The organism is Streptomyces sp. NBC_01257 (genome assembly GCF_035917255.1).
GTDB lineage: Bacteria > Actinomycetota > Actinomycetes > Streptomycetales > Streptomycetaceae > Streptomyces.
On the sequence record NZ_CP108472.1, the window covers coordinates 4,959,495 to 5,074,029 of the forward strand.

General features: G+C 71.6%; 101 protein-coding genes, 1 tRNA gene, 1 pseudogene and 1 riboswitch (1 of these 104 running past the window's edge). Of the genes and pseudogenes, 58 read left to right on the forward strand and 45 right to left on the reverse strand.

Going from position 1 to position 114,535, the window contains the following annotated elements; translation table 11 throughout:
• Positions 1-231, forward strand: the 3' portion of a protein-coding gene (locus OG408_RS21395) for a helix-turn-helix domain-containing protein (RefSeq protein WP_266780783.1). The gene continues 717 nt to the left of window position 1, outside the view; only the last 231 of its 948 coding nucleotides appear in the window; the start codon falls outside the window, past its left edge; its stop codon occupies positions 229-231.
• A gap of 174 nt (positions 232-405) precedes the next feature.
• Here OG408_RS21395 and OG408_RS21400 read toward each other — a convergent pair whose 3' ends face one another.
• Positions 406-1,104, reverse strand: a complete 699-nt coding sequence (locus OG408_RS21400; RefSeq protein ID WP_266780785.1) for a TetR/AcrR family transcriptional regulator — start codon at positions 1,102-1,104, stop codon at positions 406-408.
• A gap of 198 nt (positions 1,105-1,302) precedes the next feature.
• Here OG408_RS21400 and OG408_RS21405 point away from each other — a divergent pair, with 198 nt between their 5' ends.
• Positions 1,303-2,421, forward strand: coding sequence for a serine hydrolase domain-containing protein (locus tag OG408_RS21405; RefSeq protein WP_266780787.1), 1,119 nt, complete (start codon positions 1,303-1,305; stop codon positions 2,419-2,421).
• A gap of 16 nt (positions 2,422-2,437) precedes the next feature.
• On the opposite strand, the gene OG408_RS21410 is transcribed toward OG408_RS21405, so the two are convergent.
• The 4 genes from OG408_RS21410 to OG408_RS21425 all read right to left on the reverse strand — a co-directional run bounded on the left by OG408_RS21410 (position 2,438) and on the right by OG408_RS21425 (position 6,493).
• Positions 2,438-3,346 carry a phosphotransferase gene (locus OG408_RS21410; RefSeq protein WP_285569138.1) on the reverse strand — a complete coding sequence of 303 codons (909 nt, stop codon included), beginning with the start codon at positions 3,344-3,346 and terminating at the stop codon, positions 2,438-2,440.
• A gap of 196 nt (positions 3,347-3,542) precedes the next feature.
• Positions 3,543-4,823 carry an MFS transporter gene (locus OG408_RS21415; RefSeq protein WP_326671413.1) on the reverse strand — a complete coding sequence of 427 codons (1,281 nt, stop codon included), beginning with the start codon at positions 4,821-4,823 and terminating at the stop codon, positions 3,543-3,545.
• Positions 4,820-5,437, reverse strand: a complete 618-nt coding sequence (locus OG408_RS21420) for an ArsR/SmtB family transcription factor (protein WP_326671415.1) — start codon at positions 5,435-5,437, stop codon at positions 4,820-4,822. Before OG408_RS21420 ends, OG408_RS21415 begins: the two co-directional genes overlap by 4 nt.
• Before the next feature lie 147 nt (positions 5,438-5,584).
• On the reverse strand, positions 5,585-6,493 hold the full coding sequence (locus OG408_RS21425; protein ID WP_326671416.1) for an aminoglycoside phosphotransferase family protein: 909 nt from the start codon (positions 6,491-6,493) through the stop codon (positions 5,585-5,587).
• Between the two features lie 225 nt (positions 6,494-6,718).
• Here OG408_RS21425 and OG408_RS21430 point away from each other — a divergent pair, with 225 nt between their 5' ends.
• The 3 genes from OG408_RS21430 (at position 6,719) to OG408_RS21440 (ending at position 8,312) form a co-directional block, all read left to right on the forward strand.
• Positions 6,719-7,186, forward strand: a complete 468-nt coding sequence (locus tag OG408_RS21430) for a helix-turn-helix domain-containing protein (protein ID WP_266780797.1) — start codon at positions 6,719-6,721, stop codon at positions 7,184-7,186.
• A gap of 27 nt (positions 7,187-7,213) precedes the next feature.
• Positions 7,214-7,858 carry a hypothetical protein gene (locus OG408_RS21435; protein ID WP_266780799.1) on the forward strand — a complete coding sequence of 215 codons (645 nt, stop codon included), beginning with the start codon at positions 7,214-7,216 and terminating at the stop codon, positions 7,856-7,858.
• A 121-nt stretch (positions 7,859-7,979) separates the two neighbouring features.
• A complete protein-coding gene (locus tag OG408_RS21440; protein ID WP_266780801.1) occupies positions 7,980-8,312 on the forward strand; it encodes a DUF2516 family protein in 333 nt (110 codons plus the stop codon).
• Here the strand turns inward: OG408_RS21440 and OG408_RS21445 are convergent.
• The 3 genes from OG408_RS21445 to OG408_RS21455 form a co-directional block, all read right to left on the reverse strand.
• Positions 8,294-9,637, reverse strand: a complete 1,344-nt coding sequence (locus tag OG408_RS21445) for a PP2C family protein-serine/threonine phosphatase (RefSeq protein WP_266780803.1) — start codon at positions 9,635-9,637, stop codon at positions 8,294-8,296. The genes OG408_RS21440 and OG408_RS21445 overlap by 19 nt on opposite strands.
• A 315-nt stretch (positions 9,638-9,952) precedes the next feature.
• Positions 9,953-11,014 (reverse strand): C40 family peptidase, encoded by a 1,062-nt coding sequence (locus OG408_RS21450; protein ID WP_285569120.1) that lies wholly within the window; start codon positions 11,012-11,014, stop codon positions 9,953-9,955.
• 241 nt (positions 11,015-11,255) lie between these two features.
• Positions 11,256-12,032 carry a class I SAM-dependent methyltransferase gene (locus OG408_RS21455; RefSeq protein ID WP_326671419.1) on the reverse strand — a complete coding sequence of 259 codons (777 nt, stop codon included), beginning with the start codon at positions 12,030-12,032 and terminating at the stop codon, positions 11,256-11,258.
• Between the two features lie 236 nt (positions 12,033-12,268).
• Between OG408_RS21455 and mshA the strand changes: the two genes are divergently transcribed.
• The 4 genes from mshA to OG408_RS21475 all read left to right on the forward strand — a co-directional run bounded on the left by mshA (position 12,269) and on the right by OG408_RS21475 (position 17,336).
• On the forward strand, positions 12,269-13,633 hold the full coding sequence (mshA, locus tag OG408_RS21460) for a D-inositol-3-phosphate glycosyltransferase (protein WP_266780809.1): 1,365 nt from the start codon (positions 12,269-12,271) through the stop codon (positions 13,631-13,633).
• Positions 13,634-13,695: 62 nt separating this feature from the next.
• Positions 13,696-14,304: a YbjN domain-containing protein gene (locus tag OG408_RS21465; protein ID WP_326671421.1), complete on the forward strand. Its 609-nt coding sequence runs from the start codon at positions 13,696-13,698 to the stop codon at positions 14,302-14,304.
• Between the two features lie 145 nt (positions 14,305-14,449).
• Positions 14,450-16,174: a glycosyl hydrolase family 28-related protein gene (locus OG408_RS21470; protein WP_326674571.1), complete on the forward strand. Its 1,725-nt coding sequence runs from the start codon at positions 14,450-14,452 to the stop codon at positions 16,172-16,174.
• Positions 16,175-16,538: 364 nt separating this feature from the next.
• Positions 16,539-17,336, forward strand: a complete 798-nt coding sequence (locus OG408_RS21475) for a hypothetical protein (protein WP_326671423.1) — start codon at positions 16,539-16,541, stop codon at positions 17,334-17,336.
• Positions 17,337-17,343: 7 nt separating this feature from the next.
• Here the strand turns inward: OG408_RS21475 and OG408_RS21480 are convergent, their stop codons facing one another.
• Both OG408_RS21480 and OG408_RS21485 read right to left on the reverse strand, forming a co-directional pair.
• On the reverse strand, positions 17,344-17,586 hold the full coding sequence (locus tag OG408_RS21480; RefSeq protein WP_266780815.1) for a hypothetical protein: 243 nt from the start codon (positions 17,584-17,586) through the stop codon (positions 17,344-17,346).
• Positions 17,583-17,831 carry a hypothetical protein gene (locus OG408_RS21485; RefSeq protein ID WP_266780817.1) on the reverse strand — a complete coding sequence of 83 codons (249 nt, stop codon included), beginning with the start codon at positions 17,829-17,831 and terminating at the stop codon, positions 17,583-17,585. Before OG408_RS21485 ends, OG408_RS21480 begins: the two co-directional genes overlap by 4 nt.
• Positions 17,832-18,012: 181 nt before the next feature.
• Here OG408_RS21485 and OG408_RS21490 point away from each other — a divergent pair, with 181 nt between their 5' ends.
• Together OG408_RS21490 and OG408_RS21495 are read left to right on the forward strand one after the other, a co-directional pair.
• Entirely contained in the window at positions 18,013-18,183 is a 171-nt protein-coding gene (locus tag OG408_RS21490) for a hydrophobic protein (protein WP_266780819.1), read from the forward strand.
• Between the two features lie 298 nt (positions 18,184-18,481).
• Positions 18,482-18,835: a PRC-barrel domain-containing protein gene (locus tag OG408_RS21495; protein WP_266780821.1), complete on the forward strand. Its 354-nt coding sequence runs from the start codon at positions 18,482-18,484 to the stop codon at positions 18,833-18,835.
• A gap of 82 nt (positions 18,836-18,917) precedes the next feature.
• Here the strand turns inward: OG408_RS21495 and OG408_RS21500 are convergent, their stop codons facing one another.
• Positions 18,918-19,676, reverse strand: coding sequence for a phosphoglyceromutase (locus OG408_RS21500; protein WP_266780823.1), 759 nt, complete (start codon positions 19,674-19,676; stop codon positions 18,918-18,920).
• 193 nt (positions 19,677-19,869) lie between these two features.
• Between OG408_RS21500 and OG408_RS21505 the strand changes: the two genes are divergently transcribed.
• Positions 19,870-21,201, forward strand: coding sequence for an MDR family MFS transporter (locus OG408_RS21505; RefSeq protein ID WP_266780825.1), 1,332 nt, complete (start codon positions 19,870-19,872; stop codon positions 21,199-21,201).
• Positions 21,202-21,267: 66 nt separating this feature from the next.
• On the opposite strand, the gene OG408_RS21510 is transcribed toward OG408_RS21505, so the two are convergent.
• Both OG408_RS21510 and phoU read right to left on the reverse strand, forming a co-directional pair.
• Positions 21,268-21,417, reverse strand: coding sequence for a hypothetical protein (locus OG408_RS21510; RefSeq protein WP_266780827.1), 150 nt, complete (start codon positions 21,415-21,417; stop codon positions 21,268-21,270).
• Positions 21,418-21,618: 201 nt separating this feature from the next.
• Positions 21,619-22,296 carry a phosphate signaling complex protein PhoU gene (gene phoU, locus OG408_RS21515; RefSeq protein ID WP_266780829.1) on the reverse strand — a complete coding sequence of 226 codons (678 nt, stop codon included), beginning with the start codon at positions 22,294-22,296 and terminating at the stop codon, positions 21,619-21,621.
• Between the two features lie 198 nt (positions 22,297-22,494).
• Here phoU and OG408_RS21520 point away from each other — a divergent pair, with 198 nt between their 5' ends.
• Both OG408_RS21520 and OG408_RS21525 read left to right on the forward strand, forming a co-directional pair.
• On the forward strand, positions 22,495-23,769 hold the full coding sequence (locus OG408_RS21520) for a sensor histidine kinase (protein WP_266780831.1): 1,275 nt from the start codon (positions 22,495-22,497) through the stop codon (positions 23,767-23,769).
• A complete protein-coding gene (locus OG408_RS21525) occupies positions 23,766-24,446 on the forward strand; it encodes a response regulator transcription factor (RefSeq protein ID WP_136201434.1) in 681 nt (226 codons plus the stop codon). Before OG408_RS21520 ends, OG408_RS21525 begins: the two co-directional genes overlap by 4 nt.
• 95 nt (positions 24,447-24,541) lie before the next feature.
• Here the strand turns inward: OG408_RS21525 and OG408_RS21530 are convergent, their stop codons facing one another.
• Complete coding sequence (locus OG408_RS21530) at positions 24,542-25,219, reverse strand: DUF461 domain-containing protein (protein ID WP_285570769.1); 678 nt, start codon at positions 25,217-25,219, stop codon at positions 24,542-24,544.
• Positions 25,220-25,838: 619 nt separating this feature from the next.
• On the opposite strand from OG408_RS21530, the gene OG408_RS21535 reads away from it, so the two are divergent.
• The 10 genes and pseudogenes from OG408_RS21535 (at position 25,839) to OG408_RS21580 (ending at position 37,054) form a co-directional block, all read left to right on the forward strand.
• Positions 25,839-26,321 (forward strand): CarD family transcriptional regulator, encoded by a 483-nt coding sequence (locus OG408_RS21535; RefSeq protein ID WP_006380568.1) that lies wholly within the window; start codon positions 25,839-25,841, stop codon positions 26,319-26,321.
• A 432-nt stretch (positions 26,322-26,753) separates the two neighbouring features.
• Positions 26,754-27,500, forward strand: coding sequence for a 2-C-methyl-D-erythritol 4-phosphate cytidylyltransferase (gene ispD, locus OG408_RS21540; protein ID WP_266780837.1), 747 nt, complete (start codon positions 26,754-26,756; stop codon positions 27,498-27,500).
• Positions 27,490-28,002, forward strand: a complete 513-nt coding sequence (gene ispF / locus OG408_RS21545) for a 2-C-methyl-D-erythritol 2,4-cyclodiphosphate synthase (RefSeq protein ID WP_266780839.1) — start codon at positions 27,490-27,492, stop codon at positions 28,000-28,002. The genes ispD and ispF overlap by 11 nt, the downstream gene beginning before the upstream one ends.
• 125 nt (positions 28,003-28,127) lie before the next feature.
• Positions 28,128-28,754: a GNAT family N-acetyltransferase gene (locus OG408_RS21550; protein WP_326671431.1), complete on the forward strand. Its 627-nt coding sequence runs from the start codon at positions 28,128-28,130 to the stop codon at positions 28,752-28,754.
• A 27-nt stretch (positions 28,755-28,781) separates the two neighbouring features.
• Positions 28,782-30,308: an ABC transporter substrate-binding protein gene (locus OG408_RS21555; RefSeq protein WP_326671432.1), complete on the forward strand. Its 1,527-nt coding sequence runs from the start codon at positions 28,782-28,784 to the stop codon at positions 30,306-30,308.
• Positions 30,309-30,432: 124 nt separating this feature from the next.
• A complete protein-coding gene (locus OG408_RS21560) occupies positions 30,433-32,208 on the forward strand; it encodes an ABC transporter permease subunit (protein WP_326674572.1) in 1,776 nt (591 codons plus the stop codon).
• Positions 32,205-32,608 (forward strand): annotated as a pseudogene (locus OG408_RS21565) (PPOX class F420-dependent oxidoreductase). Before OG408_RS21560 ends, OG408_RS21565 begins: the two are co-directional and overlap by 4 nt.
• 113 nt (positions 32,609-32,721) lie before the next feature.
• Positions 32,722-34,125 (forward strand): cysteine--tRNA ligase, encoded by a 1,404-nt coding sequence (gene cysS / locus OG408_RS21570; RefSeq protein ID WP_326671434.1) that lies wholly within the window; start codon positions 32,722-32,724, stop codon positions 34,123-34,125.
• An 82-nt stretch (positions 34,126-34,207) separates the two neighbouring features.
• Entirely contained in the window at positions 34,208-35,164 is a 957-nt protein-coding gene (gene rlmB / locus OG408_RS21575; RefSeq protein WP_266780849.1) for a 23S rRNA (guanosine(2251)-2'-O)-methyltransferase RlmB, read from the forward strand.
• Positions 35,165-35,374: 210 nt separating this feature from the next.
• Positions 35,375-37,054 carry a DoxX family membrane protein gene (locus OG408_RS21580; RefSeq protein WP_285570781.1) on the forward strand — a complete coding sequence of 560 codons (1,680 nt, stop codon included), beginning with the start codon at positions 35,375-35,377 and terminating at the stop codon, positions 37,052-37,054.
• Positions 37,055-37,124: 70 nt separating this feature from the next.
• Here the strand turns inward: OG408_RS21580 and OG408_RS21585 are convergent, their stop codons facing one another.
• The 3 genes from OG408_RS21585 to OG408_RS21595 all read right to left on the reverse strand — a co-directional run bounded on the left by OG408_RS21585 (position 37,125) and on the right by OG408_RS21595 (position 39,628).
• Complete coding sequence (locus OG408_RS21585) at positions 37,125-37,835, reverse strand: nucleotidyltransferase family protein (RefSeq protein WP_266780851.1); 711 nt, start codon at positions 37,833-37,835, stop codon at positions 37,125-37,127.
• A 35-nt stretch (positions 37,836-37,870) separates the two neighbouring features.
• A complete protein-coding gene (locus tag OG408_RS21590; RefSeq protein ID WP_266780853.1) occupies positions 37,871-38,284 on the reverse strand; it encodes a hypothetical protein in 414 nt (137 codons plus the stop codon).
• A gap of 207 nt (positions 38,285-38,491) precedes the next feature.
• A complete protein-coding gene (locus OG408_RS21595) occupies positions 38,492-39,628 on the reverse strand; it encodes an ABC transporter ATP-binding protein (RefSeq protein ID WP_266780855.1) in 1,137 nt (378 codons plus the stop codon).
• A gap of 181 nt (positions 39,629-39,809) precedes the next feature.
• Here OG408_RS21595 and OG408_RS21600 point away from each other — a divergent pair.
• A tRNA-Thr gene (locus tag OG408_RS21600) sits at positions 39,810-39,883 on the forward strand.
• 121 nt (positions 39,884-40,004) lie between these two features.
• On the opposite strand, the gene OG408_RS21605 is transcribed toward OG408_RS21600, so the two are convergent.
• The 3 genes from OG408_RS21605 to OG408_RS21615 form a co-directional block, all read right to left on the reverse strand.
• Complete coding sequence (locus tag OG408_RS21605) at positions 40,005-41,096, reverse strand: winged helix DNA-binding domain-containing protein (RefSeq protein WP_326671438.1); 1,092 nt, start codon at positions 41,094-41,096, stop codon at positions 40,005-40,007.
• Between the two features lie 87 nt (positions 41,097-41,183).
• Entirely contained in the window at positions 41,184-42,584 is a 1,401-nt protein-coding gene (locus OG408_RS21610) for an NAD(P)/FAD-dependent oxidoreductase (protein ID WP_326671440.1), read from the reverse strand.
• A gap of 60 nt (positions 42,585-42,644) precedes the next feature.
• The gene (locus tag OG408_RS21615) at positions 42,645-43,319 is read right to left on the reverse strand and encodes a rhomboid-like protein (RefSeq protein ID WP_326671442.1); all 675 of its coding nucleotides are present in this window, start codon (positions 43,317-43,319) and stop codon (positions 42,645-42,647) included.
• Between the two features lie 24 nt (positions 43,320-43,343).
• Here OG408_RS21615 and OG408_RS21620 point away from each other — a divergent pair, with 24 nt between their 5' ends.
• From OG408_RS21620 to OG408_RS21630, 3 genes are all read left to right on the forward strand, one after another.
• The gene (locus OG408_RS21620) at positions 43,344-44,273 is read left to right on the forward strand and encodes an aminoglycoside phosphotransferase family protein (RefSeq protein ID WP_442806137.1); all 930 of its coding nucleotides are present in this window, start codon (positions 43,344-43,346) and stop codon (positions 44,271-44,273) included.
• A 31-nt stretch (positions 44,274-44,304) separates the two neighbouring features.
• Positions 44,305-44,778 carry a GNAT family N-acetyltransferase gene (locus tag OG408_RS21625; RefSeq protein WP_266780906.1) on the forward strand — a complete coding sequence of 158 codons (474 nt, stop codon included), beginning with the start codon at positions 44,305-44,307 and terminating at the stop codon, positions 44,776-44,778.
• Between the two features lie 69 nt (positions 44,779-44,847).
• Positions 44,848-45,558 (forward strand): pentapeptide repeat-containing protein, encoded by a 711-nt coding sequence (locus OG408_RS21630; protein ID WP_266780908.1) that lies wholly within the window; start codon positions 44,848-44,850, stop codon positions 45,556-45,558.
• 19 nt (positions 45,559-45,577) lie between these two features.
• Here the strand turns inward: OG408_RS21630 and OG408_RS21635 are convergent, their stop codons facing one another.
• From OG408_RS21635 to OG408_RS21645, 3 genes are all read right to left on the reverse strand, one after another.
• Entirely contained in the window at positions 45,578-46,075 is a 498-nt protein-coding gene (locus OG408_RS21635) for a hypothetical protein (RefSeq protein ID WP_266780910.1), read from the reverse strand.
• Positions 46,076-46,147: 72 nt separating this feature from the next.
• Positions 46,148-46,786 carry a response regulator gene (locus OG408_RS21640; RefSeq protein WP_266780912.1) on the reverse strand — a complete coding sequence of 213 codons (639 nt, stop codon included), beginning with the start codon at positions 46,784-46,786 and terminating at the stop codon, positions 46,148-46,150.
• Positions 46,783-48,042, reverse strand: a complete 1,260-nt coding sequence (locus tag OG408_RS21645; RefSeq protein ID WP_326671448.1) for a sensor histidine kinase — start codon at positions 48,040-48,042, stop codon at positions 46,783-46,785. The genes OG408_RS21640 and OG408_RS21645 overlap by 4 nt, the downstream gene beginning before the upstream one ends.
• Before the next feature lie 231 nt (positions 48,043-48,273).
• On the opposite strand from OG408_RS21645, the gene OG408_RS21650 reads away from it, so the two are divergent.
• The 4 genes from OG408_RS21650 (at position 48,274) to OG408_RS21665 (ending at position 52,115) form a co-directional block, all read left to right on the forward strand.
• Positions 48,274-48,831 carry a GlcG/HbpS family heme-binding protein gene (locus OG408_RS21650; RefSeq protein ID WP_266780916.1) on the forward strand — a complete coding sequence of 186 codons (558 nt, stop codon included), beginning with the start codon at positions 48,274-48,276 and terminating at the stop codon, positions 48,829-48,831.
• 25 nt (positions 48,832-48,856) lie between these two features.
• A complete protein-coding gene (locus OG408_RS21655) occupies positions 48,857-49,471 on the forward strand; it encodes an ankyrin repeat domain-containing protein (RefSeq protein WP_266780918.1) in 615 nt (204 codons plus the stop codon).
• Positions 49,468-50,601, forward strand: a complete 1,134-nt coding sequence (locus OG408_RS21660; RefSeq protein ID WP_326671451.1) for a YncE family protein — start codon at positions 49,468-49,470, stop codon at positions 50,599-50,601. Before OG408_RS21655 ends, OG408_RS21660 begins: the two co-directional genes overlap by 4 nt.
• A gap of 74 nt (positions 50,602-50,675) precedes the next feature.
• Positions 50,676-52,115, forward strand: coding sequence for a M1 family metallopeptidase (locus OG408_RS21665; protein ID WP_442806051.1), 1,440 nt, complete (start codon positions 50,676-50,678; stop codon positions 52,113-52,115).
• A gap of 27 nt (positions 52,116-52,142) precedes the next feature.
• Here OG408_RS21665 and OG408_RS21670 read toward each other — a convergent pair whose 3' ends face one another.
• Together OG408_RS21670 and OG408_RS21675 are read right to left on the reverse strand one after the other, a co-directional pair.
• Complete coding sequence (locus OG408_RS21670; RefSeq protein WP_266780924.1) at positions 52,143-53,726, reverse strand: M4 family metallopeptidase; 1,584 nt, start codon at positions 53,724-53,726, stop codon at positions 52,143-52,145.
• Positions 53,727-54,002: 276 nt separating this feature from the next.
• Positions 54,003-54,578 carry a TerD family protein gene (locus OG408_RS21675; protein ID WP_266780926.1) on the reverse strand — a complete coding sequence of 192 codons (576 nt, stop codon included), beginning with the start codon at positions 54,576-54,578 and terminating at the stop codon, positions 54,003-54,005.
• 202 nt (positions 54,579-54,780) lie between these two features.
• Here OG408_RS21675 and arfB point away from each other — a divergent pair, with 202 nt between their 5' ends.
• A complete protein-coding gene (gene arfB, locus OG408_RS21680; protein ID WP_266780928.1) occupies positions 54,781-55,215 on the forward strand; it encodes an alternative ribosome rescue aminoacyl-tRNA hydrolase ArfB in 435 nt (144 codons plus the stop codon).
• A 24-nt stretch (positions 55,216-55,239) separates the two neighbouring features.
• On the opposite strand, the gene OG408_RS21685 is transcribed toward arfB, so the two are convergent.
• Positions 55,240-55,746 carry a flavin reductase family protein gene (locus OG408_RS21685; RefSeq protein ID WP_323178007.1) on the reverse strand — a complete coding sequence of 169 codons (507 nt, stop codon included), beginning with the start codon at positions 55,744-55,746 and terminating at the stop codon, positions 55,240-55,242.
• A gap of 372 nt (positions 55,747-56,118) precedes the next feature.
• Here OG408_RS21685 and cdgB point away from each other — a divergent pair, with 372 nt between their 5' ends.
• Positions 56,119-57,768, forward strand: coding sequence for a diguanylate cyclase CdgB (gene cdgB / locus OG408_RS21690; protein WP_266780932.1), 1,650 nt, complete (start codon positions 56,119-56,121; stop codon positions 57,766-57,768).
• Positions 57,769-57,932: 164 nt separating this feature from the next.
• Complete coding sequence (locus OG408_RS21695) at positions 57,933-58,928, forward strand: carbohydrate-binding protein (protein WP_266780934.1); 996 nt, start codon at positions 57,933-57,935, stop codon at positions 58,926-58,928.
• A 70-nt stretch (positions 58,929-58,998) separates the two neighbouring features.
• Here the strand turns inward: OG408_RS21695 and OG408_RS21700 are convergent, their stop codons facing one another.
• The 5 genes from OG408_RS21700 to OG408_RS21720 form a co-directional block, all read right to left on the reverse strand.
• Positions 58,999-59,850: a class II fructose-bisphosphate aldolase gene (locus OG408_RS21700; RefSeq protein WP_266780936.1), complete on the reverse strand. Its 852-nt coding sequence runs from the start codon at positions 59,848-59,850 to the stop codon at positions 58,999-59,001.
• Between the two features lie 56 nt (positions 59,851-59,906).
• Positions 59,907-60,851: a 1-phosphofructokinase family hexose kinase gene (locus OG408_RS21705; protein WP_266780938.1), complete on the reverse strand. Its 945-nt coding sequence runs from the start codon at positions 60,849-60,851 to the stop codon at positions 59,907-59,909.
• 171 nt (positions 60,852-61,022) lie between these two features.
• Complete coding sequence (gene nagA, locus OG408_RS21710) at positions 61,023-62,180, reverse strand: N-acetylglucosamine-6-phosphate deacetylase (RefSeq protein ID WP_266780940.1); 1,158 nt, start codon at positions 62,178-62,180, stop codon at positions 61,023-61,025.
• Positions 62,180-63,112 (reverse strand): ROK family protein, encoded by a 933-nt coding sequence (locus tag OG408_RS21715; RefSeq protein WP_285570822.1) that lies wholly within the window; start codon positions 63,110-63,112, stop codon positions 62,180-62,182. The genes nagA and OG408_RS21715 overlap by 1 nt, the downstream gene beginning before the upstream one ends.
• A gap of 143 nt (positions 63,113-63,255) precedes the next feature.
• A complete protein-coding gene (locus tag OG408_RS21720; protein WP_266780944.1) occupies positions 63,256-64,167 on the reverse strand; it encodes an SIS domain-containing protein in 912 nt (303 codons plus the stop codon).
• A 293-nt stretch (positions 64,168-64,460) separates the two neighbouring features.
• Between OG408_RS21720 and OG408_RS21725 the strand changes: the two genes are divergently transcribed.
• From OG408_RS21725 to OG408_RS21735, 3 genes are all read left to right on the forward strand, one after another.
• Entirely contained in the window at positions 64,461-65,678 is a 1,218-nt protein-coding gene (locus OG408_RS21725; protein ID WP_266780946.1) for an extracellular solute-binding protein, read from the forward strand.
• Positions 65,679-65,710: 32 nt separating this feature from the next.
• Complete coding sequence (locus OG408_RS21730) at positions 65,711-65,980, forward strand: DUF3263 domain-containing protein (RefSeq protein ID WP_285570825.1); 270 nt, start codon at positions 65,711-65,713, stop codon at positions 65,978-65,980.
• Between the two features lie 146 nt (positions 65,981-66,126).
• A complete protein-coding gene (locus OG408_RS21735; protein WP_326671460.1) occupies positions 66,127-66,729 on the forward strand; it encodes a hypothetical protein in 603 nt (200 codons plus the stop codon).
• On the opposite strand, the gene OG408_RS21740 is transcribed toward OG408_RS21735, so the two are convergent.
• Positions 66,717-67,337: a sensor domain-containing protein gene (locus OG408_RS21740; protein WP_326671462.1), complete on the reverse strand. Its 621-nt coding sequence runs from the start codon at positions 67,335-67,337 to the stop codon at positions 66,717-66,719. The genes OG408_RS21735 and OG408_RS21740 overlap by 13 nt on opposite strands.
• Positions 67,338-67,457: 120 nt before the next feature.
• Here OG408_RS21740 and otsB point away from each other — a divergent pair, with 120 nt between their 5' ends.
• The 4 genes from otsB to OG408_RS21760 all read left to right on the forward strand — a co-directional run bounded on the left by otsB (position 67,458) and on the right by OG408_RS21760 (position 73,055).
• Complete coding sequence (otsB, locus tag OG408_RS21745; protein WP_326671464.1) at positions 67,458-68,330, forward strand: trehalose-phosphatase; 873 nt, start codon at positions 67,458-67,460, stop codon at positions 68,328-68,330.
• A 74-nt stretch (positions 68,331-68,404) separates the two neighbouring features.
• Complete coding sequence (locus OG408_RS21750) at positions 68,405-68,719, forward strand: trypco2 family protein (protein ID WP_326671465.1); 315 nt, start codon at positions 68,405-68,407, stop codon at positions 68,717-68,719.
• A gap of 45 nt (positions 68,720-68,764) precedes the next feature.
• Positions 68,765-72,502, forward strand: a complete 3,738-nt coding sequence (locus OG408_RS21755) for a trypsin-like peptidase domain-containing protein (protein ID WP_326671467.1) — start codon at positions 68,765-68,767, stop codon at positions 72,500-72,502.
• Between the two features lie 70 nt (positions 72,503-72,572).
• Positions 72,573-73,055: a DUF4913 domain-containing protein gene (locus OG408_RS21760; protein ID WP_326671469.1), complete on the forward strand. Its 483-nt coding sequence runs from the start codon at positions 72,573-72,575 to the stop codon at positions 73,053-73,055.
• 15 nt (positions 73,056-73,070) lie between these two features.
• Here OG408_RS21760 and OG408_RS21765 read toward each other — a convergent pair whose 3' ends face one another.
• Together OG408_RS21765 and OG408_RS21770 are read right to left on the reverse strand one after the other, a co-directional pair.
• The gene (locus OG408_RS21765; RefSeq protein ID WP_326671471.1) at positions 73,071-74,462 is read right to left on the reverse strand and encodes an alpha,alpha-trehalose-phosphate synthase (UDP-forming); all 1,392 of its coding nucleotides are present in this window, start codon (positions 74,460-74,462) and stop codon (positions 73,071-73,073) included.
• 54 nt (positions 74,463-74,516) lie between these two features.
• Positions 74,517-75,479, reverse strand: a complete 963-nt coding sequence (locus OG408_RS21770) for a glucosyl-3-phosphoglycerate synthase (RefSeq protein WP_266780979.1) — start codon at positions 75,477-75,479, stop codon at positions 74,517-74,519.
• A gap of 153 nt (positions 75,480-75,632) precedes the next feature.
• Positions 75,633-75,759: riboswitch (SAM riboswitch) on the forward strand.
• 17 nt (positions 75,760-75,776) lie between these two features.
• Between OG408_RS21770 and thrC the strand changes: the two genes are divergently transcribed.
• The 4 genes from thrC to groL all read left to right on the forward strand — a co-directional run bounded on the left by thrC (position 75,777) and on the right by groL (position 79,987).
• Positions 75,777-77,072, forward strand: coding sequence for a threonine synthase (gene thrC / locus OG408_RS21775; protein ID WP_266780981.1), 1,296 nt, complete (start codon positions 75,777-75,779; stop codon positions 77,070-77,072).
• A 39-nt stretch (positions 77,073-77,111) separates the two neighbouring features.
• Positions 77,112-77,390 (forward strand): MoaD/ThiS family protein, encoded by a 279-nt coding sequence (locus OG408_RS21780; RefSeq protein WP_148019364.1) that lies wholly within the window; start codon positions 77,112-77,114, stop codon positions 77,388-77,390.
• 417 nt (positions 77,391-77,807) lie between these two features.
• A complete protein-coding gene (locus OG408_RS21785; RefSeq protein ID WP_003967346.1) occupies positions 77,808-78,014 on the forward strand; it encodes a cold-shock protein in 207 nt (68 codons plus the stop codon).
• Between the two features lie 347 nt (positions 78,015-78,361).
• Positions 78,362-79,987 carry a chaperonin GroEL gene (groL, locus tag OG408_RS21790; RefSeq protein ID WP_123524516.1) on the forward strand — a complete coding sequence of 542 codons (1,626 nt, stop codon included), beginning with the start codon at positions 78,362-78,364 and terminating at the stop codon, positions 79,985-79,987.
• Positions 79,988-80,095: 108 nt separating this feature from the next.
• Here groL and OG408_RS21795 read toward each other — a convergent pair whose 3' ends face one another.
• Complete coding sequence (locus OG408_RS21795; protein WP_266780986.1) at positions 80,096-80,812, reverse strand: TetR/AcrR family transcriptional regulator; 717 nt, start codon at positions 80,810-80,812, stop codon at positions 80,096-80,098.
• A gap of 105 nt (positions 80,813-80,917) precedes the next feature.
• Between OG408_RS21795 and OG408_RS21800 the strand changes: the two genes are divergently transcribed.
• Both OG408_RS21800 and OG408_RS21805 read left to right on the forward strand, forming a co-directional pair.
• Entirely contained in the window at positions 80,918-82,609 is a 1,692-nt protein-coding gene (locus OG408_RS21800; protein WP_326671473.1) for a CocE/NonD family hydrolase, read from the forward strand.
• Between the two features lie 110 nt (positions 82,610-82,719).
• On the forward strand, positions 82,720-83,703 hold the full coding sequence (locus tag OG408_RS21805; protein WP_326671475.1) for a helix-turn-helix domain-containing protein: 984 nt from the start codon (positions 82,720-82,722) through the stop codon (positions 83,701-83,703).
• A 38-nt stretch (positions 83,704-83,741) separates the two neighbouring features.
• Here the strand turns inward: OG408_RS21805 and OG408_RS21810 are convergent, their stop codons facing one another.
• The 7 genes from OG408_RS21810 to OG408_RS21840 all read right to left on the reverse strand — a co-directional run bounded on the left by OG408_RS21810 (position 83,742) and on the right by OG408_RS21840 (position 95,959).
• Positions 83,742-87,452, reverse strand: a complete 3,711-nt coding sequence (locus OG408_RS21810) for a S8 family serine peptidase (protein WP_326671477.1) — start codon at positions 87,450-87,452, stop codon at positions 83,742-83,744.
• Between the two features lie 152 nt (positions 87,453-87,604).
• A complete protein-coding gene (locus OG408_RS21815; RefSeq protein WP_326671479.1) occupies positions 87,605-91,888 on the reverse strand; it encodes a S8 family serine peptidase in 4,284 nt (1,427 codons plus the stop codon).
• 156 nt (positions 91,889-92,044) lie between these two features.
• Entirely contained in the window at positions 92,045-92,860 is an 816-nt protein-coding gene (locus OG408_RS21820) for a hypothetical protein (RefSeq protein ID WP_326671481.1), read from the reverse strand.
• Positions 92,861-93,149: 289 nt separating this feature from the next.
• Complete coding sequence (locus OG408_RS21825; protein WP_326671483.1) at positions 93,150-94,211, reverse strand: CU044_5270 family protein; 1,062 nt, start codon at positions 94,209-94,211, stop codon at positions 93,150-93,152.
• Entirely contained in the window at positions 94,208-94,783 is a 576-nt protein-coding gene (locus tag OG408_RS21830) for an RNA polymerase sigma factor (RefSeq protein ID WP_285570953.1), read from the reverse strand. The genes OG408_RS21825 and OG408_RS21830 overlap by 4 nt, the downstream gene beginning before the upstream one ends.
• A gap of 77 nt (positions 94,784-94,860) precedes the next feature.
• The gene (locus OG408_RS21835; protein ID WP_326671485.1) at positions 94,861-95,136 is read right to left on the reverse strand and encodes a DUF397 domain-containing protein; all 276 of its coding nucleotides are present in this window, start codon (positions 95,134-95,136) and stop codon (positions 94,861-94,863) included.
• Complete coding sequence (locus OG408_RS21840; protein ID WP_285570948.1) at positions 95,117-95,959, reverse strand: helix-turn-helix domain-containing protein; 843 nt, start codon at positions 95,957-95,959, stop codon at positions 95,117-95,119. Before OG408_RS21840 ends, OG408_RS21835 begins: the two co-directional genes overlap by 20 nt.
• 113 nt (positions 95,960-96,072) lie before the next feature.
• Here OG408_RS21840 and OG408_RS21845 point away from each other — a divergent pair, with 113 nt between their 5' ends.
• Both OG408_RS21845 and OG408_RS21850 read left to right on the forward strand, forming a co-directional pair.
• Positions 96,073-96,315 carry a hypothetical protein gene (locus OG408_RS21845; RefSeq protein WP_326671488.1) on the forward strand — a complete coding sequence of 81 codons (243 nt, stop codon included), beginning with the start codon at positions 96,073-96,075 and terminating at the stop codon, positions 96,313-96,315.
• The gene (locus OG408_RS21850; protein WP_266781006.1) at positions 96,305-96,547 is read left to right on the forward strand and encodes a hypothetical protein; all 243 of its coding nucleotides are present in this window, start codon (positions 96,305-96,307) and stop codon (positions 96,545-96,547) included. Before OG408_RS21845 ends, OG408_RS21850 begins: the two co-directional genes overlap by 11 nt.
• An 18-nt stretch (positions 96,548-96,565) precedes the next feature.
• Here the strand turns inward: OG408_RS21850 and OG408_RS21855 are convergent, their stop codons facing one another.
• Positions 96,566-100,921: a tetratricopeptide repeat protein gene (locus tag OG408_RS21855; protein WP_326671490.1), complete on the reverse strand. Its 4,356-nt coding sequence runs from the start codon at positions 100,919-100,921 to the stop codon at positions 96,566-96,568.
• 1 nt (position 100,922) lies between these two features.
• Entirely contained in the window at positions 100,923-101,237 is a 315-nt protein-coding gene (locus OG408_RS21860) for a trypco2 family protein (RefSeq protein ID WP_266781024.1), read from the reverse strand.
• 380 nt (positions 101,238-101,617) lie between these two features.
• On the opposite strand from OG408_RS21860, the gene OG408_RS21865 reads away from it, so the two are divergent.
• From OG408_RS21865 to OG408_RS21900, 8 genes are all read left to right on the forward strand, one after another.
• Positions 101,618-103,603 (forward strand): glycosyl hydrolase family 28-related protein, encoded by a 1,986-nt coding sequence (locus tag OG408_RS21865; protein ID WP_442806052.1) that lies wholly within the window; start codon positions 101,618-101,620, stop codon positions 103,601-103,603.
• 157 nt (positions 103,604-103,760) lie between these two features.
• Positions 103,761-106,325 carry a S8 family serine peptidase gene (locus OG408_RS21870; protein ID WP_326671493.1) on the forward strand — a complete coding sequence of 855 codons (2,565 nt, stop codon included), beginning with the start codon at positions 103,761-103,763 and terminating at the stop codon, positions 106,323-106,325.
• Positions 106,325-109,264 (forward strand): FG-GAP-like repeat-containing protein, encoded by a 2,940-nt coding sequence (locus OG408_RS21875; RefSeq protein ID WP_326671495.1) that lies wholly within the window; start codon positions 106,325-106,327, stop codon positions 109,262-109,264. Before OG408_RS21870 ends, OG408_RS21875 begins: the two co-directional genes overlap by 1 nt.
• A 160-nt stretch (positions 109,265-109,424) precedes the next feature.
• Positions 109,425-109,817 (forward strand): VOC family protein, encoded by a 393-nt coding sequence (locus OG408_RS21880; RefSeq protein WP_266781031.1) that lies wholly within the window; start codon positions 109,425-109,427, stop codon positions 109,815-109,817.
• Between the two features lie 79 nt (positions 109,818-109,896).
• Entirely contained in the window at positions 109,897-110,349 is a 453-nt protein-coding gene (locus tag OG408_RS21885; protein WP_326671497.1) for a helix-turn-helix transcriptional regulator, read from the forward strand.
• A gap of 10 nt (positions 110,350-110,359) precedes the next feature.
• Positions 110,360-110,770: a VOC family protein gene (locus OG408_RS21890; protein ID WP_266781035.1), complete on the forward strand. Its 411-nt coding sequence runs from the start codon at positions 110,360-110,362 to the stop codon at positions 110,768-110,770.
• A gap of 23 nt (positions 110,771-110,793) precedes the next feature.
• A complete protein-coding gene (locus tag OG408_RS21895; RefSeq protein WP_326671499.1) occupies positions 110,794-113,175 on the forward strand; it encodes an excinuclease ABC subunit UvrA in 2,382 nt (793 codons plus the stop codon).
• A gap of 195 nt (positions 113,176-113,370) precedes the next feature.
• A complete protein-coding gene (locus tag OG408_RS21900; RefSeq protein WP_326671500.1) occupies positions 113,371-113,841 on the forward strand; it encodes an RICIN domain-containing protein in 471 nt (156 codons plus the stop codon).
• 81 nt (positions 113,842-113,922) lie between these two features.
• Here the strand turns inward: OG408_RS21900 and OG408_RS21905 are convergent, their stop codons facing one another.
• Positions 113,923-114,279: a hypothetical protein gene (locus OG408_RS21905; RefSeq protein WP_266781040.1), complete on the reverse strand. Its 357-nt coding sequence runs from the start codon at positions 114,277-114,279 to the stop codon at positions 113,923-113,925.
• Positions 114,280-114,535: the final 256 nt, after the last annotated feature.

Sequence of the window (114,535 nt, forward strand, 5' to 3'; positions counted from 1 at the left end):
CTCGGGCGGCAGTTCCGGTCCGTGATCGGACAGACGCCGATCCAGTGGCTCCTGATCCAGCGCGTGCGCCGCGCGCAGGAGCTGCTGGAGGCCACCGACGAGAGCATCGAGGCGGTCGCCGTCGCCACGGGCATGGGGACGGCGACGACGCTCCGGCGCCAGTTCAAGCGGATCGTGGGGGTCCCGCCGGACGCCTATCGGCGAGCGTTCCGCAGCACGCACGCGGTCTGACGGGGCCGGACGGGTGGCCGTCGCGGCCCCGGGGCCTGCCCTCCGGCCCCGCCCCACCGGGCCTCAGGCCCGTATCCGATGCTCCCGGGGCCAAGACTGGATTCAGCCCCGGGTTCAGTCCTGGGTTCAGCCTCGGATTCAGCCCTGGGGTTAGTCCCGGATTCAGCCCCGGGTTCAGCCCCGGCTTCCGTCCGCGGTTCCGACGGCCGCCCCGGCCTTCGCTTCGACCTCCGCTTCGATCCCGGCGAGCTGCGCGGCCAGGATCTCCTCGAACGCGGCGCGGCGGTCCGCGCCGAGCGGCCGGACGTCGCGGGCGAAGTGGGCCAGGGCCGGGAAGCGCTCGGGGTCGGCGCCCAGCACCGCCACGCGGAACAGCTCCATGCCCTGCTCGTGCTCCTCCGGCGTGACCGTGCTGCCCCCGGCCTCGGAAGCGATCAGCGCGGAGATGAGCACGGCGATCCGGTGGTAGCGCACCGGGATCTCCGCGTCGGGCAGGCCCGAGGCGCGCAGCGCCTGCAGCACCTCTTCCATGACCAGCCGGGAACCGGTGCCGCTCGACGCGTAACGCCCCCAGACGGCGGCGAGCTGCGGCTGTTGGCCGAAGGCCTCGCGCATGCACAGGGCCAGGGCCCTGATGCGCTGCTTCCAGTCGCCCTCGGCGCGGTGCTCCTCCATGGCGGCCAGGATGATCCGGTCGGCGACCGCGCGCAGCAGTTCGGTCTTGCTGCGGAAGTGCCGGTAGAGGCTGGAGGAATCGGTCCCGAGCACCGCGGCCAGCTTGCGCACGCTGAACGAGTCCGCGTCGCTCGTGCGCAGCAGCTCCGCCGCCGCATCCAGGATCTCTTCGGTCGACCAACGCCTTCGGCCTGCCATTTCGCTCCTCGCCACTGCCTCTCGACTGCCTTCAGCCTAGCTTATGCACTTGGTGTTGCACGCACTGCGTGCATAATGGGGACATGAGTGTGCCGGACGGCCGGGCAAGGACGGGCCGGCATGCCACTCGTGCCCTGTTGTCCCGGGCCGGGCGACCGATGCGGAGCTCGCCCCGGGGATTACGGAAGGACGCATGACGTGAAGAACCCACTGGACACCGCAGCGCTGAACGCGGCCGTCGACAACGTCCACCGCGCCGGGATGCCGGGACTGTTCGCCGAGGTGCGGGACGGCGACCAGGTCTGGCAGGGCGCCGCCGGGGTCGCCGATGTCTCCACCCGCCGCCCCGTCACCGCCGGGATGCGGCACCGCGTCGGCTCCATCACCAAGACCTTCACCGCCGCCGCGGTCCTGCAACAGGTCGAGGCCGGCCGGATCGGCCTGGACACGCCGGTCGGCCGGTACCTGCCGAAGCTCGTTCCGGGGGAGCGCGGTGACGCGATCACGGTCCGGATGCTGCTGAACCACACGAGCGGCCTCGCCGAGTACCTCCCGTACGCCTATCCGTCGCTCAAGGCGTTCCCCGTCCTCGCGGAGACCGGACCCGAGAGCCTGGACGACCACCGGTTCACGCGGTTCGACCCCGTCGAGCTGATCGCGATGGGCGTCACCGCCCCCGCCGTCGGCACCCCGGGCGGCAGTCCGGGGGTGTACTCCAACACCAACTACCTGCTCCTCGTCCAGCTCCTGGAACAGGTGACCGGCGGCACGGCCGAGCAGTGCATCACCCGGAACGTCATCGAGCGGGCCGGGCTCCGGGACACCGAACTCCCCGCCGGGACGCACGTCGACGGCCCGCACTCGCGTCTCTACGAGTCCTGGTTCGGCATGATCGACCCGCCGCGCGACTACAGCGTGTACGACATGTCCTGGGTGGGCCCTTCGGCATCGCTGATATCGACCGTCGCGGACCTCAACCGCTTCTACGGGCTGCTGCTGGCCGGGGAGATCGTCGGCCCGTCGTCGCTGGAGCAGATGCGACGTACGGTCCCGGTCGTCTCCCAGGAGGGCAGGATCATCGAGTACGGACTCGGGCTGCACCCGATGGAGGGCTCCGGGCAGGGCGACTTCTGGGGCCACGGCGGCACCGTCTGGGGCGGGGGCGCGCTGGCCATGGCCCGGGCCGACGGCGGGCGCCGGATGGCGGTCGCGGTGAACATGCAGCGGTGGAACAGGCTGGACTCCGCCGGCCGGCCGCAGCCCCACCCCATCGACGCCGCACTCGCGGAGCTGTACCGCGTCGCGCTGTACGGCTGACCGGCGTCGGGCGGCTTCAGGCGGTCGTGGCCTCCGCACGGCCGAGCAGGATCGCTGCGCGATCGAGGAGCTCGCTCACGTTCCGGATTCCCGGCTCAAGGCCTCGGCTGTGGACGAAGACGGTGAGATCGAGGGCGACTTGCGCGAAGCAGTACGCCAGCACGCCGGGGCCGGCCACGTGCTCACCGGCGGCGCAGAGCATCCGCACCGCGTCGGGCGTGATGCCGTGGGCGCTCAGCAGCGTCGCGTAGTCGAAGACCCTCGTTCCACTGCCCAGGGCTTCGATGTCGATGACACCGCTGACGCGATCGGCGTGCAGGAGGATGTTGCCGGGGCGGAAGTCGCCGTGGACCAGGTCTCCGGTGGGCAGAACCACCGGTCCGTGGAGGGCGAGGAGCCGTTCGCAGATACGGACGAGTTCCCGCCCGACCGGGCCGGTCCCGTCCGCCTGCCGCCACAGGTCGCCGCGACGGTCGGCGATGCGGCCGGTGACGAACCGCGACCAGCACCTCCCGGGGTCGGGATCGAGACCGGTGTGCGTCTCCAGCAGACCGATCAGCAACCTCGCCTCAGACGCGCCCACTTGTTGGGGGCTGCGTCCGACGACGTACTCCTGGACCTGGTATCCGAATCCGTCCGCGCTCGTGCCGACGGCGAGCCAGGCCGGCGTCGGATATCCGGCGGCGCGGATCCTCGCGACTCCCTCGGCGGCGCGCTCGATCCGGCGGGCCAGGTCGCGGGCGGGGTTCCATTTGAGTACCGCCTGTCGGCCGGTGTCATCGGTCAGGAGCCAGGCTCCTGACTGGAAACCGTCGTCGAACCGGTGGTCGAGCCGGAACCGGGTGTGATGCGTACGGTTGGCCTCGGTCAGGACGGCCTGCGCCGTACGGGCATCGGCTCGGCCGGGCGGGTTGTTCCGGGGCACGGGGATCTCCTGGCACGTCGAACGGGCCGCGGTCGGGCGCTGACGGCGGCGGGGCGCATGCGTCGGCCGTCGGTCGGGCCGGCGGCAACGGAGATCAAGCCACCTGATCCACGTTACGGAGCGCCGGGGCCGAGGAGCAAGGGCGTTTCGGCAGGCTCCATGCGCTCGGTCCACGTCACTGCGGCACCCCGGCCCGTCATGCCGGGGACGACGAGGGTGCGGGCGTGGATTCGGCTCCATCGCCACGGAGTTCGGCGCGGCGCAGCGCCGGGGCCGCGACACCGAACACCGCCGCGAGCAGGCAGATTCCACCGCACACGGTGAAGAACATGGCGGCGCCCCACACGTCCACGGTGACGCCGGCCACGGGGAAGAGGACCGGGGCGAGGCCCAGCGCGCAGAGCGTCGTGACCGAGGTGACCCGGCCCAGGTACCGGGGGTCGGTCTCCGTCTGGACCAGGGCGCCGGTCACCGTCGCGGTGACGCCGCTGGTCAGCCCGACCAGCGCGCCGAACGCGACGGCGAGCGGCAGGGATCGGGCGTGCCCCAGGGCGACGGTTCCCGCGGCCGTGACGAACAGGGCGCCGGACACGGTCATTCCGGCGCGCGGGACACGGGAGCCCACCGTCAGCAGCAGCGCGGCGGCCGCGGCGCCGACGCTGAACGCGCTCGCGATCCACCCCATCCCCGCGGCACCCCAACCGCGTTCGTCCGCCAGGAGCACCAGACCGGCGGCGACCGGACCGCTGAAACACATCTCGCTCAGCCCGATCACCGTGACCAGTGGCGCCAGCATCCGATGGCGTCGGACGTAGCGCAGCCCGTCACGCAACTCGCTCACGGCGGAAGCGCGGTCGTCCGTCGACGGAAGGGAAGGCAGGGGCGGCACCCTGACGGTGAGCAGCAGGGCGAGCGAGAGGGCGAACAGCGCACCGGCGGCGGCGAACGCGCCCGCCGCGCCGCCCACGGCGAGCACGACCCCCGCCAGGAGAGGGCCCGCGGCATTGCTGAGCCGGATCGAGAGGCCGCGCATCCCCTGGACGCGGGCGAGCTGTTCCGGGGCCGCGATGCGCGGCGGAAGGGCGCCCACGGCCGGCATGAACACCGCGTCGACCACGCCGAACACCAGGGCCACCGGGACGAGCAGCCAGAGGCCCGGCGAGATCAGCAGCACGGCCGCCGCGGCGGCGAGAATCACGACGCTGCGCGTCGCGTCGCTCGCGACGGCGACCCGGCGCGGCCCGAACCGGTCCGCCACCACACCCCCGCCGAGCATGAGCACCGCCCGTGGCAACGCCCCGGCGGCGATCACGAGCCCCACCTGCGACGGCCCCGCGACCCTGGCCGCGGACCAGGAGAGGGCGAGGAAGTAGACCACGTCACCGGTGACGGAGGCGGTGTAGGCGGCGAGCCAGCGCAGGACGTCGGCGTCCCGGTACGCGGGCGGTCCGGGCACCGGGACGCCCTGCGGGGTCATGCGTCACCCACGTCGAGATCCACGGTGCCGGGCACGGGAAACGCCTGCACCTGGAGTGACACCGGGACGGCCCCATGCGGCGCTCCGGCCTCGCCCTGCCGGTAGCGGGAGATCACCTCGAAGATCTCGGCGCGCATCCGCTCGACGTCCTGAGGGGCCAGCCGCATCGTGAAGTCGCTGTACACGCTGGCCTCGTACCACTCCGCCGGAAGCAGCGGCACCTCGTCGGCGGCCTTCCGCAGGCGTTCGACGGCGGCGAGGGCGACAGCATGGGCGTAGGCGCGCCCGGCCGCGCGCTCGTGCTCGGGTTCGTCGGCCGGGTCGTGGATCGACTGACGGTGCACGGACTCCCACCATCGTTCACGCCCCGTGCCGCGACCCGGCGTCTCCACGATGAGCCCGCCCGCCGCCAGCCGGCGCAGGTGATAGCTGGCCGAACCGGGGTTGATGCCGAGCTCGGCGGCGATCCGGGTCGCCGTGGACGGGCCGCGCTGCCGGAGCAGGGCCAGCACGTTCAGGCGCAACGGGTGGGCGAGCACGCGGAGTCTGGCGGTGTCGAGCCGGATGTCCTGGGTCCCGGCGGGCTGGTCGGGCGGTGCGGGCGAAGGGGTCATGGCCGCAGAGAATAGACCCACAACAGTTGTTTCGAAAGAGTTGTTGTGACACTGCCTGCGCTGTGCCTCGCCCCCGGCCCGGAGTCCTCTCTGAGATGCAGAGAGACGCAGAGACGCGGACACGCAGAGACTCAGTTGCTCAGTGACTCAGCGCGCGGTCGCGTCAGTGAGGATCGCCTGAAGCCGGGCTCGGCATTCGGCGACGAAGGCGGGGAACGTGTCCCAGTAGTAGGAGATCCCGCTGACGCCCACCGCGATCGCCCAGGCGCGGGCACGGGTCCAGGTCACGGTGTCGAGGTCCAGGGCGTTCCAGTAGGCCTGTCGGGCTTGCGGCGGCAGGTCCCAGAGCGTGGAGTGCTCGGCGTCGGGGAAGCCGACCGACAGCCCGCCGAAGTCGATCACCGCGTGGAGTCTGCCGTCCCGGACCAGGAGGTTGGTCGGCTTGAGATCGCCGTGGAGCCACACGTGAGGCCCGGAGGGCTCGGGCAGTGCGAGTGCGGCTCGCCACAACCGTTCCAGGGTGTCGACGTCGAGCTCCTGACCCACGGTGGTCCGGCAGTCGTCGAGGCACCCGCTGATCCACTGGTCGCACGGCGTCAGGCCGCCTCCGCGGTACCAGCTGAGGCCGTCCGTGCGAGTCGCGCCCATGAGGTCGATGCGGTGGAGCTCCCTCACGACCGCCGCCAGGTCGGCCCCGAAGCCGGCCCAGTCCCGGACGGTGCCGGGGCCCGCCTCGTCCCCGTCGATCCAGCGGTAGACCGACCAGACCAGCGGGAAGGCGTCGGTGGGCGTCCCGGCGTGGACGGGTTCAGGAACCGGACACGAAAGGTGGGGGGCCAGACGGGGAAGCCATTCCTGTTCCTTCCGCACGGACTGTGCGTTGCCGGCGGTTCGTGGAAGGCGTACGAGCAGGTCGTCGCCCAGCCGGTACATGGTGTTGTCCGTACCCGCGCCCGCGGGCGACAGCGGCAGGCCGGCCCATTCCGGGCGCTGCGCCCTCAGCAGCGATCGGACCAGCGTCTCGTCGACCGGGATCTCGTTCTCGTGAAGCGTCACACCGGAAGTCTCATCGCCGGCCGGAGCGGAAGGCCAGCGACTTTCGTCGTCTCGTAGCTCGTAGCTCGTGCGCGAGGAAGGGTGGCACGGGAGCAGGTGGCGGACGGCGTGCGAGGGGACAGCGGCGCCGGTCGTGCCCCGCATTGGTCACCCGTACGAGTGGTACGGAACACTTTTGCAAGCACCTGCTTGCAAAAGTTAGCAACGAGGGTCCAGTATCGGGTCATGGCATCACTCAACGTCGGCAATCTCGGCGAGTACCTGCGCGAGCAGCGCCGTACCGCGCAGCTGTCGCTGCGGCAGCTCGCCGAGGCGGCCGGCGTGTCCAATCCCTATCTCAGCCAGATCGAGCGCGGGCTGCGCAAGCCCAGCGCCGAGGTCCTGCAGCAGGTCGCCAAGGCGCTGCGGATCTCCGCCGAGACCCTGTACGTGCGGGCCGGGATCCTGGACGAGCGGGAGCGGGAGGAGCTGGAGACGCGGGCGGTGATCCTGGCCGATCCGTCGATCAACGAGCGGCAGAAGAGCGTGCTGCTGCAGATCTACGCCTCCTTCCGCAAGGAGAACGGGTTCGAGGACGAGCCCGTGGACGAGCCGGTGGACGAGGAGGGGCGTGCGTCCGGTGCGGATGCGCCCTTCAGTGTCGACGGCAGTGCTGCCGATACAGCTTCAAAGCCCTCAAAACCCTCACACTGAGTCTGATGATCCGGGAGGACCACAGTCATGGCCATCACCGATGACCTGCGCAAGACCCTCACCGACCCGACCCCCCTCTACTTCGCCGCCGGTACGGCCGATCTCGCCGTGCAGCAGGCCCGGAAGGTTCCGGCCCTGATCGAGCAGCTGCGGGCCGACGCGCCGGAGCGCATCGAGGCCGTGCGCAACACCGACCCCAAGGCCGTCCAGGAGAAGGTCGCCGGGCAGGCCAAGGAGGCGCAGGCCACCCTGCAGGCCAAGGTCACCGAGGTGATCGGGGCGTTCGACACCGACCTGAAGAAGCTGGGCGAGAGCGCCCAGGACCTGGCGCTGCGCAGCGTCGGCGTGGCCGCGGAGTACGCGGTCAGGGCCCGCGAGACGTACGAGAAGGTCGCCGAGCGCGGCGAGCAGACCGTGCGGACCTGGCGTGGCGAGACGGCCGAGGAGATCGTCGAGATCGCCGTCGTCGTCGAGCCGCGCAAGGAGTCGAAGCCGGAGACGGTGAAGGCGGAGCCCAAGGCCGCGCCGAAGCCCGCGCCCAAGCCGGCGCCGGCCAAGCCCGCGCCCGCCGCGAAGACGGTAAAGGCCGAGGCCAAGCCGTCGCCCGCCGCCAAGAAGGCGCCCGCCCGCAAGCCCGCGGCCAAGAAGACCACGCCGCCCACCGCCAAGTAGCGGCGGCGCGGTGCCCGGCAGGTGTGCCGGGAGGACGGGCGGGCACCTTTCGGGGTGTGCCGGTCGTTGTCCCGGTACCTTGGCCGCGAGGCGCTCATTCACTCACTAGGCGGTGCACATCATGTTGCTCGAAGGCTTCAACACGTTCCTCGGGCTGATCTACACGGCCATGCTCGTCCTCGCCGTGGTCGCGCTGGTCATGGCCGCGGTCGCCCGCGAGGACGCCTACCGTGCCGCGGACAAGCAGAAGAAGTCGTTCTGGCTGATCATCCTCGGCATCGCGGTGGTGGTGAACCTCTGGGTGCCGTTCCTCTTCGTGCAGATCGCCGGGCTGATCGCGTCCATCGTGTTCTTCGTGGACGTGCGGCCCGCGCTCAAGGCCGTCTCCGGCGGCGGGCGTCGCGGCGGTTCCAGCAGCGACGGTCCGTACGGGCCCTACAACGGCGGGCGTTGAGCACCCGCGGGTGACACCTGTCCGGGGCGGGGGCGCGGGATGCTCCGGCCCCGGTCGCACTGCTGCGCCCGGCGGCGGACGGCTTCCTGGTCGCGGTCGAGCAGCAGGACCGCGACGTCGTCGGTGAGTTCGCCGCCGTTCAGCTCCCGGACGTGGGTCACCGCCGCTTCCAGCAGGTCCTCGCCGGTCAGGCCCTCGGACAGCTGACGGTTGATCATCGCGACCATGCCGTCCTGGCCCAGGCGCTGGGTGCCGTTGCCGACACGGCCCTCGATCAGTCCGTCCGTGTACATCATCAGGCTCCAGGAGCCGCCGAGTTCCACCTGCCGGCGCGGCCAGCGGGCGCGCGGCAGCAGCCCGAGCGCCGGGCCGCCGTCCTCGTACGGCAGCAGATGCGCGGCCCGTCCCTGCCGGGCGATCAGCGGTGCGGGGTGGCCCGCCAGGCACAGGCCCGCACGGCGGCCGTCCGGCGCGATGTCGACGGTGCAGAGCGTCGCGAAGATCTCCTCGCTCTCCCGCTCGTGCTCCAGGACCTGCTGGAGGGTGGAGAGCAGTTCGTCGCCGCAGAGCCCGGCCAGGGTCAGGGCGCGCCAGGCGATGCGCAGTTCGACGCCGAGGGCCGCCTCGTCCGGGCCGTGCCCGCAGACGTCGCCGATCATCGCGTGGACCGTGCCGTCCGGTGTGCGGACCGTGTCGTAGAAGTCCCCGCCGAGCAGCGCGCGGCTGCGGCCGGGGCGGTAGCGGGCCGCGAAGTGCAGATCGGAGCCGTCCAGCAGGGGCGTGGGCAGCAGTCCGCGCTCCAGCCGGGCGTTCTCCTGGGCGCGCAGCCGGGACTCGGTGAGCTGGTGCTGGGCGACGTCGGCGCGTTTGCGCTCGACGGCGTAGCGGATGGCGCGGCTCAGCAGCCTGCCGTCGAGCTCGTCGCGGAAGAGGTAGTCCTGCGCGCCGACCCGTACCGCCTCGGCGGCCAGCTCGGCGTCGTCCTCCGCGGTGAGCGCGAGGACGGCGTGCCGGGGCGCGATGCGCAGCACGTGCTTGAGGGTGGCCAGACCGTCCGCCTCCGTGCCCCGCTCGCCGCGCGTCTCGGCGCCGGTCGGCAGGGCCAGGTCCAGCAGGATGCAGTCCACGTCGTCGGTGAGGAGGCGGCCCGCCTCGGTCAGGTTGCGGGCGGCGCGGATGCGGACCCGGGTGCCCGCGGCGGTGGAGAGCTCCGGGACGGTGAAGGTGCCCGCCGGGTCGTCCTCGATCACCAGGAGGGTGAGGTCGGTGCCGGAGCTGGCCTCCGCAGCGGGAGCGGCACGTTGCTGCGGTACGGGTACGGGCATCGGTTCGGGTTTCCTTCCCTCCCCCCGAGGGCGCGGCGGAACGACGATCGACGACCCGCCAGACGGGGACGATAGCGGTACCGGATACGGGAACGGAATGGCGCGCGGCACTCCGCCTCCGGCATATGCACCGCCATAAGCCGCGTCAGGTCACGGATCCGGCGCGATGTGCCGTCCGCGGCCGCCCGGGACGGCATGACAAAGGTCACGCCGGCCGTCCGGGCCGCAGTGGCACCGCTCACGCCGGTGGCCGCGGGGGAGGAGTCGCCGGCGCCCGGATGCGTCCGCTCGTCCGGACGGACGGGTCCGGGAGCCCTACTTGTCCGGGCGGACGACGCCGAGGATCTCCATCGAGCCCGCACCGGCGAGCGTGACGTTGCGGCCGGGGCGCGGGGCGTGCACGATCGCGCCGTCGCCGATGTACATCCCGACATGGCTGGCGTCGCCGTGGTAGATGATCAGGTCGCCGGGGCGCATGTCCTCGATCGCGATGTGCGGCAGCTGCGCCCACTGCTCCTGCGAGGTGCGCGGGATGGGCCGGCCCGCCGACGCCCACGCCTGGGAGGTCAGCCCGGAGCAGTCGTACGACTTGGGGCCCTCGGCCCCCCACACGTACGGCAGTCCGATCTTGGCGGTGGCGAAGGCCACCGCCTTCTTGCCGTTCGCACTCGCCTCGCGGTTGATCTCCTTCAGGGCGCCGGAGCTCAGCCAGGCGGTCTGCGACTTGTACTCCGCCTCCTGCTCCAGCTGGAGGAGCCGTGCGCGCTCCTTCTTCTCCAGCCGGGACTCCAGCTTCTTCGCCGCCGCGATCTGCTCGTTGATCTTCTTCTTGGCTTTGGCCTGCTTGACGCGATTGGCTTCGAGCTTGGTCCAGTTGGTGCTCGCGTCCTGGGTGTACGTCTCCAGGTCCTGCTGGGTCCTGTTCAGTTCGCCCAGCAGTCCCTTGGTGGCCTGCTGGCCCTGGCGGGCGCGGCTGACGCCGTCCAGGAAGAGCCGCGGGTCGCCGCTGAGCATCAGCTGGGCGCCCGCCGGGAGTCCGGCGTTGCGGTACTGCTCGCGGGCCTGGGCACCCGCCCTGCTCTTGAGGTCGGCGATCTTCGCCTGGCCCTCGACTATGGCCTGGGCCAGCTTGACGATCTCGCCCGACTGCTTCTTGGCCTTCTCCTCGGCGAGGTTGTACGCGTCCGTGGCCGATCCCGCCGCCCGGTACAGGCCGTCGATCTCCTGGCGCACCTCTTCGAGGCTCTTCTTCCCCGGCTCGGCGGGGGGAGCCGGCGAGGGAGGGGCGGGTGCGGCGAAAGCCTGGACCGGCGCGGCCAGTACGGCCATGGCGCACACCAGAGTCATCGCGGCAGCGGCGCAGTGACGTCGGTACACGAACTCCCCCTCCGAGCAGATCCCATGAATCTGATTTACCGTCAGTAACTTATGGTGCCGACGAGATCGTGCCATGCCCTACCGAAAAGCAACAGAGGCAGACACATCTCCGCCGGTCCGCGCCCCTCGTGTCACTCCACTGGCCCGGCTCCCGTGATCCGGCTTCCCTGTTCTGGGACGAACGATGCCGGGCCGGTGTTCCCGTTGGAGGGGGATTCCTCCCCGTTCTCCATGTGTTGGGCTACTGCTCGGGTCGCAGTGCCGCCCATTTCACCGTCACTTCGCCCTGGCGCCACCGCCGTACGCCGTCCGTCAGCGGCCAGTCGCCGGACAGCGCCCGCACCGCGGTGATCCAGCGCTGCCGGGCGCCCAGCGAGGCGTACGGCGCCGCGGCCGCCCAGGCGCGGTCGAAGTCGCGCAGGAACGCGTGGACGGGCTCGCCCGGCACATTGCGGTGGATCAGCGCCTTGGGCAGCCGCTCGGCGAGGTCGGACGGCCGGCCGAGGGAGCCGAGCCGGGTCGCGAACGTGACCGTACGGGGGCCCTCCGGGCCCAGCGCCACCCAGACGTGGCGGCGCCCGATCTCGTCGCAGGTGCCCTCCACCAGCAGTCCGCCCGGAGCGAGCCGTTCGCACAGCCGCTGCCAGACGGCGGCGACCTCGCCCTCGTCGTACTGGCGCAGCACGTTCGCCGCCCGGATCAGGGCGGGCCGCTGCGGCAGCGGGATCTCGAAGCCGCCGTGCCGGAAGGTGAGGCCCTCGCGCTCGTACGGACGCGCCGCCGCGACCCGCTCGGGGGAGATCTCGATACCGACCACCGAGGTGCGCGGTTCGGCGGTGCGCAGGCGCTCCAGCAGCTCCACGGCGGTCCAGGGGGCGGCGCCGTACCCGAGGTCGACCGCCACGGGGGCGTCGGCGCGGCGCAGGGCGGGGCCGTGCGTGGCGGCGATCCAGCGGTCCATGCGGCGCAGCCGGTTCGGGTTGGTGGTCCCGCGGGTCGCGGTGCCGATCGGGCGCATGACACAGAGCGTAACGATCCCGGCGGACGGCCCGCCCCGGGACCGCCGTGACGCGGTCGCGGGGGTGCGGCAGCCGTTGCGGCGACACGCCGGAGCCCTACCGTAATGATTTGGCAAAGCGGAAATGAAAGGAGGAGTTCCGCTGTTCCAGACCTTCGAAGGGACCCTGTGTCCCTTCGGTGCCATGCCTTGAACGAAGTCGGTACCAGTGCCCTGAGCGAGGAGGACCGGACGACGTGAGCCAGTACGTCTCTCGGCTCGGCAGCAGCCGCGTCGCACCGCGTCTCAGGTTCCCCGCCGGTCTCACCGGCACCTTCGCGGGGGGCCCCCGCAAGCCGCGCCGGATCGCGATGCTCTCCGTGCACACCTCCCCGCTGCACCAGCCGGGGACGGGCGACGCGGGCGGCATGAACGTGTACATCGTGGAGCTCGCCAAGCGCCTGGCCGCGATCAACATCGAGGTCGAGATCTTCACCCGCTCCACCACCGGCGCGCTGCCGCCGGCCGTCGAGCTGTCGCCCGGCGTCCTGGTCCGGCACGTCGACGCGGGCCCGTACGAGGGCCTGGCCAAGGAGGAGCTGCCCGCCCAGCTCTGCGCCTTCACGCACGGCGTGATGCAGGCATGGGCCGGCCAGCGCCCCGGCTACTACGACCTGGTGCACTCCCACTACTGGCTCTCCGGCCACGTCGGCTGGCTCGCCGCCCAGCGCTGGGGCGTCCCGCTCGTCCACGCCATGCACACCATGGCCAAGGTCAAGAACGCCTCGCTCGCCGAGGGCGACACCCCCGAACCCGCCGCCCGGGTCATCGGCGAGACGCAGATCGTCAGCGCGGCCGACCGGCTGATCGCGAACACCGCGGAGGAGGCGGACGAGCTCGTCCGCTTCTACGAGGCCGATCCGGGATCCGTCGCCGTCGTCCATCCCGGCGTCAACCTGGACCGTTTCCGCCCCGCCGACGGGCGCGCCGCGGCCCGGGACCGCCTGGGGCTGCCCCAGGACGCCCTGATCCCGCTCTTCGCGGGCCGCATCCAGCCGCTGAAGGCCCCGGACGTGCTGCTGCGCGCCGTCGCCGTCCTGCTGGACCGCGACCCCTCGCTGCGCTCCCGGATCGTCGTGCCGGTCGTCGGCGGCCCCAGCGGCAGCGGCCTCGCCAAGCCGGAGGGGCTGCAGAAGCTGGCCGCCCGGCTCGGGATCGCGGATGTCGTGCGCTTCCATCCACCGGTCGGGCAGGACCAGCTCGCCGACTGGTTCCGGGCCGCGTCCGTGCTGGTCATGCCCTCGTACAGCGAGTCCTTCGGCCTGGTCGCCATAGAGGCCCAGGCGGCCGGCACCCCGGTCGTCGCCGCGGCCGTCGGCGGGCTGCCGGTGGCGGTGCGCGACGAGGTCAGCGGCTTCCTGATCCCGGGGCACGACCCGCAGGCGTACGCCCGCGCGCTCGAACGCTTCGCCGTGGCGCCCGAGCTGGTCGGCCGGATGGGCCGCGCGGCGGCGGAGCACGCCCAGCGCTTCGGCTGGGACACGGCGGCGTCGGCGACGGCGGACGTGTACGGCGCGGCGATGCAGGAACACCGGCGGCGGACGCGGTCGCACCACGCCTGAGGGGTGCCCGCCCGCAGGCTTCCCGCCGGACGGCCGTCCGGTGCCTGACGTACGCTCGTTCCATGGCTGACGTACCCGGCGAAGCGGCAAAGACACAGGTCGAGCAGGCCGAGGCTGTCGAGCAGGGTGGGCAGGCCGAGACTGTCGAGCAGGGCGGGCAGGCCGAGGCGGGCGGGCAGGCCGCGCAGGTCTCGCGGATCATCGAGGCGACGTTCGAGGACGCCGGACTCGACTGGGAGAGCCCCGCGCCCGGCAGTTACGTCGTCCAGCTGCCCGGCACCCGCAAGCTCGCCACCACCTGCTCGCTCATCGTCGGCGCGCACGCGCTCTCCCTCAACGCCTTCGTCATCCGCCACCCCGACGAGAACGACGCGGCGGTCCACCGCTGGCTGCTGGAGCGCAACCTCCGCCTCTTCGCGGTGAGTTACGCGATCGACTCGCTCGGGGACGTCTACCTCGTCGGCAAGCTGCCCCTCTCCGTGGTCACGCCGGAGGAGCTGGACCGGCTGCTGGGTGCCGTCCTGGAGGCCGCCGACGGCGCCTTCAACTCCCTCCTGGAGCTCGGTTTCGCCAGTGCGATCCGCAAGGAGTACGCCTGGCGGGTGGCGAACGGCGAGTCCACGCGGAATCTGGACGCGTTCACGCATCTGACCCAGCGTCCCGGCAACTGACGCTCATTGCCCGGCGGTTCCCGCCCGGTTCCCCTGTCTGATTTCCCCGGTGCACGGCTCTTTCGCCGTGCCGGGGACTCGTGGCATGCTCACCGCCGACGAGGACATGAACGTCGTTCACATCCATGAAAGGCGGATCGGACTCATGGTGACCATGGGGAACAGGGCGGACATCAGCAGGCGTGGACTGCTCGGCGGCGCGGTGGCCGTCGCCGCGGCCGCGGCGACCGGCACGTTCGGCGGCGGGACGGCCCTCGCCGCGGACGGCGCCGCCACCGCCGCGACGGCCGGCGGCGGGCCCCGGTTCACCCCGCTCTGGGGGGAGTTCGCCGCGGAGCCCTTCACCCACCCGCAGATCCCGTTCATCGGCCGGGCCGGCTACCGCGGCGGCTCCGCCCTGCCCCGCCCCCGCGGCGGCCACGGCTTCACCGCCAACGTCCTGCACTACGGCGCGAGGCCGGACAACTCCGCCGACGCCGCCCCCGCGATCAACCGTGCCATCGCCGCTGCCGGAGAGCGCGGCGGTGGCACGGTCCTCATCCCCGAGGGCACGTACCGCATCGACGACGTCATCCGCATCGGTCACAGCGACGTCGTCGTGCGCGGCGCGGGCAGCGGCCGCACCACCCTGTACGCGACGAAGAACCTCACCGAGCTCATCGGCGTGTACGGCAGCCGCTACGGCGGCGACAAGTCCAGCTGGTCCTGGGCGGGCGGGCTCATCTGGCTCTGCCCCGAGGCCCGTTGGACCTCGCTCACCGACGCCATCAAGGCGAAGGCCTGGCCCTTCGAGGGGTGGACCGGCAACAAGCGCGACGAGTGGCGCACCCTGACCACCGTCGCCCCCGCCCGGCTCGGCGACCGCACGATCACCGTCGACGACGCCCGGAAGCTGAAGCGCGGCGCGCTCGTCCTGCTGCGCCTCGCCGACGACTCCGCGCACACCCTCCTGGAGCACATGGCGGGCGGCGGCGCGGGCCCGGAGGCGTACTACTGGGACGACAAGACGAAGCTGACCTCGTACGTCCCCTACGAGTGGCCGGTCCGCATCACCGCCGTGCACGGCCGCGAGGTCACCCTGGAGCGGCCCCTCCCGCTCGACGTCCGCCCCGAGTGGGACCCGCGCCTGACCACCCTGGCCACCCCGCTCACCGGTTCAGGCGTCGAAGGGCTCACGCTCGAAGCGGTCGAGACCCCGCAGTCGCAGCACCTGCTCGACAAGGGGTACAACGGCGTCGCGTTCCAGTGCGCGTACGACTGCTGGGCCGACGACATCACCGTCCGCCACGTCGACAACGGCTTCGGCCTCATCGGCGCCTCCGCCTGCACCCTGCGCCGCACGAGGGTCGCGGGGCGCGGCTCGCACCACCCGTACTACTGCCGCGAAGGCAGCCACGACAACCTGGTCGAGGACTTCACCATCGAGCAGCGCACCGTCCCCGCGCCCGACGGGACCCAGCTGCACGGCATCAACGTCGAGGGCCTGTCCAGCCACAACGTGTGGTCGCGCGGGGTGATGGAGATGGGCACGTTCGACTCGCACCGCGGGATGCCGTTCGCCAACGTCCGCACCGACATCACCGTGAACAACAACGGGCGGCACGGCGGTGACGCGAGCGCCGGACCGTTGTTCGGCGCCCGCTTCACGCACTGGAACATCCGCGTCATCAACGGCCGGGCCGGCCTGATGCGGATCGACGGCCTCGCCCCGTACAGCGCGACCGTGGGCGTCAGCGAGGTGACGGAGTTCGACCAGATCGACGTCCCCGACTTCGCCGGCGACCTGCACACCCGCCTGGAGGCTTACGGAACCCCGGGCGCGGTCCGGCCGGCCAACCTGCACGACGCCCAACGGGCCCTCGGGCGCTGAGGAACGGGAGCCGGCGCTGCCGCGGCCCTCGGGCCCTGTCCGGGGTCCCTCGTCCGCGCAGTGCCGACTCCACCTCACCGAGCGCCGCTTCGAGCCGCGGCACCACCTCGTTCCACGTCCACTCCAGCTGCTCCCCGGACGCCTTCCGGCGCGGGTTGCTGCCGTTTGTGCCGGATGCCCCGTTCAGGGCCCTGCCGGAGTGATCACGACGTCGTCACGATCACGTGCGATGCCCGCTTTGACGGATCGCCAAACCACAGCGTGCTCATAGAGTTGGCAAACCCCCACGACCCCACAGCCGCGCCGAACCCGGTGGCGGCCGCTCTCGTGCGGGCGAAACACCTTGAGACAAGAAGGACGGGCCATGCGACCCACTGTCATACGCCGTACCGCCGTTGCCGCCACCGTGATGTCCCTGGCCCTCCTCACCGCCGCCTGCGGTTCGGACACCGCGGACGGCGACGCGGCGAACAAGGACAGCGGCAAGGCGGGCGCCTCCTCGTCCGCGAAGCCCGCGGACAAGGCCGGCGCGAAGGCGCTGAGCGCGGCCGAGCTGGAGAAGGTCTCGCTGGCGCAGGGCGACGTCAAGGGCCACAAGATCGCCAAGGCCGGTCCCGCCGACGCGATCTCGGGGGACGACGTCACCACGGACAAGGCGGCCTGTGACGCCTTCGCCGACGCCCTGATGGGCGCCAAGGCCGGACAGCCGGCCGCGTCCACGCAGCGCAAGGTGGTCAGCGAGCCGAAGAAGGGCGGCGACAAGGAGAGCGACGACCCGGCGGAGGCCTTCAAGGCCGCCTTCGACATCACGACGACGCTCGTCACCCTCGCCTCGTACGAGGGCGGGGGCGCCGAGAAGACGCTGTCGGGCCTGCGGACCGCCGCGACCGAGTGCGCCTCCGGCTTCACGCTCACCGCGGCCGGCTCGAAGCAGAAGATCGTCAAGATCGCGGAGGTGCCGGTCAAGGGCGGCGAGGAGGCCGTGGCCTGGTCGGTGACGGTCGAGGCGGAGGGCGAGAAGAGCGCGATGAAGCTGATCGAGATCCGTCAGGGCGCCACGGTCGCCTCGCTGACCTCGCTCAACCTGGGCGCGGCCGGCGCGGGCGGCGACTTCGAGCTGCCGACCGCCGTGATCGACGCCCAGGCCGCCAAGCTCGCCTGAAGCGCGGTCAGGGCAGCGGGACGAGCCGCACCACGGTGACGGTGAGGACCGATCCGGAGACGTAATAGAGCACGATCGCCCCGGCGACCGTGGCCTCACGGCGATCGTGCTCACTCTTGACGGCGGACGAGGCGTGCCCGTACGGGTCCCGGCCCAGCGTGCGCGCCATCTCGTCCCGGAAGGTGTCGCCGTCCCGCATCTTGGCCAGGGTGTCGTCGGCGGGCGGCGCGTAGGAGATGCGGAAGCTCAAGCGACGCTCCGCCTCTCGGCCTCGTCCTGCGCCAGCCGGTCCAGGATCCGCTCGGCCTCCGGATCGGGTACGGCCTCCAGCATCCAGTGCCGCATCACGGACTGGATCTCGTGCACCCCGGCCTCGTTGATCGCGTGGTCGAACTCCTCGCGTCTCGCCTCGGGCAGGGCGTCACGGATGGCCGGGATGCTGTTGGGCACCTCGACCTCGGCGCCGCCGACAAAGGTCTTCAGGGGCTCACTCATGGCTCTCTCCCCGCTCTCCCCGCATGCGCCACAGGGTACGACGGCGAGTGAGGCGCGTCACGTCCGGCCACGCCGGTATCGCGAACCACCACACACGGAACGGGCTTTGCGGCGAACTTGTGGACCCGGGGTGAGTAGGGCGCGAATACCGGGGCACATGACGCCTCGGAGGTTGATACCCATGGTTCCTATCATTCTTGTTCTTCTGCTCGCGCTGCTTCTCTTCGGTGCCGGTTTCGCACTGAAGGCTCTGTGGTGGATAGCCGTCATCGTGCTGGTGGTGTGGCTGCTCGGATTCGTTATCCGTCCGACCGCATCCGGCGGTAAGCGAGGCCGCTGGTACCGGTGGTGACGCGGCATGAAGACTGACCGCACAATAACGCGGGGTGGGCCACGACGAATTGTCGTGGCCCACCCCGCGTTATTGCGCGCTCCAGCGAAAAGGGTGCTGGGCCCGGAGCCGGGACCAGGGCCGTGACGCCCGTCGCCACAGGGCCCGGAGCTTCTTCTGCCGCGAACGTGTGTAGGGCTCTTGATGCAGGGCAGGCGATCTTCCGAGAGGGTGCCGGCCTTTCGGTCAGCACCAAGACGCGACTCCCCGGACTATCCGGTGGAGGGGCGCAGAATCTCGAAGAAGGAGCTGTTTTTCCATGAGTGACAACATTTGGGGCTATCAGCCGGCCGCCGGCCACACCGCGGGCGCTGACCTGATCGGCTACAAGGTAGAGGCGACCGACGGAAGTATCGGATCGGTCGACAAGCACTCGGACGAAGTCAACTCCTCGTATCTCGTTGTGGATACCGGTGTCTGGATCTTCGGAAAGCACGTCCTGCTGCCGGCGGGCACGGTACTCACCGTGGACACCGAGCAGCGGAAGGTCTTTGTCGACCTGACCAAGGACCAGATCAAGCATTCCCCGGAATTCGACAAGGACAAGCACGTCGGTGACGCCGGCTACCACGAGCAGGTCGGCGGCTACTACCGGAGCCACCGCCGCACCTGATCCCCACAGCGCGACCCGGTAGACCAAGAAGCCCCCTGCCCGCGGAGCATCCGCGGGCAGGGGGCTTCTTCGGGGCTGTCCGCTACTTCTTGCCCTGGTTCTTCACGGCCTCGATGGCGGCCTTCGCCGCGTCCGGGTCGAGGTAGGTGCCGCCCGGCTTCAACGGACGGAAGTTCTCGTCCAGTTCGTAGGCGAGCGGGATGCCCGTCGGGATGTTCAGGCCCGCGATGTCGGCGTCGGAGACGCCGTCGAGGTGCTTGACCAGGGCCCGGAGGCTGTTGCCGTGGGCGGCGATCAGGACGGTCTTGCCGGCGAGGAGGTCCGGGACGATGCCGTCGTACCAGTACGGCAGCATACGGTCGACGACGTCCTTCAGGCACTCCGTGCGCGGGCGCAGCTCCGGCGGGATCGTCGCGTAGCGCGCGTCGTCGCTCTGGGAGAACTCGGTGCCGTCCTCGAGGGCGGGCGGCGGGGTGTCGTAGGAGCGGCGCCAGAGCATGAACTGCTCCTCGCCGAACTCGGCGAGCGTCTGCGCCTTGTCCTTGCCCTGCAGGGCGCCGTAGTGGCGCTCGTTCAGCCGCCAGGAGCGGTGGACGGGGATCCAGTGACGGTCCGCGGACTCCAGCGCGAGCTGGGCGGTGCGGATCGCGCGCTTCTGGAGCGAGGTGTGCAGTACATCGGGGAGCAGGCCGGCGTCCTTGAGCAGCTCACCGCCGCGGACCGCCTCCTTCTCGCCCTTCTCGGTGAGGTTGACGTCCACCCATCCGGTGAACAGGTTCTTCGCGTTCCATTCGCTCTCGCCGTGGCGGAGGAGGATCAGCTTGTACGGTGCGTCGGCCATGGGTCCGAGCGTAATCGAACCCGTACGGGCAGCGCGCGCCCGGCCACAGGGCGGACAGGTGGGGCGGCGGCGGCGCCGATTGACGGCTGCCGTCAAATGAGTGGCAGGCCGGAATCCCGGATTTGTAATGTTCGGACGGCTGGCGGGCCTCTTACCGCCGGTCTTCGATCCGTACGTCCCGGGGGGAACCCACATGCCTGTCGCCGGTCTCAGACGGGCTGCCCGTGAAACCGTGTCCGGTCTCCCCAGGGAGTTCTGGTGGCTGTGGACCAGCACGCTGGTCAACCGCCTCGGGGCGTTCGTCGCCACCTTCATGGCCCTGTACCTGACCCTGGACCGGGGCTACTCCGCCTCGTACGCCGGTCTGGTCGCCGCCCTGCACGGGCTCGGCGGGGTCGTCTCCTCGCTGGGGGCCGGGGTGATGACGGACCGGATCGGCCGGCGGCCCACGATGCTGGCCGCGCAGGTCTCGACCGCCGTGTCGGTCGCCGTGCTCGGCTTCATGGTCCATCCGGTGGCGATCGCCGCCGTCGCCTTCGTCGTCGGCATGGCGAGCAACGCCTCGCGTCCGGCCGTCCAGGCGATGATCGCCGACATCGTCCCGGCGAAGGACCGGGTGCGGGCCTTCTCGCTCAACTACTGGGCGATCAACCTCGGGTTCGCGGTCTCGTCCGCGGGGGCCGGCTTCGTCGCCGAGTACAGCTATCTCGCGGGCTTCGTCGCCGAGGCGGTGATGACGCTGGTCTGCGCGGTCGTCGTCTTCATGAAGGTGCCCGAGTCCCGGCCGCGGAAGACCGTGTCCGCGGTGCCGGGCAACGCCTCCGCAGCCGTCGCCTCCGACGACGTACGCCTGGGGACGGTGCTGCGCGACGGGCGGTTCATGGGGGTCGTCGGGCTGTCGTTCGTGATCGCCCTGATCTTCCAGCAGGGGTACGTGGGGCTGCCGGTGGCCATGGGGGCGGACGGGTTCAGCAGCTCCGACTTCGGTACGGCGGTCGCCGTCAACGGCGTACTGATCGTGGTCCTGCAGATCCCGGTCACCCGGTTCATCCAGAGCCGCGACCCTCGCCGGCTGCTCATCGTGTCGTCGCTGCTCGCCGGGTACGGCTTCGGGCTGACCGCCTTCGCCGGATCGGTCGCGGTCTACGCGCTGACCATCTGCGTCTGGACCGTCGCCGAGATCGTCAACGCGCCCGTGCAGAACGGCCTGGTCGTCCGGCTCTCGCCGGCCCACGGCCGGGGCCGCTACCAGGGCATGTACACCCTGTCGTGGTCGGCCGCCGCACTCGTCGCCCCGCTGATGTCCGGTGTGGTGATCGACCACTTCGGGGCCGGCTGGCTGTGGGGGACGTGCGCGGTACTGGGCACCCTGGCGGCCCTCGGCTACTGGCTGCTGATGCGGAGCCTGCCGAAGGAGGGGGCGGCCGCGGTCCCCGCGGTCGTGGAGAGCGGGCCCGCTGGTGCGGCGGACGGGATCGTCGCCGGGACCACCGGGCCGGAGCCCGCCGTGGAGCGGATGGCCTGAGGGCCGGCCGGGACGCGGAGTGGGGCGCCCCGCGCGGAGACTTCCGCGGGGGCGCCCCGGCGCCGGTCAGCCGGAGCAGCCGCCGCACTGGCACGGCGCTCCGGACTGGCAGCCGCACCCGCAGCCCGAGCCGCAGCCGCAGGCGCCGAGGACGCCGCCGTGCGCCGCATCGACGGGTGTCTCCCGCTGGGGTTCGGTCGTGGGGGAATCGGCCATGGTTCCTCCTCAGGACGTACGACAGGGCCGTGCGCCCGCGCGGGACCCACGACCGGGGCGTACGGACAAGTCGTGCCGCCCCACCCCATTGCATGCCCACCCGGGCGGGCGCATCAACGGCGCACACGCGCAGGAACGCATGTGCGTATCCGGATGTGCTGGATATGTTCCGTGTCTGCCGTTATGTGACTTCGTGGAGCGTTACGCGCCGTCGACCGGTGTCGGCTGCTGGATGTCGTCCGCGTGCTCGCCCGTCACCAGGTAGACGACGCGCTTGGCCACGGAGACGGCGTGGTCGGCGAACCGCTCGTAGTAGCGGCCGAGCAGCGTCACGTCGACCGCCGTCTCGATGCCGTGCTTCCAGCGGTCGTCCATCAGGTGCTGGAACAGCGTGCGGTGCAGCAGGTCCATCTCGTCGTCGTCCTGCTCCAGCTGGAGCGCCAGGTCGACGTCCTTGGTGATGATCACCTCGGCGGCCTTGGCCATCAGGCGCTGCGCGAGCTGGCCCATCTCCAGGATGGTGGCGTGCAGGTCGTGCGGGACGGCCGACTGCGGGAAGCGCAGCCGGGCCAGCTTGGCGACGTGCTGGGCGAGGTCGCCGGAGCGCTCCAGGTCGGCGCTCATCCGCAGCGAGGTCACCACGATCCGCAGATCGGTCGCCACCGGCTGCTGGCGGGCCAGCAGCGCGATGGCCCTGGCCTCCAGGTCGTGCTGCAGGTCGTCGACCTTCTGGTCCGCGGCGATCACCGTCTCCGCGAGCTTGAGATCGGCGTCGAGCATGGACGTCGTCGCCCGGCCGATCGCCGATCCGACGAGCCGGGCCATCTCGACCAGCCCCTCGCCGATCGAGTCGAGTTCCTCGTGGTACGCGTCACGCATGGGATGTCCCTCTCCAGTCCTGAACCGAGGCCGGGGCCAGCTCTGCACCCCACGGTGCCACCGTGACGGCCGTACGCGTCGGGTTCCGACCGGCCAAGTGAACCGGTGCTTGCCCCTCGGTGAACTCTGGGCGACGAGTGTTCGGACAGGCACCCGGACGGCTGGGAGAGTGTCCGCCGTGCCGCATAACCTGGAGGCATGGACGTGAACGCGGCGGTCGCCGCAGCTGCAGCGATCGCCGGGGTGTGCACCGGTGTGATCGCCATGCTGGCGTTCCGCTGGAGCGAGCGCGACCAGAAGAAACCCACGCGTACGTCCCTGCGGCCCGACAGCGGTACGCCCCTTCCCCCCGGGGTCGACACGGTCCTTTCCGTGCTCAGCTCCTCCGCGGTCGTGCTCGACGAGAGCGACAGCGTCGTCAAGGCCAGCTCCGCCGCGTATGCGCTGGGACTGGTCAGGGGAGGGCGGCTGGCCGTCGAGCCGATGCTGAACATGGCGAGGGACACCCGGCGCGACGGCGAGATACGGCAGGTCGAACTGGACCTGCCCCGGCGCGGCACCGGCCGGGGCGAGGCCCTCGCGGTCTCCGCCCGGGTCGCCCCGCTGGGGTCCCGGCTGGTGCTGCTGCTGGTCGAGGACCTCACCGAGGCCCGCCGCATCGAGGCGGTCCGGCGCGACTTCGTCGCCAACGTCAGCCATGAGCTCAAGACGCCGACCGGTGCGCTGTCCCTGCTCTCGGAGGCCGTCATGGACGCCTCCGACGATCCGGAGGCGGTGGAACGGTTCGCGGGCCGGATGCAGATAGAGGCGACCAGGCTCACCAACCTCGTACAGGAGCTCATCGACCTCTCCCGGGTGCAGAACGACGACCCGCTGGAGGACGCCGAACCGGTCCGGGTGGACGAGCTGGTCGCCGAGGCCATCGACCGCTGCCGGCAGCAGGCCGGCTCCAAGCAGATCACCATGGCCGCGGGCGGCACCGCCGAGCTCCGGATATGGGGCAACCGCGGCCAGCTCGCCGCCGCGCTCGGCAACCTCGTCGAGAACGCCGTCAACTACAGCCCCGCCCGCACCCGCGTCGGCATCGCCGTCCGCCGGGTGGTCGTACCCGGCGGGGACGAGATCGAGATCGCCGTGACCGACCAGGGTTTCGGCATCTCCGAGAAGGACCGGGAACGGGTCTTCGAACGCTTCTACCGCGTCGACCCGGCCCGCTCGCGCGCCACCGGTGGCACCGGCCTCGGCCTCGCCATCGTCAAGCACGTGGCCGCCTCGCACGGCGGGGAGGTCACCGTCTGGAGCTCGGAGGGACAGGGCTCCACCTTCACCCTGCGGCTGCCCGAAGCGGGCTCCGCACGGGACCGGGACCGCACATCCGGCGGCCCGCTCATCGTCAACGGCGACGAGGCGTCCTACCAGGACGCCGCACCCGACACTTTTGATTCGTTCCCTGCCCCGGAGGCTCTTCCGTGACCCGAGTGCTTGTCGTCGAGGATGAGGAATCCTTCAGCGACGTCCTGTCCTACATGCTCCGCAAGGAAGGCTTCGAGGTCGCCATCGCGGCCACCGGACCCGACGGCCTGGACGAGTTCGAGCGCAACGGCGCCGACCTCGTGCTCCTCGACCTGATGCTGCCCGGCCTCCCCGGCACCGAGGTGTGCCGGCAGCTGCGCAGCAGGTCCAACGTTCCCGTGATCATGGTCACGGCCAAGGACAGTGAGATCGACAAGGTCGTCGGCCTGGAAATAGGAGCCGACGACTACGTGACCAAGCCCTTCTCCTCGCGGGAGCTCGTCGCCCGCATCCGCGCGGTGCTGCGCCGCCGCGGGGAGCCGGAGGAGGTCACCCCGGCCGCCCTGGAGGCGGGACCGGTCCGGATGGACGTGGACCGTCACGTCGTCACGGTCTCCGGCGGCAAGGTCGACCTGCCGCTGAAGGAGTTCGACCTGCTGGAGATGCTGCTGCGCAACGCCGGCCGGGTGCTGACCCGGATGCAGCTGATCGACCGGGTCTGGGGCGCGGACTACGTGGGTGACACCAAGACCCTCGACGTCCACGTGAAGCGGCTGCGCGCCAAGATCGAGCCGGACCCGGGCGCCCCGCGGTTCCTCGTGACGGTGCGGGGGCTCGGGTACAAGTTCGAGCCGTAAACCGGCCCACGGCCGCCTGCGGGGGTCATGGATACGGCTGAGGCGCCTCCCGGTCCGGGAGGCGCCTCAGCCGTGTGCGCGTGCGGGGTGTGCGGTCAGCCGTTCGGCTGCGCCGAGTCGGACGCCGCGTCGGTCGGGGTGCCCGAGTCGCTCGCGGAGGCCGAGCCCGAGGGCGTGGTGGACGCGTCCGGGGTCTCGGACGCGGAACCGCCGGCCGACGCCTCGGGCGTCTTCTCCGGCAGCTTCGGCGCCTTCGGCAGCGAGCTGGGGCCGAAGCCCCTGAAGTAGTTGTCGGAGGGCACGACGGACGCGCCCAGCGTGAGGGCGCCGGTCCGGCTGAACTTGAAGACCAGCGGCTGCACGTTGCCGTTCTTCGTGGCCTCGTTGCCGTTCTCGATCACGGCGGACGCGTTGCCCTTGCCGCCGAGGACGACCCGGCCGCCGGCCGGCACCACGACCGGGCCCGAGCCCTTGGCGGCGTGCAGCTGCACGGAGCCGCTGCTGCCCGTCAGGGTGATGGCGTCGAGGGTCTCGGCCTTCGAGCCGTTGTTGAACACCGTGGCGGTGACCACGGCCGGACCGTTGGCGCCGCGCACCGGCTGGGTGACGACATTGGCGTTCTGGATCTTGATGTCGCCGGACGAAGTGGCGGCGTTGTCAGGCCTGACCTCGAGCGTCTGCGCGTTGTTGCCCGCACCACATGCGGAGAGCGCGGCGATCGAGAACGCGATGGCAGTGGCGGCGAGGGCGCCGTGTCGAAGGCTGCGGCTCACGGCGGCGGCAACTCCTTGAACGAGCGGACGTGCGGACGGGGTCGGGCGAGCGGTGTAAAGCCGCCCTAAGGGTGTGTCAGCGGCCAGGTTACCGAGCCCCCGTCCCCGCCCCGCACCCGACCCGCCCCTCACGGGCCCGGGGATCGCGGGCCGTCACGGGGCTGATCATTCGCACGCCGTTCACATAACACGCTTGATCAATTCCGCCGCGCGTTCGCCACGCGCTTCGCGCCGCTGTTCACGTGCCGTGGCGCATTCATTGCGCTTAATCCGCGCGGAGCTTCCACGGCGTCCGGCGTTGATCAATTTCATTGGCCATCGGCACTTACCGCCGTACGGGTGATCGATGCCCGAACGGAGTACGGATTGTTCATCATCCGGAACCCGGCAAAACGGGACTTCTCGTCACTTCCGAGCGGGTTCCGGTAGGTGTAACGTCCGCGTTTCTCCTCGCCCGTACAGCGGCTCCGACCTGCGAATACCGTCCTCCGCGGGCCTTCCGCAGCACGTCCGTGTTGCAGTTGTCAAGCCCCGAGATATGCCCTGACCTGCGAAAACGCCATTCAGGAGAAGCAGTTCTCGTGTTACTCTTGATAGCCACGGAAGGGGTACCTGTCACATGACGTTCAAGGTTGGCGACACCGTGGTCTATCCCCATCACGGGGCCGCGCTGATCGAGGCTATCGAAACTCGCCAGATCAAAGGCGTGGACAAGACCTACTTGGTGCTCAAGGTCGCTCAGGGCGACTTGACGGTGCGTGTACCAGCGGACAATGCGGAGTTCGTGGGTGTGCGCGACGTGGTCGGGCAGGAAGGGCTGGACCGGGTCTTCGAGGTGCTGCGCGCACCGTATGCCGAGGAGCCGACGAACTGGTCCCGACGCTACAAGGCAAATCTCGAGAAGCTCGCATCCGGCGATGTCATCAAGGTCGCGGAAGTTGTCCGTGACCTGTGGCGTCGTGAGCGCGAGCGTGGACTCTCCGCAGGTGAGAAGCGCATGCTCGCCAAGGCTCGCCAGATCCTGGTGAGCGAGCTCGCTCTCGCGGAGAACACGAACGAGGACAAGGCCGAGGCTCTTCTCGACGAGGTCCTCGCGTCCTGAACCGGATCGCACCGGTCGTAAATAATGTGCCGCGGTGCCCGCTGACCAGCCGTTCACACGGTGTGTCGTCGGGCGCTGCGGCATGTCCGGGCGCGGTCATGACGCGGGGCTCCCACGGGGAGGGCGTTCCCTGCGGGGAATCCGGGCAGGAAGGCACGCTCGCGGGACTCCTGCGGGCGGCGCGGCCCGGCGAACCCGGATGTTCTTCGCGAAGCGCCGACGCGTTGGCCTCGTCGACGATCCCCCGGTACTTTGCTCGCGATCTTGTGAAGACGACGTGCGGCGTCGATCCCGAGCGGCCGGGGCGGTACCCGTCTCGCCCGGGGTCACGGAAAGGGTCCCGGTCGGGTCAGGGCGCAGCGCCCGGCTCGCTTGTGGCCATACCCACGTCGGCCGTGGAGACAAACATGCCGATGCTTCGGAGTGCAACCGATGTCTGAACAACCGCGTCCTTACCGCACCGCCGCCGTGATTCCCGCGGCCGGCCGCGGCGTACGGCTCGGCCCGGGCGCCCCCAAAGCGCTCCGCGCGCTGGGCGGCACCCCGATGCTCGTCCACGCCGTGCGGGCCATGGCGGCCTCCCGCCATGTGTCCCTGGTCGTGGTCGTCGCGCCGCCGGACGGCGCTCCTGAGGTGCGGAACCTCCTCGACGAGCACGCCCTGCCCGAGCGCACCGACTTCCTGGTGGTGCCCGGCGGCGAGACCCGGCAGGAGTCGGTGCGGCTCGGGCTGGACGCGCTGCCCGCCGATGTCGCCGCCGTCCTGGTCCACGACGCGGCCCGCCCGCTGGTGCCCGTCGACACGGTGGACGCGGTGATCGAGGCCGTACGGGACGGGGCACCCGCCGTCGTCCCCGCGCTGCCGCTCGCCGACACCGTCAAGGAGGTCGAGCCCGGAGCGCCGGGGGAGCCCGAGCCGGTGCTCTCCACTCCGGTACGGGCCAGGCTGCGGGCCGTACAGACGCCGCAGGGCTTCGACCGCGCCACCCTGGTGCGCGCCCATGAGCAGGTCGCCGTCAGCGGTGAGGGCGCGACCGACGACGCGGGCATGGTCGAGCAGCTCGGCGCGCCCGTCGTGGTCGTGCCGGGGCACGAGGAGGCGTTCAAGGTGACCCGGCCGCTGGATCTGGTCCTTGCCGAGGCGGTACTCGCACGCAGGAGGGCGAACGATGGTTTCTGAGAGCTCCGAGGGGCGCAGCGCACCCGTGATCCCGCTCGTCGGGATCGGCACCGACATCCACGCCTTCGAGGAGGGCCGCGAGCTGTGGTGCGCGGGTCTCCGCTGGGACGGCGAGGGTCCCGGCCTGGCCGGGCACTCCGACGCCGACGTCGTCGCGCACGCCGCGTGCAACGCGCTGTTCTCGGCCGCCGGTCTCGGCGACCTCGGGCAGCACTTCGGCACCGGGCGCCCCGAGTGGTCCGGCGCCGCGGGCGTCACGCTGCTGACGGAGGCGGCCCGCATCGTCCGGTCCGAGGGCTTCGAGATCGGCAACGTCGCCGTCCAGGTCGTCGGTGTGCGGCCGAAGATCGGCAAGCGCCGCGACGAGGCGCAGAAGGTGCTGTCCGCGGCCGTGGGCGCACCGGTCTCGCTCTCCGCCGCCACGTCCGACGGGCTCGGCTTCACCGGCCGCGGCGAGGGCATCGCGGGCATCGCGACGGCCCTGGTCTACCGCACGGGCTGAGCCGGTCGTCGTGGTGCCGACGGCCTGACCTGGGGCTACCCGGAACCCGCGGCCTTGTTGCACATCACTTGCACGTACGCTGATACGGCAATGATGCGGCGCGCAAGGGACGGTGAAGCTCCGGGATGAGCACGACGACGATCGCTCCGGCAGGGGCCAACGCCGACGGGTACGTCCTGCGCACCGCCGGCCCGCAGGACGTCGGCGGGGCCCGGGCCGTCATGCTCGACACCGTCTACCGCGACCTGCGGTCCGGTTACGTACCGCGCTGGCACGCCGACATCATCGATCCTGGGGCCGCCTACCTGGGCCCCGGGCGCTGCACGCTGCTGGTGGCCGAGCATGCGGGCGAGATCGTCGCCACGGGTGCCGTGCGCGACCGGGGCCCCCAGGCGCCGCCCAATCCGCAGTGGGTCGCCGACCGCTTCCCGTCCGGCACCACCGCCCAGCTCTGCCGGATCTACGTCAGGCCGGAGCACCGCAGGCGCGGGCTCGCGCGCCGGATGGTGCGCGAGCTGTGCGCCTTCGTGGCGGACGCCGGCGGGTACGAGGCGGTCTACCTGCACACCGATCCCGCCGTGCCGGGCGCCGAGCCGTTCTGGCGGTCGCTGGCGACGGAGGTGTGCGACGAGCGCGCACTGCCGGGCGGCGGCCAGGGCATCGTCCACTTCGAGCTGCCGTTCCCGGGGGCCGGGCCGCGCGAGGGCGCCGCCGTCGGCGCGGGCGCCACGGTCACCCCGCCCGTTAAATGACAATCATTTTCATATAAGGTCGTTGCCATGCCCACGCCCCGACGCCGTCGCTCCGCGCTGCCGCTGACCCTGTCCGCGACCGCCCTCCTCGTCCCGCTCGCCACCGCCTGCTCCGGCGGCGCGTCCGGCACCGATGGCGCGGCGGACGACGGGAAACGCCTCCGGGTCGTCATGGCCTTCCCGCCCGCCCAGGCGATGTCCCCCTACGGCGACGACGCCGTCACCCTCAGCCGCCTAGCGGTCATCGAGGGCCTCACCGGCCTCGGCCGCGACGGCGCGGCCGAGCCCGCACTCGCCTCCTCCTGGAAGCGGGACAGCGCCAAGGAGTGGACCTTCACCCTGCGCGATGCGGTCTTCCAGGACGGCACGAAGGTCGACCCGGCCGCCGTCGTCCGGTCGCTGAACGCCGCCGAGAAGGCGTCGCCCAAGCCCCGCGTCCTGTCCGACACCGGCATCACCGCGAGCGCGGCGGGTGCCGGCGCCGTACGGATCGTCACCGACGAGGCCGACCCGCTGCTGCCCCAGCGCCTGGCCAACCCCTCCCTCACCATCCTGTCCGCCGCCGCCTACCGCGACGGCAAGGTGAACCCGGCCGGGCACGCCACCGGACCCTTCACCCTCGCCGCGGTCAAGGGCGCCGTCAGCGCCACGCTGGAGCGCAACGACACCTACTGGGGCGGCAGGGCCGAGTCCCCCGGCGCCGACGTCACGTTCGTCGCCGACGGCACCGCCCGTGCCAACGCCCTGCGCACCGACGCCGTCGACGTCGCCGAGTACGTACCCATCTCCCAGGCCTCCCTCCTCGGTGACGGGCTCGTCCACGCATTCCCCTCCGCCCGCACCAACGGCCTCTCCCTCAACACCCGGCACGGTGTCTTCGCCGACCCGGCGATGCGCGCCGCCGCCCGTTCGGCCATCGACTCCGAGGCCCTCGTCAAGGCCGTCCACGAAGGCCGCGCCGACACCGCGCAGGGCCTGCTCGGCCCCGGTGTCCCGTGGGCGGACGCCGCCCGCAAGGCCCCCGTCGGCCGGGCGGCGGCCGCGGACCGGGCGCAGGTGGCGAAGACGAAGGAGATCGTCCTCGCCACGTACACCAACCGGCCCGAGCTCCCCGAGGTCGCCACCGTCGTCCAGCAGCAGCTCACCGGGCGCGGCTTCACCGTCAGGCAGGTCGTCCGCGACTACGCCCAGCTGGAGGCCGACGCCCTCGCCGGGAAGTACGACGCCTTCATCCAGGCCCGCAACACCCTCCTGGACACCGCCGACCCGGTCTCCTACCTCGCCTCCGACTTCACCTGCGACGGCAGCTTCAACATCTCCCAGCTCTGCGACGAGCGCGTCGACGCCGCCGTGGACAAGGCCGCGGGCACCGCCGGGACCGACGCCCGCCACGCCGCCGCCGCGGCCGCCGAGGCAGACGTACTCGGCACCGACGCCCTCGTACCGCTCCTCCACGAACGCTTCGTCCAGGGCTACGACGACAGCCGCGTCCACGGCGTCTCGCTCGACCCGATGGAGCGCACCCTCATCACCGCAGACACCCGCGTCGGGTGACCGGGTGAAGCCCCCGGTGCAGCGGCGGGAGACGCCGGCCCCGCCGCGACGCCCGGCACGCACTCCCGCCGCGCGCACGCGCCGGACGCCGCTCCGCCGCGGGCCGACGCTGCCGGCCGCGGCACTGGCCGGGCGGCTCGCCGCACTCCTCGCGGTCGTCGCCGTCATCGGGCTGCTGCCCCGGCTGACCCGGACCGATCCCGCACTGACGATCCTGCACGCCCGGTACGCCGACCGGCCGCCCACCGCCGAGACCCTCGACGCCATCCGCGCCGACACCGGCCTCGACGGCGGGCCGCTCCACGTACTCGGCGGCTGGCTCGGCGGGCTCCTCCGCGGCGACCTCGGCACCTCCTGGGTCTCCGGGCAGCCCGTCGCCCCCGACGCGATATCCGCCCTCGGGGTGTCCCTGACCCTGATGGGCGTCTCGCTCGCCGTCGCCCTCCTGACCGCCGCCGCGCTCGCCGCCCGCACCCTGAGGCGCGGGGCGCGCAGCCGGATCGTCACCGCCGGGGCCGGCACCGGCGCCGCCGTCCTCGCCGCGCTCCCCGAGTTCCTGATCGCCGCCGTCCTCGCCGCGGTCTTCGCCGTCCGCCTCGACTGGCTCCCCGCCCTCGGCTGGGGCACCCCCGCACAGGCCGTGCTGCCCGCCCTCGCCATGGGCATCCCGGCGGGCGCACTCCTCGGCCGGCTGCTGGACGACGCACTGCCCGCCGCGTTCGCCGAGCCGTGGGCCCGCGCCGCCACCGCGGCCGGCCTGCCCGGACACCGCACCGCCCGCCACGCCCTGCGCCGCACCCTGCCCGGCCTGCTGCCCCAGCTCGGCATGGTCGTCGTCGGGCTCACCGGCGGAGCCGTCGCCGTCGAGACCCTCTACGCCGTCCCCGGACTCGGCTCCACCGCGCTGGCCGCCGCCCTCGCCCAGGACCTCCCCGTCCTCCAGGCCTGCGTCCTGATCCTGCTGGTCCTGGGCACCGCCGCCGGCCTCGCGGCCCGCCTCACCACCCGCGCGCTGCTCGGCCCCGCCCTCCACGACGACGCCCTGCCCGCGCTCGTCCCGCCGGCCGCCCGCGCACGCCGGTCCCTGATCGCCGGCGCACTCCTCCTCGCCGCGCTCTTCGCCGCCGTGACCGCCGCCGGACTCCTGCGCGACCCGCTCCACATCGACGCCGCCGCCCGCCTCGCAGGACCCTCCGCCGCCCACCCCTTCGGCACGGACTCGCTGGGCCGCGACATCCTCGCCCGCCTCGGCCACGGCGCTGCCCGCACCGTCCTGACCGCCGTCGCCGTCTCCGCCGCCACCCTGCTCATCGGCCTCGTCATCGGAGCCGTACGCGCCGGAGCGCTCACCGAGACCGCCAACGCGCTGCCCGCGATCCTCACCGGCCTCGTCGTCGCCGGCATCGCCGGCCCCGGTCCCTGGAGCGCCGCGGCCGCCGTCACCGCCGTGGCCTGGGCGCCCCTCGCCGCCCACACCAGCGCCCTGCACGCCCAGGAACGCGCCGCCCCGCACATGGCCGCCGCCCGCGCACTCGGCGCCGGACCGCTCCACCTGCTGCGCCGCCACCTCCTGCCCGGCGTCCTGCCGCCCGTCGCCCGCCACGCGGTCCTGCGCGTCCCCGCCATCGCCCTGGCCCTCGCCTCCCTCGGCTTCCTCGGCCTCGGCACCGCACCCCCCTCACCCGAATGGGGGCGCATGCTCTCCGAGAACCTCCCCTACGCCGAACGCGCCCCCTGGTCCGTCCTCGCCCCCGCGGCCGCCCTCGCCGCCCTCGGCGCCCTGGCCGTCCTCACCGCGGCGGCGGTACGCGGCGCCGGAAGCGGGAAGCGGGGCGGGGGAGGCGTGGTTGGGGTAGGGGTAGAGGCATCACCGACCCGCTCAGGAGGACGTACGCCATGACCGCCGCACTCTCCCCCGAACTCAAGGCGCTGCTCGACACCCCGGTCTTCGTCACCGTGGCCACCGTCCAGCCCGACGGCAGCCCCCAGGGTCCCCGGTCTGGGTGAAGCGGGACGGCGACGACGTCCTCATCTCCACGACCACCGGCCGCCGCAAGGAACAGAACCTCGCCCGCGACCCGCGCGTCTCCGTCGTCGTCCAGCCCTTCGACGCCCCGTACACGTACGCCGAGATCCGCGGCACCGCCACCCTCACCACCGAGGGCGGACAGGAACTCATCGACGAGCTGTCCCTGAAGTACACCGGCAAGAAGTACGCCGACTTCAACCCCACCTCCGGTGCCGACGACCCCCGCGTCGTCGTCCGGATCACGCCCCGGAAGGTCGTCGGAGCCGTCTGAGCACCCCGGACGATCACCTGTCACGGCTCCGGCCCGCCCGGAGCCGTAACAACTGTCCACGCAATCGCCCAAGGGGTCGCTGGGCACTGGTGCACGCCCACTACCCTTGAGGCGTGACTATTCGCCTGTACGACACCAGCGCCCGGCAGATCCGTGACTTCGTCCCGCTCACAGCGGGCTGTGTCTCGATCTACCTCTGTGGCGCTACTGTCCAGGCCGCCCCGCACATCGGGCACATCAGGTCCGGACTGAACTTCGACATCATGCGCCGCTGGTTCGCCCACCGCGGTTACGACGTGACGTTCGTCCGGAACGTCACCGACATCGACGACAAGATCATCAAGAAGTCGGCCGAGCAGGGCCGCCCCTGGTGGGCCATCGGCTACGAGAACGAGCGCGCGTTCAACGACGGCTACGCCGCGCTCGGCTGCCTGCCGCCCACGTACGAGCCCCGCGCCACCGGCCACATCACCGAGATGATCGAGATGATGCGCGGCCTCATCGAGCGCGGCCACGCCTACGCGGCCGACGGCAACGTCTACTTCGACGTCCGCTCGTTCCCCGGCTACCTGGAGCTCTCCAACCAGGACCTGGACGACCTGCTCCAGCCCTCCGCCGACAACGAGACCGGCAAGCGCGACAAGCGCGACTTCGCCATGTGGAAGGCGTCCAAGCCCGGCGAGCCCAGCTGGGAGACCCCCTGGGGCCGCGGCCGCCCCGGCTGGCACCTCGAATGCTCCGCGATGGCGCACAAGTACCTCGGCACCGTCTTCGACATCCACGGCGGCGGCATCGACCTGATCTTCCCGCACCACGAGAACGAGATCGCCCAGGCCAAGGCCTTCGGCGACGAGTTCGCGAAGTACTGGATGCACAACGCCTGGGTCACCATGTCCGGCGAGAAGATGTCCAAGTCCCTCGACAACTCCGTGCTGGTCAGCGACATGGTCAAGGCCTGGCGCCCCATCGTGCTGCGCTACTACCTCGGCACCCCGCACTACCGGTCGATGATCGAGTACAGCGAGGACGCCCTGCGCGAGGCGGAGTCCGCGTTCGCGCGCATCGAGGGCTTCGTCCAGCGCGTCACCGAGAAGGCCGGCGAGACCGTCGAGCCGGCCGCCGAGGTGCCGCCCGCCTTCGCCGAGGCGATGGACGACGACATGGGCGTCCCGCAGGCCCTCGCGATCGTCCACACCACCGTCCGTCAGGGCAACTCCGCCCTCGCCGCCGACGACAAGGAAGCGGCCGTCGCCCGCCTCGCCGAGGTCCGTGCCATGCTCGGCGTCCTCGGTCTCGACCCGCTCGACGAGCACTGGGCCGGCGAGAGCGACCGCGGCGACGATCTGCACGGCGTCGTCGACACCCTCGTCCGGCTCGTCCTCGACCAGCGCCAGTCCGCCCGCGAGCGCAAGGACTGGACCGCGGCCGACGCCATCCGCGACCAGCTCAACCAGTCCGGCCTCGTCATCGAGGACAGCCCGGCCGGACCACGGTGGACACTCGGCCCGCGCCAGTAGTCCTCCATGTGCCGCCCGGCCCGCCGGGCGGCACACTTTCACTTATACGCATGCACGTCTGAAGCAACGAAACAGGTAGGTCATGGCCGGGAACAGCCAGCGCAGGAACCGCCGCACGTCCAACAAGAAGGGCATGCAGGTCGGCAGCGGCGGTAACCGACGCCGCGCTCTCGAAGGCAGGGGACCGACGCCGCCCGCCGAGGAGCGCAAGAAGCACAAGAAGAACCGCATCGCGACCGCCAAGGCCAAGCAGGCCGCCAACCGCCGTCCCGCGCCCCGCCGCGGCGGCGTCAAGGGCACCTCCGAGATGGTCGTCGGCCGCAACCCGGTCTTCGAGGCCCTGCGCGACGGCGTGCCCGCCACCACGCTGTACGTCCAGCAGTACATCGACAACGACGAGCGCGTCCGCGAGGCCCTCCAGCTCGCCGGCGCCCGCGGCAACATCAACCTGATGGAAGCCCCGCGCCCCGAGCTCGACCGCATGACGAACGGGCTCAACCACCAGGGCCTCGTCCTCCAGGTCCCGCCGTACGAGTACGCGGACCCGCAGGACCTCACCGCCGCCGCCTACGACAACGGCGAGGACCCCCTCATCGTCGCGCTCGACGGCGTCACGGACCCCCGCAACCTCGGCGCCATCGTCCGCTCCGTCTCCGCCTTCGGCGGCCACGGCGTCGTCGTGCCCGAGCGCCGCGCGGCCGGCATGACCGCCGGGGCCTGGAAGTCCTCCGCCGGCACCGCCGCCCGTACGCCCGTCTCCCGCGTCACCAACCTGACCCGGGCACTGGAGGCGTACAAGAAGGAGGGCATCGCCGTCGTCGGCCTCGCCGCGGACGGCGAGCACACCGTCGAGGACCTCGAAGCCCTCGGCGGCCCCGTCGTCATCGTCATCGGCAGCGAGGGCAAGGGCCTCGGCCGCCTCGTCGGCGAGACCTGCGACTACCGCGTCCGCATCTCCATGCCGGGCGGCGCCGAGTCCCTCAACGCCGGTGTCGCCGCCGGCATCGTGATGTACGAGGTCGCGCGCCGCCGCGCCTGATCCGCCACCGGGACGGGCCGCACGGCCCGTCCCGCGGGACCACCCGCCCGGGCGGCGCCCGACCGGCCCCCGGGCCGCCTCCGCACGGGTCACACCGGGGGCGCATCCGGACCCGCGCACGCCCCGGCGCACCCCGCCACCCCCTGTTGACGGGCCTCGGACACTTCGGCACCGTCAAGGCAGTGTCCTAAACACACATCACTCGGTTAGATGAGTGTGGACACCAGAACGCCTCGGTTCGACGAACAACCCGCCCTGAGCATGACCAAGGTGGACTGCGACCCTGCGCAGGTCATCGTCAACCACGCCAGCTTCCGGGTGCAGCTCGCCCCCGGCCAGCGCGCACGGCTGCGCGGTGTGACCCCCGCCGGTGCGCCCAGGATCCCTGCCATGAGCGGCAGCGGAGCCGGCCGCGGCCGGCGCGCCCCCGTCGTGTGGAGCGGCAGGTCCGCCCCCGGCGACCCCGGCGCCACCGGACTCCTCCAGGCCGTCCGGAACTCCACCGCCGGCCGGCCCGACACCGCGTACGACCCCTACGAGCCGTACGCCTCCTACGAGTTCGAAAGCGGCCGCGGCGGCGCCGGCACCCAGGTCATCCCGCGCCTCGAAGAGACCCAGCCCAACCCGGTCGTCACCGCGCCGCAGGGGCCCGGCCGTCCCGGCGGCCCGCTGCTGCCGCCCATGCGCCAGGCCGTGGGCGCCTACGACGCCGTCGAGCCCGGCCGGTACGACCAGGACGGGCCCGACCCGGACGCGTACGACGACTACGCCGACGACATCACCGACACCCGCGGCCGGCGCCAGGGCGCCGACGCCGTCCGGCACGCGTACTACCCCGGCCGCCGCATGAACCTCGGCGTCGTCCTGCTGCCGATGCGCGTCTTCCTCGGCTTCATCTCCATCTACGCCGGCATGGGCAAGCTCTGCGACCCCGTCTACTTCGACGGCGGAGACCGCGGCTCCATGGTCAAGTGGCTGACCTCGCTGCACCCGTGGGCCCTCGCCGGACCCCTGCGCGACTTCGCGCTCTCGCACCCCGTCGGCGCCGGACTCACGATCGCCTTCCTCCAGGTCGTCGTCGGCGTCCTGACCGTCCTCGGCCTCTGGCAGCGCGTCGCGGCCTCCGTCGGCGCCCTGCTGTCCGCCGCCCTCCTGGTGACCGTCAGCTGGCGCACCGTCGCCGTGTACGACGCGCCCGACATCATCTACCTCGCCGCCTGGAGCCCCCTGATCATCGCGGGCGCCCCCGTCTACTCCGTCGACGGACGCCTCGCCGGAGAGGCCTGGCGCAAGCTCGGCCCCCGCTCCGAGATCTGGGACCTCCGCCGCCGCGTCCTGCGCCGGGGCGGCGTCGTCGCCACCGTCGTCGTCGGCCTCACCCTCCTCATCGGCTCCATGCTCGGCGGCGCCGTCCGCTCCTCCGAGGTCGTCACCGTCCCCGGCCCGAACGGCGTCCCGACCAACCAGCTCCCCGGCTCCCCGCTCCCCGGGGAGTCCCGCGGCGGCAAGGCCTCCAAGTCCCCCGCCGGACAGCGGCCCGCGCCCTCCCGCAGCACCGCTCCCCGCACCCCGTCCGCGAAGGCCTCCACGCCCGCCACGGACAGCGTCCGCGAGTCCGGCCAGGCGGCCGGCGCGAGTGCCGGACAGCCCAGCCAGACCCAGGGCACCGGCCCCGGTACCCCGCAGCGGACCACCCCCCAGCAGCAGTCCCCGGCAGGCAGCTCCGGCCCCAGCTCATCCGGCCCCGCCGGCAGCGGCGGCGGTTCGTCCACCGGCGGCACCGCCCCCGGCAGCGGCTCCACGGGCGGCTCCACCGGCGGCGGCGACACCGGTGGCGGTGGTGGCGGCGGCGGTGGTGGCCGCAACCCCATCGGCGGCCTCCTCGGCTGACCCCCACGAGCACGCCGAAGGGGCGGGTACCGGAAACGACTCCGGTACCCGCCCCTTCGGCGTGTGCGCGCTACTGCCCGTCCAGCTCCTTCGCCGCCTCCGTCAGGTCCTTCGCGGTGTCGATGGCCCGCCAGTACGCCCCGTGCGGCAACGGATACCCGGCCAGCCTGCGCTCGCGCGCGAGCCGGGGGAACGTCGTCCGCTCGTGGTCGCCCCGGTCCGGCAGCAGCCCCGTGAACGCGGGGGAGAACACGTACACCCCCGCATTGATCAGATACGGCGAGGGCGGGGACTCGATGAAGTCCGTGATGTGCCCGAACGCGTCCGTCTCCACCGCACCCCACGGAATGCGCGGCCGGGCCAGCGCCAGGGTCGCGGTCGCATCGCGCTCGGCATGGAACGCGGCCATCTCGCGCAACGAGAAACGGGTCCAGATATCACCGTTCGTCGCGTACCAGGGCTGCTCCGGATCGGGCAGCCGGGCCGCCGCGTACTTCAGCCCGCCACCGCGCCCCAGCGGCTCGGACTCCACCACCGTGGTGACCCGCAGCGGCAGCACGGCCTCGGCCAGCCACTCCTGCAGCACCTCGGCGAGATGCCCGCACGACACCACGGCATCGGTCACGCCCTCGGCGGCCAGCCAGGAAAGCTGATGGCCGATGATCGGAGTCCCGGTGCCCGGGATCTCGACCATCGGCTTGGGGCGGTCATCGGTGTACGGGCGCAGCCGCGATCCCTGGCCACCCGCCAGGATCACGGCCTGCGTCGGAAACGTATGCATGCCAGGCACGATATGCCGTGCCCGGCCGGGAGCGGTCAGCTGAACTGCGCGACACCCGAGGCGAAGGAGGTGTCGCAGACGGGCCGCGAGAAGCGGTGCGCACGGGTCGGTCCGTACTGCGCGACGGCCGCCTTGCCCAGGGCCCTGGCGATCGACATGCAGTGCCGGGCGAGCGACGGGCGCCCCTCGACGGCGCGCTGCAGATCCGTCAGCGCGGCACCGGGGTCCTTCTCCTGGAGCTCCAGGAGGAGCTTGTCGCGCAGGATGTCCTGCGGAGCGCGCGGCTTGGCGCGCTTGGAGACGGTCTGCGCGGACGCGGTGAGCATCTGGGCGTCGGAGTTGGAGGCTGCCCACGGCACGGCGGTGACCGCGAGGGTCCCGGACAGGACCATGACGACAGGCAGTACGAATGCGAGAGTTCGGCCGATACGGCGCGCGGTGTGGGTCACGCAGCGAGCGTAGCGGTCAGTGATGATTTGGCGACATTTCGTCACCCTCGCGGGGGACGGTTCGAGTGAGTTTTTCGAATCCCGTGTTGACGACCGGTAGTGAAATGCCCGTTGTGCCGGGGAATTTGCCGCCGCCCGCCCAAACCCCCCAACGCGCGGTGGCCCCGCACGAGAGACGTGCGGGGCCACCGTACAGCGTGCGCGGGATCAGTCGGTGAGGCGCTCACCGGTCGAGGTCGCGAAGACGTGCAGCTCGTCCGGGCGGGGCACGACGTGGAGCTTGGTGCCCTTCTCCGGGACGGCGCGGCCGCCGACGCGGACGACCAGGTCCTTGTGCTCGCCACCGACCTCGGCGGCGCCGTAGACGAAGCCGTCGGCGCCGAGCTCCTCGACGACGTTGACCGAGACGGCCAGACCGGCCGGGGCGTCGGCGGAGTCCTTGGTGAGGGTCTTCGCGGCGGCGCCGCCGTGCTCGACGATGTCGAAGTGCTCGGGACGGATGCCGACCGTGACGGTCGTGTCACCGCGGTCCGCGGCGGCGGTGAGCGCCTCGCGGGAGACCGGGACGACGCTGTTGCCGAACTTCACGCCACCGTCGGTGATCGGGACCTCGACCAGGTTCATGGCCGGGGAGCCGATGAAGCCGGCCACGAAGAGGTTCGCCGGGCGGTCGTACATGTTGCGCGGCGAGTCGACCTGCTGCAGCAGACCGTCCTTGAGGACCGCGACACGGTCGCCCATGGTGAGGGCCTCGACCTGGTCGTGGGTGACGTACACGGTCGTGATGCCCAGGCGGCGCTGGAGCGAGGCGATCTGCGTACGAGTGGAGACACGGAGCTTGGCGTCGAGGTTCGACAGCGGCTCGTCCATGAGGAAGACCTGCGGCTCACGCACGATGGCGCGGCCCATCGCCACACGCTGACGCTGACCACCGGAGAGCGCCTTCGGCTTGCGGTCCAGGTAGTCGGTGAGGTCCAGCATCTTGGCGGCCTCTTCGACCTTCGCGCGGATCTCGGTCTTGTTGATACCGGCGATCTTCAGCGCGAAGCCCATGTTGTCCGCGACGGACATGTGCGGGTAGAGCGCGTAGTTCTGGAACACCATGGCGATGTCCCGGTCCTTCGGCGGCAGGTGCGTGACGTCGCGGTCACCGATGCGGATCGCGCCGCCGTTGACGTCCTCGAGACCCGCGAGCATGCGCAGGGAGGTCGACTTGCCACAACCGGAGGGACCGACGAGGACGAGGAACTCGCCGTCCTCGATGTCGATCTCGAGCTGGTCGACCGCCGGCTTGGTGGAGCCGGGGTAGACGCGGGACGCCTTGTCGAACGTGACACTGGCCATGCTGAATCTTCTCCTCAACCGGCAGGAACGTGCCGGACGATCCGTTGCAAAGGGAGTGGTCTGGTCCACCTGGGTGAACTTCCAGCGACGCTACCTGGCGGTTTGCGATCTGTCAGTAGTTGGAGGTGTGTGAGATTTCTGCGCGGGGCGGGGGCCGCCGTTGGTTACACTGCTCCGGCACGCCTCCTTAGCTCAGCTGGCCAGAGCAACGCACTTGTAATGCGTAGGTCATCGGTTCGAATCCGATAGGGGGCTCGGTGAAACCCCAGGTCACGTGTGCTGTGACCTGGGGTTTTCTGTTGCCTGGACGCGATGGTGGGCCCGAGTGACTCCGCGCAGTACTCGGCGACCAGGGCGGCCACCGCGGCGGGAGCGGTCATGGCAGCGGGTCTCCGTCGAACGGGGCGGCCTCGCCGCTGTGCCGGGCGGCCCGGGGATGGAGGAAGCGGAGCAGTCGTACGCCCTCGGGCTCGGCGTCGTCCGGAAGCTCCGCGCGGACCAGCGGGGTGAGAACGAGCCGGGCGGCCGACCCCTTCTCGCCGGCCGACCAGGTGCCGGCCACCCGGCCGTCGACCAGGTAGGTGGCCGCCACGTCACCGTTGGACCGGTTGACGACGCGGCGCTGGACCTCCGGGTCCATGATCCGGCCGCGGTCGGTGTGGGCGAGCAGCGCCGAGTCCCATTTGGGCAGCAGCCGGAACGGCACCCGGACCCCTTCGTCCGGGTCCATGGCATCCGGCACGTCCAGCAGGTCCCGGCCGTCGGGCCCCTCCAGCCGCTCCACCGGGCCCGCGTACGGCAGACCCGCCCGGACCCGTCCCACGGTCAGGCCCGCGAACTTCGCCGCGTCGCGCAGTCCGGCGGGTCCGTACGCGGTCAGGTAGGCGCGCAGCCAGCGGCCCATCGCCGCCGGGCCGACGAGCTCCGGCGGTTCCCGGTGGCACTGCAGACTCGCCTTGCCGTGGTGTCGCCAGAAGCCGGACGGCGGCGGTTGCACCAGCGGCACCAGGGCGCGGGCGACATGGAGCAGTTCGCGGGGCGTCACCGCGTCACCCGTCAACTCGCCCATGAAGGCGCGCAGTTCTTCGCGCTCACGCGGCTCGCGGGTGAACTCGGCGACCGCGGCCGCGGTCTTCTCGTCCAGGCCCGGACAGCGGCGGCTCCAGTGCTCGGTCGCCTGCTCGCGCCAGATCTCGCCCCAGACCGGATAGTCCGCCCCCGCCACGAGATGCAGGGTGCCGCGCATGAGGGTGGACTTCACCACCGTCGCATCGCGCAGACAGTCCTCCAGTCCGGTGGTGGAGGCTCCGTCCAGCCGTGCCAGCAGGGCGAGATAGGGCGAGGGCGAGTACTGGGCCTGGAGTCCGAGCAGCAGCCGCACCGCCTGCCCGCTCCCCATCGGGGAGCGGGCGAGCAGCAACTGGCGTTCCAGGTAGCGCAGTGTCAGCCGGCGTTCCGTCAGCCGCATGACGGCTTCCTTCGGTTCGGGGCACCTCGTCAGGAGAGGGACGCCTGTGCCAGGTGTTCGGTGCTGTTCCTCGATTTCGCCGGACGCTCAGCCCCGCCCCGACAGCCGGTCCGCGAACTTCGCGATCGGGTCCGTGCCGGGGCGCGGTGAGGTGAGTTCGCGGCGGTCGGCGGTGCGGTAGGCGGCGTACATGCCGTGGACGCCGAGCCAGCGGAGGGGTTCGGGTTCCCAGCGGCGGACGCGGTGGTTGACCCAGGGGAGGGTGGTCAGGTCGGTGGGGCCGGACTGGCCGGAGTCCTGCTGGATGAGGTCGCGCAGGGTGCGGGCGGCGAGGTTGGTGGTGGCGACGCCGGAGCCGACGTAGCCGCCGGCCCAGCCGAGGCCGGTGGAGCGGTCGAGGGTGACGGTGGCGCACCAGTCGCGGGGGACGCCGAGGACGCCGGACCAGGCGTGGGCTATCGGGGTGCCGGCGGTGGTGGGGAAGAGGCGGATCAGGAGTTCGCGCAGGGCCTCGATGGTGGCCGGCCGGGTGCGTCCGTCGTTGTCGGTGGCCGAGCCGTAGCGGTACGGGAAGCCGCGGCCGCCGAGCGCGATGCGGTCGTCGGCGGTGCGCTGGGCGTACATGTAGGCGTGGGCCATGTCGCCGAGGGTCTCGCGGCCGTCCCAGCCGATGGTGTCCCAGACGGCGGCGGGGAGGGGCTCGGTGACGATCATCGAGGAGTTCATCGGGAGCCAGGTGCGCTTCTGGCCCTTGAGGTTCGCGGTGAAACCCTCGGTGCAGCGCAGGATGTAGGGGGCGCGGACCGTGCCGTACGGCGTGATGGCGTGCTTGGGCTTGATCTCGGTGACGGGCGTCGACTCGTGGATGGTGACGCCGAGCGCCTCCACGGTGTCGGCGAGGCCCGTGACCAGTTTGGCGGGGTGCAGGCGGGCGCCGTGCGGGGTCCAGCTGGAGCCGACGGCGCCGGTGACGCGGACGCGTTCGGCGGTCTCGCGGGCGCCGTGCAGGGTGCGGTCGCTCTCGCCGAAGGCGATCTCGACGGAGTGGAAGTCCTTGAGGCGGGCGAGCTGGGCGGGGGTGTACGCGACTTCGAGGACGCCGCCCCGGTGGATGTCGGCGTCGATCTTCTCCTCGGCGGCGACGTCGATGACCTCGGTGACGGTGTCGTTCATCGCCTGCTGGAGGCGGACGGCCGCGTCGTGGCCGTGGAGTTTCGCGTAGCGGTCGCGGCCCGCGATGCCGTTGTAGAGCCAGCCGCCGTTGCGTCCGGAGGCGCCGTAGCCGCAGAACTTGGCTTCCAGGACGGTGATGTTGAGGAAGGGGACGGCCTTCTTGAGGTAGTACGCCGTCCAGAGGCCGGTGTATCCGCCGCCGACGATGCAGACGTCGGCGTTGCTGTCGCCGGGCAGGGGTTCGCGGGGGGCCGGGGTGCCCTGGTTCGCGTACCAGAAGGATATGCCGCCGTTGACGGTACTGACGGTGCTCATGTGTCCCCTGCTGTCCGTGTGTCCGTGTGGCCGTGGAGTGCGGTGCTCTGTGGCGGGACGTTACTGCGCGGGGCGGGGTTTCGTCTTGTGAGTGGTGCGGGTCAGCGGGTAGCAGGCGAGGCCGATGAGTGCGGCGGTGAAGTGGCCGACGTCGGTGAAGGTGGCGCCGGTGATGAGGGGGACGCCGTAGATGACGAGGACGGCGAAGAGGTAGACGTACCGCCAGGGGCGTGCCACGTAGTAGGTGAGGACGGCGACGACACCGGCGAGTGCGTAACTGACGCCCACGTCCAGGGTGTTGACGGCGGTCTCGGGTGCGTGGCCGTGCCGGATGGCCCAGGCCAGTACGCCTTCGCTGACGAGGGTGGCGAGGACGTGCGCGGTGGCGGCGACGGTGAGCCAGCGCAGGGTGCCCAGGCGGCGTTCGGCGGGGGCGTGGAAGACGGTGTAGAGGACGGCGTAGGGGAGCCATCGGCCGCCGTCGATCCAGAAGGCGCTGCTGATGAGGACGCGGACGGGGTTCTGGGACAGTTCGTGGATGTTGGTGGAGCGCTGGCGGAGGAAGTCCTCCTCGAAGGCGGGCGACATCTGGTGGACGATGACGGTGGTGACGAAGAGGACGGCCAGCCAGATGTACGTGCCCGGGGCGCTGCGGATCCAGGAGCCGGCGCCACGGAGCCACGCGGCGGGTGCGGAGCGGGGCCGGGTGGGCGGGGCGGGCTGGCTCGGGGTCATAGCCGATTGACGCACGCTCCTAGGATCGTGCGCGTGATTGACATTCCGGATGCGCTGATCGCCACTCAGTCCAAGTACAACGGTGCGGCCGGGCGGGCGTTCGTCGCGGCGCTGCCGGGGACGGCCGAGGGGTTCCTGGAGCGGTGGGGGCTGCGGCTGGACGGGGACGCGGCGTACGGGGTGTGCGCGCTGGTGCTGCCCGTGGTGCGGGAGGCGGACGGGCTTGCGGCCGCGCTGAAGCTGCAGGCGGTCGACGCGGAGACGGTGGGGGAGCCGGTCGCGCTGCGGATGTGGGGTGCGGCGGCGGCCGGCGCGGTGGGGCTGCTGGAGCATGACGCGGCGACGGGGACGATGCTGCTGGAGCGGCTGGACGGGGGCCGGCCGCTGTCGGGGTTGGCGGATGCGCGGGAGGCGGTGCGGGTCGTCGCGGAGCTGCTGGCGGGGCTGACCGCGGTGCGGGTTCCGGAGGGGGCCGGGCTGCGGGGGCTGGGTGAGGCGGCGGACCGGATGGTGGCGTCGGCGCCGGAGGTGGCGGGGCTGCTGGCGGACGCGGAGGAGCGGCGGCTGGTGGCGGACTGCGCGGCGGCGGTGCGGGAGGTCGCGGGGGAGCCGGGGGACCGGTTGCTGCACTGGGATCTGCATTTCGGGAACGTGCTGGCGGGGTTCGGCGGCGGCGCCGGGGACGCGGACCGGTGGGTGGCGATCGATCCGAAGCCGTTGGCCGGGGACGCCGGGTTCGAGCTGTTCCCGGCGCTGGCGGACCGGTTCGACGCGGCCGACGCGGTGTGGCGGTTCGATCTGATGACGGACGTGCTGGGGCTGGACCGGGGGCGGGCGCGGGCGTGGACGCTGGGGCGGGTGCTGCAGAACGCGTGCTGGGACACGGAGGAGGGCGGGCGGCGGCTGGCGCCCGTCCACGCCGAGCTGGCGCGGAGGCTGCTGGGGCGGGAGTAGGGGGTGTGCCGGTGCTGTCTACGCTGCCCTCATGATTCGTACCGCTACTGCTGCCGACGTCCCCGCCATCCACGCGATGGTCCGCGAACTGGCCGACTACGAGAAGGCGCTGCACGAGGCGAAGGCCTCCGAGGAGCAGCTGCGCGAGGCGCTGTTCGGTGAGCGTCCTGCCGCGTACGCGCATGTCGCCGTGTCGGACGACGACGGTGAGGTGGTCGGTTTCGCCCTGTGGTTCCTGAACTTCTCCACGTGGCGCGGGGTGCACGGCATCTACCTGGAGGATCTGTACGTGCGCCCGGAGCGCCGTGGCGGCGGGCACGGGAAGGCCTTGCTGAAGGAGCTGGCGCGGATCTGCGCCGAGCGCGGTTACGAGCGGCTGGAGTGGTCGGTGCTGAACTGGAACGCCCCGTCCATCGCGTTCTACGAGTCCCTGGGCGCCCGGCCGCAGGAGGAATGGACGGTCTACCGGCTGACGGACGGGGCCCTGGCGGAGCTCGGCCGCTGAGACCGGGGCGGCGCCCTGCCGCGATGTCCGCGGCGGGGCGTTGTCAGTGGTGTGCGTCACGATGGGGGCATGGTGCGCAGCAGCGGTAGTGGTGGCGGGACGGGCAGGTCGGGCAGGGGCGCCAGGGGCGGTGTCCCCGAGGCGCGTCGTCCTGAGGTGCGGCTGCCGCCGCTGGTGGCGTACGAGGGGGGCGGCCTGGAGGCGGACGGGGATTACGACGGGGTGCGGTTCGACGGGGTGGACCTGGCGGACGAGTCGGGTCCGGGGGCCCGGTTCATGGACTGTGCGCTGGAGGGCTGCGCCCTGGACCGTACGGAGCTGGTCAGGTCCCGGTTCATCGATTCGGTGCTGACGGGGGTACGGGGGGTGGGCACCGACCTCGCGGGGGTGTCGATGCGGGACGTGGAGGTCGTGGACGCGCGCCTGGGCGGGGTGCAGATGCACGGCGCGGTGCTGGAGCGGGTGCTGATCAGGGGCGGGAAGATCGACTACCTGAATCTGCGGAAGGCCCGGCTGAAGGACGTGGTCTTCGAGGGCTGCGTGCTGTCGGAGCCGGATTTCGGGGAGGCGCAGCTGACCCGGGTGGAGTTCCGGGACTGTGTGCTGAAGCGGGCGGACTTCAGCGCGGTGCGGATGGAGTCCGTGGATCTGCGGACGGTCGCGGAGCTCGACATCGCACGGGGTGTGGAGCGGCTGGCCGGTGCGGTGATCAGCCCGTCGCAGCTGATGGAGCTGGCTCCGGCGTTCGCGGCGCAGATCGGGGTGCGGGTCGAGGCGTGAGCGGGCGGGCCGCGCCCGGTCAGATGCGGGGGAAGCGGGCCTGGAGGTCCCAGACGGTGGGGTTGTCGGCGAGGCCTTCGTGCATGTCGGCCAGGTCGGCGATCAGGTCGTGCAGGAAGTCGCGGGCCTCGCGGCGCAGCAGGGAGTGGCCGAAGGTCAGCGGTGCTTCCTCGGCGGGCATCCAGTCGGCCTCGACGTCGACCCAGCCGAAGCGGCGCTCGAAGAGCATGCGGTCGGAGGATTCGGTGAAGTCGAGTTCGGCGAACTGGCGGCGGTGCGAGCGGTTGCCGCGCGGGTCCCGGTCGAGCTGCTCGACGATGTCGCACAGGGCCCAGGCGAAGTCGAGTACGGGCACCCATCCCCAGGCTGTGGATACTTCGCGGTCCTCCTTGGTGTCCGCGAGGTAGACGTCCCCGGAGAACAGATCGTGGCGCAGGGCGTGGACGTCAGCCCGGCGGTAGTCGGTCTGCGGGGGGTCGGGGAAGCGTCGGGAGAGGGAGTAGCCGATGTCGAGCACGGTTCGATGGTGTCATGCCCGGCGTGTCGCTCCCGCACCAGCGGAGGGGCGGGGTCCGGCGCGGAGGGTGGTTCAGGGCAGGAGCCGCTGCTCCTTGGCCACGGAGACCGCGCCGGCCCGGGTGTCGACGCCGAGTTTGTCGTAGATGCGGCCCAGGTGGGTCTTGACCGTGGCCTCGCTGATGAACAGCGCGCGGGCGATGTCGCGGTTGCCCAGGCCCTGTGAGAGCTGGCCCAGGATGTCGCGTTCGCGGTCGGTGAGGGTGGGCAGTGGTTTGCGCATGCGGGCCATGACGCGGCTGGCGACGGGCGGGGACAGGGTGGTGCGGCCCTGGGCGGCCGAGCGGATCGCGGCGAAGAGCTCCTCGGGGCGCTCGGCCTTCAGCAGGTAGCCGGTGGCGCCGGCCTCGATGGCGCGGGTGATGTCGGCGTCCGTGTCGTACGTGGTCAGGACGAGGACGTGGGCGCCCTCGGTGCCGGCCACGATGCGACGGGTCGCTTCGACACCGTCGATGCCCTCGCCCAGCTGGAGGTCCATCAGCACGACGTCCGGGGTGAGCCTGGCGGCCAGGGCGACGGCCTCCTCGCCGCTGCCGGCCTCGCCGGCGACCTCGATGTCGGGCTCGCTGCCGAGGAGGGCGAGGAGCCCGGCGCGTACGACGGCGTGGTCGTCGCAGAGCAGGATCCGGACGGGCGGGTTCGCGTCGGTCATGCGGTGTCCCGGTGGGTGAGGGGGGCGGTGGGGCGGGCGGGTGCGTCGGGCAGGGGCACGGTGGCGGTCACCACGGTGCCCTCGCCGGGGGCGGACTCGATGGTCAGGGTGCCGCCGAGCTGCTGGATCCGGGCGCGCATCGCGGGCAGCCCGTGCCCGCGCACCCCGTCGGGCGTCCGGGCCCGTGCGGCGGGTGCGAAGCCGTGGCCGTTGTCGGCGATGTCGAGGACGGTCCGGTCGTCGACATGGGTGAGGGTCAGGGCGGCCTCGGTGGCGCCCGCGTGCTCCCGGACGTTGGCGAGGGCGCCCTGGGCGATCCGCAGCAGCGCGGACTGCACCCGGCCGGGCAGCGGGCTGTGCGATGTGCCCTCCACATGGCAGCGCACGGTGAGCCGGCCCTCGGACTGCGCGGTCTCGCGGGCGGCGAGCGCGTGCAGGGCCGCCTCCAGGCCGCCGCCCTCGGCGAGGTCGGCGGGGGCCAGGTCGTGGACGAAGCGGCGGGCCTCGGCGAGGTTGCGTTCCGCGATGCCGGTGGCGGTACGGACGTGGCGGCGGGCCGTCGCCGGGTCGGCGTCCCAGGTGCGGTCGGCGGCCTGGAGCAGCATCTGCTGGCTGGACAGGCCCTGGGCCAGGGTGTCGTGGATCTCCATGGAGAGCCGCTGGCGTTCGGCGAGGGTGCCTTCGCGGCGTTCGGTGGCGGCCAGTTCCCGGCGGGTGCGCAGCAGGTCGTCGATGAGTTCGCCCTGGGTCTCCGCCTGGCGCTGCATATGGACGAAGACGGCGGTGGCGACGGCCGCGACGGCGGGCGGGGCGAGGACCAGGTTGGGGTCGAAGCCGTGCGCCAGCCGTAGCTGCGCGGCGACGACGAACAGCGTCAGCAGGGCCACCAGCGCGAGCGCGGCCCGTGGCGGCAGGATGCGCAGCCCGGTGTAGAAGAGCGGGACCGCGCACCACGCGAAGCTCGGCGCGAGGACGACGAGCACCATCCAGACGGCGACCAGCACCCCGAGCCAGAGCAGGCTGCGCGGGGTCGGGCGGGAGCCGAGGACCGGCCCGAGGACATACAGGACGGCCAGGGCGACGGACAGGCCGATGATCCACGGGGTGCGTGTCTCGCCCGGGTGCCGCAGCAGGAACCGGGTCAGCGAGGCGCCCAGCAGCAGGAAGAACGCGGCGTGCATGAGCAGGGCCAGGGCGCGGCTGCCGGGGTCACCGGCCCGCCCCGCGTCTCCTGCCCGCCGCCTCCGCTGCTCCACCCCGTCCCCCTTCCCCTCACCGGGCCCCCTCGCGGGAACTGCTTCTGACCTGCGCGGACCTTCATCGTCACGCCGAACGGGCGTCTTCGCATCAACCGATCGGCCGATGGGGCCGTCAGCCGTCCCGCATGTGCTGTCGAGCCGGTACGCCGACCGTTCGGAGCCGGAACCGGCCCAAGGATGGAAACAGAACGCAGAAGCCACGCACCACCCCCGCCGAAGGAGCTCACCATGAAGAAGATCTCGCTGCGCACCCGTGTCCTGACCGGTGCCGTCGCCGCAGCCGCCCTCGGGGCCGGCACCTTCGGCGCCATGTCCGCGAACGCCTCCGCCCCGGCCGCCGCCCCCGCGACCACCGTCAAGGCGGACACCGCGAACCGCAACCTCCAGCAGTCCACGCACCTGACCGCGGACGCCGCATCGAAGGCCGCGCAGGCCGCCCTGGACGCCGCGGAGAAGGAGAACCAGCGGGTCGCCGTCTCGGTCGTGGACCGCAACGGCAACACCATCCTGACCCTGCGCGGTGACGGCGCGGGCCCGCAGGCGTACGAGTCCGCCGAGAAGAAGGCGTACACCGCCGTGTCGTGGAACGCCCCCACCTCCGAGCTGGCCAAGCGGCTGACCCAGACCCCGAACCTGAAGGACATCCCTGGCACCCTGTTCCTCGCGGGCGGCGCCCCGGTGCAGGTCAAGGGTGCTCCGGTCGCGGGTATCGGAGTGGCCGGCGCGCCCAGCGGCGACCTCGACGAGAAGTTCGCCGAGGCCGGCGTCGCCGCCCTCGCCAAGTAGTCGCCACCACGTACGGGAGACGGACATGAACGCCCTCGATCAGCAGCTGCTCGACGCCGCACGCACCGGCGACACCGATTCCGTGCGGACCGCGGTCGAGGGCGGCGCCCGGGTGGACGTCCGCGACGGGGAGCTGCGCACCCCGCTGCTGCTGGCCGTGCACGGCGGTCATGTGGAGGCCGCCCGGCTGCTCGTCGACGCGGGCGCGGACCCCGACGCGCAGGACAGCCGGGAGGAGAGCCCCTGGCTGGCCACCGGGGTCACCGGCAGCGTCGCGATGCTGCACGTGCTGCTGCCGGCCGGTCCGGACCTGAAGCTGCGCAACCGGTTCGGCGGGATCGCGCTGATCCCGGCGAGCGAGCGGGGCCACGTCGCCTACGTACGGGAGCTGCTGCGGGTCACCGACATCGACGTGGACCACGTCAACCGGCTGGGCTGGACGGCCCTGCTGGAGGCCGTGATCCTCGGCGACGGCGGCCGGGCGCATCAGGAGATCGTCGAACTGCTGCTGGCCGCCGGCGCGACGCCCGGGCTGCCGGACGGCGACGGTGTGACGGCGCTGGCGCACGCGGAACGCCGCGGCTTCACGGAGATCGCCGCGCTGCTGCGGGGCGCACGGGACGCGGAGGACACCCGGTGAGGGCCCGGCGGGCGGTGCTGCTGCTGGCCGCCGCGGCCGCGCTCGCCGGCTGCGCCACCGGGACCACCGGCGCACCGGACGGGAGCGCCGCCGCGAAGACCCCGGCCGCGACGGGCCCGGCGGTCACCCCCTCGGTTCCGGCGGCGGCCGGGAACACCCCCGACGGCACGCTGCTCGTCGCCGACTTCGGCGGGGACACGGTGACGTTCGTCGATCCGGAACGCGGGGCGTTCGACCGGGTCGAGGTCGGCACCGCCCCCTACGGTCTGGTCGTCGGGGACGACGGCCGGGCCTGGGTGGCCACCGCCGAGGGCGTCGCGGTCGTCGACACCCGGACCCGCACCCGGCCGGCCCTGATCCCGTACGAGACGGAGACCGGGCCGGTCACCACGGGCGAGTACCGCGGCGGCGGCATGGGCATCGCCCTGGCGCCCGACGGCCGGCACGTCTACGTGGGCGTCAACGTGCCCGGCGCCGAGGGGGTGCTGGAGGTGATCGACACCGGGTCCCGGAAGGTCACCGGCACCGCCCCGGTCGGCCGCCGTCCCTTCGACGTGGACGTCTCGCGCGACGGCGCGGAGGTGTACGCCACCGGCCACGACTCCTTCGACGTGACGTCCGTGCGCACCGACACCCTGCGCACCCGGCGCATGGAGGTGGCTCCGTACGGCACCGAGGGCGGTCTCGGCTCCTGGCTGAAGCCGCACTACGCGGTCGTCCGGCCGGCGGACGGGAAGCTGCTGCTGCCGTTCGAGGGCGAGCGGCTGGCCGTGCTCGACCCGCGCACCGGCAAGGTCGCGATCGAGCCGATGACGGCCGGCACCCACCAGCACGGTGCGGCCCTGGCCCCGGACGGCACGCTCCTCGTCGTCGGCACCGGACCGATCGCCTCCGACGACGAGGAGGCGTCGCTGACGGTTCGGAAGCCGGACGGCTCCGAGCGCGTCGTCCCGCTGGACGGTCCGCACGAGGACGTGGCGGTCTCCGGGGACGGCCGCACGGCGTACGTCACCGGCGGCTTCACCCGGGACGGGTACTGGAACGGCATCACGGTCGTGGACCTCGCAGGGAAGAGCGCGCCGGTCCGGCTGGCGGCGGGCGAGCGGCCGTTGGGGATCGCGGTGCTCTGACGGCCGGGGGCCGGGGCTCCCCGCCCCGGTCAGGTGCCTCCGGACTCCGACATTCCGCACATAGGATCACCGGTGTGGATCATCGACCTCCGGCATCCCGCATGGCCCGCGGCCCCCGCACGGCAGGGGCGGCCGCCCTGCTGCTCGCCCTCGCGGTCCTGGCCCCCGCCTGCACCGCCGGGACCGGCGGGGTCGAGGGGAAGCCGGGTGCCTCCGGTGTGCACGATCCGTACTTCCCGAAGCTGGGCAACGGCGGCTACGACGTGACGCACTACGACCTCACCCTCGACGTCGACCCGGACGAGCAGACGCTGCGCGGAACCGCCGAGATCACCGCGCGGGCCACCCAGGACCTGAGCTCGTTCAATCTCGACCTGGCCGGGCTGACCGTCGATTCGGCGACCGTGGAGGGGCGTCCGGCAGCGGTCAACCGGGCGGGCGACGAGCTGACGCTGCGTACGGACGCCGGGGTCGAGGACCGGCTCCACAAGGGCGAGACGTTCCGCACCGTCGTGCGCTACTCCGGCTCCCCGCGGACCATCACCGACGCGGACGGGTCCGAGGAGGGCTGGCTGCCGACCGATGACGGCGCACTCGCCCTCGGGGAGCCGACCGGGTCGATGGCCTGGTTCCCGGGCAACCACCACCCGGGCGACAAGGCCTCCTACGACCTGAAGGTCAGCGTCCCCAAGGGACTGGCGGCGGTGTCCAACGGGGTGCCGGCCGGCCCGCCGGTGACCTCGGGGGACCGCACCACGTACCGCTGGCACACCGCCGAACCCATGGCGAGCTACCTCGCGACCCTGGCCGTCGGCCGCTTCACGACCAGGACGTCGGTCATGGCGGGCGGCATCACGGTGTTCACCGCCGTGGACCCGGAGTCGGCGAAGGCGAGCGCGGCCACGCTGGCCCGCGTCCCGGAGGTCGTGAAGTGGGAGGCGGAGCACTTCGGCCCGTACCCGTTCTCCGCCACCGGCGCGATCGTGGACCGCAAGGACGACGCGGGCTATGCGCTGGAGACGCAGAACCGGCCGTTCTTCCCCGGGCCGCCGAGCATCGGGCTGCTCGTCCACGAGATGGCGCACCAGTGGTTCGGCGACTCCGTCACGCCCGAATCCTGGCGCGACATGTGGCTCAACGAGGGTCTGGCGACGTACGCGGAGTGGCTGTGGGAGGAGGAGAAGGAGGACACCCCGGCCCAGGACTCCTTCGACGAGGCCTATGACGACGACGCCAACTGGGCCTTCCCGCCGGCGGATCCGCCCGGCGCCGCGGACATCTCGGAGCAGCCGGTGTACGGGCGCGGGGCCATGGTGATCCACAAGATCCGCGAGGCGGTCGACGACGACGAGGAGTTCTTCGCGCTGCTGGCCGGCTGGACGAAGGCGCACCGGCACGGCAACGCCTCGACGGCGGACTTCACCGCCTATGTGGAGAAGACGACCGGGCAGGATCTGTCGGACCTGTGGAAGAGCTGGCTGTACGGCAGGAGCCGGCCCGCCGCGGACGGCTGACCGGCTCCCGGGGCAACGCGTTGGGTGTTACTTCACGTTGACGCCGGCCCAGGCGGCGCTGACCGAGGCGAGCTCGGCGCTGTCCGCCCCGTACAGGTCGGTCGCCGCCTTCTCGGTCGCCTCGCGGGCGGCCGCGTAGTCGGTGGTCGACGTCATGTACTCGGAGAGGGCCTTGTACCAGATCTGGACGGCCTTGTCCCGGCCGATGCCGGTGACGGTGGAGCCGTCGGAGGTGGGGGAGTCGTAGTCGACGCCGTTGATGGTCTTCGCGCCGCTGCCCTCGGCCAGCAGGTAGAAGAAGTGGTTGGCGACACCGGACGAGTAGTGGACGTCCAGGTCACCGACGCTGCTGTCCCAGTAGTCGGCCGAGCCGCCGTCCTTGCTGGGCTGGTCCATGTAGCGCAGCGGGGTGCCGTCGCCGTTGATGTCGATCTTCTCGCCGATGAGGTAGTCGCCGACGTCGGTGGCGTTGTCGGCGAAGAACTCCACCGAGGTGCCGAAGATGTCGCTGGTGGCCTCGTTGAGGCCGCCGGACTCGCCGACGTAGTCGAGGTTGGCGGTGGAGGCGGTCAGGCCGTGGCTCATCTCGTGGCCGGCGACGTCGAGGCCGGTGAGGGCGCTCTTGTTGTCGGCGCCGTCGCCGTACGTCATGCAGAAGCAGCTGTCGTCCCAGAACGCGTTGACGTACGCGTCGCCGTAGTGGACCCGGGAGTAGGCGGCCTTGCCGTCACCGGCGATGCCGTCGCGGCCGAGCGCCGACTTGTAGAAGTCCCAGGTCTGCGCGGCGCCGTAGTGGGCGTCGACGGCGGCGGTCTGGCGGTCGTTGCCGGTGCCGTCGCCCCAGGTGTCGTCGTCGTCGGTGACGAGGTCGCCGGTGCCGCTCTCGCCCTGGTTGAGGTCGTACGTCTTGTGGCCGCCGCGGTCGCCGTCGGTCAGTTCGAAGCCGGAACCGGACGCGGTGGTGGTCAGGTCGACCTTGCCGCTGTACTGGCTGTTGCCGACGCCGGCGGTCTCGATCTCCTCGTAGCTGTGCAGGACCTTGCCGGTGGTGGCGTCGGTGATGATGCGCTTGCGGCTCGGGGTGCCGTCCTTCTGCACGCCGGTCTTCACCGACTCCAGGGCGAGGACGGGCTTGGAGCCTCCCGCCCAGATCACCTTGCGGGCGCCGGCCACCGTCTTGATCTTCGCCGTCGTGGACGGCACGGATATTTTGGCGTTCGTCGCCTTGGTGACGCTCTTGAGCTTGCCGTTGCCCGTGGTGTGGGTGACGAGGTCGCCGCCGAGGACGGGCAGCCCGGCGTAGGTGCGCTCGTAGCGGGTGTGGACGGTGCCCTTGGCGTCCTTGATCACGTCACGGGCGATCAGCTTCTCCTGGCTGCCGAGCCCCAGCGAGTCGGCGGTCGAAGAGGCGTCGCTCTGGGCCGACTTGATGGCGGACGTCCGTGCGGAGGCGCTGTTGAAGGCGGGCGAGGTGGTGCGGGGAGAAGCGGAGGGACCGTCACCGGGGGTGTTCGGGTCGGCGTTCGCCGCACCCGTCTGCACTCCGACGACGACCATCGCGGCCACGGCGGCCAGGGCTGCGGCGCGACGGGTGTTCATGTGGGGGGTCATGCTTTCTCCGTTGCTCGTTCCGTGGGGGGTTACGAGCGGAGAGCGTGCCACCGAATGACCAGCTTTGACGGTGTACCAACAATTACCTCACAATTCTTTGACCAGTTCTTGTCCGACTGGGGCAGGACTGTGTCCGCTATCCGGCGGACTTCCTTCGATTGGGCAAACACGCGTGGCGTGCGCCCCGTTGGGCGCGATCAGTGGTATACGGGCACGCCGAAGCCCCCGGCCGCAGGACGTTCGGCCGGGGGCTTCGGTGGGGCTGGGTGCTGGACGTCAGAGGCTGACGCCGAAGTCCTGCGCGATGCCGCGCAGGCCCGAGGCGTAACCCTGGCCGACGGCACGGAACTTCCACTCGGCGCCGTTGCGGTAGAGCTCGCCGAAGACCATGGCGGTCTCGGTGGCGGCGTCCTCGCTCAGGTCGTAGCGCGCGATCTCGGCGCCGCCGGCCTGGTTGAGGATGCGGATGTAGGCGTTCCGCACCTGGCCGAAGTTCTGGCTGCGGGTCTCGGCGTCGTAGATCGACACCGGGAAGACAATCTTGTCGATGTCGGCCGGCAGGCCCGCCAGGTTGACGTTGATCTGCTCGTCGTCGCCCTCGCCCTCACCCGTGACGTTGTCACCGGTGTGCACGATGGTCTGGTCCGGCGTCGACTTGTTGTTGAAGAAGACGAAGTGGCCGTCGGAGAAGACCTTGCCCGCCGTGTTGACCGCGATCGCCGAGGCGTCGAGGTCGAAGTCGGTGCCGGTGGTGGTACGGACGTCCCAGCCGAGGCCGACCGTGACGGCGGTGAGGCCGGGGGCCTCCTTGGTGAGGGAGACGTTGCCGCCCTTGGACAGGCTTACTGCCATGGGAAGTCCCTTTCATCTTCGGGTGCGGGCTTCGTGCCATCACGAAGCTACCGTCACAGTTCATAACGCAGGCAGGGGACCGTGAGGTTCCTTCCGCCTTTACTTTCTTTACCGAACTGATGACGGGGCGCGGCAGACGGCGGACGGGATGCGTCAGGGGCGCGTCAAAAGAAGGTGACGTACCCCCGGTGGGACAGGGAACATGGGTGTCATGTCCGGGCCCTATGTCATCCGCGGTGCCGTCCTCCTGCCGGAGGCCGAGCTCATGTGGCGTTTCTCGCGGTCCTCCGGGCCCGGGGGACAGCACGTCAACACCAGCGACTCCCAGGTGGAGCTGCGCTTCGACCTCGCGGCGACCGAGTCGCTGCCCGAGGTGTGGAAGGAACGTGCGCTGGAGCGGCTGGCGAACCGGCTGGTCAACGGCGTGGTCTCGGTCCGCTCCTCGGAGCACCGCTCGCAGTGGCGCAACCGTGAGACGGCCGCCGTGCGGCTCACCGCCCTGCTGGCCGAGGCCACCGCGCCGCCCCCCAAGCCGCGCGTGAAGCGCAAGATCCCGCGCGGGATCAACGAACGCCGGCTGCGCGAGAAGAAGCAGCGCGCCGACACCAAGCGCGGCCGCTCCGGCCGCGACTGGTAGCGGGCGGCCCGCGGCCGGTCCGGTTCAGCCCAGCTGCCGGTAGCGCCCGCGGAAGTACGCCAGCGGCCCGCCGTCGCCGCTCGGCAGCTGCGCGCCGAGCACCCGGCCGATCACCAGCGTGTGGTCACCCGCCACGATCCGCTGCTCGGTGCGGCACTCCAGTGTCGCGAGCGCGCCCCCGACCAGCGGTGCGCCGGTCACCTCTCCCCGTACATAGGGGATGTCCTCGAAGAGCAGCCGGTCGCTGATCCGGCCCTTCATGGCGAACCGTCCCGCGATGTGCCGCTGGCTCTCCGACAGTACGGACACGGCCCACAGCGGCTGTTCCGCCAGCAGGTCGTCCATCCGGGAGTCGTTGCGCAGGCTCACCATGACCAGGGGCGGGTCGAGCGACACCGACATGAAGGCGGTCGCCGTCATGCCGACGTCCTCGCCGCGGCCGTGCTCGTCGAGCGGCGGCTCCTGGGCGGTGATCAGCACCACTCCGGCTGCCAGCCGGGAAAGGGCGCCGCGGAACTCGTCGTTGCTCACCCCCTCAGCATGGGGGACGGGCTCGGTACGCGGGACTGGGGGCTTCGTCTGCAACACACCGGGAACGCTAGCCGCGTACGGTGGGGCCCCGCATCGGGCCAGGGGACCAGCCAGGTCCTAGGACCTGCCGTCCCGGGCGGGTCCGCCGGAGGATTTGCGTTTTTGCGTTCAAGAAAAGGACGGACCACTTGGGGGCGAGACCGGGACCCTTCACCATCTGTTGTGACTTGAGTCACAGAGCGCAATATTTGTTGACCCTGTGTACCGGGTGCACAGCTCACTGTGATTCAGTGGCCGTGACACTGCAGTAAGTACGTCAGGTACGTCGATATGAAATCTGGAGTGCTGTCGAGGTCTCGGGGAGTGCGAGCGATGGAGGCCGAGTCGGAGCCGTACGTCCGTCTTGCGACGATGCGGCAGCTGCATCAGGCCGTGGCCGATCTCAACACGGCGCGGAGCCTGGCCGACACACTGCAGACCGTCGCCGACGGAATCGTCGCCGGTCTCGGCTACGAGCTTGCCTGCGTCAACCTCGTCCGCCCCGACGGTGACCTCGTGGTCGCCGCCTTCGCCGGCAACAGCGCCGCCGAGGCCCTGATCACCGGCCGCGTCGGCTCCCGCGAATCCTGGGAGCGCCGGCTGGGCATGGGCGAGATATGGGACGAGCTCCGTTTCATACCCCACACCGACGGATGGGTCCTCCTCGACGACGACGTCCCGCAGTGGCACACCGAGGGCCCCGAACCCCGCTTCGAGGACGAGTGGCACCCACAGGACCGGCTCTACGCACCGATGTACGCCTCGGGCGGCGGCCTCGATCTCCTCGGCGTCATATCCGTCGACCGCCCCCGCAACGGCCGCCGGCCCGGTGCCTGGGGCCGCGAGGCGCTCCAGATGTACGCGTCCCAGTCGGCCATTGCGATCAGTAACGCCAGGCTCCGGGCAAACATGCAGCGCGCCCTGGTCCGCCTGGAGCGCGAGCAGCAGGCGCTGCGGGCCAGTGAGGAATCCTTCCGCCAGGCCTTCGAGTACGCCCCCAGCGGCATGGCCATCGCCGAGCTGGGCGGCGACCAGCACGGCCGGCTGCTGCGCACCAACGACGCCCTGTGCCGGCTGCTGGGCCGCCCCGCCTCGGTGCTGCGCCGCTACTCCTTCGCCGACCTGGTCCACCCCGAGGACATCGGCACCCTGCTCAGGACCTCCGCCGAGGGCGGCCGCGCCGAGCTGCGGCTGGGCCGCAGGGACGGCAGCTGTCTCTGGGTCTCGCTGCGCAACTCCGTCGTCGCGGACACCGCGGACGGGCCCCGCTTCCTGCTGACGCACGTCGAGGACATAGAGGAGCGCAAGCGCCACGAGCTGAACCTCGCGCACCGCGCCTCGCACGACGCCCTGACCGGGCTGCCCAACAGCGCGGAGCTGCGGGCCCGGCTCGGCGCCCGGCTGTGCGAGCGTCCGCACTCGGTGGCGTCCACGGACGTCGAGGCGCTCGACGCGGCGTACGGCGATGTCGACGAGGCCCGGGTGCACGGCTTCCCCTCCGAGGCGTTCGACGCCGGGCGGAGCGTCGCCCCGTACGACCACCATGTGCATTCCGTCGCACCCGACACGTCGGGCGACGACGGGTCGAAGGGGCTCGCGGTCCTCTTCTGCGATCTCGACGGCTTCAAGTCGATCAACGACCGGTTCGGCCACCACACGGGTGACGCGGTTCTCATCGAGGTGGCCCGGCGGCTCACCACGTGTGTCCGCGACGGGGACACCGTCGCCCGGCTCGGGGGTGACGAATTCGTCGTTCTCGCGGACGGGCTCGGGGCGGCGGACGCCGCGGACCTGGCCGTACGCCTGCGTAACGCCATCATTCCGCCCATTCGGGTCGACGGCCGGGCGGTGCGGGTCGGGGCGAGTTTCGGCATCGGCTGGGCCGCCTGCGGGATGACCGCCGAAGAGGTGCTGCGCTCCGCCGACCAGCGGATGTACGTCGAGAAGCGGTCCCGGTCGAAGGTTCACCGCAGGGCCGGCTGACGTTCGCCGGTGCGTCGCACCGCGGGTTCCGCGTGTACCCCACCCCGGTTCCCGCCGCACCTCCGGCAATTCTTGGTGACGGCCGTTCGGGGTAGGCTCGGCCGGTCGGCGACGGCTGACTGCATACGGCGACGGCTGGCGACATGGTGAGGAGTGACCCAGGGATGGCCGGGAACAACGGCGCGAGCACACCCGAGGACGACGATCCGTTCGGCTACCTCTACGAGGACGGGCGGGCAGCCGGCGCACAGCCGCCGGGTGGTCAGGGCGGCTACGGCTACCCGGGTCCCGCCGCGCAGCCGGGCGTGCCGCGGACCTCGTACAACCAGGTGCGGACCGTCGGCGAGCGCCAGTACGGCCAGCAGGTGCCGCAGCAGCAGGCGTACGGGCAGCCGCAGGCGCCCTACGGCCAGCCGAACCAGCAGTACGGCCAGCCGAACGCGCAGTACGCGGCCCCGGAGACGTACCCCGGTGGCGCCCCCACCGCGCAGGTGCCGCACCAGGGCGGCCGCGGCAGTGGCGGCGGCCCCGGCAAGGGCGGACCCAACACCAAGGGCCTGCTGATCGGCGCGGTCGCGGTGGTCGCGGTCGTGCTCATCGGCATCGGCGCCGCGCTGATGACGGGCGACGGCGACAAGGGCGAGAAGAAGGACGACGCCGCGACCTCCTCCGGTGCGGCCGGACAGGTCGAGGAGTCCCCGAAGCCCGAGCAGAGCGCCAGCTCCGAGGCTCCCGTCGAGCTCCCGAAGCAGGACGCGGCCTCGCTGAAGCTCGGCGGTGACGCGGGGCTCGACAACACCGTCAAGGGCGCCAAGAGCAACAACGGGCAGTACATCAACCTCAACGCGGTCGGCAGGTCGGCGACCTGGTCGGTCGAGGTGCCGCAGGCCGGCGAGTACACGCTGTTCGTGACGTACGGCGTGCCGGGCAAGGACGCCAAGACGTCCCTGACGGTGAACTCCGAGGACCCGCGCTCCATCAACATGAAGAACTTCGCCAACGCCCCCGAGGGCGATCTGGAGAAGGGGTGGACGACGACGTACGCCTACGTCAACCTCACCAAGGGCCCGAACACCCTGATGATCTCCTGCAACGACGGCGACCAGTGCGACGCCAATCTGGACCAGCTGTCGCTGAAGGCCGGTCACCAGACGCGCTGACCCGCCCCGCCCGTACGCACGACGGCCCCCTCGCCATTCTCGGTGAGGGGGCCGTCGGCGTCCCGGACGCTCAGCCCATCAGGGCGAGGAAGCCGGCCACCGTCGCGGCCATCGCCTCGCGGCCCGGGGCGATGTACTTGCGCGGGTCCACGCCCGCGGTGTGCTCGGCCAGGTGGGCGCGGACGGCTCCGGTGAACGCGGTGTTCAGCGCCGTGCCCACGTTGATCTTGACCATGCCGGAGGCCGTGACCGCCCGGCGGATCTCCTCGTCCGGGACGCCGCTGGAGCCGTGCAGCACCAGCGGGACGGGAACGGCGTCGCGCAGCCGGCCGATCAGCCCGTGGTCCAGGGCGGCGGTGCGCTCGGTCATGGCGTGAGAGGAGCCGACGGCGACGGCGAGCGCGTCGACGCCGGTGGCGGCGACGTACGCGGCGGCCTCGGCCGGGTCGGTGCGTACGCCGGGGGCGTGGGCGTCGAGCGGGGCCTCGCCCTCCTTGCCGCCGACCTTGCCGAGCTCGGCCTCGATCCAGATGCCACGCCCGTGGCCCCAGGCGACCGCGGCGGCGGTGGCCCGCACGTTCTCCTCGTAGCCCAGCTTGGAGGCGTCGAACATCACCGAGCCGAAGCCCTCGTCGTGCGCCTGGTGGAGCAGTTCCACGGACTCGACGTGGTCGAGGTGGAGGGCGAGCGGGGCGGTGGAGGAGCGGGCGACGGCTGCGGCGGCCGCCGCGACGGGGCCGAGCCGGCCGCCGTGGAACTTCACGGCGTTCTCGGAGATCTGCAGGATGGCGGGGGCCCCGGCGCGCTCCGCACCGGTGGCGATGGCCTCCGCGTGCTCCAGCGTGATGACGTTGAAGGCGGCGATTCCGCGTCCCCGGGCCTGTGCGGCGGAGACGAGTTCACCGGTGGTGACGAGCGGCATTGCGGACCTCTGTCGATTCCTCGGGCCCGTGGGAGGACCCGGTGGGGGAGCGGCGCTCAGGCCGCTCCGGGTGCGTGTTCCTCGATACGGACGCGCGGCAGCAGTTCCTCGTACGCCGCACGGTCGAACTCACCGGCCGTGGGGGAGAGCACGGTCGCCGTCGACAGTGCCACCGCCCGTCGCAGCCGGTCCGGCCAGTCCAGGCCCTCCACGAGTCCGGACAGCAGTCCGGCCACCGCGGAGTCGCCTGCCCCGGTCGGGTTGCCCTTCACGGGCGCGGGCGGGGACGCCTGCCAGCTGCCGCCGGAGGCGACCGCCAGCATGCCGTCGGGGCCCAGGGAGGCGATCACCCCGTGGGCGCCGCGGCGGCGGGCGTCGCGGGTGGCCCGCAGGGGGTCGCGGGAGCCGGTGAGCTGGGCCAGCTCGTCGGCGTTCGGCTTGATCAGGTCGGGGCGGGCGGCGATGCCGCGGCGCAGCGGCTCGCCGCTGGTGTCGAGCAGGACGGGGACACCGGCGGCGCGGGCGAGGCGGACCAGTTCGGCGTAGGCGCCGACGTGGATGCCGGGCGGCAGGCTGCCGCACAGGGCGACCGCGTCGGCCGTGGCGAGCAGGTTCCCGTACGAGGCGAGGAAGGCGGTCCACTCGTCGGCGGTGACGTGCGGTCCGGGTTCGTTGAACTGGGTGGTGTCGCCGGTGGCCCGGTCGACGACGGCCAGGGTGCGGCGGGTGTCGCCGGACACGGGGACGAGCGCGTCGGTGACGGTCGCGGGGCCGGCCGGGAGGGCGGCGAGCAGCGCGCGCAGGACGGCTCCGGTGGCGCCTCCGGCGAAGCCGGTGACGACGCTCTCGTGGCCGAGGGCGGCCAGCACCCGGGCGACGTTGACGCCCTTGCCGCCGGGGCGCTCGGAGAGGTCGGTGACCCGGTGGCTGGAGTGCGGGACGAGTGCCGGGACGCCGTACGTCAGGTCGAGTGCCGTGTTCAGCGTGACCGTGAGGATCACCTCGGCCGCCCCCTCGATCCGTGTGGAGCGCGGATCCCTTGCCAGAACGCGCTTTCCCCGTCTGTTTCCCTGGCGATCATGCCAAAAGGGCGACGGTCGGCCCAGACCTCCGGGCCAACCGCCGTCTCTTCGTTACGTAGCCCGGCCGCGGTCATCGGCGGGCCGGCGCGGTCATCGGCCGGTCTGCGGCCGGATGATCCACTCGCCCTTGCGCATGACGCCCCTGAGCCGGAACTCCTCGTCCAGGACGACGAGGTCGGCGTCCTTGCCGGGCTCCAGCGAGCCGACCCGGTCGTACACGCCGAGGAGCCGTGCCGGGTTGGCGGAGATGGACTGCACCACGTCGCCGACCGGGATGCGGTCGATGGTGACGGCCCGGTGGAAGGCGGTGTCCAGGGTGAGGGTGGAGCCCGCGATGGAGCCGCCCTCGACGAGCCGGGCGACGCCGTCCCTGACCTCGACGGCGAGCGGGCCCAGCTGGTACTCCCCGTCGCCGAAGCCGGCCGCGTCCATGGCGTCGGTGATCAGCGCGACGCGGTGGGCGCCGGCGTGGTGGTAGGCCAGTTCCAGGGCGGCCGGGTGCAGATGCGTGCCGTCGTTGATCAGCTCGACCGTGATCCGCTCGTCCTCCAGGAGGGCGGCGATCGGGCCGGGCGCGCGGTGGCCGAGGGCCGGCATCGCGTTGTAGAGGTGCGTGGCGACGGTGGCACCCGCGTCGATCGCCTCGACGGTCTGCTCGTACGTGGCGTCGGTGTGGCCGATGGCGGCGATGACACCGTGCTCGGCGAGCAGCCGTACGGACTCGATGCCGCCGGGAAGTTCGGTGGCGAGGGTGAACATCTTCGCGGTGCCGCGGGCGGCGTCCATCAGCTTGCGGACCTCGGCCGGGTCCGGGTGGCGCAGCAGCTCCTCGCTGTGGGCGCCCTTGCGGCACGGCGAGATGAAGGGGCCCTCGAAGTGGATTCCGGCGAGGTCGCCCTGCTCGACGAGCTCGGAGAGGATGCCGGCCCGTTCGGCGAGGAAGTCCATCTCGCCGGTGACGGTGGAGGCGACCAGGGTGGTGGTGCCGTGCTCGCGGTGGGTGCGGACGCCGGTGAGGACGTCCTCCACGGTGCCGGAGGTGAAGGAGCCGCCACCGCCGCCGTGGTTGTGCATGTCCACGAAGCCGGGCACGACCCAGTGACCGGAGAGGTCGACGACCGGGGCGTCCTGTGCCGAACTGCCGGCGATGCGGGTGCCCTCGACGATCACCCGGCCGTTCTCGACGGTGCCGGTGGGGAGTACCACCCGGGCACCTGCGAGAACGGTGCTTTCTGCGCGTCCGGCCATCAGGCGGATACCTCCGTGGAGAGAAGATCCCAGGCGAGCAGCCCTGCGCCCAGGCATCCGGCGGTGTCCCCGAGGGCCGCCGGGACGATGTGGGGCAGCTTCTGGAACGTGACGCGTTCCTCGACGGCCGCACGGAGTGGTGTGAACAAGGTTTCCCCCGCCTCGGCGAGACCGCCACCGATGATGATCGTGCGGGGGTCCAGCAGGGTGAGCGCGGTGACGAGTCCGGCGGAGAGGGCGTCGACCGCGTCGCGCCACACCTCGACGGCCTTCGGGTCGCCCGATTCGACGGCCTTGGCGCAGTCGGCAGCGTCGGCCTTCGCGTCGCCGGACGCGGCGGCCCAGGCGCGGCTGACGGCGGCCGCGGAGGCCAGGGTCTCCAGACAGCCGCGCTGGCCGCAGGGGCAGTCCGGGCCGTCCGGCCGGACCACGATGTGGCCGATCTCGCCCGCGTAGCCGTGGGCGCCGGCCTCGATGCGGCCCGCGATGCCGATGGCGCCGGCGATGCCCGTGCCCAGCGGCACGAAGAAGAAGCGGTCGGCGCCCTTGCCCGCGCCGATCCGGCCCTCGGCGAGCCCGCCGGTCCTGACGTCGTGGCCGAGGGCCACGGGTACGCCGCCGAGCCGTTCGCCGAGCAGCCGGCGCATGGGTACGTCGCGCCAGCCGAGGTTCGCCGCGTAGACGGCGACGCCGTTCTCGGCGTCGACGATGCCGGGCACGGCGACGCCGGCCGCGAGGGCGCTCTCGCCGAGGTGCTCCTCGCCGTGCGCGCGCAGATCCGCGGCGAAGGCGAGGACCGACTCCACGACGGCGTCGGGACCGCGCTCCCTGCCGGTGGCGCGCCGTGCCTCGTGGAGCAGGGTGCCGTCGGCCCCGACCAGTGCGGCCTTCATTCCGGTGCCGCCCACATCGAGGGCGATGACGTGTTTCACGGGAAACAGTTTCGCCCGACGAACCCCAAAAGGTCTAGTCCACTATCGCTGTTTGTTGCGCATCCATACAAAAGTCGGGGGCGCAACACGGCCGCAACCCGCCGACATCCGTCCGCAACCGGCGGTCGGCGGGTACGGAACCTTTACGCGCCCGGCAGGATCACGCTGCGCGAGAGGTTGCGCGGGTGGTCCGGGTCGTACCCCTTGGACTCGGCGAGGACCACCGCGAGCCGCTGCGCCCGGATCAGGTCGGCCATCGGATCGGCGGAGCGGTGCGCGACGAGCGTCCCGCCGACGGCGGCCACCTCGCCCGCGAGCCCCTCGGGCAGGGCGCCGAAGACCCAGGCGACCCGGTGCGGGCCGGTGATGGCGATCGGGCCGTGGCGGTACTCCATCGCGGGGTACGACTCGGTCCAGGCACCCGCCGCCTCGCGCATCTTCAGCCCGGCCTCCTGCGCGAGCCCGTACGTCCAGCCGCGCCCCAGGAACGTCCACTGCTCGGCCGCGACCACCGCCTCGTCCAGCGGCTCGGTCACCGCCAGCTCCGCGTCCACGGCGGCCTCGGCGACCGTCTTCACCCCGGCAGGCAGCGGGCCCGCCGCCTCCAGGCCGGCCCGCAGGAAGGCCAGCGCGGTGGTGGCGAAGCGGGTCTGGACGACGGACTCCTCGTCCGCCCAGTCCAGGACGGCCACGGTGTCGGCGGCCTCCATCACCGGGGTCTTCGGGTCGGCCGTCAGCGCGACCGTGGCCGTCCGCCCGCGCAGCTCGCCCAGCAGCGCCAGCACCTCGCTGGTCGTGCCCGAGCGGGTGATGGCCACGACCCGGTCGTACGCCCGCCCGGCGGGGAACTCCGACGAGGCGTAGGCGTCCGTCTCGCCCTGCCCGGACGCCTCCCGCAGCGCGGCGTAGGCGATGGCCATGAACCAGGAGGTGCCGCACCCGGTCACGGCGACCCGCTCGCCCGGACGCGGCAGTCCGTCGAAGACCGCACCCGCCTCGGCGGCACGTCGCCAGCAGCTGGGCTGGGTGGCAATTTCTGCTGCGGTACGGGACATGCTGGACGGCTCCTTGCGGCTGGCGGATGGCTGGGAGGTCCGGCGACACCGCGGTGTCCGGGTGTCCGGCCGAGACCTCCTTAGCAGCCGCTCCGCGTCCGGTGCAATGCGGCTGCGTTGCGGAAGCGATACCCGTGTGGTGTAGACCTCCTGGTGAGGGGTGGGGGAAAATCGCAGCTCATCCGGAGGGCCCCATGCCGACGTGGGTGCCGCGGATGGCGTGATCAACGAGGACGGACTGGGCTGTGCAGCGGCGTTACTTGGGACTGACGGCGATTGTCGCCGCACTGGGGATGACGGCCACGCTGTCGGGCTGCGGCGGTGAGAGCGGCTCGGGCGACGTCACACTGAAGCTCGTCGCGGCCGACTACGGCACCGGCGAGGCGAACAAGTCCGACACGTACTGGGACGGGGTCGCCCGGAGCTTCGAGGCGTCCCACCCCGGCATCAAGGTCGACGTGACCGTCCTGCCGTGGACGGACATCGACCGCAAGGTCGCCGAGATGGTGAAGGCCGGAAAGGCCCCCGACATCGCGCAGATCGGCGCGTACGCGGACTACGCCAAGGCCGGCAAGCTCTACTCCGCCGACCAGATGCTCAGCATCCCGACCCAGGCGAACTTCCTGCCGAAGCTCGCGGAGGCCGGCCGGGTCAACCGCATCCAGTACGGGCTGCCGTTCGTCGCCAGCACCCGGCTGCTCTTCTACAACAAGCAGCTCTTCTCCAAGGCGGGTCTGCACGCCCCGCAGACCTGGGACGACATAGCCGCCGACGCCGCGGCGCTCAAGCAGCGCGGGGTGTCCTACCCCTTCGCGCTGCCGCTGGGCCAGGAGGAGTCCCAGGCCGAGACCATGATGTGGCTGCTCAGCGGCGGCGGCGGTTACACCGACGACGTCGGCTCGTACGACATCGACTCGGTCGAGAACGTGAAGACCTTCGACTGGCTGAAGTCGAACCTCGTCGACAAGGGTCTCGTCGGCCCGGTCGCCCCGGGCAAGCTCGACCGGGCCAAGGCCTTCGCGGCGTTCACCAAGGGCGAGGTCGGCATGCTCAACGGCCACCCGACCCTGATGGAGGAGGCCGAGAAGCAGGGCGTGGACGTCGGCATGGTGCAGCTGCCCGGCACCGACGGCCCCATCAAGGAGTCGATGGGCGTCGCCGACTGGATCATGGGGTTCAAGCAGAACGACCACCGGGTCGAGATCGGCAAGTTCTTCGACTTCATGTTCAGCGACAAGAACGTGATCGAGTTCGCCGACACCTACGACCTGCTGCCGGTCACCGACAGCGCGTCGGCCGCGATGGAGGACGACCCCAGGTTCAAGCCGCTGCACAAGTTCCTGGCCACGCTGCCCAACGCGGAGTTCTACCCGTTCGGCAAGACCTCCTGGGCCCAGGCCAGTGAGTCGATCAAGCAGAACATCGGCAAGGCGGTCCAGCCGGGCGCCAACCCCGGGAGCGTGCTCGAACACATCGCGCAGGAGTCGACGGCCGCGGAGAACGCGGAGTAGCGGCCCGCCGCCCGCGCAATATATTGGCTGATATGACCGCCCTCCCCCCGAACGGCCCCGCCGAGCCCGCCCCTCCTGCCGGACTCTCCGACCGGGACCGCGCGGTCCTGGCCGTCGAGCGGCAGTCGTGGGCGGGCCCGGGGGCGAAGGAGCGGGCGATCAGGGAGCGGCTCGGCATCTCCCCGACCCGCTACTACCAGCTGCTGAACGCCCTGCTCGACGACCGGCGGGCGCTGGAGGCGGACCCGGTGACGGTGAACCGGCTGCGGCGGGTGCGGGAGGCCAGGCGGGGGCGGCGGTGACATCCGACACGGGGCCCGCCGGTGAACCCCCCTACCGCTGGACGCCGGAACGGATGCGGGCGAGCAGGCCGTCGCCCCTCCCGATGAGGCAATCGCCCTGGGCCGGGGGAGCCGCGAAACCGTACGGCCGTCTCCTTCCCGGGGCCGTGCTCGACCTCACCGCGCCTCCCGTGCGGCCCGGCCGGCCGGCCAAGGGGGCTCAGGTGTGGACCCTGCTGCTGTCCGAACAGGGCCCGGCCGCCGAGGCCGCCGGTACCGACGCACTCACAGCGGCGGAACACGGGGTGTACGACGGGCTCGAACCGGGCGCGGCACGACGCCGGTTCGCCGTGGTCCGTGGTGGGCTGAGGCTGCTCGCCGCCGCCCGCCTCGGGTGTCCACCCGGTCGGATCGCCGTCCTGGACGGGACCTGTCCGCTGTGCGCACGGCTGCACGACAGCGTGGCGGCTGCGGAGGCGGCGGAGCCGGTGCACTTCTCCTGGGACCGGTGCGGCGATCTGGTCGTCTACGCGCTTTCCGGAACGACGGTGGGAGCAGGCGCGGCCCTGCTCGCCGAGGACGGTGCCCCGGACGCGGCGCCGGCCGCACGGCGGACGGCCCGCAGGACGGCCGGGGGCCGCGCGGTGATGCGCGGCGGGTGCGTGGGGCCGGGGATCATCGTGGACCGGACCGTGGACATGGTGGCCGTTCCGCACGGGTACACCGCCGCAGTGGTACGCCACACCGGCGCGGCCGGTCAGCCGGCCTGACCCGAACCGATGAACCGACGCGCCAGGTGGACCTGCAGCCCGGCCAGCCGCACGATGACCCACGGACCGGCGAAGAAGGTCACCACGCCTGCCGCGAAGTGCAGGGCGACCACGCCGATCGGATGAGGGCCGCCCCACGCCGGGTCCGGGTAGGGGCGCCAGCCCCACACCGGATAAGTGAGGTTGCGCGCGGAGACGAGCAGCCAGCCGGCTACGGCGGCGAACCCGAGCGCGCCCACGAGCATGTTGAGTACGAAGAACACGGCATGGCGGACGAAGCGCTTGTCCCCGGCGCGGCGGCCGATCTCCTCGCCCAGCCAGAACCGGGCACGCACACGCTCGAAGCCGGGGCCGACCACGGCGACCACGACCAGGATGAGAAGCAGAATCAGCGAACCGAGTGGCTGGTGACCGTGGTCCTGGGCGGCCTTCATTGGGTACTGCAAGGCCAGGACCAGGCCCAGCGCGAGTGGCAGCAGGAGGCCGTACAGCGCATATCGCCAGGTCTGACGCCGGAACGGGAGAAACAGCAGCCCCCGCAGACCGGCGGGCTCGTCCGCGGGAGTGAGCGGGGCACGGGGACGACGGGTGTTCGGCGTGCGAGGCATGGGGCGATTCTGCCTTGGGCGCGGACCTGCCAAGCAGTGATCAGGTGATCAGGGAGCGGGGTTCGGGGGCTGTGGGCCGGACCGCCCCCCGCTTTGGCCCACAGCCCTTAGGCTCGCCCCATGGGCAGCCACCCGCACACCCCACCCCTGCCGGCCCCGACCACCCCCGCCGGCCGGGAGGGCCTCGCCGCCCTCCTCGCCCGCCCCGACCGCGCAGTCATCGCACTCGACTTCGACGGAACGCTCGCCGACATCGTCCCGGACCCCGAACAGGCCCGCGCCCACCCCGGCGCCGTGGAGGCACTGGCCGCACTCGCCCCCAGGGTCGCCTCGATCGCCGTGATCACCGGCCGCCCGGCCGGCGTCGCGGTGCGCCACGGCGGCTTCGCCGGGGTCGCCGGACTGGATCACCTCGTCGTCCTCGGCCACTACGGCGCCGAGCGCTGGGACGCCGTCTCCGGCACCGTCCGCGCCCCAGCCCCGCACCCCGGCGTCGCCGCCGTGCGCGCCGAACTCCCCGGCGTACTGGACAGGTTCGACTCCTGGCACGGCACCTGGATAGAGGAGAAGGGGCAGGCGCTCGCCGTCCACACCCGCCGCGCCGCCGACCCGCAGGCCGCCTTCGAGGCCCTGCGCGGCCCCCTGGGCGAGCTCGCCGCCCGGCACGGACTGATCGTCGAACCGGGCCGCCTGGTGCTGGAGCTGCGCCCGTCCGGCATGGACAAGGGCGTGGCGCTCACCCAGTACGTGCGCGAGACCGGCGCCGAGTCCGTGCTCTACGCGGGCGACGACCTCGGCGACCTCGCCGCCTTCGCCGCCGTGGAGAAGCTCCGCACCGAGGGCCCCGACGGCACCCCGGGCCTGCTGATCTGCAGCGGCAGCGCGGAGGTGCCCGAACTGGCCGAGCGCGCCGACCTGTCGGTGCCGGGGCCGGGGGCCGTCGTAGAGTTCCTGGGGGCGTTGGCGCGCCAACTGGCCGCGAATTCAAGCTGATCGGGGCGGATCGCCTTCATGATCCGGTACTGCTGTGGCACTCTGTGGCAACTCGGTCGAGCACAGGGGGTCCGGTGGGCGAGGGAGACACGGCCGAGGGCGACGGCCTCGACCTGACGGATGCCGTACGGCTGCTGCGCAGGCAACTGACCGCCGCCCAGCGCGAGGCCGACGGCTCCGACGTCCGCTTCAGGGTCGGCGAGGTCACCGTCGAACTCGCGGTGCAGCTGACTCGCACCGGATCCGCCGGCGGCTCCCTGCGCTTCGGCGTGGTGGCCGTGGACGGCAAGCGGGACCGGGCGCAGAGCACCACCCACCGCATCCAGCTCACCCTGCACCCCCGGTCCGGTTCGGGCGGGGATCTGGAGATCGGCGACAACGACGGCTGAGGGCGCGACGGCCCGGGTACGGAGTCCCGGCCCCGGGGGGTGGCGGTGAAGTTCGATCGTGTGGTGCAGGTGCGCGGGAGCGACGGAACGGGCCCCGGCTCCTTCGGCACCGGCTGCCTCATCGCCCCCGGCCTCGTCCTCACCGCCGCGCACATCCTGCGCACCCCCGACGGAACGGTCCGCACCCCCGCGGTCACCTTCCCGGCCGACGGTGCGCCCGGCCCCTGGGCCGCCCGGGTGCTCTGGATCCGCTACGACGACAGCGTGGACGCCGCCCTGCTCGCGGTGAGCGGTCCGGCCGCGGTCCGGGCGGACGGCACCGAACCGCAGCGCTGGGGCGACCTCGTCACCCGCGTCGCCGCCCATCCGGTCGTCTCCTACGGCTATCCACGCAGCCAGCGGATCTCCCGCGGCGGTACGGTCCGCGCCGAGGAGCAGTTCGCCGGGCACATCAGCCCCGGCACCGGCGCGTCGGCGCGGCGCTGGGAACTTCTGAGCAACGACCCCGTGCCCGCCGTCGACGGGGAGGCGCGGGGCTGGGCCGGGATGTCCGGTGCCCCGGTCTTCAGCGGGGACCTGCTCCTGGGCGTCGTCCGTCAGGACCGGCGCGCGAGCGCCGGCAGCCGGCTCACCGCCACCCGCGGCAGCGAGATCCTGGCCGACGAGGGCTTTCGCGCCGCCCTGCGCGCCGCCGCGGTCCACGGGCGCCGCGAACCGTTCGCCGAGCCCGCCGAACTGGTGCCGCTGCTCGATCCCGCCACCCCCGAACGCGACCTGCGATCCCCGGCGATGCTGCTACGGGCCGACGTGGAGGCCACCCCGTTCCGTGGCCGCCTGCGGGAATGGGAGAACCTGCGGGAGTGGTGCCTCGGCCCGTCCGGGGTGCGCCCGCGTCCGGGCGGACCGGTCGGGAGCCTCGCGGTCCGGGTGCTCACCGGGCCCGGCGGCCAGGGGAAGAGCCGGCTGGTGCGCCGGCTGGTCGGGGCCGTCCACGAGGAACCCGGCTGGATCGCCGGTCTGTTCCGCAGCGACTTCTCCGACGAGGACCTGCACACGGGCCTGGACCCCGGACCCGGCGGAACACCGGGCGCCGCCCTGCACGCACTCGGTGACTGCGCCCGCAGCCTGCTGCTGGTCGTCGACTACGCCGAGTCCAGGCCGCGCTGGGTACGGCGGCTGATCGACCGCGCCCGGGCCACGGCGGCCGCCGGCCAGAGAGTCCGGCTGCTGCTGGTCGCACGCTCCTCCGGCGGCTGGCAGCTCGACCCGTACGGCACGGGCGTCGCCACCCACGAGGCCCTGGCCGCCGCCCTGACCACCGAACTCGGCCCGCTGGACGTCACGTCGGACGACCGCCGGGAGGCGTTCGGGGCGGCCCTGTACGGACTGGCCGAGCACCTGGAGCGGACCGACGGGCACGAGGACTACGACTGGACCGCCCTTGCCGCCGGGATAGCCGTCCCCGCGGAGATGTCCGGACGCCGCTACGCCACCGCCCTCAACGTCCAGATGGAGGCGCTCGCCGCGCTGCTCCAGGAGGGGCCGTCCCCCCTCGCGGTCGTCCCCGGCGAGGCGGTGGAGATGACCCTGCTCCGGCACGAGGAACGCTACTGGGCGCGCACCCTCGCCACCGGCGGCGAGCGGCCGCTGCCGATGCCCCTGATGCGCCGGGTGGTCGCAGCGGCGACGCTGTGCGGCGCCGCCGACGAGGACGAGGCGATGGAGGTCGTCGGCCGGGTCCCCGCCCTCGGCCGGGGCCGGGAGTGGGAGCTGGCCGCGGTGATCCGCCGCCTGTACCCCGGCACCGGGGACACCTATTGGGGGATGTTGCAGCCCGACCGGGTCGCGGAGTTCCAGGCCTCGCTCGTGGTGGCGGAGGTACCGGGGCTGCTGGCGATGACGATGGCGGGCGCGACGCCCGCCCAGCAGGTGCAGGCGCTGACCGTACTCAGCCGGTCCGTGGTGGCCCACGCCAACGCGGGCCGGACCCGGGAGCGCGACCTGGTCCTGGAGCGGCTGTATGCCCTGCTGGAGCAGCAGGACCTGTCGGCGGAGGTACTGCGGGCGGCGGCAGCCGCACTGCCGGAGGTCTCCGACGCGCTCACCAGGTTCGCCGTGCGGCTCACGGGGCGGCTCGTGGAGCGGTACCGGGAGTCCACGACGCAGGGGGAGGAGGACCTGGACGGGCTCGCCTGGGCGCTGGGGGAGTGGGCCCGCCGCAAGGCACGCACGGGCGACTGGCGCACCGCCGTGGCCGCGGGGCAGGACTCGGTGGACGTGCAGCGGGAGCGGGCTGTTCACGGGACCGCCGCCCAGGTGCGGATGCTCGCCGACGCGCTGATCGGGCAGTCCGACGACCAGGGATACGCGGGCGCCCGGCAGACCTCGCTCACGCTCGCCGAGGAAGCCGTGGAGCTGTGCCGCGGGCTGAACCGGAATGCCTGCGACGCCGACCCGGAGCTCCTGGCCAAGGCGCTGAACTGCCTGGCGTCGAGCTACGAGAGTGCCGCACGCTGGGCGGAGGGGCTGGCGGCGGCCGAGGAGTCGGTGGCCATTCGGCAGGAGTTCGCCGAGCGCGACCCGTCCAAGGCGGCCGCCCACGCCGCGTCGCTGCGCACCCTTGCCTCCTGCCTGACCGGCTCCGGGCTCGTCGAGGAGGGCCGGATCACCGTGGAGCGGGCGCTGGCCATCGAGCGCCGGCTGGCCACGGAGAACCCGGACGCCCATGCCGGCACCCTGGCCCGCACCCTGAACGCGCTGTCCTGGCACTACTGGCGCGAGGGGGCCGACTCGGGGCGTATCCGCCCCCTGTCGCAGGAGGCGGTCGACCTGCGGCGGCGGCTGGCCGCGGACAACCCGGACACGTACAACGCCGGTCTGGCGCTCTGCCTGGTCAACCTGTCCGCCGAGCAGCCCCTCGAACAGTCCCTGGAGACCATGGCCGAGGCGCAGGACCTGTACGACCTGCTGACGGAGACCACTGTGCTGATGCGGGCCAAGCAACTGCGTCTGCTGCTCAGCAACCGGGCGTGGGTACTGAACGAACTGGGCCGCGTGGACGAGGCCGTGGCGGTGATCGACGAGGCCCTCCACCACTCGCGCCTGCTGTACCGGGACCATCCGGTGGTCCAGAGCAGGGATCTGGCCAACGACCTGTCCAAGGCCGCCAGGTTCCGCAAGGCCGCCGGATATCCGGAGGAGGCGCTCGCCGCCGTGTCGGAGGAGGTCGAGGTCCGGCGCGGACTCGGCCGCCTGACCCCCGCACCCGACGGGCACAGCCTCGCCGAGTCGCTCCACGACCTGGCGCTTTCCCTGTCGGAGCGGGACAGGCCCGAGGAGGCGCTGGCGGCCGGGGACGAGGCGCTGGCGGAGTACGAGCGGCGCTGGCGCGAGGCACCCGGATCCGAGGCGTCCTGCTACGCGGCCGGTCTCGCGCTCGTGGCCTGGCTGCGGGTGACCCACGGCCTCGGCGGCGATCCCGTCCCCCTCAAGGAGCGCGCCGTCGCCGTGCTGCGTCCGTGGGCCGGGCGCAGCGAAGCCGACCGGGTACACCTCGCCGAGGCCCTGTGGGAGCTGGCCGATCACCTGTCCGCACCCGGCGGAATGCGTGCCCTCCTGAAGGCGCTGGCGCCGGCCGGGGAAGCCACCGGCTACCACGCCCGGCCGTCGGAGACTTCCGGACTTGTCCGGTCCGCGACGCGATGGGCCCAGCTGCTGGAGGCCTGCGGACGCGCCTCCGAGGCGCGTGACGTGCGGCTGCGCCACGGGCTGCCGATGGCGTGACCGACCCGGCCCCCATGACGGGTGTGACAGAAGTGATCCGTGTGAGCTGTGGATGCCGAAGGAGAGCCTGATGTCAGGACCGCAGGACGACCAGGTCACCGCCGACGGGGGGAGCCCCGGCCCGGAGGAGGGGGCGCCGCCGCCAGTGGGCGACGACAGCGCCGAAGACATGCTCTTCCGGTCGGTGGACCGGTTCTACGAGGAGTACCTCGCCGAGGTCGTGCGGCGGCGCGTCGACGGCGTCCACCTTGCCTGGTGCGCGCAGTGGTGGACGCACCCCGAGGCGATCGCCCGGATCGCCGCCATGTGGCGGGCCTTCGAGTATCTGCGCCATGACGCGTCGCTCGGTATGTCCCACTGGTGGCTGCACCACGCCGATCCGCATCTGGCCGTGCTGATGGATCCGCGCACCGGGCCGTTCGTCCTCTGCGCGGGGCCGGGCGGGCACAGCGCGGACATCGGCCCGCTGCCGGGAGACCCGTCACCGCCCGAGATGTGGGACCACCCGGCCTTCTCGCTCGACGCGGACGAGGCGCGGAATCCGTCGTCCTGAACTGACCACCCCGGCCTACTCCCCCCGCAGCGCCTCTAGCTGGTCCAGGAACCACTGCTGCGGCGGCAGCGCCGTGCCCGCCGCGGCCAGCCGCTTGGTGCGGGCCGCCCGCTCGTCGTCCGCCATCGTCAGCGCCTCGTGCAGCGCGTCGGCGGTGGCGGACACGTCGTACGGGTTCACCGTGATCGCGTCGGTCCCCAGCTCCTCGTACGCCCCCGCCTCCCGCGACAGCACCAGCGCGCAGCCGTGGTCGGAGACGACCGGGACCTCCTTGGCGACCAGGTTCATCCCGTCCCGGATCGGGTTGACGAGCGCGACGTCCGCCAGCCGGTACGCGGCCAGCGAGCGGGCGAAGTCGTCCTTGACGTGCAGGACGACCGGCGTCCAGTCCGCCGTCCCGTAGGCCTCGTTGATGGTGTCGGCGACGCGCTGCACCTCGGCGGTGTACTCCCGGTAGACCGCCAGGTCCTGCCGCGAGGGGTAGGCGAACGCGATGTGGACGACGCGCCCGCGCCATTCGGGCCGCCCGTCCAGCAGGGCGCGGTAGGCGTGCAGACCGCGGACGATGTTCTTCGACAGTTCCGTGCGGTCCACCCGCACGATCGTCTTCCGGTCCGGGCCCACCTGCTCCCGCAGCGCCGCCATCCGCTCGTCGACGTCCGCCTCGTGGGCGCGGCGGCGCAGGAAGTCCGCGTCGGCGCCGAGCCCGTGCACCCCGATCCGGGTGTGGCCGGTGCCGCCGAGGATCTCCGTGCAGCAGCCGATGAAGGCGTCCGCCCAGCGCCGGGTGAGGAACGCGGCCCGGTCCGCGCCGAGGATGCCGTGCAGCAGCTGGGCGGCGATGTCGTCGGGCAGCATCCGGAAGTAGTCGACGGGCGCCCACGGGGTGTGCGAGAAGTGGCCGATGCGCAGGTCGGGGCGGAGCTCGCGGAGCATGCCGGGCACCAGCGCCAGGTGGTAGTCCTGCACCAGGACCGCCGCACCCTCGCCCGCCTCCTCGGCGAGCGCCTCGGCGAAGGCCCGGTTGTACGTCTCGAAGGACGCCCACTGGCGGCGGAACTCCGCGTCGAAGACGGGCTCGACGGGGGTCTGGTAGAGCAGGTGGTGGACGAACCAGAGCACCGAGTTGGCGATGCCGTTGTACGCGTCGGCGTGCACGTCCGCGTCGATGTCGAGCATCCGGACGCCCGGCTCGGCGACACCGCGCCGCACCGCCTCCCGGTCACCGTCCCCGAGGGCCGCGCACACCCACGTCTTGTCGTCCACGGCGCTCAGGCCGGAGACGAGCCCGCCACCGCCCCGTTTGGCGTCGAGCGAGCCGTCCTCGCGCAGGGTGTACGAGACCGGGCCGCGGTTGGACGCGACGAGGACCTGGGCAGCGGGCTGAGGGACGTGCTCGGAGACCATGTTGCGGAATCTAGCCCGATCACCAACCGCCCAAACGTGCGAAGTCCGGCCACGTCATGCCGCGCGGCGCGAAACGTACTCCTCGATCTCCCGCATCGGCGGCCGCTCCTCGGTGTCCACGGGATACGTGTGCGGGACGAAGCCGTGCTCGCCGCGCTCGAACTGGGTCAGCGCCGGGCGCACCAGGTGGCCCCGGGAGAGGCGCAGCTGGGCGGTGCGGTAGATGGCGGCCGCCATCCGGCCGAGCGCCTGGCCGTCCTGGTGGCGGTGCCTGCGGACACCGACGTCGACCTGGGCGAGCGCGTCCAGGCCCACGGTGTGCAGGGAGTCGACGAGCAGCCCCAGCTCCACCCCGTAACCGACCGGGAACGGCAGCCGCTCCAGCAGGGACCTGCGCACCGCGTACTCCCCGCCCAGCGGCTGGACGAAGCCGGCCAGCTGCGGCCAGTGCAGATTGAGCAGCGGGCGCGCCACCATCTCGGTGACCCGGCCGCCCTGCCCCGTGGTGTCGCCGAAGGGACGGTCGTACATCGCCTTGACGAACTGCACCGACGGGTCGGTCAGCAGCGGGCCGACGATGCCGGACACGAAGTCCGCCGAGAAGTCCTTCAGGTCCGCGTCGATGAAGCACACGATGTCGCCACCGGTCACCAGGAGTGACCGCCACAGCACCTCGCCCTTGCCGGGGACGGCGGGCATCCGCGGCAGGATCGCGTCCCGGTGGATGACCCGGGCCCCCGCCCGGCGGGCGACCTCGGCGGTCGCGTCCGTCGAGCCGGAGTCGATCACCACCAGCTCGTCGACCAGCCGGGTCTTCTCCATGAGCTCGCGCCGGATGGTCGCGACGATGTCGCCGACCGTCTCCGCCTCGTTCAGCGCGGGCAGCACGACGCTGACGCTCCCGGCGCGCGACCCGGCGTTCCGGAGGCTGTCCCTGGCGGCCAGAAGACGGTCCAGCGGACGGTCGGCGGCCGACCAGGAACGCCTGGTCAGCCAGCGTTCGACCTCTTCCAGCACGGTCGATACTCCCTGTATGTGATCCATCTCGCGGTACGGACGACTATCTCAACAGTCCGGTGCTTCGGTTACAGTCTTGAACAACGCAGATGGCCGTCGCATGCCGGGGTCCGTCCGCCGATAAACGCCTGGATCCATGGTCCAGTGCCACAGCGCTCATCCAGAGGGACTGAGGGAACGGCCCGTTGAAGTCCCGGCAACCCTCCTGCCGACCGCGAGGTTCGGTAGGGAAGGTGCCAATTCCGTCTCGTGGCGAAATGCGTCACGAGGAAGATGAGGAGAAAGGGCCTCGCCATCATGGCTGTTGAGACTGTTGCAGCACACACCGAATCTTCCGTGGACCTCGGTCCCGCCGCGGCGCTTTCCTGCCGCGAATGCGGAGAGCGATTCCCCCTCGGCCCCCTTTTCGCCTGCGCGTCCTGTTTCGGGCCGCTCGAAGTGGCGTACGACCTGCCGAGCGGCTCCCCGGACGAGCTGAAGAAGCGCATCGAGGCCGGACCCAACAACATCTGGCGCTACGCGCCGCTGCTGCCGGTCCCCGCCGATGTCGCGGACAAGCCCAACATCAACCCCGGCTTCACCAAGCTGGTCAAGGCCGACAACCTCGCCCGTGAGCTGGGCGTCACCGGCGGCCTGTACGTCAAGGACGACTCCGGCAACCCGACGCACTCCTTCAAGGACCGTGTCGTCGCGATCGCCGTCGAGGCCGCCCGCGCCTTCGGATTCACCACCCTCTCCTGCTCCTCCACCGGCAACCTGGCCGGCGCCGTGGGCGCCGCCGCCGCCCGCGCCGGCCTGCGGTCCTGCGTGTTCATCCCGCACGACCTGGAGCAGGGCAAGGTCGTCATGGCCGCGGTGTACGGCGGTGAGCTGGTCGGCATCGAGGGCAACTACGACGACGTCAACCGCTTCTGCTCCGAGCTCATCGGCGACCCGCTCGGCGAGGGCTGGGGCTTCGTCAACGTCAACCTGCGCCCGTACTACGGCGAGGGTTCCAAGACCCTGGCGTACGAGATCTGCGAGCAGCTCGGCTGGCGGCTGCCCGACCAGATCGTCATCCCGATCGCGTCCGGCTCGCAGCTCACGAAGATCGACAAGGGCCTTCAGGAGCTGATCAAGCTCGGCCTCGTCGAGGACAAGCCGTACAAGATCTTCGGCGCCCAGGCCGAGGGCTGCTCCCCGGTCTCCGCCGCCTTCAAGGCCGGTCACGACGTCGTGCGGCCGCAGAAGCCGAACACGATCGCCAAGTCCCTCGCCATCGGCAACCCGGCCGACGGCCCGTACGTCCTGGACATCGCCCGCCGCACCGGCGGTGCCGTCGAGGACGTCAACGACGAGCAGGTCGTCGACGCGATCAAGCTGCTGGCCCGCACCGAGGGCATCTTCGCCGAGACGGCGGGCGGCGTGACGGTCGGCGTGACGAAGAAGCTCATCGAGGCCGGTCTGCTGGACCCGACGCTCACCACCGTCGTCCTGAACACCGGCGACGGCCTGAAGACGCTGGACGCGGTGGCCGCCACCTCACAGGTGAGCGCCACGATCCGCCCGAGCCTGGACGCCTTCCGCGACGCGGGCCTCGCCGCCACCAGCTGAGAAGCTTCTGACCACCCGAGACTTCAGGAAGGGCACACCATGAGCGTCAAGGTCCGTATCCCCACCATCCTCCGCACCTACACCGGCGGCCAGGCCGAGGTCCCGGCCGAGGGCGCGACCCTCTCCCAGGTCATCGAGTCCCTGGAGAAGGACCACCCGGGCATCGCCGCCCGCGTCCTGGACGACCAGGGCAAGCTGCGCCGCTTCGTGAACGTGTACGTCAACGACGACGACGTGCGCTTCGAGGGCGGCCTGGACGCGGTCACCCCGGACGGCGCCGGCATCTCGATCATCCCGGCCGTCGCCGGCGGCTGCTGAGCCACCGCTCCACCCCGTCACCGGAATTGCCCCCTCTGCGACAGAAGCGGAGGGGGCAATTCTGCATGGTTGAGCGCGGTACAGTGTGGGAAGTCCCCTCCGCTGCCCGTGCCGCCCGCATATGAGAATGCGCCTGGCCACGACAAGAAGCAGCCAAAGTGCCTGAACTCCTTGTGCCATAAGTCGCCTTTGCCTGGCCCGACTTGCCCTGGAATCTCATGAGATCCTCATATTCGGGCGATCGATGCTGCCCAGAATTCTCGTCCGATTGACCTGTTGCAGAGGGCAGTTGGGCAGATACATTCGGCCGCGGTCGACGCGTTCCGGCGCACGCACCCTCTCCTGTCGGAGGGTGAGTTCTGACCCGGGCCCGCGAAGTGCGGTCCTGTGCAAGGGCCAGTAATAGGGGAGTTAGGCATGGCTCAGGGCACCGTCAAGTGGTTCAACGCGGAGAAGGGGTACGGCTTCATCGCGGTCGACGGTGGTGCGGATGTTTTCGTCCACTACAGCGCGATCCAGATGGACGGATACCGCACCCTCGAAGAGGGTCAGCGAGTTGAATTCGAGATCTCGCAGGGCCAGAAGGGGCCGCAGGCGGACATGGTCAAGCTCGCCGTCGGCTGAGCCCGGCGCCGGCCGCGACACAGTCGGCCAACGACACTACTCACGCACGGAGGGCCCGTACCCCTGGGGTACGGGCCCTCCGTGCGTCCTGTGCCGCCTTCTCCGTCTCTCTCCGCCGCGCTTCGCCCCTCTCCGCTGTCCACATCCCGAGGGGGACGCTTGCACTCAAGGGGGTCGAGTGCTAATCATTGGGCTTAGCACTCTCCGGGTGAGAGTGACAGAAACTTGGACCGGGCCGGTGAGGCCCGCAGGTCCGCCGGGGCAAGGAACCGGCGGACAGGCAGGCCGTCCGTCGCGGGCGCCACTCGGTCCGGAGAATCCACCCCTGTCCGGGAGGACCACTTCATATGGCCAAGATCATCGCGTTCGACGAGGAGGCCCGGCGCGGTCTCGAGCGCGGCATGAACCAGCTCGCCGACGCCGTCAAGGTCACCCTTGGCCCCAAGGGTCGCAACGTCGTCCTTGAGAAGAAGTGGGGCGCCCCCACGATCACCAACGATGGTGTTTCCATCGCCAAGGAGATCGAGCTGGAGGACCCGTACGAGAAGATCGGTGCGGAGCTGGTCAAGGAGGTCGCCAAGAAGACGGACGACGTCGCCGGCGACGGTACGACCACCGCCACCGTTCTCGCCCAGGCGCTCGTCCGCGAGGGCCTGCGCAACGTGGCCGCGGGTGCCAACCCGATGGCTCTCAAGCGGGGCATCGAGAAGGCCGTCGAGGCCGTCTCCGCCGCCCTCCTGGAGCAGGCCAAGGACGTGGAGACCAAGGAGCAGATCGCTTCGACCGCCTCCATCTCCGCCGCTGACACCCAGATCGGCGAGCTCATCGCCGAGGCCATGGACAAGGTCGGCAAGGAAGGCGTCATCACCGTCGAGGAGTCCCAGACCTTCGGTCTGGAGCTCGAGCTCACCGAGGGTATGCGCTTCGACAAGGGCTACATCTCGGCGTACTTCGCCACGGACATGGAGCGCATGGAGTCGTCCCTGGACGACCCGTACATCCTGATCGTGAACTCGAAGATCAGCAACGTGAAGGACCTCCTTCCGCTGCTGGAGAAGGTCATGCAGTCCGGCAAGCCGCTGCTGATCATCGCCGAGGACGTCGAGGGCGAGGCCCTGTCGACCCTGGTCGTCAACAAGATCCGTGGCACCTTCAAGTCCGTCGCCGTCAAGGCTCCGGGCTTCGGTGACCGCCGCAAGGCCATGCTCGGCGACATCGCCATCCTCACCGGTGGCACCGTCATCTCCGAGGAGGTCGGCCTCAAGCTGGAGAACGCCGGTCTCGACCTGCTCGGCCGCGCCCGCAAGGTCGTCATCACCAAGGACGAGACGACGATCGTCGACGGCGCCGGTGACAGCGACCAGGTCCAGGGTCGCGTCAACCAGATCCGTGCCGAGATCGAGAACTCCGACTCGGACTACGACCGCGAGAAGCTCCAGGAGCGCCTCGCGAAGCTGGCCGGCGGCGTGGCCGTCATCAAGGCCGGTGCCGCGACCGAGGTCGAGCTCAAGGAGCGCAAGCACCGCATCGAGGACGCGGTGCGCAACGCCAAGGCCGCCGTCGAGGAGGGCATCGTCGCCGGTGGTGGCGTGGCTCTGCTCCAGGCCTCGGCCGTCTTCGAGAAGCTGGAGCTCTCGGGTGACGAGGCGACCGGCGCCAACGCCGTCAAGCTGGCGCTGGAGGCCCCGCTCAAGCAGATCGCCGTCAACGGTGGTCTCGAGGGTGGCGTCGTCGTCGAGAAGGTGCGCAACCTGCCGATCGGTCACGGCCTCAACGCCGCGACCGGCGAGTACGTCGACATGATCGCCGAGGGCATTCTCGACCCGGCGAAGGTCACGCGCTCCGCCCTGCAGAACGCCGCGTCCATCGCCGCGCTCTTCCTCACCACCGAGGCCGTCATCGCCGACAAGCCGGAGAAGGCCGCTGCCGGCGGCGCTCCGGGCGGCATGCCCGGCGGTGACATGGACTTCTGATCCTGACGGATCGGTAGTTCCTGCACAGCGGTACAAGACACCGGCCCCCGGGGATTCGTCCCCGGGGGCCGGTGTTTTCGTGCGTACGGGCCCGGCCCGTACGCACGGTCAGTCCGTGTCCAGCCCGTCGACCAGCCGGTTCAGGAAGCGGGCGAACGTGGCGTCCGGGGTGACCGGGCGGGCGGCCGACGCGAGGGCCGCCGCCAGTTCCGGGTGGTGGCCGTCAGCCGCGACGGCGGTGAGGTAGAGCACCTCGGCCGCGGCCCGGTCCGGTGACTGGGCCGCCTCGGCCAGCGCCACCTCGTGGGCCACGTGCCCGGCCACGAATGCGGTGAGCTGGGCGAAGACCTCAAGGCGGGCGCCGCCGTCCAGGCCGCTGGGCCGCAGGGCGGCCAGGGCGTGTTCCAGGAACGCCAGGGTGCGGGGGCCGAGCGTGCGGCGGGCGGGCACGGCGGTGGCCAGCCAGGGGTGGCGGAGCATGTGGTCGCGCTGGAGGTGCCCGATGGTCTTGAGGTCGGTGCGCCAGTCGCCGGTGAGCGGACCGGACGCCGGCAGTTCGCCGTTGACGTGGTCGATCATCAGGTCCAGCAGCGTCTCCTTGTCGGGGGCGTAGCTGTAGAGCGACATGACGCCGGCGCCCACCTCCGCCGCGACCCGCCGCATGGTGACCGCGTCGATCCCCTCGGTGTCGGCCAGGGCCACGGCCGCCACCGTGATCGCCTCGCGGCTGAAGGCGGGCGGGCGCCCCCGGCGGGGTCGGTCCGGGGCCAGCCAGAGTTCGCGGGGGTCGACGCCACCGGCGCCGGACCCGTCGGCACGGCTCACGATCCTGCTGTTCCCTTCCTCAGTGCACCTCTCCTGTCCCGCTCATCCAAGCATCGTCTATTCTCGTACACAGTACGAGAATGAGTTGAGTGACGGAGGCGAACGATGACATCACCCGCGCACGACGCCCTGCCGAGGCCCGCCCTGACGCCGTCGGCCGCGAAGCCGCCGCTGTCCGCCCGCATGATGCGCGCCACCTGGCGCAATCTCCCCGCCAAGCGCCACCGGGTCGGCCTGGAGCCGGGCCTCACGGTCCCCGCCGCCGACGGCAGCCCCCTGATCACCGACCACTACTTCCCCCGTGACGAGGGCGACTTCCCCACCCTCCTCGTGCGCTCGCCCTACGGGCGGGGCGTGCCGTGGTCCCCGCAGTACGGGATGCTCTTCGCCGAACAGGGCTTCCACGTCGTCCTCCAGAGCTGCCGCGGCACCGGCGGCTCCGGCGGCACCTTCGACCTCTGGCGCAACGAGGCCGCCGACGGCCTCGCCACGGTGGACTGGCTGCGCGAACAGCCCTGGTTCAACGGCACCCTGGGCACCGTCGGCCCCAGCTACCTCGGCTACGTCCAATGGGCACTCGCCCTGGACCCGCCGCCGGAGCTCAAGGCCATGGTCGTCCAGGTAGGCCTGCACGACCCGTACGCCCTCTTCCACACCGACGGCGTGCTCCACCTGGAGAACTCGCTCCTCGTCGGCACCGGCATGACCTACCAGCACCGCGGCATGCGGCCGTTCATCAAGGCGACCCTGCGCCTGAGGAACCAGCTGAAGACCCTCGCCGCCGCCCGCCCGCTCCGCGGCGCCTACCCGGCCGCGCTCGGGCAGGAAGTGCCCTGGCTGGACGAGGTGGTGACCCACCCCGACGCCGACGACCCGTACTGGCAGGGGGCATCGGCGGGCGCGGCGGCCGAGCGGCCGGGCATCCCCACCGCCCTGGTCACCGGCTGGCACGACGCCCTCGCCGACCAGACCTTCGCCCAGTACGCCCGGCTGCGCGCGGCCGGCGGCGAGGCCGCCCTGCTCGTCGGCCCCTGGACCCACACCTCCGCCCTTCAGAAGGGCTGGCCCGAGGTGTTCGCCGAGTCGCTGGCCTGGCTCCGCGCCCACCTGTGCGACGACCCCTCCCAGCTGCGCCCCACCCCCGTACGCGTCCACACGGGCGGCGCGGACGCGGGCTGGCAGGACCTCGACGCCTGGCCGCCCACCCCGGCCGCCACCTCCTGGTTCCCCACCGCCGACGGTCACCTCACCCGGCAGCCGCCCACCGACCCCGCCCCGCTGACGTCCTTCCGCCACGACCCCAACGCCCCCACCCCCTCCCTCGGCGGCCCGCTGCTCTCCGCCACGGCGGGCCCCCGGGACAACGCCACGCTGGAGTCCCGCGACGACGTCCTCACCTTCACCGGCCCGGTCCTGACCGAACCCGTCACGGTCCTGGGCGCGGTCTCCGCACGGATCAGCGCCGCCACGGACACCGGGCACGCGGACGTCTTCACCCGGCTGTGCGACGTGGACGCGACGGGCCGCTCCACCAACGTCTGCGACGGGCTCGCCCAACTGCGTACGTCGGGTGAGGAACCGGCCCGTGTCACCGTCCCGATGAGCGTCACCGCGTACCGCTTCGCCGCGGGACACCGCATCCGCTGGCAGATCAGCGCGGGCGCGCACCCGCGCTATGCGCGCAACCCCGGCACGGGCGAATCCCGGGTGGAGGCGACGGAGTTCGTGCCGGTGCGGGTCACCCTGCACGCGGACTCGGAGCTGACGCTGCCCACGGACGGTCCCGCCACCGGCTGAGTACCGGTACGGATCACCGTGCACGCGGGCCCCTGCCCGGTGCTGTCGAGGGCTGATCCCGCGATGATCAGCACCGCGTGGCCGGCACGCCCGGGCTTACCATGCACTCGGTGCCCGATGGCCACCGGACAGCGGAGGGCGGGGGCATGGAACTCGACGAGCTCGGCCTCGTGCCGGACGAAGCGACCGTCTACCGGATGCTCATCGCCCGGACGTCGGTCCGTGCGGAAGCGATCGGCGACGCGGCTGGTCTGCCCGCCGAAAGGGCGACCGCCGCACTGCGCTCCCTGGTGGCCCGTGGCCTCGTCGTCCGCGCCGCCGACGGCCACCGGTATTCCGCGGCGCCCCCGGCCGTCGCGCTGGGCGCCGAGCTCGCAGCGCACCGCGAGCGGCTGCAGCGTGCCGAGGTGACGGTGGCGCGGCTCGCGGAGACGTACCGCATGGCGACCGCGGACCGTGCCCAGCGCGAACTCGTGGAGATCGTCGAGGGCAGCGAGGCCATCGGCACCCGCTACCGGCAGTTGCAGCTGTCCGCACGCCGCACCATCGACATCTTCTCGGCGGGCAGGCCCCAGGCGGTCACCCCGGCGGACAGCGAGGAGGTGACGGCCATGGCCCGCGACGTGCGGGTGCGTGCCGTCATCGACCAGGGCTTCCTGCGCGAACCGGGCGCCGCGGAGAACGTCGCGCAGTCCCTGGCCGACGGGGTCCGGGTGCGGACCGTCACCGAAGTGCCGTACAAGCTGATCCTCTGCGACGAATCCGTGGCGATGCTGCCGCTGCACGGCCGGGACGCCGACGTCGACCCGGCGGTCGTGCTGCGCGGCGGCCTCGCCCACATGGCCCGGGAACTGTTCGAGCAGGTGTGGGAGCGCGCCAGCCCCTACCAGGAGGCGGCGGGCGTCGGCATCGACCCGGTCGACGTGCACATCCTGCGACTGCTGCTCGCCGGGCTCACCGACACCGCCGTTGCCACGCAGGTGGGTCTCTCGGCCCGGACCGTGCAGCGCCGCATCCAGCTGATGATGTCCCACGCCGGTGCGACCTCGCGGCTCCAGCTGGGCTGGTACGCCGGACAGCACGGGTGGGTGTGACCCCCCTCCGGCCACACCCACCCTGATCGCGACCCCGTCTACTTCAGGGTGATGGCCCGGATCACGTCCTGGCCGATCGTCAGCCCGCCCGGTGCCCCGGCCGCGGCCCGCAGCGACACCGACTTCGCGGCGCGCGGTGTGTCCAGGACCGTCGTCCAGCGGCCGTCACCGGCCCGCTTGAGCCTGGCGTCCCGCCAGGTCACCCCGTCGTCGTACGAGACCTGAAGGGTGGCCGACGTGGCAGCGGTCGCCCCGTCGTACGTCGCCGAACGCAGGCCCAGGGTGAGGCGCTTGCCCGCCCTGGCCGTGCCCTGCAGATCCGTGGCGACGTCGTAGTCGAGGTTCAGCATCGGCACATCGGCACGGGCCGTACCCGTCGGCAGCGGCTTGTAGTCGAAGCCCCACGTCGTGCTCGTGCTCGTGGTGCCGGGCCAGGCGGCGGTGGCGCGCTGCCCGGTCGCGACGAGCTTGTACGAGCCCGCCGTCATGTTGGAGGCACGGCCCGACTGGGCCTTGGCCGTGGCCAGCTGGGTGTCGCCGCGGTAGAGCGTGGTCTGCTTGGTGCCGCCGCCGGCCCCGACATGGCCGTCGTCGCCGCCGGACCACATCGCGACGTTCCAGTTCAGGGTGTTGCTGCTCGTCTGGTACGGGACGTACGTGTCGCCAAGGCGCGCGGCCTGGACCGGCTTGAACCAGCCGCCGTCATAGCGGCGGCCACCGGCGTACGAGTCCGTCGAACCGCGCTCGAAGTAGCCGTCCGCCGCTCCGAGTCCGGTGTGCTGCTCGTACCAGGACCCGACGGCGGTGGTGCCGCCGGTGACGTACTCCGTCGTCGTCCGCGACCACTTCTCGTAGGCGTCACCGCCCAGCCCCGGGCCCCACGCCGGGATGAAGTAGCGCCCGCCGTAGCCGAGGGTGCCCGGCGCCGCGTACACGCTGTTGTTCACGCGGGCCAGATCGTGGTCGTCCGGCTTGTACGCCAGGGACTTGTCCGGGATGACGTCCTTGAACTGCTGCACCAGGTCGTAGCTGTAGTCCGGGTACTGCTGCTGCTTCACCCGCAGCCGGCCCTTCCCCGACTTCGCCTCCGAGACCAGGCGTGCGCCGTCGCCCTGCCGCACGGAGGCGACGGTGAGCCCGTCGCCGCCGCCGTAGCTCTGGTACAGCCGCCCCGGGGTGTTGTTGACGACGACGAGCAGCGTCGCGCCCGCGTCGGCCGCGGCCTGGGCACGTGCGGCCGGGGTCACGTCGTCGGTGCGGTCGACGATCACGGCCTTGCCGCGCACGTCATGGCCGGTGTAGTCGGCCGCCGCGCCCCGGCCCGCGTACACGGTGCGCAGGCTCGACGAGCCGTCGTGGTAGGCGGTGTTCGGCTGCGGCGTCAGCTCGATGTCCCGCCCGCTGCCGGTCTCGGCGTCGAGCGCCTTCTGCCGCAGCCGCCAGTGCAGGAACGCGCGCATCGAACCGTCCGACACCTTCTTCGTCGGCGCCAGGTACAGCGAGTCGTACTTGGCGGCCAGTATCCAGGAGGTGGACCAGTTGACGCCCGCGCCGGCGTCGTAGGTGCGCTGGAGGTTGAAGACGGCCTGCGTCTCCTCGCTCTCGCGCTCCGGGACCGCGTACGCCTTGCGCACCTTCGTCGCGTCCAGGTCGGCCGTGCCGGACGCGTGGCCGTCGCCGAGCGTGGCCTCGTCCGAGATCAGCAGCGCCTGGCCGAGCGAGTCGGCGGTGTCGCCGGGCACCTCGGCGTAAGACGTGGTGGTGTAGCGGCCGGGCGGCAGACGCAGCGTCTTCGTACCGTCGACGGCGATGAGCGCGGCGTCGGCGGAGTCCGCCGTGTGCAGCGTGACGTTGCCGGACTGCGGTTTCCCGTCCCGGCCCGTCAGCTTGATGGTGTAGTCGTACATCTCCGCCTCCTTGAAGAGGGCGAAGCCGGTGTGCGCGACCGTGCGGCCGGTCGCGGTGTCCGTGGCGACGACATGGCCGGAGAACGTGGTGCCCGCGGGGACCTTCGACGGGTCGAGGGTCAGGGTCACCTCGGTGGTGCCGTGCGCGGGGACCGTCACCGAGGACTGCGACAGCGTGTACGCGTCGGCGTCGGTGTCGAGGGCGAGGGCCAGCGTGACGTCCTCGTCGCCGTCATTGCGGTAGGTGACCGTGCGGGTCGCCGTCTTCGCGTCGGCGTTCGGCCAGTCGTAGGCGGCGGCCTCGACGGAGCCCGTCGCCTCGATGGTGGAGCTGATGGCCGAGGCCACGTTCACCCGGCCGATGCCCGCCGCGTACGGTGTCTCGGCGGCCCTGTCCGACGTCGACATCAGCGCGTTCTTGATGCGCTCGCCGCTCCAGTCGGGGTGCCGCTGCTTGAGAATCGCGGCCGATCCCGCGACGAGCGGCGTCGCCATCGACGTACCGCTCATCGTCCGGTACAGGCCGCCCGTCCAGCCCGGCACCGACTGCGAGGCGGCGGCGGTCACGTCCGTGCCGGGCGCGGAGACGTCCGGCTTGAGGCTGTGCGTGCGGATCAGCGGGCCCTGGCTGGAGAACACGGCACGGTCGTCGTTCCTGTCGACCGCGGCCACCGTCAGCGCGGAGGCGGCGGCGCCCGGGGAGCCGATGGTGCCCGGGTCGTAGGCGTTGCCCGCCGCGATGACGAACAGCGGACCGCCGTCCGCGGAGAGCTCGTTCACGGCCTGCGACGTCGGGTCCGTGCCGTCGGACCCGTCGGGGGTGCCGAGGCTCATCGACACGATGTCCGCGCCCTGCGCCTTGGCCCACTCCATGCCCGCGATCGAGTACGACTCCTCGCCGGTGCCCTCGTCGCCGAGCACCTTGCCGACCAGGAGGCGGGCCCCCGGGGCCGCGCCCTTCTCCTTGGCGCCGGAGGCGGCTCCGGTACCGGCGATGGTGGAGGCGGTGTGCGTGCCGTGTCCGTTGCCGTCGTCGACGCTCTGGCCGGGCACGAAGCTCGCGGTGGCGTCGACCTGCCCGACGAGGTCCGGGTGGTCGAGGTCGGCGCCGGTGTCGAGCACGGCGACCTTGACGCCCGTGCCGTCCAGGCCCTGCTGCCAGGCGTCCGTGGCCTTGATCTGCGCGGTCTCGGTGGCGAGCGAGGCCTCGACCTTGCCGTCGAGCCACAGCTTGCCGATGCCGCCCGACAGGGACTTCGGGTCGGAGCCGGGCGCGATGCCCTTCCAGAACGACGTGGCCCGCCCCTTGTCGGCGCGCAGCGCGTTCGCGTGGATCGAGGAGAGCGTACGGACCGACTCGGCGCCCTTGGGCGTGGCCGGGGCCGGGGCCGGGGCCGCGGCCCCGGTCCTCGCCGAGCGGGCGGCGGCCGGGGCGGTCGCGATCACCGGGACGGTGTCCGTGTGTGCGTCGTCATAGCCCATCGCCACCAGTCCGGTGACGTTGAACAGCCGCTCGTCGAGCCTTCCGGCGGCGAGCAGCGACATGGCCTGGCGCGGGATGACGTACGTGTCGTCGCCGCGGGTCTGCACCTCGACGCCTGCGGAGCCGTCCTCGGCCGGGTCCACGGTCACCACGTCGTGGTTGCCGGGCAGGTCGGTGTAGTGCACCAGATCACCGGTGACGAGGGTGATCTGGTAGGACTTGCCGGCCGGTGCACCGGCCCCCGTCCCGGCGGCCGGATCGGCGTCGGCCGCCGGGGCTGTGACCGATCCCCAACCGATGAGAGCCATGGTGAGCGCGGTGGCGGCGGGGAGGTAGCGGCGTCTGGGTATGGATCGCATGGGAACGGTTTATCCGGTCCGGAACACCTTGCGCACCGGCGGAAGGTGTCGAGTTCCCGCCATGGCGAAGACCAGACACCGAGGTTCTCCCGGCCGGGTGAGCGCAGGTGCCTTCCCGGCTGCCCGCGAGCGGGCAGCCGGGAAGGACACGGTCAGGACGGCAGCTTGGCGATGACGATCTTCGTCGATCCCTGGGCCGTCACGTCGGTGGCGTAGAACGCCACCTCACCCCGGTTGTTGATGCCGAGGCCCTCCAGGGGCACCCAGTGCTTGCGGTCCACCATGGAGCCGATGTCGTACATCCGGCCCTGCGGGTCCCACAGCACCGCCGTCTCGATGTCGGGCTCGGACTCGGCGGTGCCGACGATCCAGCCGGCGTCGTTCACGGCCAGCGCCTGGGCGTCGAAGCCCAGGTCGGGCAGCCGGGTCATGGTGCCGCCCGGCTTCAGGACGAACGCGTCGTCGCCGCTCTTGCCGACGATCACGCCGGAGGCGTTGACGCCCCTGGCGGTGCTGTCGGCCATGCCGGGCAGCGTGCCCAGGTCGGTGACCGAACCGTCCATGTTCCACTTCACCGCGTGGCGGACGCCCGCCTTGTACGAGTGGCCGACGATGACGCCCGACTCGTTGAGCGCGAGCGGCTCGGTCAGGGTGCGCTGGTCGGTCAGGTGGCTCAGCTTGCGGAACCCGTCCTTCGCGGACCAGATGAACGGGTCGTTGACCTGGAGGCTGCCGCCGGTCGCCGGGTTCTTGATGTACCCCGTGGCGTTGCCGACGACGTTACCGGCGTTGTCGACCGCGAAGCCGCGGTCGAAGCTGTACGCCTCCCAGTCCGGCAGCGGCAGCGTGGTGAGCTTGCCGTCCGCGTCCCACACGGCGCCGCGGGTGCCGCCGCCCGTCAGCGTCACCTGACCCGTGGTGTACGCACCGGACTGGCTCAGGCCCAGGGCGCTGCCGTTGCGCACCCCGGTGTTGTCGAGCAGCGTGACGCCGTGCTCGGCGTCCCAGCGGACCGGCCGGGTGACCGAGGAGACCTGCGCCGAACCGGCCACCTGCCCCTGGTCGTTGAAGCCGAAGCCGCTGGCCGGGCCGAAGGACCCGGTGACGTCGAGGGACGGCACGGTGACGTTGCCGAGCAGCACGTCCGCGCTGCCCAGGGGCGTACCCGCGTCGTTCGCCATCGAGAACCGGCCGACCAGACGGCGGCCGGCCGGCGGCACGGCTTCCGCGACGAGGCGCCCGGCGATCTTCATGGACTGCCCGGTGGCCAGCTTCACCGGCTTCTCGTCGTCCACCGTCACCGCGCCCAGCGACTTCGAGAACATCGTGTCCTGGATGTCGAACGCGGTGGAACCGGAGGGCACGTCGGTGCCCGCGATGTACAGGAAGTAGAAGCCGGGCTTCGGGTTCTCTATGGTCAGCGACTCACGCGAGCCGCCATGGGTGGACGAGGCGACCAGGGCCCCGGACTGGGCGATCAGGTACAGGTCGAGGTCGGCGTCCTCGTCGGAGGCGTTGCCGAGCACGACCTCCAGGCGGGTCGCGTCGCGCGGCACCGTGATCTGCTTGCCGGTCATCGCCTGGGAGGCGACGGTGGGCCGGGCCTGCGACAGGGCGCCGAGCGTGCCGCCGGTCGCGTGCGCGGTCACCGGCGCGAACCGGTTGACGGCGGTGAAGGCCTGCTCGGTGGGGGCGTGCAGGGCGGCCTCGGCGACGACGGACGACGCCGGGTCGAACGCGGCACCCTGAACGGCCGCGCTCAGCCGGTACGGGTTCTCCATGACGGGCGACGTGCGCCGCGCCTCCACCTCGAACTCCCAGATGCCGGGCATCGGCTGCTCGTAGGTGCGCGAGGCAGGGTCGCAGGTCCCGGCGTCCGAGAAGTGCGTGTAGCAGAGGCTGACCGCGGTGGCGTCCACGGGCATGCCCTGCGGGTCGATGGCGAGGAACCGGGTCTGGCTGTCGCCCGCGATCCCGCTCAGGTCCACCTTCAGCGCCGAGGCGCCCTCGGCCACGGACACGAACACCGAACGCGTCTGGTTGCGGTCCACCGAACCCTTGGCGCTGATCGTGTACGAGGACTTCGCCGGGTCGGCGGCGGCCACGACGGTGACCGGGACGAGCTTGTCGACACCGGGGGTCGCCGGGTCGTCGACGCGCAGCAGCGCCGAGTGCGCACCGGTGGAGCCGGTCCGCGCGCGGACGGTGACGGTGGTCGCCCTGCCCTTGCCGAGCAGCACGACGGGCGGGGCGCTGAACGTCCCGTCATTGCCCAGCCACGACAGCAGTGCGACACCGCTGCCGGACCCGGTGCGGGTCAGCCGGACGTCGTACTCCTTGGTGCGGCCGGTGGTCTGGCCGCCGTCTCCGGGGGAGCACCGGTTGTACACGCCGGTGCCGGACTTCGGGGTGGCGAGCATTCCGGCGAGCGCCCCGCACACGGGGGCGTCGACGGTGTACGACGTCGGCTCGGCGCCCTTGGCGAGCAGCTTCCACGCCTTCGGGACGTTGATGAGTCCCGCGCCCTGCGCGTATGCGGGCTGGTCGGCGAGGAAGGTCGCCGAGCTCGTCAGTGCGGAGCGCAGCGCGGTCGGCGTCACCTTCGTACCGGAGCGCCGCGCAGCCGACAGGAGCAGCGCGACATCGCCCGCGACCTGCGGGGACGCCATCGACGTGCCGTTGAACATGCCGTATCCGGCGGGCAGTTCATAGCCGGCGTCGGGCACGCTCTCGCCGGGCATCCAGGTGGGTATGGACGACACGGCGGCGCCCGGGGCGACGATCTCCGGCTTCATGCCGCCGTCCTCGCGCGGCCCTCGTGCGGAGAACGGGAACAGGGACTGGGAGGCGCGCACCCGGGAGCCGTAATCGGCCCACCAGGTCTCCTTGCTGACGGACGCGCCGACCGCGAGCACCTTGTCGGAGACGGCGGGGTCGGCGACGGTGTTCATGCCGGGCCCGTCGTTGCCGGCCGACGACACGATCTGGACGCCGTAGTCGTCGATGAGCCGGTTGTAGAGCACGGCCCGCACGTTGTCGCCGTCGTTGAGGGCGGGCAGTCCGCCGATCGACAGGTTGACGACGTCGACGTGCTGGTTCACGACCGCGTCGATCATGCCCTCGGCGAGCGCGTACGACGTGCAGCCGGAAGCGAACAGGCACACCCGCTCGGAAACGATCTTCGCACCGGGCGCGGCGCCGTTCATCTTCCCGCCGAACAGGCTGTTGCCCGCGCTGATCCCGGCGACGTGTGTGGCATGCGCGCCCGAGACGATGCCGATGTTCACGTAGTCGGCGGTCTTGCCGGCGTTGGTGCCGCCCAGCGGCGACAGGTCCACGTCGTCGCGGTACTCGACGGTGAACGGCATCGACTCGGTGACGGGGGTACTCGGGTCGTCCGTGCCGAACGAGGCGAACTTCCCGCTCTTCGCGTACGGTTCGACGACATCGCCGTCACCGAAGGTGTGGTCGAGATCCGCGTCGACCCACACGCGGTGGTCGGCGGGCCGGTAGAGGACGGCGAAGGTGTCCTTGTAGTCGCCGTCGCGGTTCACGTCGCCGCCCAGCTCGCCGCCGTACGTCGTGCTCTCGGCGAAGGTCTGGAACTCGTACGTGCCGTCCGGCGCCTTGTAATCCACGCCGCTGAAACGGAACGTGCCGCCGGTGGCGGTGACCGTGCGGCTCATCTGGAGCCACGTCGGGTCGCCGTCGGTGAGCGGATCGGTCGCCGTGACCCAGTTCTTGATCTTCGGCTCGCCGGTCGTGGTCTTCCGCAGCGCCGGATGCGCGGCGTCCACGCCGGTGTCCAGGATGCCGATGGTCACGCCGCGCCCGTCCCAGTCGCGGTGGGCGGACGTGAAGTCGGTGGCGCCCGTCTCGCCGGTGGGCAGATACGGGTTGTCGGAGGGGGTCCCCTTGCCGGGTGCGGCGGGAGTGCTGCCGCTCTCCGTGCCGGAGGAGTGGTCCCGCTTCCGGTCCTCACCGGTGACCGGCGACGGATCGGGGATCTTGAACGTCTCGTTCAGGTCGACGGCGCGGACCGAGGACAGCGCGGCCAGCTCGGAGACCTTGCCGGTGGGCACGGTGGCGCGCACGTACCCGAGCTTGTCGGTGACCTCGCCGACGGTGCCGCCGAGCTGGGTGACGCGACGGCGTACGCCGGCCGTGTCACCGCGATCGGTCGCCAGCAGCAGGGTGACCGTGGCGGCCTTCCTGCTCTCGGCCTTCTGGAGCAGGGTTCGGTCGTGCGAACCGAGCTTGTCCCGAACGGACTTGAGGGCCTGCTTCGGCACATCGGGTACGGCCGCGCCCAGTGGGCGCGGCACAGGAGCCGCTTGGGCGGGCAGGGCGGACAGTCCCAGTAGGGGACCGGACAGCCCGGCTGCGAGGAAGGCAGCGGTGAGCCGTCGTCTGGCGGGGGTTGGTCTGCGGGACATGGTTGTCCTGCTCCTTCCGGGGTGGGTGTGCTCCCCGGGTCTACAGAGTCGGACGGGCCCGGCGCACCAGAAGGCGGTGGCGACAATTCGACATGTCGTAGAGCCGCCATGGAACGGGGCAGGGCGGTACCGGCGACGGCGGTCCCGCCCCGGGTGTCACCCGCGGGTGCGGTCTGCTCGCGGGACCAGCCCCGCCCGCACCGCGCTCATCCTGGCCCGCACACCCTGCACGGGCACGGCGCCCGCCGGACCCCGGGGAGCGTCGCCCGACGCGCCCCGGCAGGCCCCGCAGACGCCGCCCCGCATCGCCTCCGGGCTGCCGGGTGCCCGGCACTCGCCGCACTCCAGGGTCCGCAGGACGACCTCGCGCACGGGGGCGATCCGCGCGGGCGGCAGTTTGTCGAGCAGCCTCCGGCCGACGAACGCGGCCGGGCTGTAGACCTGCACCGGCAGCCCCTGAGTCAGTGCGGACACGATCTCGGCCTCGGCCGCACCCCGCTCGAACCACTCGCTGACCTGCGGTTCCAGCCTCGCGCAGTCCCGTGCGGACAGCTGGAGCGCGGGGGACGCCTTACCGAGCGCCGCCAGCAGGATGAACGACCGCGAGCGGGTGGGCCGTTGAGGCGTCTGCGGTACGTCATCACGCGTGTACGCCGCCCACCATGCGTCGTCGCGCGCGATGCGGGAGAAGAACGTGCGCGTCACCCAGAGCAGCATCTCCTCCGTCGCGACGCACTCCCTGCCCCGGCGCAGATGTCCGGCCTCCTGGAGCCGGTTCAGCGTGGTCCGCAGCGCGCACTGCCCGTACGGCAGCACCTTGGCGAGGGTCTTCACGGAGATGTCGGCGCCCTCGCACAGCCCGTCGAGGTACGTGGCGACGGCGGCGTCACGGGGGAGGAGGTGGGCGAAGTCCGCTCCGGTGCGGGGGCGTTGGCCGGGTGCCGAACGCTTGCCGTATCCGGGGTTCGCCATCGGGTGGTCGAGCGTGGGCGCGGGGCCGGGCGGGGGAACAGGGGCAGCACTAAAGTGGCTGGCAGCCATGAGATCGGGTCCGTTCGATCATCCTGGTCAGGCCCCTGCTCGGTGTTTGCGCACCGGCGGGGGCCGTCGTGTCCAGGCAGACGCTAGAGCGTGACTACCGTCCGTCGCAAGTCGGTCGCGAAAAGTCAACCCGGCAGGCAGGGAGGGTGGGTGGGAATCAGTCCCGCCATCCATTCCGCTGAAAGAACGCCCGTATCTCGGGGCTTGAGCCCCGGGCGGTTCAGCGTGGCTTCAGCGGCACGATGAGCGTGGGCTCCTCCTCCACCACGTCCGAGGGGTCCGGGGCGGGGCCGCCGGGCACCTGGCCCGGATGGTCGACGATGCCGGTCTTCATGTGGGCGAAGGCGTCGGAGACGTTCCCTTCCCCTCGCCAGTCGGTGCGGGAGCCGCGGTAGGCGTACGTGTCCGGGTCCAGGAACAGGTACGCGCGCGTGCGGGCCCGGTCGTGGAAGTCGAACGTGATGGCCGTGCCCGGCCGCCCGGCCGCGTCCTTCATGGGTTTGGCGACCAGCTCGGTTCCGGGGATCAGCGCCAGCGCGCGGTAGAGCGCGGCGTTGATCCTGGGAGGGATGTTCGACGCGACCTCGAGCACGTTGACGATCCGGGCGAACCGCGCCCCGGGGGTGACGGCCGGAGAGGTTTCCCCCGCGCTGTTGAAGCTCTTGTCCGGACTGTAGGGGAGGACAGCGCTCGGATCGACTCCGCCTGCGAAGAACGGGTCGTCACTGACCCGTTCAAGGAGCTTGCGGGGGTCGGTGGGCAGCCGGGACAGGACCTCCCGGGTCTCCTGCGGCTTGTGCCCGACCCCACTGCCCATCGACGCGGCGATGTCGCTCACGGAGACGACGGTGCGGTCGCCCGTGCGGAACGTTTTTCCGACCGACGCGGCCTTTGCCCCGTCGTACCGCACCCAGTGGGGCTGGTGCCCGCAGTCGTCGTAGCAGACCACCGTGTCGGTGTAGACCCACTGGTGGAGACCGGGTTCCCTGTCCGGGCCCTTCGCGGCGTGGGTCGCGGCGGCGTCCAGGACCTGGGCGACCGTCATCGCGTCCACCGACCGGTTCCGCACCCCCTGGCCGCCCGAGGTGGCGACGACGACGGCGGCGGCAACCGTGCCCGCTGCCAGGCCCACCCACGCGGTCCGCCGGACACCCGGCCGTGCGAAGAAACGGCCGGCGGTCACCGGCGCGTTCTGCCCGGACGTCTCATCGGCCGCCTGCGCCTCTTCCAGGAGGGCCAGTTCCGCACCCAGCCGCTGCTTGAATCCGACCGGAGTGTTCATCGGGTGACCTCCGAAAGTGGCGTGCTGAGAGCATCGGGCGGGGTGGTGCGGCCTGCGCGCAACGCGGCACGGGCGCGGTGCAGACGGACACGGGTCGTCGCCTGGGAGATCCGGAGGACCTTGGCGGCCTCCTTCGTGGTCAGGCCGTCGACGGCGACCAGATCGATCACCGCGCGCAGCGGCTCGGACAGCACGGCGTGCGCGGCCAGCAGCTCCCGGGCCGCCCGCTCGGCGTCGATGCGCTCCTCGAAGCGCTGTACATCCTGCTCGTCCAGCAGACGGCGGCCGCTCAGCGCGGCCACCGCCTCCCGCTCCCGGGCCGACTTGCGGGCATGGGAGGCCACGGTGTTGCGGGCGATCCCGTAGAGCCACACCAGATGCGTACCGCGCCCGGAGTCGTAGCCCGCGAAGGCCTCCAGCGCGGCGACGAAGACGTCGGCGGTGAGGTCGGCGGCCACGTCCCGGTCGGCGGTTCTGCGGGTGACGAAGCCGAGGACGGCATCGAAGTGCGCCTCGTACACCTCGCCGAACGGAGTCGGTCTCCGGCCGGGTTCGTGCGTGGGTATCGGCACGCGGGACCTCCAGTGCGGATCGGCAGTCTGTCACCTACCAATTGGCGCGGGGACCGTGAACCGTTACTTCTCGCAGGTCAGAGAGCTGCTGACCGCTTCAGTCCGGCGACGAACGTGGACCAGGCCGCCGCGCGGAACACCAGCGCGGGGCCGTCGGTCGCCTTGGAGTCGCGGACGGGGACGATCTCGGGGACGCCGTCGAGGACTTCGAGGCAGTTGCCGCCACTGCCGTCGCTGTATGTGGACTTGCGCCACGTGGCCATCTCGACACAGTCCCCGCCGCTTGCGCCGCTGTGCGAGGACTTGTGCCAGGTAGCCGTGGACAGGTCGTGGTCAGAACCGCTGAGCTTCATGGTCGTAATCCTCCGCCACCGACTCGATCAAGGCCAGGGACGCTGCCGGTGAGATCGCGCTGGCCACCACCAGATCGTAGGTCAGTTCGTACGTGCGTACCGTGCTTGGGTCGTCCAGGAGTTGTCCCGATCCAAGCCCGTCCAGATAGGCGAGCGGAGGCGCGTCCGAGAACGCCATGAGCTTCAGGCCTCCTCCCATTGCGGCATGGCCGCCTGCGGAGAAGGGGAGGACCTGCACGATGATTCGACGTTGCCGAGCGAGGCTGGCGATGTGGCGAAGGGCGTCCGCCATCACTTCAGGTCCGCCAACCGTCCGTCGAAGGACCGCCTCGTCCAGAACCGCCCACAACATTGGCTGTGTTGGATCGGCGAGCAGTTGTGCGCGCTCCAGCCGGGCCGCCACCAATTCGTCGATGGCGCTTTCGACCGCCGTCGGCTGGTACTCGCGGAACACCGCCCGCGCGTAGGCTTCCGACTGGAGTAGCCCCGGGATGAGCTGAGGGGCGTACTCCTTGATCGTCGTGGCCCGCGCCTCTGCTTCCGCCGCTTCCGCGAAGTGGTCCGGATACTTCGACGACTTCAGCGCCGCGCAGTTCCGCACAAAGAACCCGTCCGCCCCCAGCAACTCATCGAACTTCTCCGCCTGGTCCATCTGCATCCGCCGCACCCCGGACTCCAGCAGCCCGATGAACGAGCCGCTGACGAAGAGCGGCGAGCCGAGGTCCGCCTGTGAGAGGCCCGCGTCCTCTCTTCGGTGGCGGAGTTCGGCGCCGAGGAGGGCGCGCGGGGAGGAGGAAGGGTCGAGCTTTCGGGGACCAGGCATGACAACTCCCTGTGACACACGTGCGGTTGTTGGAACTGCACCTCTTCCAGGCTAACGACGGATTGGACACGCTGGGTATGCGTGGGAACTACTCAGAGTGGAAGGAATCGATCATGACGACTACGGAGCGGCGCAGGGTGGCGGCGGGCAGGGTGCGGGAGGCGGAGGAGCTGGTGGCTCGGTTGCGGGGAGGGTTCGCGGGGATCGGGGTGGTGCTGCCCTCGCTGCGGATCGACCCGGTCTCGTTCGCGGGCGACGATCCGGTCGGACTCCTCGACCTCGGGCGCTGCAACCTCGACACGGCGTTGCGGCTGTCGCAGGCGCTGGAGGAGAAGGGGGCGGGTCATGACGGCTGAGGGCGGTGGGCTGGAGGCGTGCACGCCGGAGCCCGGGTCGTTCGCGGTCGATGTGCGGGACGGGCGGGTGGGCCGTGTGATGGGGCGGGTCGGGCCGTATGTGCAGCTGCGGCCGCCCGGGGGCGGGGCGGAGTGGGACTGCCCGCCCGGGGCCGTCCGGCCGGCCCCGCCGGGGCTCGTACTGCGGGCGCGGGTGACGGAGGTGAACCGGGAGGGGCAGCTGCCCCGGTGAGGGGGCGGTCGGCGGTGCTCAGACCGCCTCGTCCTCCCCCTCCTCGCCCGCCTCTTCGCCTTCGATCGGGTCATTGATCCGTTCGAGGCGCTCCTCGTACTGCCGCGTTCGCGGATCACCCACCCCGAATATTCGTTGTGCCCGCTCCAGGGTGACCTCCGCCAGAACCTCCGCCTGCGCGTACCGCTTGAGCGCCCGCAAGGTGAGGGCCAGGGAGTCCGCGACGCTGAGTGCGTCCTGGTGGTCGGCGCCGAGGTTGTTCTTGTACCTGCGCAACAGGTCCTGCTGCCGCAGCAGCGCCTCGTCGTACCGCCCGCGTCTGAAGAACAGTCCGGCCTGATTGCCCCGCAGTCGCAGTACGTCGGGGTGATCCGGCCCCAGGACCCGGTCGCCCCGTTCGGTGGCCGACTCGTAGAGGGCCTCCGCCTGGTCGAACTCGTCCTTGCCGAACGTGATCAGGCAGGCGGCGAGGTTGCCGACGGTGACAATGGTGCGCTGATGATCCGGCCCCAGCACCTGTTCGCGCCGGTGGACCACGTCCTTCCAGAGGGCCAGGGCGCGCCCGTGGTCACCGGAGGCGAACACGGTCCCGGCGAACCGGTCGTCCAGCGCCATGGAGTCCGGGTCGTCGGGTTCCCGGACGTCGTCCCACACGCTCTTGACGAACCATCCGGCGGTGAGTCCGGCCAGATGGTCACCGGCCAGATACGTGTAGCGGAGGATTCCGGGGACGACGGCACGGAAGGTCTCGGAATCCGCCCCGAGCCGCACGGCCGACCCGCTGAGCATGCCGAGGGCGCCCACGGCCAGTTTGAAGCTTCCCCAGTGCGCCTGCTCGTCCGGATCCAGGCGCGACAGGTATGCGTGGTCCGCGAGGAATTCGCGCAGCTGCTTCTGGCCCGCGTTGTCGATGACCTCGGCCTGGAGGGCCTCCGCGACGCTGGGCAGGGCCCGGAGACAGGCCGCGAGTCTCTCGTTCGACGGATCCGCGAGCATCCCGATCGCCGGCTCCGAGCGGATGAACCGCACGAGTTCTTCGAGACGCGGCGGAAGCAGTCGGTTGTCGGTGTAGACGCGGATCTCGGCGCCCGGCTCCATGCTGTCCTTGAGGTCCTCGAGGCCGGCGAGCGTCGCCGGGTCCACGGAGGTGCCGTCGAGCATGACCGGCGGCGCTGTCCGCCAGTCGGGGTCCCGGTACAGGCGCCCCTGGGCCTGTTCGATCAGGATCTCGATCGTCTGATTGATCGCCTGGGTGTACTTGAGGCCGAGATCGGTGTCGGCCATCCGGAGCCTGAAGCCGAGGTCCCCCACGAAGTCCTGGCGGGTCTTCTCCAGGTCCTCGGCGACGGCCCGCCCGTGGTTGCAGATCCGCAGGGCCGTTTCGAGGTCCTGTCCCGCCGTGCAGCGAAACCTGATCGCCCTTTCGTACTCCTTCAGGAGAGGGACGAGATACCGCTCCTCGCCGTCCTCGACGAGCTTCTCGTAGACCTCGACGGTCCTGGAGCTCGCGGCGACCGCGTCGTCCGTTCTGCCGAGGACGTAGTAGCTCGTGGCGAGTCCGCGGGTCCGGGCCGCAAGTTCGGGGCGGAAGGCGGCGCCGTCCTGCTCCACGAGTTCCTCGGCGAGATAGGCGCTGTACTGGTGCAGCATGAGGGACTCGCCCGGCTCATTGACGGCGGCGAGAGCCTCGGCGAGCAATGCCGTGATCTGAGTCATGTACGGCAGATGGGCCTTGTACGACTTGTAGCCCCAGTGAGCCAGCTCCTCGTAGCCCTGGAAGGCCTGGCGGGACACCCTGAGCGCGTCGGCATCGCGCTTCGCCCTGCGCAGCTCACCGCTGTACTGGCCCCGCGCGAGTGACAGGAAGTGGAGGTTCTTCCCACGGTCCTCGGCGGCGAGCTCCGTCAGGCATTCCACCGCGCGTTCGGCCGTGCGCAGGGCTTCGTCGTGTTCGCCGGCGTCCGCGAGAGCGCGGGCCAGACCGTGCAGTGCGACCGCCAGTGTCTCCCGCTGGTCCCGCCGGCCGGTCGCGACCGCGTCCTCGACGTAGCCGATCCCGCGCCTGACGGCGTCCAGCGCCCTGGTCGCCTCGCCGAGACCGCCCAGGCGGGCGCCGTAGTTCAGGTAGACGGAATACACGTTCTCGGGTTCACCCGAGGCGGCGCGGTACACCACACCCCGGGCCGCGAGCGCGGCCCCGAGCCCGTCGAGCGCGGCGTGCGGGTACGGAACGGTGTAATGGGCGTGGTACGCGGCCTCGTTGATGACGTCCACCCCGGTCAGGTAGGGCAGGCCGAGTGCGGTGGTCAGCTGCCGTGCCGCCGTCAGGTCCTGCCGCCCGGCGAGTTCCACGGCGACGTCCACCAGGCGCCGCAGGTGCGCCTGGAGCAGTTCCGAGAGCGACTGCGAGGCGTCGGCACTGCCGACGAGCTGAGCGAGGGACTGCCCCAGGTGGGTTCTGAGATCGTCACTGATCTCCGGGTAGTCGTCCGCGGCGAGCGCCAGGGTGTTCAGCAGGCGCGCGAGATACGCCGGGTGCGCCGCGACCGCGCGTGAAACGACGAGTCGCTCGACGAGAGCGGCCCGGCCCTCCGTCGTCGCGAGCAGATGGGAGGCGATCAGATCCGGTTCGATCGGTGCGAGCAGGGCGCCCGGGGCTCCGCCCGCGACGGCCGCGGCCGGGTAGCGCCGGTGCAGCGCGTTGGCGACGTCCGTGCGGGACCGCTCCGGCTCGCCCTCGAACGCGGGTGTCGATGCGAGCAGTTCCACGAGATCCTGCACGGCCGGACCCGTGAGCGTCATGACGCAGAGCGCCTGCTTCGCCCGGCCGCGGTCCGCCAGCGCGCGCGCACCGTCCTTGTGCGCCGTGCTCGACCTGGTCAGACGGTCGACTTCGACGTCGATGACCGTGTCGAGGAGCAGACGCGCCGAGTCGTCGGCGGCGGAGATGGGCACCGCCCGGCCGGAGGCCGCCAGCAGGGCGGCGATGTGGACCAGCAGCGGCCGGTCGTATGCGGCGATCCGCCGGATCTCCGCGGCCGGCAGATCCCGCGGGGTGTCCGGTCCGCCGACGGCCTCGCTGAAGGAGCGGTACGCGGCCTCCGCATGCCGTTCGCGGGCCTCCTGCTCGTCGAACGCCTGGGTGGTCAGGGCGAAGGAGCCGGTGAGCAGCGAAGGGAGATCGACATCGCGGGTCCGGAGTTGTCCCGGCCACGCCTCCTCGCCGCGGGTGATGACGAGGAGGCGGACCGAGGCGCCGAGGTGACCGGCGTCGATCGCCTGCTTGTAGAGGTTCTCGATGAACGTGCCCAGCAGTTCGTGCTGGTGCTCGGCGTAGTCGAAGACGATGAAATGCGGCGTGGCGAAGCTGTGCGTGCCGGAGAGCTTTTCGTAGTCGGCGAATCCCGCCTGCCACATCGTCCGCGGGTCACGGCTGAGTATTCGGCAGGCCTCGGCGGCGATCCTGGACTTGCCCACCCCGGCCGGGCCGGTCAGCCGTCCGATCCTGATGTCCGGTCTCGACGGCAGATCGTTCGCCCAGTCGACGATGCTGTCGAGCACCGTGCCGCTCTGGCCGTCGTTGACGAACTCGACCTGGCGGAAACGGTAGTTCACAAAGGCGAAGAGGCTTGCGTCGGGGAGTCGCGGCGGGGCGCCGGACCAGCCGTCGGTGCCGAAGACCGACGGCCGCGCGGACAGATCGACGAGGGGAAAGGTGAGCAGCGGTTCGAGCGCGCTCACCGCTCGCCGCCGTACCGCCGACAGGACCGCGGCGATCGAGACGCCGCGCAGGCGGCCGTTCCACTGTGTGGGGACGCTGGTCACGATGCCCAGCAGATGCCCGCCCGGGCCGATGACGCCGGCCCCCGAGATGCCGCCCCAGTCCTCGTCGGCCCGCGGCACCGGGTCGATGACCTGAATCGCGATCGTTGTGCCGTCGTCGCCGACCACGGGGGCGAGGTTCACCCGCACGACGGTCGGCCTGGGCGACGTGGAGCCGGATTCGATGCCCGCGACCGGGTATCCGATGATCCGGCAGTTCTCCAGCGCCTGGACGCCGTGATGGGTGCCTCCGCGGGTGGCGGTGCCCCTGGGCTCGTCCAGGTCCGGGACCATGAGCAGTGCGGCGTCGAGGCCGTCGGCCTCCAGCGGAACGATCTCCGTGACGGCCGCCGCCGACGTGGCGCCCTCCAGCCTGACCGTGAACTGCCCGGGGGTGACACGGCCGCCGGTGTACTCGGACGCCTTCGTCACGACGTGCTGGGCGGTCAGGACGAGGCCGCGGGCGAGCAGGAATCCGCTGCCGAGGAAGACCCGGCCGTCGGCCGCGTCGAATCTGATCTTGGCCACCCGTGCGGCGAGGTTCTCGGCCATCTCAGTCGTCGTCCCGGACGGTCACCGAGGGCGTGACCAGAAGCTCGCCCCGGTTGCCGTTGAAATCGACGAATCCCGGGCCCAGGGTGAGCGTCAGTTTATGAGAGGTCGTCGACGCGGAATTCTTACTTCCTTTTGCGACCACGAGCCAGCTGACACCCGCTTCGCCCGCGGCTTGTCTGGCCACTTCGACCGTGAGTTCAACCTCGATCTCCTTTACCTCTAAGGGTATGAGTGGATCGCGTTGGTGGTGAGCGGCCGCGAGTTCCCTGCGAAGGCTCGCCAATACCTCACTCAACCGAAGTCCGTCAGACATGACGGGATCGTACCGGAGACACCCCGGTCGGCAGGGGTAATAGGACCGGTTCCCGCCGCCGCGGAGCACCGATGACGGTCCCGGTGCCACCACTTACCCCCTACCGAGATCCTGCAACGATGTGGTCCGGTCACGCAAAAATCTGATGACGGAGCGCAGTTACACGGCAGGAGCGAGAAATCTCCTTGCAGGAGTCTTGTGGGGCGGGACGTGCGGGTCCTACTGTCGCCTCACCTTCCCGGCGGCCGCCCCACCGGACGTCCCGGTCGTTCACCCCTCCTCAGAGAAACGGGCCTGCGATGTCACGGAAGATCACGGTTGTCGGTGCGAGGTCACGAAGACCGCGCCGGACAGCCCTGTGTGCGGCCGCGGTTGCCTCGATGACCGCGGCCGCCGTCGGCCTCGGCGTGCTGGCCGGTACGCCCGCGGGCGCCCGCCCCGCCTCCGCACCGGCGCCCTCCGCGGCGGCGCCCGCCGTCACCCGGGCCGCCCTCGATCCCGCGCTGGTCGCGGGGAGGGGCGCGAAGGTGGCCTTCGCCGAGCAGGAGGCCGAGAACGCGGTCACCGACGGCACGGTCATCGGCCCGGACCGCACCGCCTACACGCTTCCGGCGGAGGCGTCCGGACGCAAGGCGGTCTCGCTCGCACCGGGGCAGCATGTGGAGTTCACGCTGCCCGCGTCCGCCAACGCGATCACCGTGCGCTACAGCATTCCGGACGCCCCGGGCGGTGGCGGCATCACCGCACCGCTCGATGTCGCGGTGAACGGCAAGAAGCGCTCCACGATGACGCTGACCTCGCAGTACTCCTGGCTGTACAACCAGTACCCGTTCTCGAACGACCCGGGCGCCGGACTGCTCCACCCCGACTGGTGGATCACCGAGTGCTCCTGCGTGCCCGCGGCCACGACCCCCTCCCCGGTCATCGGGAAGCCGTTCCGGCCCAGCCACTTCTACGACGAGCAGCGGCTCCTGCTCGGCCGGACCTACCGGGCCGGCGACACCGTACGGCTCACCGTCCCGGCGGGCAGCCGGGCCGCGTCGACGACGGTCGACCTGCTGGACTCGGAGCTCGTGGGCCTTCCGCACGTCGAGCTGCTCGCCGCCAACGTCCTCGCGTTCGGCGCCGATCCGACCGGCCGGCGGGACGCGGCAGGCGCGATCGACAAGGCGATCGCCTTCGCCAAGCGCACCCACCTCAAGGTGTACATCCCGCCGGGCACGTACCGCGTCGACCGGCACATCGTCGTCGACGACGTCACGATCACCGGCGCGGGCAACTGGTACACGAAGATCAAGGGCCGCGAGGTCGCGCTCGACGAGCCCGCCGCCGACGGCTCCATCCACACCGGCGTCGGCTTCTACGGCAAGGACGCGGCGGACGGCGGCAGCCGCAACGTCCACCTCTCCGGCTTCGCCATCGAGGGCGACGTACGGGAACGCGTCGACACCGACCAGGTCAACGGCATCGGCGGCGCGCTGAGCGACTCGACGATCGAGGGCCTGCACATCAGCCACACCAAGGTCGGCATGTGGTTCGACGGGCCGCTGAAGAACCTGCGGATCAGCGACAGCATCATCGTCGACCAGATCGCCGACGCCATCAACTTCCACACGGGCGTGACCGACTCCCGGGTCTCGGACACCTTCGTGCGCAACTCCGGCGACGACGGCCTCGCGATGTGGTCCGAGAAGACTGCGAACGCCCGCAACACCTTCGACCACAACACCGTCCAGACCCCGGTCCTCGCCAACGGCATCGCGATCTACGGCGGCACCGACAACACCGTCTCGGACAACCTCGTCGCCGATCCGATCCGCGAGGGCAGCGCCCTGCACGTCGGCTCCCGCTTCGGCGCCGAGCCGTTCGCCGGGAAGCTGAACCTCACGGGCAACACGACGGTCCGCGCCGGTACGTACGAACTGAACTGGAACATCGGCCTCGGCGCGCTGTGGATCTTCGCGCTCGACAAGAGCATCGACGCCGACATCCGGGTCACCGGCAACAGCTTCCTCGACAGCACCTACAACGCGATCATGCTGGTCTCCGACTGGGCGGTGAAGGACCAGTACGTCATCAAGGGCGTCCACTTCAAGGACATCAAGGTCGACGGCACCGGCACCTCCGTGCTGAGCGCCCGGGCGGCGGGCGGCGCCACCTTCGAGAACGTGGACGCGCGGAACGTGGGCGCGGTCGGCGTGAACAACTGCGGCTCGTTCAACTTCCCGGCCACCGGTTCGGAGTTCTCCCTGACGGACCTGGGCGGCAACGACGGCGGCTGGCTCGCCCCCTGGCTGCTGCCGAACACCATCACCTGCAACGACCGCCCCGACGTCGTCCCGCCGCCCGCGCCGGGGGCGTGGTGACGCGCGCGGTGACGTGCGTGCGGTGGTCCCAGTAATTCCTCAGTAACGGGCTCCTCATAGGTTCTCGCACCAACCTGGCCGTGCTTGCGGCGCCGCCCCCGGTCTCCGGAGGTCCGGCCGGGTTGACGCGCCCCTCTCCCCGGTAGGAGCCCCCTTCATGTACCCACCCAGAAGCCCCCGGCGCCGCGGCGTCGCATGGGCGGCGACCGCGTTCACGGCCCTGGCCGTGCTCGGCGCGGCGCCGTCCGCGACCGCCGCCACCGGATCCACCGCGACCCCCGCACCCTCCGCCAAGGTCGACTCCGCTCTCCGTGCCGCCGTCGGCAAGGGGAAGGAGTCGACCTTCTTCGTCGTCATGAAGCAGCGGGCCGACCTGACCGCCGCCCAGGGAAAGCGCGCGCACAAGGACAAGGCCAAGTCGGCCTTCTCCGCGCTGCGGGCCGAGGCCGGCACCTCGCAGAAGTCCCTGGCCTCCTTCCTCGACAAGAAGAAGGTCGGACACGAGTCGTTCTGGATCAACAACGCCGTCAAGGTCACGGGTGACCAGAAGCTCGTCGACGAGCTGGCGAAGCGGTCCGACGTGGCGAGCATCGTCAAGGAGCAGCGTTACGCGCTCGACGACCTGGAGTCGTCCACGACGCCGGGCACGAAGACCGACGCGGACTCCGGCGCCACCGAGGTCACCCCGGAGTGGGGCGTCAAGGACATCAAGGCCGACCAGGTCTGGGACCAGTACGAGGACCGCGGTGACGGAATCGTCATCGCGAACGTCGACTCGGGTGTGCAGTACGACCACCCGGCACTGGTGGGGAACTACCGGGGCAACCAGGGCGACGGCACCTTCAGCCACGACTACAACTGGTTCGACCCGACCGGTCAGTGCACCAACGGGGCCCCCTGCGACAACAACGGCCACGGCACCCACACGATGGGCACCATGGTCGGCCAGGACGGCGTGGGCGTCGCCCCCGGTGCCAAGTGGATAGCCGCCAAGGGCTGCGAGGCCCGGGAGTGCTCCGACTCCTCGCTGCTCGCGGCCGGGCAGTGGATCCTCGCGCCGACCGACCACAACGGGCAGAACCCGAAGCCCGAGCTGGCGCCCGACATCGTCAACAACTCCTGGGGCGGCGGTGACACGAACTTCTACCAGGACATCGTGAAGGCGTGGAACGCGGCCGGGATCTTCGAGGCCTTCGCCTCGGGCAACGACGGCGACGGCGCGACCTGCTCGACCGGCCACGCGCCGGGCTCGCAGGCCGACTCCTACGGCGTGGGCGCCTATGACGTCGCCGGGAAGATCGCCGACTTCTCCGGCTTCGGCCCGTCCGTCTTCGACGGCTCGATGAAGCCGAACATCTCCGCACCGGGCGTGAACGTGCGCTCCACGTGGCCGGGCAACAGCTACAACTCGATCTCCGGTACGTCGATGGCCACCCCGCACGTCGCGGGCGCCGTCGCCCTCCTGTGGTCCGCGGCCCCCTCGCTGATCGGCAAGATCGACGAGACCCGCGCGCTGCTCGACCAGGGTTCCGCCGACGTCGACGACACCCACTGCGGCGGCACCGCCGCGATGAACAACGTCTGGGGCAGCGGCAAGCTGGACATCCTGGCCTCCGTCGACGCCGCCCCGCACACCGCGGGCACCATCACGGGCACCGTGACCGACCGGGCCACCGGCAAGGCCGTGGCCGCGACCGTCACCGCTGCGAGCGGCGACATCACCCGGGTGGTCACGACCGTCGCGGACGGCACCTTCCAGCTGCACCTGCCCGCCGGCACGTACGCGGTCACCACGAGCGGCTACGGCTTCGCCTCCCACACCGACTCGATGACGGTCGCCGTCGGCGAGAGCGCGACCCTGGACTCCGCGCTCGACGCGGTCGCCCACCACACCGTCTCCGGCACGGTCCTCGACGTCACGGGCAAGCCGCTCAAGGGCGCCTCGGTGCGGTTCGCCGACGCCCCGCTCGACGCGGTCACCACCGGCGCCGACGGTTCGTACGCCTTCCCGTCCGTCGCGGAGGGCTCCTTCCACCTGGCCGTGACGCCCGCCGCCCCGGTGCTGTGCAACGGCGACTGGACCGGCGCGCTCACCGTCGACGGGAACGAGACCGTCCAGGCCTCGCTGCCGCCGCGCACCGACGCCGCCGGCACGTACTCCTGCGCGCCCGGCACGTACAACTGGGTCACCGGGAAGACGAATGTCGCCCTCAGCGGTGACGAGAACGCCAAGGCCGTCGCCCTGCCGTTCCCCGTGACGTACTACGGAGTCGCGTACACCAGCGCCAACATCACCACCAACGGCCTGGTGAACTTCCTGTCGCCGCGGCTCGGCGACTACGACAACACCGCGCTGCCCGACGCCGCCCAGCCCAACGGCGTCGTCGCCGCGTTCTGGGACGACCTGACGCTCGACAAGAAGTCCAGCGTCCAGACCACCACCACCGGCAGCACGGGCCACCGCACCTTCGCGATCGTCTGGAACAACGCCGCCCTGGTCTCCGACACCTCGGTCCGGCTCAGCTTCGAGGCCGTCTTCGACGAGGCGACCGGTGCGATCACCCTCCAGTACAAGGGGATCGGCACCAAGGCGTCGCAGAAGGGCTCATCGGCGACCATCGGCGTCGAGAACCAGGCCGGTACGGACGCCCTCCAGTACTCCTTCAACGAGTCCGTCCTCAAGGACGCCTCCGCGATCCGCTTCTCCCCGAAGGGCGCGTGATGAGGAACATCAACCGAAGAGGCCTCCGCCTCGCCTCCGCCCTGGTGGCCGCCGGACTGGCGCTCAGCGCCGCACCGGCCGCCCTCGCCGCCGACGCCGGCGACAGCAGCGGCCTGCTGACCCTCACGGACAGCCAGACCGCCGACCTCACCGCACGCGCCCAGCTCAACCCTTACGGCGACGCCGAAGGGCAGGGCGCGTACGACCCGCAGCACATCGGTGCACGCGAGGACGCGGCCACGGCACCGTCCACCGGCACGACGGGCGGCAGCGGCTCGTCGCTCGACGGCGCCACCGCAGACGCGGCCGGCACCTGGAAGGTCACCAAGAAGTCGTCCGTGGAGGGCGACTACGGCATGGTCGCGACCGCCCCGGTGGCCGGTGCGAACGGTGACTACTTCGCGCTGGACGCGCTCGGCCCCGTCCAGCGCCGCACCGCCGACGGCAAGGAGGTGTGGCGGCGCGACAACGCCTCGCTGTACACCGACTGGAAGATCACGAACGCCCGTCCGTGGCAGACCGAGCCGTACCCGGCGCGCATCGTCATGGGATACAACGCGGTCAGCCCCTTCACCGTGGCCTCCGACAACGGCTACACCACCGGGGACCTGACCGGCGACGGTGTGGACGACGTGGTCTTCACCGCGAGTGTCGGCGCCTACCCGTACCGCCCGTTCACCGCCCCCGGATCGAAGCTGCCGACGGGCACGTTCGTGACGGTCCTGGACGGTGCGAGCGGCAAGACGCTGTGGAGCAAGCTCTACACCGGCGTCTACAACATCAAGCTGGTCGGCAAGACCCTGGTCGTCGCCGACTCGCCGACGTTCAACCTCAACGCACCGGCCGACTCCAAGGCGACGCTGAGCGGCATCCGCTTCTCGTACGCCGACGGCGCGCTCACACCCGCCACGACCTGGACGTACGACACCGGCATGTTCACCGGTGCCGGCTGGGCCAGCCTGGAGCCGCTGGGCGACGGCCTGGTCGCCGCCTCGTGGGACCAGCGGAAGCTGAGCGCCACCGCCGACCCGTCCGGCCACACCCTGGTGTTCGACACCAAGGACGGCAGCGTCAAGTGGGAGCAGACCAACCGGCTCTACTCGCGCCAGCTGCACTACGACGCGGCCCGCAAGAGCATCGTCGCGCTGGAGCAGTCCGACCCGAACGAGGGCATCGTCTACGAGCTCGCCTCGTACAAGCTGTCCGACGGCACCCGCACCACCGTCGACCGCCGCATCAACGCACTGCCGATCGACCTGGTGATCGGTGACATCCAGGGCAACTCCCGGCCGGAGTACACGGTCAGCGAGTCCACGCTGGACAACGGGCAGTTCATCAACTCCAACACGGTGCGCGCCGTCAACGGCGACGACGGCAGTGAGCTGTGGTCGCGCACGGTCAAGCGCGACGCGGCCAACTCCCATGACGGCGGCGGCGCCTGGGGCCTGCAAGTGGTCGACGGCAAGGTCGTCGCCTCGTACAAGGACGACGCCGGTTACGAGAGCGCCGCCAACCGCGGCGCGAGCCGCTACGGCCGCCTCGCCGTCCTGTCCGGCAAGGACGGCTCGGTGCGCTGGGAGCAGCGCGGCCTGGTCACCTCGCAGATGTGGGCGCAGCCGTTCCGCAAGGGCGGCAGCTGGCTCCTCCGCACGGTCGACACCAACGAGAACATCCGGACCTACGGCCTGGGCGACGGCAAGCAGAAGGACCTCGTCCCGCTCCGGGCCGCGGTCAACTCGGCGGTGGCCACGGACATCACCGGTGACAAGAAGCAGGACCTGATCGTCGGCGGTGTGTCCAACGGCGTCTTCGCCTACGACGGCCCCTCGACGGTGTCGGGGAAGCCGAAGCAGCTGTGGGCGGCGACCGTGCCCGGCCAGGTGCACGCGCTCGTGAAGGCCGACGTCAACGGCGACAAGCGCGACGAGACGATCGTCGCCGCCGACTCCGCGGCCGCGGTGCTGGACTCCCGTACGGGCAAGGTCCTCACCACGATCGACGGCAAGGGCCAGTTCGTCCGTACGGTGCAGGCCGCCGACGTCAACGGCGACGGCAGGGCCGAGATCATCGTCGCCACCGACAAGGTGCGCGTCTACAACGGCAGCGGCAAGAAGCTGTGGGAGTACGGTGCCCCGGCGTCCGCCGGTGACGTCGTCTTCGCGGACGTCTCGGTCGCGGACGGCCACGTCTACGCCCAGTACGCCTCGCACACCGGCGACACGGGCTCCATGCAGCCCGGCGTGGTCGGCGGGGTCGCCCTGCGCGCGAAGACCGGAGCCCTCGACTGGGCGGTCACCCCGAAGACGGGATCGGCGACGGACGGCGTCCTCTACGGCGCGCCCTTGCGGGCCGGTACGTTCGCCTCGGCGGGCATTCCGTACGCGGACGGGCACGCGGTCGTCTTCACCGCGTTCACCAGGGACGCCACGGGTGACCTGACGACCATGACGCAGATCCGGGACGGCCGCACGGGCGAACTGCTCCACGAAGCCACCGGTGGCGGCCCGTGGGGCCTCGGCAACTGGCTGACCGGTCCCGACGGACTGACCATGGTCAGCAGGGTGTCGATGCGTACCTTCGGGCCGAACGGCCAGGACTCCCGGGTGCTCACGATCGCGGACTCGCACACGGCCGCCTTCGCGAACGGTCCCGGCGGCAAGCGCATCATCGTCTCGGGCGAGATCGGTGGTGCCAGCACGTACGACCCCTCGATCCTCACCGCGGGGGACGACTACCCGTCCAGCGTGGCCGACGTCTCCGCGATCGGCGGTGACGAGATCCTCGTCGCCGACCTGAACGGTGACGGCGTCGACGAGATCGTCTCGCTCAACTTCGACGAGTACGGCATGGACCGTACGACGGCGCTGGAGGGCGGCGGCTACTCCAGCCCCTTCTCCGCGATGCGTCAGACGATCGTGGCGACGATCGACCCGGCCTGACCGGTTCCGGACCGCCGCAGGCCCCCGAGTCCACGACTCGGGGGCCTGCGGCGTTCTCACGGGTGTCGGCCGGGCCCCGCCCGTGGCCCTGCGGGAGAATGGGAGCCGCCGACAGGCTCCGTCATCCGGAACGATCCGAACCACGCACCGGGAGCACGCCATGAGGATCCACCTGTCCAGTGTCTTCGTCGACGACCAGGACAAGGCCCTGCGCTTCTACACGGAGGTGCTGGGCTTCGTGAAGAAGACCGAGGTCCCCATCGGCACGGACCGGTGGCTGACCGTGGTCTCGCCGGAGGCCCCCGACGGAACGGAACTCCTGCTGGAGCCCGACGGCCACCCCGCGGTGAAGCCGTACAAGCAGGCACTGGTCAAGGACGGCATCCCGGCCACCGCCTTCGCCGTGGACGACGTGCAGGCGGAGTTCGAGCGGCTGAGCAGGCTCGGGGTGCGCTTCACCCAGGAACCCCTGGAGATGGGACCGGTCACCATCGCGGTCCTGGACGACACCTGCGGCAACCTGATCCAGATCGTGCACGACAAGGACGCCTGACCGGGGGCGGGCGCGGGGCGGCAGGGGTGTCTTGCGGCAACGCGGAGCATTCCGCCGCCCGCCGTGGCACGCTTCACGGGTGACCAGCAGAACCGACCCTGCACAGCACCTGAGCGACCTCGCACGGCTCCGCCGCGTCCGCGACCGCATCGACAGGGAGTACGCGCAGCCGCTGGACGTCGAGGCGCTCGCCCGCGGCGTGCACATGTCGGCCGGGCATCTCAGCCGCGAGTTCCGGCGCGCCTACGGCGAGCCCCCGTACGGCTACCTCATGACCCGGCGCATCGAGCGGGCGATGGCCCTGCTGCGCCGCGGCGACCTCAGCGTCACCGACATCTGCTTCGAGGTCGGCTGCTCCTCGCTGGGGACCTTCAGCACCCGCTTCGCCGAGCTGGTCGGGGTGTCTCCCAGCGTCTACCGGCGCCAGGCGCAGGAGGCGGAGCAGACCGGGGCGGGGGTGCCCTCGTGCCTGGAGAAGCAGGTGACACGACCGATCAGGAATCGAGAAGCGCCGGTCAGGAAGCCGGATTAGCGTGGCGGACATGAACTTCACCATTCACTCCGCCTTCCTTCCGCACGACGATCCGGACGCCTCGGTCGCGTTCTACCGCGACGTCCTGGGCTTCGAGGTCCGGGGCGACGTCGGCCAGGGCGCGATGCGCTGGATCACGGTCGGCCCGGCCGGGCAGCCCGGCACGTCCCTCGTCCTGGAACCGCCGTACGCCGATCCGTCCGTCACCGACGAGGAGCGCGCCACCGTCGTCGCCATGATGGCCAAGGGCACGTTCGCGCGCGTCCTGCTGACCACGGACGACCTCGACGCCACCTTCGAGAAGGTGCAGGCCGGCACCTCCGAGATCGTCCAGGAGCCGACCGAGCAGCCGTACGGTGTGCGTGACTTCGCCGTCCGCGACCCCGCGGGCAACCTGATCCGCGTCCAGGAACAGCGCTGACCCGGAGAACAGAGGGAGACAGGATGACCAGGGCCAAGAGGGCGGACACGCCGCACGTGGGCGACAGCCACGATCTGATCCGGGTGCACGGCGCGCGCGTGAACAACCTCAAGGACGTCAGCGTCGACATCCCCAAGCGCCGGCTGACGGTCTTCACGGGTGTCTCCGGCTCCGGCAAGAGCTCCCTCGTCTTCGGCACGATCGCCGCGGAGTCGCAGCGGCTGATCAACGAGACGTACAGCGCCTTCGTGCAGGGCTTCATGCCCTCGCTGGCGCGGCCCGAGGTCGACGTGCTCGAAGGGCTGACCACCGCGATCAGCGTCGACCAGCAGCGGATGGGCTCCGACCCCCGCTCCACGGTCGGCACCGCGACCGACGCCCACGCGATGCTGCGCATCCTGTTCAGCCGGCTCGGCAAGCCGCACATCGGCCCGCCCAGCGCGTACTCCTTCAACACCGCCTCGGTCCGGGCGAGCGGCGCGATCACGGTCGAGCGCGGGGACAGGACCAAGGCGCAGAAGGCGTCCTTCCAGCGCACCGGCGGGATGTGCGTGCGCTGCGAGGGCCGGGGCTCGGTCTCCGACATCGACCTCAGCCAGCTCTACGACGACACCAAGTCGCTCGCCGAAGGCGCGTTCACCATCCCCGGCTGGAAGTCCGACAGCCAGTGGACCGTGCAGGTCTACGCGCAGTCCGGGTTCGTCGACCCGGACAAGCCGATCCGCAAGTACACCAAGAAGGAGCTGCGGGACTTCCTCTACGGAGAGGCGGTCAAGGTCAAGGTCAACGGCGTCAACCTCACCTACGAGGGGCTGATCCCCAAGATCCAGAAGTCGTTCCTGTCCAAGGACAAGGAGGCGATGCAGCCGCACATCCGGGCGTTCGTGGAGCGGGCGGTCACCTTCACCACCTGCCCCGAGTGCGACGGCACCCGGCTCAGCGAGGGTGCCCGGTCCTCGAAGATCAAGCGGATCAGCATCGCGGACGCCTGCACGATGGAGATCAGGGACCTGGCCGAGTGGGTGCGCGGCATCAAGGAGCCTTCGGTGGCGCCGCTGCTCGACGCGCTGCAGCAGACCCTCGACTCGTTCGTGGAGATCGGCCTCGGCTACCTCTCGCTGGACCGGCCCGCGGGCACGCTGTCCGGCGGCGAGGCGCAGCGCGTCAAGATGATCCGCCACCTCGGCTCCTCGCTCACCGATGTCACGTACGTCTTCGACGAGCCCACCATCGGACTGCACCCGCACGACATCGAGCGGATGAACAAGCTGCTCCTGCGGCTGCGGGACAAGGGCAACACGGTGCTCGTCGTCGAGCACAAGCCGGAGACCATCGTGATCGCCGACCATGTCGTCGACCTCGGTCCCGGGGCCGGTTCGGGCGGCGGCACCGTCTGCTTCGAGGGCACGGTCGAGGGGCTGCGGGCCGGGGACACGATCACGGGCCGGCACTTCGACGACCGGGCGGCCGTCAAGGATTCGGTGCGCGAGGCGACCGGGGCACTGGAGATCCGCGGCGCGACGGCGAACAACCTGCGCAAGGTCGACGTCGACGTGCCGCTCGGGGTGCTCGTCGTCGTCACCGGGGTCGCCGGCTCCGGCAAGAGCTCCCTCGTGCACGGCTCGATCCCGGCGGGGGAGGGCGTCGTGTCGGTCGACCAGAGCCCGATCCGCGGCTCGCGGCGCAGCAACCCGGCGACGTACACCGGTCTGCTGGAGCCGATCCGCAAGGCGTTCGCCAAGGAGAACGGCGTGAAGCCGGCGCTGTTCAGCGCCAACTCCGAGGGTGCCTGTCCCACCTGCAACGGTGCCGGTGTCATCTTCATGGACCTGGCGATGATGGCGGGGGTCGCCACCCCCTGCGAGGACTGCGAGGGCAAGCGGTACCAGGCGTCGGTGCTGGACTACCACCTCGGCGGCCGCGACATCAGCGAGGTGCTCGCGATGTCGGTGGCCGAGGCGGAGGAGTTCTTCGGCGCGGGCGATGCGCATCTGCCGGCCGCGCACCGCATCCTGGAGCGGCTCGCCGACGTCGGCCTCGGCTACCTGAGCCTCGGCCAGCCGCTGACCACGCTCTCCGGCGGCGAACGCCAACGTCTCAAGCTGGCCACCCACATGGGCGACAAGGGCGGTGTCTACATCCTCGACGAACCGACCACCGGCCTCCACCTCGCCGACGTCGAGCAACTGCTCGGCCTGCTCGACCGGCTCGTCGACTCCGGCAAGTCCGTCATCGTCGTCGAGCACCACCAGGCCGTGATGGCGCACGCCGACTGGATCATCGACCTCGGTCCCGGTGCCGGTCACGACGGCGGCAAGGTCGTCTTCGAGGGGACGCCCGCGGACCTCGTCGAGGCCCGCTCCACCCTCACGGGCGAGCATCTCGCGGCGTACGTCGGCGGCTGACGGAACGCCCCGGACGGCCGCGGGACGGCGGCCGCCCGGGGCGCACGCGGCGGCCGCAGTGCGCCTGCCTGCTGCGAGTACGCCCCGGCCGATCGTGTGGTGTTGGCGGGGCGGGACCCCGAATGTTTGTGATCTTGGTGGGTGGGCGGGCCGTCCGGCCCGAACCCCCTCCCTCACATCCGTACGAGGAGTCCCGTGCGCATCCGTCCGGTCCTTTCCCTCGCCGCGTCCGTCGCAGCGGTCATGGCGCTCGCCACCCCGTCCCAGGCCGCCGACAACGGCTCCTACTTCATCCAGGACGCGCGCACCGGAGCCTGTCTGCTGACCAACGAGGGCCTCCTGGGCGGTCAGCTCGGCCCCTGCGGCAACGACGCGGTCTGGCAGCTGCGCAACCTGCCGCACGGCTCGGTGCAGCTGGCCAGCGGCCGGGAGGAGTCCCACTGCCTCGGCCTGTCGCCGCTGAAGATCTCCCCGCCCCCGGTCTTCCTGAGCCCGTGCGGCTCCTCGCCGGACCAGTGGACGATCACCGGCCCGGACGAGGACGGCGCCCCGGTCGCCCTCCGCCTCACCGAGATCCCGTCCCTGGGCACGCTCACCCCGGCCGATGGCCGGGCGACGCTGGCGGGCCGCGGCGCGCCCGAGTGGACGTTCACCCGGGTCGGCTAGGACCTGCCGTCCGGCCGGGGCCGGGTCCGGGGCGCAGGGGCCCGGGACCCGGCCCTGTCGGGTTCTCGTGTTCCGCAGCCGTCAGAAGGAGATGACGGTGGCGCCTTCGAGGGTGAAGCGCAGGAACTCGTCCCGCGCCACCCGCAGGCGCAGCCCGCGCCCGGCGAGCGCGTCCTCGGTCCCGTCGGCCCGGGCCGCGTTGACGCAGGCGCCCACGGCGACGCCGCCGGCTATCAGCTCGTCGACCTGCCGGTTGAAGACCGCGCTCGCCCCGGAGGCGGCCGGATCGGCGAGGAGGCGCTGGGCCGGACCGAAGCACAGGACCTCGACGGTGGTGCCGTGCTCGGCGGCGACCTCCTGGATGCGCTGAGCCACGCGGGTTCCCGTGGTGATGGAGGCGTCGTCGTCGTGGAACACATGGATCACGGTCTTCGGCATGTGCCGCACCTTTCTCTCGGTGCCCTGGCCGGGCGTACGGGGACCGTAGCAACGGTCTTGAGGACTGGGACGATTCGTCTCGCAGTCCGATACGCGAATGAGGGGATGCGCGGTCCGGCCGCAACGCGTGCGGCTGCCGGACCGGCGCCGCCTCGCGACCGGCGGAAGAATAGGCACGCTGAGTAGGCATTTCGGTTACGCAGCGTGGAAGGAATGGATCATGAAGATGAGGGAGCGGAACAGGACGCGTTGCGGA

Coding starts and splice junctions, on each gene's coding strand:
- OG408_RS21400 (WP_266780785.1), bottom strand. CDS start 1,104: ATGGCAGGCCGAAGGCGTTGGTCGACCGAAGAGATCCTGGATGCGGCG.
- OG408_RS21815 (WP_326671479.1), bottom strand. CDS start 91,888: ATGTCCCGCAGACCAACCCCCGCCAGACGACGGCTCACCGCTGCCTTC.
- OG408_RS21465 (WP_326671421.1), top strand. CDS start 13,696: ATGGCTGACGTACCCGGCGAAGCGGCAAAGACACAGGTCGAGCAGGCC.
- rlmB (WP_266780849.1), top strand. CDS start 34,208: ATGGCCGGGAACAGCCAGCGCAGGAACCGCCGCACGTCCAACAAGAAG.
- OG408_RS21510 (WP_266780827.1), bottom strand. CDS start 21,417: ATGGCCGATTCCCCCACGACCGAACCCCAGCGGGAGACACCCGTCGAT.
- OG408_RS21760 (WP_326671469.1), top strand. CDS start 72,573: ATGTCAGGACCGCAGGACGACCAGGTCACCGCCGACGGGGGGAGCCCC.
- OG408_RS21475 (WP_326671423.1), top strand. CDS start 16,539: ATGCGACCCACTGTCATACGCCGTACCGCCGTTGCCGCCACCGTGATG.
- groL (WP_123524516.1), top strand. CDS start 78,362: ATGGCCAAGATCATCGCGTTCGACGAGGAGGCCCGGCGCGGTCTCGAG.
- OG408_RS21445 (WP_266780803.1), bottom strand. CDS start 9,637: ATGCCCGTACCCGTACCGCAGCAACGTGCCGCTCCCGCTGCGGAGGCC.
- OG408_RS21675 (WP_266780926.1), bottom strand. CDS start 54,578: ATGGCAGTAAGCCTGTCCAAGGGCGGCAACGTCTCCCTCACCAAGGAG.
- OG408_RS21605 (WP_326671438.1), bottom strand. CDS start 41,096: ATGCGGCTGACGGAACGCCGGCTGACACTGCGCTACCTGGAACGCCAG.
- OG408_RS21845 (WP_326671488.1), top strand. CDS start 96,073: ATGACGACTACGGAGCGGCGCAGGGTGGCGGCGGGCAGGGTGCGGGAG.
- ispF (WP_266780839.1), top strand. CDS start 27,490: ATGGTTTCTGAGAGCTCCGAGGGGCGCAGCGCACCCGTGATCCCGCTC.
- OG408_RS21650 (WP_266780916.1), top strand. CDS start 48,274: ATGAAGAAGATCTCGCTGCGCACCCGTGTCCTGACCGGTGCCGTCGCC.
- OG408_RS21655 (WP_266780918.1), top strand. CDS start 48,857: ATGAACGCCCTCGATCAGCAGCTGCTCGACGCCGCACGCACCGGCGAC.
- OG408_RS21875 (WP_326671495.1), top strand. CDS start 106,325: ATGAGGAACATCAACCGAAGAGGCCTCCGCCTCGCCTCCGCCCTGGTG.
- OG408_RS21720 (WP_266780944.1), bottom strand. CDS start 64,167: ATGTCCCGTACCGCAGCAGAAATTGCCACCCAGCCCAGCTGCTGGCGA.
- OG408_RS21765 (WP_326671471.1), bottom strand. CDS start 74,462: ATGGTCTCCGAGCACGTCCCTCAGCCCGCTGCCCAGGTCCTCGTCGCG.
- OG408_RS21615 (WP_326671442.1), bottom strand. CDS start 43,319: ATGACCCCGAGCCAGCCCGCCCCGCCCACCCGGCCCCGCTCCGCACCC.
- OG408_RS21880 (WP_266781031.1), top strand. CDS start 109,425: ATGAGGATCCACCTGTCCAGTGTCTTCGTCGACGACCAGGACAAGGCC.
- thrC (WP_266780981.1), top strand. CDS start 75,777: ATGGCTGTTGAGACTGTTGCAGCACACACCGAATCTTCCGTGGACCTC.
- OG408_RS21780 (WP_148019364.1), top strand. CDS start 77,112: ATGAGCGTCAAGGTCCGTATCCCCACCATCCTCCGCACCTACACCGGC.
- OG408_RS21870 (WP_326671493.1), top strand. CDS start 103,761: ATGTACCCACCCAGAAGCCCCCGGCGCCGCGGCGTCGCATGGGCGGCG.
- OG408_RS21810 (WP_326671477.1), bottom strand. CDS start 87,452: ATGCGATCCATACCCAGACGCCGCTACCTCCCCGCCGCCACCGCGCTC.
- OG408_RS21855 (WP_326671490.1), bottom strand. CDS start 100,921: ATGGCCGAGAACCTCGCCGCACGGGTGGCCAAGATCAGATTCGACGCG.
- OG408_RS21610 (WP_326671440.1), bottom strand. CDS start 42,584: ATGAGCACCGTCAGTACCGTCAACGGCGGCATATCCTTCTGGTACGCG.
- OG408_RS21820 (WP_326671481.1), bottom strand. CDS start 92,860: ATGGCGAACCCCGGATACGGCAAGCGTTCGGCACCCGGCCAACGCCCC.
- OG408_RS21580 (WP_285570781.1), top strand. CDS start 35,375: ATGAGTGTGGACACCAGAACGCCTCGGTTCGACGAACAACCCGCCCTG.
- OG408_RS21440 (WP_266780801.1), top strand. CDS start 7,980: ATGTTGCTCGAAGGCTTCAACACGTTCCTCGGGCTGATCTACACGGCC.
- OG408_RS21905 (WP_266781040.1), bottom strand. CDS start 114,279: ATGCCGAAGACCGTGATCCATGTGTTCCACGACGACGACGCCTCCATC.
- OG408_RS21420 (WP_326671415.1), bottom strand. CDS start 5,437: ATGACCCCTTCGCCCGCACCGCCCGACCAGCCCGCCGGGACCCAGGAC.
- otsB (WP_326671464.1), top strand. CDS start 67,458: ATGGGCAGCCACCCGCACACCCCACCCCTGCCGGCCCCGACCACCCCC.
- OG408_RS21595 (WP_266780855.1), bottom strand. CDS start 39,628: ATGGCCAGTGTCACGTTCGACAAGGCGTCCCGCGTCTACCCCGGCTCC.
- OG408_RS21740 (WP_326671462.1), bottom strand. CDS start 67,337: ATGCCTCGCACGCCGAACACCCGTCGTCCCCGTGCCCCGCTCACTCCC.
- OG408_RS21585 (WP_266780851.1), bottom strand. CDS start 37,835: ATGCATACGTTTCCGACGCAGGCCGTGATCCTGGCGGGTGGCCAGGGA.
- OG408_RS21490 (WP_266780819.1), top strand. CDS start 18,013: ATGGTTCCTATCATTCTTGTTCTTCTGCTCGCGCTGCTTCTCTTCGGT.
- OG408_RS21860 (WP_266781024.1), bottom strand. CDS start 101,237: ATGTCTGACGGACTTCGGTTGAGTGAGGTATTGGCGAGCCTTCGCAGG.
- phoU (WP_266780829.1), bottom strand. CDS start 22,296: ATGCGTGACGCGTACCACGAGGAACTCGACTCGATCGGCGAGGGGCTG.
- OG408_RS21835 (WP_326671485.1), bottom strand. CDS start 95,136: ATGAAGCTCAGCGGTTCTGACCACGACCTGTCCACGGCTACCTGGCAC.
- OG408_RS21825 (WP_326671483.1), bottom strand. CDS start 94,211: ATGAACACTCCGGTCGGATTCAAGCAGCGGCTGGGTGCGGAACTGGCC.
- OG408_RS21890 (WP_266781035.1), top strand. CDS start 110,360: ATGAACTTCACCATTCACTCCGCCTTCCTTCCGCACGACGATCCGGAC.
- OG408_RS21430 (WP_266780797.1), top strand. CDS start 6,719: ATGGCATCACTCAACGTCGGCAATCTCGGCGAGTACCTGCGCGAGCAG.
- OG408_RS21550 (WP_326671431.1), top strand. CDS start 28,128: ATGAGCACGACGACGATCGCTCCGGCAGGGGCCAACGCCGACGGGTAC.
- OG408_RS21535 (WP_006380568.1), top strand. CDS start 25,839: ATGACGTTCAAGGTTGGCGACACCGTGGTCTATCCCCATCACGGGGCC.
- OG408_RS21725 (WP_266780946.1), top strand. CDS start 64,461: ATGACGGCCACGCTGTCGGGCTGCGGCGGTGAGAGCGGCTCGGGCGAC.
- OG408_RS21470 (WP_326674571.1), top strand. CDS start 14,450: ATGGTGACCATGGGGAACAGGGCGGACATCAGCAGGCGTGGACTGCTC.
- OG408_RS21495 (WP_266780821.1), top strand. CDS start 18,482: ATGAGTGACAACATTTGGGGCTATCAGCCGGCCGCCGGCCACACCGCG.
- OG408_RS21435 (WP_266780799.1), top strand. CDS start 7,214: ATGGCCATCACCGATGACCTGCGCAAGACCCTCACCGACCCGACCCCC.
- OG408_RS21500 (WP_266780823.1), bottom strand. CDS start 19,676: ATGGCCGACGCACCGTACAAGCTGATCCTCCTCCGCCACGGCGAGAGC.
- OG408_RS21455 (WP_326671419.1), bottom strand. CDS start 12,032: ATGCGCCCGATCGGCACCGCGACCCGCGGGACCACCAACCCGAACCGG.
- OG408_RS21895 (WP_326671499.1), top strand. CDS start 110,794: ATGACCAGGGCCAAGAGGGCGGACACGCCGCACGTGGGCGACAGCCAC.
- OG408_RS21505 (WP_266780825.1), top strand. CDS start 19,870: ATGCCTGTCGCCGGTCTCAGACGGGCTGCCCGTGAAACCGTGTCCGGT.
- OG408_RS21670 (WP_266780924.1), bottom strand. CDS start 53,726: ATGACCCCCCACATGAACACCCGTCGCGCCGCAGCCCTGGCCGCCGTG.
- OG408_RS21800 (WP_326671473.1), top strand. CDS start 80,918: ATGACATCACCCGCGCACGACGCCCTGCCGAGGCCCGCCCTGACGCCG.
- OG408_RS21640 (WP_266780912.1), bottom strand. CDS start 46,786: ATGACCGACGCGAACCCGCCCGTCCGGATCCTGCTCTGCGACGACCAC.
- OG408_RS21485 (WP_266780817.1), bottom strand. CDS start 17,831: ATGAGTGAGCCCCTGAAGACCTTTGTCGGCGGCGCCGAGGTCGAGGTG.
- cdgB (WP_266780932.1), top strand. CDS start 56,119: ATGGAGGCCGAGTCGGAGCCGTACGTCCGTCTTGCGACGATGCGGCAG.
- OG408_RS21625 (WP_266780906.1), top strand. CDS start 44,305: ATGATTCGTACCGCTACTGCTGCCGACGTCCCCGCCATCCACGCGATG.
- OG408_RS21555 (WP_326671432.1), top strand. CDS start 28,782: ATGCCCACGCCCCGACGCCGTCGCTCCGCGCTGCCGCTGACCCTGTCC.
- OG408_RS21700 (WP_266780936.1), bottom strand. CDS start 59,850: ATGCCGCTCGTCACCACCGGTGAACTCGTCTCCGCCGCACAGGCCCGG.
- OG408_RS21785 (WP_003967346.1), top strand. CDS start 77,808: ATGGCTCAGGGCACCGTCAAGTGGTTCAACGCGGAGAAGGGGTACGGC.
- OG408_RS21695 (WP_266780934.1), top strand. CDS start 57,933: ATGGCCGGGAACAACGGCGCGAGCACACCCGAGGACGACGATCCGTTC.
- OG408_RS21630 (WP_266780908.1), top strand. CDS start 44,848: ATGGTGCGCAGCAGCGGTAGTGGTGGCGGGACGGGCAGGTCGGGCAGG.
- OG408_RS21850 (WP_266781006.1), top strand. CDS start 96,305: ATGACGGCTGAGGGCGGTGGGCTGGAGGCGTGCACGCCGGAGCCCGGG.
- OG408_RS21520 (WP_266780831.1), top strand. CDS start 22,495: ATGGACGTGAACGCGGCGGTCGCCGCAGCTGCAGCGATCGCCGGGGTG.
- nagA (WP_266780940.1), bottom strand. CDS start 62,180: ATGGCCGGACGCGCAGAAAGCACCGTTCTCGCAGGTGCCCGGGTGGTA.
- arfB (WP_266780928.1), top strand. CDS start 54,781: ATGGGTGTCATGTCCGGGCCCTATGTCATCCGCGGTGCCGTCCTCCTG.
- ispD (WP_266780837.1), top strand. CDS start 26,754: ATGTCTGAACAACCGCGTCCTTACCGCACCGCCGCCGTGATTCCCGCG.
- OG408_RS21840 (WP_285570948.1), bottom strand. CDS start 95,959: ATGCCTGGTCCCCGAAAGCTCGACCCTTCCTCCTCCCCGCGCGCCCTC.
- OG408_RS21730 (WP_285570825.1), top strand. CDS start 65,711: ATGACCGCCCTCCCCCCGAACGGCCCCGCCGAGCCCGCCCCTCCTGCC.
- OG408_RS21415 (WP_326671413.1), bottom strand. CDS start 4,823: ATGACCCCGCAGGGCGTCCCGGTGCCCGGACCGCCCGCGTACCGGGAC.
- OG408_RS21865 (WP_442806052.1), top strand. CDS start 101,618: ATGACCGCGGCCGCCGTCGGCCTCGGCGTGCTGGCCGGTACGCCCGCG.